Genomic DNA, 115,343 nt, shown 5'->3' on the forward strand with positions numbered 1-115,343 from the left:
TGAAAATTAGCTCTTATCATAACATTTTTACAGCCATAAGAGGAAGTTTTTATAAAATTGGGGCTAAAGAAAACTTGCATGTAAATGTATCAAGGTATAAAATTATAAATATTAAGAATGAATAGGTTAGTTATGAATCTTGTAACAAAATCCGCTATCGATTTTACTGCTTCGGCTGTTCTTGCTAGTGGAAAAATAGTTGATGATTTCTGTTTAAGTAAACATATAAAGGATAAGTATGCTATCCTTTTTTTCTATCCACTTGATTTTACTTTTGTCTGTCCAACTGAGTTGATATCATTTAGCAACAAAATAGAAGATTTTTCAAAACGTGATGTTGAAGTGATAGGAATAAGTATAGATTCAAAATTTTCACATTATAAATGGCGAAACACTCCAGTTAATGATGGTGGTATTGGAGAGGTTAGCTACAATTTAGTGTCTGATATCAAAAAGTCTATATCAAGAGACTATGGGGTCTTATATGATGACTCAATTGCACTAAGAGCAACTTTTGTTATTGATGATAAATTTGTTGTACGTCATCAATCGATAAATGATTTTCCTTTAGGGCGTAATATCGATGAATTCATTAGAATCATTGATGCAATAAAACATAATGAAGAGCATGGTGAAGTATGTCCAGCAGGGTGGAAAAAAGGCAAGCCTGGGATGCAGGCAAGCGATGAAGGAGTGGCTGATTATCTAAACTCACACAGTGCAGAATTATAAATTGAGTACAAAAGTTCTTATTATTGGATCTGGAGCAGCGGGTTATGCTGCTGCTATATATGCAGCACGTGCAAATTTAGAGCCAATTGTAGTAACAGGAATGCAACCTGGTGGTCAGCTTACAATTACTACGGATGTTGAAAACTATCCAGGTTTTATTTCTATACAAGGTCCAGAACTCATGGAACAAAAGAGGTTGCATGCAGAGAAGGCGGGAGCAAGAATAATAGACGATGAGATAAAAAGTGTAGAACAACTTGAGGATTCTAATGAGTATAGATTTAGATCTTGTGGTAATGCTAGTGACTACTATTCGAATGCAATTATAATCGCAGCTGGTGCGCAAGCGAAGTGGCTTGGCCTGGAGAGTGAAAAGAAATTTCAAGGTTACGGAGTTTCGGCATGCGCAACTTGTGATGGTGCATTTTTTAGAAATAAAGTTGTAGCTGTGGTTGGTGGTGGAAATACTGCTGTTGAAGAAGCAATATTTTTAACTCGATTTGCTAAGGAAGTTATACTGATACACAGGCGTGATAACTTAAGAGCAGAGAAAGTAATGCAAGACAGGCTCTTTAAAAATGATAAGATAAAGGTAATATGGAATCATACCGTAGAACAGGTTCTTGGAGAAGAAAATCCAAAAAAAGTTACTGGCATTACAATTAAATCGACGAAAACCAATACAGTTCAGGAATTAAAAGTGGATGGAGTGTTCATTGCAATTGGGCATGCGCCAAATACAGGTATTTTTAAGGGCTTTGTTGAAATGGATCAGCAAGGTTATATAATTACGAAACCTGGAACAACTCTAACCAGTAGGGCAGGGGTGTTTGCCGCTGGCGATGTTCAAGATAAGGTATATCGCCAGGCAGTAGTTGCATCAGGTACAGGGTGCATGGCTGCACTTGATGCAGAAAAATTTTTGGAATCATAATTAGTTCTAAAATTTTTAACTAAATTACTTGCAATTTTCTTTGTTTTTTTTATAATTATGTTAATAAATTATAGGTTGAGGAGAATTTAGTATGCTTTCGGGAAGTAATGTAGATTTTAGAAGAAGGGTTGTTAGTGATGTAGGATTACGAACTCAAAATCAAACAACTTCAGGACAATCAACAACAAAATTATTTAAAGCTATTGATGATGAAAATCTAGGAGATTTTGAGCGAGCTCTAGCAGAAGGTGCGAATGTTAATGCGTTTGATGAGGGATATACACCATTAATGACTATTATCATGGGTGGTGATGATAGTCCTACAAACTTAAAAATGATGACTTTGCTTTTACAGCACCAGAATTTAAATGTTAATATTCAAGAAGCTAAAGAACTCAATACAGCTCTACATCTAGCTTTTCGTATGGAAAATAGGAGTTTCGTACAGATGTTACTTAGACATCCTGAATTGAATCCAGTCATTAGAAATGATTATGAAGATCGTTATGGGAGCAGAAAAAGTTACACTCCTAAAGAATATATTGAACAAATTGGGAGAGAGCAGGAGAAAGATTTTTCACATCTTACAAAAGAAATACAAAAAGCACAAACAGGAAAACAATTATTGAATGCTCTTTCTCATGGAAATTTCCATGAAGCAAAAAGACTATTAAATGAAGAATTCAACCCTAATTGCTGGAAAAGAAATTTCAATGGAGAAATAGAAACGCTGCTTAGCCTGATTATCAAATCATGTTTACAAGGAATAACACAAGATAACGAGGAAGTATTGACTAAACTTTTAGAACATAAAGACCTAGATTTTAATCAAATAAAACCGATACCAGCTATAGAGCAAAATCCATGGGTGAAGCAAATAATTGAGCAAGTTATGAAGGAGCGATTAACTGATGTTATTAATAAAAAAGATTTGGATGATGTAAAAGAATTAGTGGAAGATAACTGCTTCATAAATAGTGAAATTGTCATTGCTCTGTTGAGGAATGTTAATAATCCAATTGAATCTATTAAAAATTATCTCAATGAGAAATTTCCTGCAAGTATGGAACAGCCTTCAGCAAATGTACATAATGTTGCCCCGGAAATAAACGACGATTTGATTGCTCAAGAATTGCAGCAGCTCGAAAACCTTAGAGATGAGCTTGAAAGAACAAGAACTCAACTTAGAAAAAAAGAGCAAGAGTTGGGTAGGGTTGTAAGTGAAAGAACAAGAGACACTAACAAAATTTCACAGTTAGAAAGGGATTTTAGGCAGGAAAGATCAGCTCAGCAAACAAGGATTAACACTTTCACTGATCAAGTAGCTCGACTTACTAGAGAAAAAAGTCAACTTGAAAACCTTAGAGATGATCTTGAAAGAACAAAAACTCAACTTAGAAAAAAAAGAGCAAGAGTTGGGTAGGGTTGTAAGTGAAAGAACAAGAGACACTAACAAAATTTCACAGTTAGAAAGGGATTTTAGGCAAGAGAGATTAGAACTTCAAGCTCAAAATCAAGACTTAAAGAACAAAAACAGAAAACTTTCAGAAGCAAACATTTATAATAGAAGGCAAAGTAACTATGCCTCTGCCTCTTTTGTGTTATCTGGAGCGTTTGCTATTGGTGCATGTTTAACAATATCGAATTTAGAAATATGTATTTCACTTGCTGTAGCTGCATTTGTCTTCCTTACAATTGGATGCTACTGTTCATATAAAGCAAGTACAGTACTGAGTGATGTGATAAGCACTGAATTTGGTAATGTTATCAGTTTAAGATAGAGTTAAGGTTTTTACTTCCTGTCTAAACTCTTCTGAAAATTTTTGTACATCCTGAAAATACCTTGATAATTCGAGTGAATGTGAACCTGAGTGGTTTCAAGACTTAAATAGTTGATTGTAAACTTGCTTTTATTATCTTTTAGTTCAAGAAATTAAAAGTTTAACGATGAGAATTATAATTACAGACCAAAGTAAAAAGTAGGCTTTTCCATTTGATTTATTTTTCACCTGTAATTTTTTGTCAGCTATTAGGTTTAATTTTTCTATAAGGCTAAATATTCCCTGAATTGCTTTTATGGGATAAGAGCTTTTAATTTTTTCCCTATACCCTATTTTACTTTCATGTTGATTGTTTATCCATGTTTCAACTACTTTCCACATATTGATTTCTGGATAGACTTTCCTACATGTTCCTTCTAATAAAATCATAGTTTTCTGCAGCAATAACAATTGTGTTTGAACTTTCATATCAAAATCACCAGTTATTTTTAGTAGCTGAGTAAGTAATCGAGCAAATGAAATCTTCTGTATAGGCTGTCCAACAATGGGCTCACCTATTGCTCTGCAAGCTGTAACAAAATTTCTATGCTGTGATGGAACATAACCGGCTCTAAAGTGCATTTTTGCAACGTGATCATAATCCCTATTTAAAAAGCCTTTGAGTATCTCTATAACGTAATAGCATGTCTCACGATCTATTCTACCCATGATTCCACAATCCAGGGCAATAATATTGTTATTACTATCGATCATTAAATTTCCAGGATGCATATCAGCATGAAAAAAACAATCCCTATATACCTGATTACAAAAAGATTCTATAAGATTGATAGCTATTTGCTTTCGGTTATTCAGCTTTTCAACTTCGTATATTGGTATAGCTTCCATCCATTCTAATGTTAAAACCTTTTTTGAAGTTCTACTCCAATCTATTTCAGGTACGTAGAAACCTCTGTCATGTTTAGTATTTTCCTTCAGTTCCGAAGAGTGGGCAGCCTCAAAGCGTAGATCTAACTCTAATCGGCAAATTTCAGCAAAAGTTTTGACTAATTCAACTGGCTTCAGCCTTTTTGATTGTTCACTAAATTTTTCTGCAATTTCTACAAGCCAAGAAAGCATTTTTATATCCCTTGAGAATGTTTTCTCAATATTTGGCCTCAAAACCTTTACAGCAACTTCCTTACCCTCAATTGTAACTGCTCTATGCACCTGAGAAATTGATGCTGCTGCAATTGGCTTTTCAGAAAAACTTGAAAAAATATCGCTTAATTTACAATTAAACTCACTTTCTATAGTCTTAACTGCTATTTTATACGAAAATGATGGCAATCTATCACATATCAATAGCAAGTTATTTGTTATGTCCTCATTTAAAATATCAGTGCGTGATGAAATGGATTGCCCAAATTTAATGAACACCGGACCTAATCTTTCAAGAGCACGCTTTAGTTTATGACCTTGTATTTTATTTATTGATTTTTTTGATGGTGGAAGTAAATAAGGTAACACATTGTAGCGTGTTAGCACTGTAGTTATTTGCAGAAGACGTAGAATATTTTGAATCATTTCGCTGCGTAACTGCCAAATATTTCATTTATCTCCATAATTTCATCAGGTTTACCTTGATAATAGATAGTATTATTTATGCAAATTATGTAATCTGAGGATGGTAGAGCAGAGTTAAGGTCATGAGAAGTCATGAGAATCGACACTGATCGTTCTTTTGCGATTTTATTTATAATATCATAAAATTTAGATCGTGCGTTAATATCCATTGCACTGACTGGCTCATCTAAAATGATCAAATCAGATTCTGAAATTAAACAGCGTGCAAGCAGCAGTAATTGTGTTTGTCCTGCAGAGATTTCTAATACTTGATTTTTTAGGATGTTACCGATACCAACCAATTCTATTGCTTCTGTAACAATGGGTTGATTTTTCTTCAATTTCTTCGAGGAGCTATTGAAAAGGAAAGACTCAACTGTTATTGGCATCAAATTACCAATACTAAAATTTTGTGGCATATAGCTAATTTTTATATTGTCAGCGAATACAATACTGCCAATAAAACCTTTATTTATACCAGCAACTGCTTTCACTAAAGAGGTTTTACCTCCGCCATTTGGACCAAGTATTGTAACTATATCTCCTCTTTGTACTGATATGTTGATATTATCAAGAACTTTTTTATTATCGTATGAAAGAGTAAGGTTTTCTATTTTTAGAATGCAGTTATTGACACTACTTAATTTTTTGGCAAAAATTGACTTCTTCTCAACATTTATATGAGACATTTACTGTTTTTTTTTCTATTACTTTCATTTACATTATACTACAATAGTGCCTTTTCATCCAATTTAAAAATTGTAGCTACAATCAAACCTATACACTCACTTGTAGCTTCTGTTACAGATGGAATTTCAAAGCCAGAACTACTAATGTACGAAGTAGTGTCTGAACATAACTACATGCTCAGGCCTTCAGACGCAAGTAAATTAGAATCTAGCAATATTATATTTTATATCGATGATTCTTTGGAAACATTCATTAAAACTTTCGCTAAAGAAAATAAGAAGTTAATACCGCTATCAAGTGCAATCGATCTACTTCCTGCTCGAACACATTCATTTTCTAGTCACATTCAAGATGAAAAAGATTTGCATATTTGGCTGAGTCCTGAAAATGCAAAAAGTATGATACTTTCTATCAGTGCAACATTATCTAATATAGATAAAGAAAATGCCTATCGATACAATACTAACGCAGAGGAGGCTATAAGAAAGATAGACCAAGAAGTAGAAAAAATTACGAAAGAATTGGATGAGTTAAAAAATCAAAAATACATAGTTACTCACGATGCTTATCAATACTTCGAAAAATATTTTGATTTAAGTTATCCAAGCGCCATTCTTTCTATAGAAGAAGATTCTTACATAGGTATGAAGAGTTTAATGAAATTAAAAAAGGTAATGAAAGAGGAAAACGTTAAATGTATTGTTTCTCATTCACGAGAGGATAGCATAAAGCCTAATGTCTTTTCTAGTGACGTAAAAATGGTGATTCTTGATCCTATTGGATCAGATGTAGAGCCTGGAAAGGATGCATATCTAGATATAATCAGCAGCATTGCACAAAATTTCAAGTCTTGTTTCACTGAGTAATGAGTTCTTTTATCTATTCAGGTAGCATTGCAAACTTAGTGCTTTCTATTCCAATCACAACTATACCGACATTATCTACCAGAAGTATATCATCCCAGTATCAAGTACTGGGATGACACCTTCTACTACGCAAATTACCACAATGTCCGCACGGCTATACACGTGATGCTGGAATTCTTAGCACACCTTTTGATTTATGAAAAATCAGTGTCTGCATTTACTTCTATTTTTTTATCTATTTTATTTTGCCATTTTACTGCTTACTCTGTATTCAAATTACATGAACCTTTTTATATTAGGCAAGCTCAGGTTATTTTTACGTTTATATATTGATCCGATCTAGTCCAATAAACCCTCTAAGGAAAACCCTTAGATTTTTGACCTACTAACGTGTGACACTTTAGGTTTTAGAGCGTTTTCTGTGTTTTATACTTTATGTTTATTAATTGTGTAATGATCAACACTATGAGTTTCACCTTCCCTTCCATTATATCTCTGAGCTCTATTATTAGAGTATAACTTGATTATAAACTATATATAACAATAAACTTACTTTAATTTTTCTTCTTTAAATAATACGTGTCTTCTGACCACTGGGTCATACTTCCTAAACTCGAGCTTTTTGGGAAGGTTCTTAGGATTACGTTTTTTTACACAAAAATAGCCTGTTAGTTTCTCTTCTCCAGTTTTTGTTGTTTTAGTTGCAGTGCTAACTAGCTTGACAAGCAAAGAAGCATTTTTTTTCGCCATAATTGTTAGTGATATAATAAACTCTATGCAAGTTTAGAACGCAAAACACTGAAAGTCAACCCAATAATGCAGGTCGCAAAATTCTTGACAATCAATAATATATTAAGTAGTATAAGAACATTTCAGAATGGAAAGTAGACGGTAAATAAGTGGTGAGTGATGGCAAAAGGTTATTGTTGATAGAAAGTACTACCTGTTCTAACGAGGTAAGGGTTGCCCTACTAGTTAATGGTAGGGTTGTAGAGTTTGAACAAGAATTCAAGGAAAAAAAACAATTAAGAGGTAATATATACGTTGCTTATGTAAAGCGTATAGAGCCTGCTTTGCAGGCCGTGTTCATTGAGTATGGAAAAAATAAGCAAGGTTTTTTGTCTTTTTCTGAGATATCTCTAAATTACTTTAATATTCCAGAAAAAGAGAAGGAAATTTTCCCTGATGAAGACTATTCGAGCGGTGTGGACTGTTCAAATGATAATTGCACAGAAGAAGGCCTAGATTCTACAGCTAGTAATGAATCCAGCAGTGGTTTTGTGAGGGGGGTACCTTTACATAGAAAATATAAGTTACAAGATGTGATTTCAGTAAATCAAAAGTTATTAGTTCAATTAACTAAGGAAGAACGAGGAAATAAAGGAGCTTCATTTACAACATACGTAACTTTGGTCGGTAGATACTGTGTTTTCATGCCCAATTCCATAAGTAGGGGTGGAGTATCTCGCAGAATTGAAGATACCAACGTTAGAAAACAGTTAAAGGATATATTAAATTCAATAAATTTACCAAAAGGCTCAGGTTTAATAGTAAGAACTGTTGGTGCAGGAAAAAGTAAGAAAGAAATTGAGCAAGATTACAATAATTTGACCTTATTATGGCAAAATATTCAGCAAAACTTCTCTTCTTTAAATGTTCCATCATTAATTTACAACGAAGCAGATGTAGTTATGAGATCTGTACGTGACTTTTGTAGTAATGATACAGAAATTATAGTATCTGATAGAGAAGTTTGTGAAGCGGTAAGAAAATACACTAAAAATGTGTTACAAGGAAAATTGCGTCCTAGATTATATAGAGGTTCTGTTCCAATCTTTACTTACTATCGAGTCGAAGATCAAATTTCTGAATTATATAGCAATAGAGTAGAATTGCCATCTGGTGGGTCTTTGGTGATAACCTTAACTGAGGCATTTGTTTCAATAGACGTAAATTCAGGGAAAATGACAGGAGAAGATAACATAGAAGAAACAGCTTATAGAACTAATATGGAGGCATTATCTGAAATATCAAGGCAAGCGAATCTCAGGGGCTTATCAGGGTTAATAGTTGTTGATTTTATTGACATGTTGAAACTTGAGTATTGTAAAAATGTTGAATTTGCTATCAAGCAGGCGTTTAAAGATGATAAAGCTAAAGTTCAATTTAGCTTTATCAATGACTTTGGTTTAATGGTCTTTTCAAGACAAAGAATTAAACCAAATATACAGGAAATTAATACTACAGAGTGCTTACACTGTAAAGGTATTGGAAGAGTGAAATCAAACGAAGTGGTTGTTGCATCGATACTAAGGGATTTGCAACATATTGCTAATAAAAATCAAAATAAGTCCTTTGATTTAATAGCACGCAGTGCAGTTATAGCGCACATTTTTAATAATAAGCGTGATATGGTTTCTACAATCGAAAAAGAGTTCAATATTACATTAAATGTTAGTATTGATAATAGTTTAGATGCAGATACATTTATTTTAAAGCAAGGAGACCATATTAATTTTAATGATTATAAGCCATTGCAGAATTCTGGATGTCGAATTGTGAATAGCAGGGATAAAGAAGCTGGTAAACTACCGGGCAACTTTTGGTTAACTAAATGGCTTTCGCGCCTTTTGGGCTCTAACAACTAAACGGGACTTGTAATTAACGAGTTTTATACTTATATATTTTACATCAGATAATATTTAAAAGGGAGTATTCATTATGGGAAGAGCAATAGGTATAGATCTTGGAACAACAAATTCTTGTGTTGCAATAATGCAAGGCAAGGATGCAAAAGTAATCGAGAATAAAGAAGGAGCAAGAACTACTCCGTCTATAGTTGCATTTACTTCGTCTGGAGAAAGGTTGATTGGTGCTCCAGCAAAAAGGCAAGCAACTACCAATGCAAATAATACTTTTTTTGCAACTAAGAGATTGATAGGTCGCCAATATAGCGATCCTGAAATGAAGAATCTAGGTGTACCGTATAAGGTATTTGCAGCAAAAAATGGTGATGCATGGGTTAAAACAACTGATGGTAAAGAATACTCTCCTAGTCAAATTGGTGCATTTATACTACAAAACCTGAAAGAAGCAGCTGAGGCTTATCTTGGGGAAGAAGTAAAGGATGCTGTGATAACAGTGCCGGCGTACTTCAATGATTCTCAACGTCAAGCAACAAAAGATGCAGGAAAAATTGCTGGATTAAATGTCCTCAGAATAATTAACGAACCAACTGCTGCAGCACTTGCTTATGGTCTTGATAAAAAGCACGGACACACAATAGTAGTGTATGATCTTGGTGGTGGTACATTTGATGTTTCAGTTCTTGAAATAGGTGACGGAGTTTTTGAAGTAAAGGCTACAAATGGTGATACTCACCTTGGAGGGGAAGACTTCGATAATGCAGTAGTAAATTATTTACTGGGTGAATTCAAGAAAAGTAATGGCATTGATTTGAAAAACGATCCAATGGCTATGCAAAGAATCAAAGAAGCTGCAGAAAAAGCAAAGGTAGAATTGTCAAGTGCAATGGAAACAGAAGTAAATCTACCGTTTGTTACAGCTGATGCAAGTGGCCCAAAACACTTAAATATGAAGCTAACAAGAGCAAAGATTGAAAGTTTAGTGAATGATTTAATTGAAAGGACTATAATTCCTTGCAAAAAAGCTCTTGAAGATGCTGGTTTGTCTGCTAGTCAAATTGGTGAAGTAGTTCTTGTTGGTGGCATGACTCGTATGCCAAAAGTCATAGAGAAAGTTAAAGAATTCTTTGGCAAAGATCCACACAGAGGGGTTAACCCTGATGAAGTTGTAGCAATTGGAGCTGCAATACAGGCGGGAATCATTCAAGGTGATGTAAGAGATGTATTACTACTTGACGTAACTCCACTTTCTCTTGGTATTGAAACTCTAGGGGGAGTGTTCACTCCACTTATTGAACGTAATACTACTATTCCCACAAAAAAATCTCAGGTGTTTTCAACTGCAGAAGATAACCAAACAGCCGTTACAATTAAGGTACATCAAGGTGAAAGAAAATTGGCGATTGATAATAAACTGCTTGGTCAGTTTAGTTTAGAAGGAATACCACCTGCTCCTCGCGGGGTTCCTCAAATTGAGGTGACATTTGATATAGATGCAAATGGAATAGCGCATGTTTCTGCAAAGGATAAAGCTACTGGAAAAGAGCAAAAAATACGTATTCAGTCTTCAGGTGGTTTATCGGAGGATGAAATAAATCGGATGGTGAGAGAAGCTGAGGAAAAAGCACAAGAAGATGAAAAGCGTAAGAAATTTATTGAAGTGAAGAATCAAGCGGATAGTTTAGTTCATTCTACAGAAAAATCTTTGACAGAATATGGTGATAAAATTTCTCCAGAAGATAAATCTGCTATTGAGAATGCAGTTAATGAATTAAAGGAAGTTAGTAAGTCTGATAATATTGATGATGCTGATTCAATACAACAGAAGGTTACTAATCTTTCTCAACTTTCTATGAAGCTTGGAGAAGCTATGTATAAGGAATCTCAACAACAACAAGGTGGAGAAAGCTCATCCACAACAAATAATGAGGAAGAAAAAGTAGTAGATTCTGATTATCAAGACATGGATAATAAAGAAGAGAATAAGTAATTCGATTGTCATCCCAGTGCCCAGATACTGTGGGATGACAAGAGGAGCGTATTGTTGCTTAAAGGAACTATTGTGGATATTATTAAGACAATAGAAGAAAAATTACGCGATTCAATAGGTGTAATTGATATTAATATTATCGATGAATCAGCAAAGCATGTAGATCATTATTTTGTTTCTTCTTCGACACTACCTTCACATATCAAATTAGTATTAATATCTAACGACTTTTCTGGAATGAGCTCTTTAAAGAGGCATAAATTGATCTATGAATTATTAAAGAGTGAAATAGAGCGATTACATGCGATTTCTCTTCACTTGTATACGCAAAGCGAATACAATCTAAAAAATAAATAGTAGAAACGTGAGAGAAGAGTCTTTATTAGTTAAAGCAGGAAGAAAATTTAATGATTATAAAGGATCGATGAACCCACCAGTTTATCATTCTTCTACCATATTATTTCCTACTTACAAGGATTACTTAAGTGCAGCGAATGGGGAGAGTATATATGATGTGATCAATGATGGTGTTGCAAGGGATTACAGTTACAGTAATGTTGGTACGCCTACTGTTCATTATTTTTCAAATGCACTGGCTGAAATTGAGGGTAGGGGACAAGCACTCATCTACCCTTCTGGATTATTTGCACTTACTTTTGCTATTTTGACTTTCACTAAAGCAGGTTCACATGTCCTGATACAAGATAATAGTTATTATAGGCTAAAGAGATTTGCCGAAAATGAGCTACCAAAAAGAGGAGTAGAAGTAACTTTTTATAATCCGACACAGGATATAACTGATTTAGTTCAGAGTAATACTTCACTCATCATGATTGAGACTCCTGGTTCTATAACGTTTGAGATTTCAAATATAGAGCATATAGTAAAAGTTGCTAAAGAACGTGGAATCGTAACCGTTTGTGACAATTCATGGGCCACTCCTTTGTTGTTTAAGCCGCTTGATTATGGAATTGATGTTGCACTATACGCGGTGACAAAGTATCTAGCCGGTCACTCAGATTTAGTGATGGGAGCTATGGTTGCTGAAGGTAAAATTTTTAAATTGCTTTATGAGAGCTATAAAAATTATGGAGTCACCATTCAATCGCATGACTGTTACCTTGCACACAGGGGACTTAGAACACTGCAAACACGCATGAGGAAGCATCAAAGTACAGCAATGCAAGTAGCAAAGTGGCTGGAAAAACATCCAAAAATCAAAAAAGTCTTATACCCCGCACTTTTTTCCTATTCTCAGCATGATTTATGGAAAAGTTATTTCAAAGGGGCAAGTAGCGTATTTAGTATAGTACTCGATAGAGAATATTCATGTGAGGAACTAAGCTGCATGGTTGATCACATGAAAATTTTTGGCATCGGTGCTTCTTGGGGAGGATGTGACAGTTTGATATTACCAATAGAACATAGATCTATGTCAAGATCTGTAATGAATTCAGATTATGGTGGAAGTTTTGTGCGAATATTTTGCGGACTAGAAGATCCTGAAGATTTGATTTTTGACTTGAATACTGCATTAATAAGACTGCCATGTTCAAGTGTTAAAGATGATTGTGAGACTGAAAGAGCTACTGCATAACATTGTAAATGCTGACTTTGATATTGAAATCAAAGGCGTCACATGTAATCCTAAGAGAGTTAAAGAAGGTTACCTTTTTGTTTGTGTGTCAGAAAGGAGTAAAGAACACGTAACATGTCTTCCTAATGGATGTGTACACAACTGTGTAGACGTTGTAATACAAGGGGCCAAGAAAGATGTCATCCCAGTGCTCAGACACTGGGATCCAGAAAATTTAATTGTAAACAAGCATACTAGACAATTGTATAATGAAAACTGGATTCCAGTGTCCGCTACTCGAATGACAAGTACTCCAAGTTTTGTAGTGCTTTACCACTCGGACCCTCAAGGAATATACAGTGAAATAGTCAGCAGGTTTTATCAATTCAAACAACCTAAATATGTTGCTGCTGTAACTGGTACGAATGGTAAAACTTCAGTGGTGGAATTTTGTCGCCAGATTTGGCAAGATAATGTAGCGTCTATAGGAACACTGGGAACATGTGTCAATAATAATAGAAAAGATAATAGCCTTACAACGCCAAGTGCAGATGATCTTTATTCCACATTGCGTGACATAAATAATAAGAACGTAGAACACTTAGCATTAGAAGCTTCAAGCCATGGAATCGATCAATACAGAATCCATGGACTCAGGCTCAATGCTGCAGCTTTTACTAATTTCTCTCAAGATCATTTGGACTATCACAAAAGTATCGATGAGTATTTTGAGGCCAAGAAAAGGTTGTTTGATGAGGTATTGCCAAAAGAAAAAACAGCGATTTTAAATGCAGATATAGGCGAATATGGAGAGTTGCTCAACATAGCTGAAAAGCGTGGCAACAAAGTTATAACCTATGGAAAAAAAAACTCTGACATTACTTTATTAAAGCAGATACCCACTGCCAATGGTCAATACCTGACAATTCAAATCGGTGATGAAATTTATAACGCATTTTTTCCGATTTTTGGGCAATTTCAAGCATATAATTTGTTGTGTGCAATCGGTATAGTTATTTCATCTGGTATGGACTATCAAAGAATGTGTATAGATAAACTCGCTTCTCCATCTGGAAGAATGGAAAAAGTGAACACTTTTGCATTTGTCGATTACGCTCATACTCCAAGTGCACTCAAACAAGCTCTGTTGTCTTTAAAATGGCACTTCAATAAAAAGATAGTTCTAGTGTTCGGTTGTGGCGGGAATCGTGATCAAACAAAACGTGCAGAGATGGGTAAAATAGCACAAATGCTTGCAGGTAAAGTTATAGTCACAGATGACAATCCGCGCGATGAAGATCCGGGGAAAATTCGTCACGATATTTTGTTACATTGCCCTGATGCACTGGAGATAGGAGATAGAAAAAAAGCTATAGAGAAAGGTATAAATATAGCACATGATGAAAATATGATTCTGCTAGTTGCAGGAAAAGGACATGAAAGATTCCAAATAATAGAAGGCCAATCCCTTGAATTTAGTGATGTTGAAGTTATTAGAGAGGGCCAAAAATTTGCTACTGCTGTTTTGCTCTCTCCTTCATCCAACGCCTGAATGGCTTTTTTCCTTAAGTCATAACTGTACGCTGCTGGCATTTTTACCTTCTTGTTACACTAAATCACTATCTTATCTTGTTCCTACTATTATGAGAAGAGCTATACAAGGATATGAAAGTGGAGATTGTGGTTACAAGATTAGTGAGAGAATATAGAAAAATTTAGGATGAAATATTGCGTGATATAGTTCATTTAGTGATAAAGGCTCTTACAGGTATAGTAGCGCTTCATAAGTAAGAATATTTTTACAAAGAATTTAATAATCACAATTTAGGCAATGATGAAAGTTCTTTAAGAAAAAAGTTTAATACTATCAAGAAAAGTTTGCATAGGCATAGCAATATAATACATAATAATCAAAATATTCCAAATTCTGTCAATTTATTTGCACAGTCAATCACTTGAGAATTCGGAAATTGATTTTTAAACCAAGTGTACTGGCGTTTTGCATAATGCCTTGTGTTTGTTTGAGCAATCTGTATTGCTTCGTCTAAAGTAATCTCCCCTTTTAAGTATCTTATAATTTCTGGTACTCCATGTGCTTTCATAGCTGGCAAATGTGGAGATGGGTTCATGCTAAGTAGGTTTTTTACTTCATCAATTGCTCCATTTTCAACCATTTCAATAAAACGAGAATTTATTTTTCGGTATATATCCTCACGTTTAGGTAGAATTGTATATACCTTAAAATTATTGAACAAAGGAGGCTGTCTATTTTCTTGCCATACAAAGATTGTCTTGCCAGTTTCAGTGATAACTTCAAGTGCTCTTGAGAGGCGATGTGAGTCATTAATAAATATTTTACCTTGAATCCTTGGATCTTTGCTTAGCACTAATTTGTAGAATTCCTCTTTACTTAAATTTTTTCTAAGTTCATTTACGTTTTCTCTCACTTCCTGGCTTATTTGTGGAATCGATGATAATCCCTTGATTAAGCTGCTAATGTAAAGCCCACTTCCTCCAGTGATGATCGGTATTCGTGAATTTTTCAGCGCGTTGTTAACTTCCCTATTTAAATCCTCTATCCATAAACCTACGGAATAATTTTCTCTTGCTGAAACATAACCGTATAGCCTATAAAATTCTTTCTGCTTTGGTGGTTGAGCAGTAATTACGGGAATCTCTTTGTATACCTGCTTTGAGTCACAGTTTATTATGCTAATGTTTTTATGCTTTTTTATCAAGTTATCGCATAATTCTGATTTACCTGAGGCTGTAATTCCTGTAATAATTACTATATTATCTTTCATTTATATTAATTTAACTAACCTATGATAGGGTGTAGTAAAAATTTGGATTCTACAATCTAAAATTTGGAGACTTTTATGGCAGAAAATGATAACGATAACTCGTTTACTAAGCGTTTTACAAATAGGACTTCTAATGAGACAAGAGGAGGTTTTTCCAGTAAGTATTCATCTCAAAATACCAAAGAACATGCACTAGGAGCAAAAGGAAAAATTTCTGAATTGGCAAACAAAAAAGCTGAAGCCAAGGAAGCTTTTTCTGAAAGTGGCGGCATAAAGAGTAAAAGCAGAACTATCAATGAAAGATCCTTTGCTGATGCAACAAGAAGAAGTAGATCAGATCTCATATATCTAGTTCGTGGTAAAGATCGAGGAAGATCAGCTTGGCACTATGTATTAGTTGATAAAGATAAAAGAGAAATGTTTCTGGCAAAAAGTAGAACTGGCTCTATAGATGTTGCAGATTATGGAGAGATTTTATATTCAGGATGGGGAGATGATCCACCACAGACGATAGTCGATAAAATCAATGAGGAGTTCGGATTGTAGTAAATCTGTTGTAAAAACGAGCAGTTGCTAATAAAATTTACTGTAAGTATACAACAGTAGCCATTTCGGTATCTTAATTGCTACCATATAGCGAGATAACTGTAAACCCAGAGCTATTGTAGACATAAGTTTTAGCTATATGGTATTTGAAGTAATAAATGCAATAAAAAATAATTTGTTAGCATGCTTTCCAACAGAGACAGTATATGCTCTTGCTTGTAATGCGCTAGGTAAAGAATCTATAGAAAAAATATACCGGATAAAGAAGCGTTCTCAAAACAAGCCACTCTCTATATTTGTTAGTGATGTTGATAGTTTGACAAATATAGCAAAGGTAAAAGAAGAATATATCAATTTAATAAACTACTTTTCTCCTGGACCAATGACCTATATTTTACCACTTCAAGATAACAGTATATTACCAAATGAGTTCTTTAAAGATAGTATAGGCATAAGAATTCCTGATCATCCTATTGCGATTTCAATATTAAATGAACTGAAAACTCCAGTAGTTGCAACTAGTATTAACATTTCAGGAGAAAAAAGTATATGCAAAGCAAGAGATATACCTCAGTCTATTAAGCAACACTTATCTGCAGTAATTGAAGATGATGAATTAGTTTCTGGTATAGAATCTACTATTATTGACTTAACTGGAGACAAGATTAAGGTTTTAAGAAAAGGTAAAATTTCATTACAAACAATAAATAACGAATTTTCAAACTAAGATCTATAGGAGAAAGAATGAAAAAGGTGATAGGCCACAACCAAGCAAAAAAAAAGATAATGAACAACTTGTCTGTTCAATCTTGGCTGATCTGTGGTAAAAAAGGCATAGGAAAAGCAACACTTGCACAATCCTTTTCTAATTGGTTTCTTATCAAAAATTACGATGAAGTAGCATTAGACTTACACATTGTTGAAGGTGATACAATAGGAGTGGAAAAGGTGAGAGAAATGAAAAATTTTCTGTACCTAAGCCCCATTCAATCAGAATATAAGATAGCTATAATAGATAGCTTGGAGGCAATGACTAGCAATGCTAAAAATGCAATATTAAAGATATTAGAGGAGCCGCCACAAAATTCTAAAATACTTATAATTAGCCATAAACTATATGATATACAAACCACCATCCGGTGTAGGTGCTTTCAGCTGAATTTACTTCCGTTAACTTACGATGAAACAAAGCAGGTTGTTTCATCTCAGTGTAAATTCGACAATAAAATATTTAGTGAGATCATTACTTTGTTTCCTGGAACTCCGGGAGTAATAATAAATGCAATAAACAGTGGTGCTTATGAGTCACATAAGCATTTTTATACATTTTTCCGTAATCTAAATAATTCTGATATAGTTAATAAAATAATTAATAGTGAAATTGAGCTAGAACTAGCATCACATATCATTCAAACCTCCATTTTAGAAAGTATAAAGAAAGAAGTAAATAATGTTGAAATTTTGCTAAGTCAATGGAAAGAAATAGATGAACTTTTCGTTGCTGCAAAGCAATTTCGCTTAGATAAAAAGCATGTTTTAGCTAATGTAGTTAACATCATGACACAAAAATATAATACTTTTAACATAAATTCATGATAAAATCCTGATAATTTAATACTTAAAGTATATAGTTTGACTGATAATAAATTAACTTTATGGCAATCAATAGAAGTTTTAACAAAAACCATATTGAACATGCAGAAAGAATTGAGTTTACTCAAGAATACAGCTTTAGACCAAGACGTCACTTTAGAAAAAGGGAAGGAGCTGTCAAGTGGTATCTATGAAGCAAATTTTAAGCTCAATAAGGCAATCAATATAGCTACTTTGCCAAAAATTGGCCATCGCATGCTCAGTGGCGAGTTAGTCATACTTAATCATATTACGAAAGAAGAAGTAAAGATTCCTAGAGATTTTCATTATCTTAAAGTTATTAAACTCAATCATGATGACTATAAACTAACGTTTTGTAATTTTTTAGGTAATGAGTTTTTTGAATATAAAAAGTATGATCCACAATATTCTGATCTTTCAGATGAATATAAATTCGTGGATTTTGGTAGTGTAAAAAAGACTAATAATCTAAAATTTAAGGAGTATGTTGGTCATGCACCTAAATTTTTTGCTGTAGAAGGTCTTATTGAGCCTGGATCTGAAAACCATGTAATTGATCTATTTGAGCTAGTCAGAGACGGTAAAGGCAGAAAAGTGGGAACCCTTGCTGATGAATTTGGTTATTTTGATGATCAAAATAAATTACACTACTATAATTATCACAAAAGTGCAGAAAGTAATACTTATGATCCTGAAAGCTTCAGTATAAAAATGATAAATTTAGATGTGAAGAAAATTGATAAATTGCATCTTATTGCAGAACAAGGTGATATAATCATTCATACTATTTTGGAAAATTTAGACATATTTTAAAGTTTTTTTAGAGTTATTATAATTAGGTTATGGAAGTTGAATCAGTAAAAAACAAAAGTTATTTCAGGAAAGCAGTAGAATGGTATTGCCACAGATACCTGTTCTGCGTTGTAGAAAGATCTTGGATGGCGTTAATAACGTTACTTCTCTTAGTATGTTTATTTTTATCATTACTAAACATATACCTATTACTTCCTGTTAAAAAAGATTTAAATTTTGTGAAGTACACGAACCACACAGAAGATGAGTTTTCTACAATACATAAACTTAGTTTTAGTGAAAAAGAAGATGAATACACTTCCATAGCAAGGTACTTGGTAAGTCAATACGTCGAAGCATACGAGTCCTCTCAGATCGTTGAATCAAAGTATCAAGAAAATTTTATAAAAAACAATTCTATATATAAAATCTATCAAGACTTTCAGGAAAAAGTAAACAATGAAGCTGTTTCATCCACAAAAAAAATTACCAACATAAACGTAACAACACTATCTATTGACCGATCGATCAAGGACTTAGTTAAATTTGCTGGAAATGCCACTGTACTTTTTGCAGCTGAGCAAAATAAGAAAATGAAAGACTATGCTGTGGAGGTTAGCTTTACTTTATCAAACATGAAAGCAACTCTAACTGGTATAATACCATTTAAATTTATTGTTAACGGCTATAAATACAGCTGATTACATTTAAAAAATTACTTGGTAGCTAAAAAAATAACTAAAGTGCATACAGCAGTAACAACTGGAGGTAAAATTAGAAGCATTGGTGTCTTTTTAATAAAATAATTTCTAGAAGGTTTTAAGAAAAAGGCATTGTAAATTATCGGTAAGAAGTATAGAGCGTTGAGTATAGTACTGACAATTAACACCAGAGCTACAAATACAGAAAGTGTTACATTACTAGAGTTAAAAACAGCTTGAAAAATGAAAAATTTGCTCCAAAAAGTCGGAGCAGGTGGTACCCCTATCATGGACAATGCACCTATAGTAAATGCTATCATACTAATTGGCATACTACGTCCTATACCGTGAATTCTATCTATGTATTTCTCACCTGTTTTCGTTATTATTGCTCCAGCAGTGAAAAATAAAGTGATTTTTGCAAATGCGTGGCAAACTAATTGAAAAATTGCAATCCTCATGCTAAATTCACTAAAAATTGAAGCGAACAATATAATATATGACAACTGAGAGATAGTAGAATAAGCAAGCAATTTCTTTAATTCCTTTTGCTTTAATGCAATTAACGATGCAGTAATAATAGTAAATCCAGCAGCGTACGGAAGCCATCCTCCAGCAAACCAACTTTGCTGTGCAAAACGTTGCATATTATCGATGCCAAAAGTGTATAATATAACTTTGATGATGATGAACACTCCTGATTTCACAACAGCAACAGCATGTAGTAGTGCGCTTACAGGAGTTGGTGCAACCATTGCTTTTGGCAACCAAAAATGCATTGGCATTAATGCAGCTTTTCCTATTCCATAAATCAGCATAGCAAAACACACTGCAATAAAAGTTATGAACGAAGTATCAAACTTGAATATTCCACCTCTTACAAAGTCTAAAGTATGGAATTCATTATATAAGAGACCTATTGCAGGAAAAAATAACACTAAAGAAGAGAAAAATAGTAAACCAAAGTAATAGCGTCCTGCAATTACTGATTCATTTGTTGAGTTGTGAGTAATCAGAGGGTATGTACTAATAGTTAGAAGCTCGTAAAAGACAAATGTAGTGAGCAAATCTCCAGAAAAAGCAATAAACATTGCACAGCTAATCGCTATTGAAAAAAAGCATAGAAAACTCGAGTAGTTACTATCAGCATAGTTATTTCGCATATAACATATTGCATATATACTGGTTAGTACCCACAAAAATGATATTAATAAACTGAATATTGCTCCACTAGACTCTAACTTTAAACTAATATGCAAATTATTACCAAAGTCCATGAGAATAAATTGAGAATGATCACCATACACCAAATATAAAGTGCATAGAGATGTATACGCAAATAGAAGCATAGAAGAAACAACAGTAATGCTATTGTTCACTCTGGGCCATTTACTAGTAAAAGAAATAGCTAATGCACTTAAAAGTGGGATCAACGCAGTAATTAACAAATAATTCTCAGTAATAAAAAGTGGCAAGGAAAGAGATATTAAAACAAAATCCATTAAGTAATTCATCTTTCTGTTTAGGTAAAGCTAAAATTATATTCAAGTTATAGAGAATTTGCTATTTTTTAGTTGTATATCGGAAGTGTTAAATAAACCATACGCATCAAGTTAAGAAAAAGTGGCGTAAGGAAGAAAGGAAATAAGAAAAAACTATTTTATATATTAAGTAATAAGGTTAGTAATTTATAGATCTTTCTAAAAAATCATCTTATCCTAGATAAGAATTTCCTAAAAAAATAAATGTAACAAATAAAATGCCAATCTTAAATATTGCTATGTTTCACGATAGCTTCTTAATTTGGCACGTATGGTTTGTTAAACACTTCCAGAATTACTCAAAACCGCTACAGACTATATCTTTCTGTATAATCTTTAAATGCACCTCTATTGGAGTCAAAATGTAGCTTCACACTGCCAATTGGCCCGTTTCTTTGTTTTGCAATGATCAGCTCTGCAATATTTCTAATTTTCTCCATTTTCTCTTGCCACTCTCGATGTTTATTACTTCCTTCATTTGGTTGCTTTCTTAATTCATAATATTCTTCTCTATAGAGGAACATTACTATATCTGCATCCTGCTCTATGCTTCCTGAATCACGTAAATCAGAAAGTTGTGGTTTTTTATCATCCCTTTGCTCAACAGAACGAGAGAGCTGTGATAGTGCAACAATGGGAATATTTAGTTCCTTTGCAATTGCTTTTAAACCCTGCGTCACTTCTGAGATTTCTTGCACTCTATTTTCACTACTCCTTTTTGTTGTTCCTCGAATTAATTGCAGATAATCTATAAATACCACCTCTACATTGTATAGTTGATATAGCAGTCGTATTCTGGTACGAAGGGCACTAATTGATAGAGCAGGAGTATCGTCTATTATGAAAGGTAATTCTGATAGATCTGTACTAGCATTAATGAATTCATGTAATTCAAAATCACTAATTCTCCCAGTCAGTGCCTTATAATAACCAATGCCTGAATCTATAGTAATCAATCTTGCGGTTAATTGCTCTGCTGACATTTCAAGTGAGAAAAAAGCTACGTAGTGTTGTTTATCTGTTCTTTTTTGCAAAATCTTACAAGCGTTAAGTGCGATGTTCAGTGCCAATGCTGTCTTTCCCATTGAGGGCCTTGCAGCTATAATTAACAGATCAGATTTCTGCAAACCACCAAGAAGCTGGTTTAGATCTTGAAGTCCGGTTGTAATACCTAGAGCCTCTGGGTTATTCTTCAGCTTGCTAATCTTCTCAACCACATCTTTAATTGAACTTGCAAGCTTTATGTATGTTTTCTCACCTTGCTTTTTTACTGCTAAATTGAACAATTTTGTCATTGCTTGCTCAATTTGTACCTTTGCAGGATTTTCGATGTCATAGTTATAACTATCGTCAATTGTCTCTTGTCCGAGCTTGATTAAGCATCTTCTTAAATAAGTATCACGGATTATTCTGGTCAAGCTATAGATATCAAGAGCAATACTTGCCTTCGCTGCAAGCTTTGCTAGGTACTCAACTCCACCACATTCGGCAAATGCTTTATCATTTTCAAAAAACATCTTAAGGCTTAGTTCATTGGCAACTATGCCGTGTTTTCTGGTTTTAGATATCTGGGTAAAAATGCTTTGATGTAGTGGATCGTAGAAATTGTCTGCTGCAATTATATCTTCAACTGCATCACAAATTCTATTATCACGAATCATTGCACCAATGAGCATTTGCTCTGCTTCTAAATTATGTGGCAATTTACATATTTCTTCTCTTGAATTAATAAGGTTAACTAATTCATTCATTTTAAGTTTTTAGAGTAATGATTGATTATTGTAGAATATTCAATCTCGACTTAAAAGAGAAAAAATTTGACTAATCCTGTGTTGCTTATAGCATTAAAATAGGCCCCTGTGGTGGAATGGTAGACACGGCAGACTCAAAATCTGTTGCTTGCAAGAGCATGCTGGTTCAAGTCCGGCCAGGGGCACTCAAACATTGGAAAGTGCTTTATGTTACACAAGTTTTTTAATCGTTCATTTGCCATTCTTTCTTCTATAAATGCTATTCAAAGGATAAAGAAAGATGAAAATGGAATATGTTACGTAACGGGACTTAGACGCTATTTGTCAGTGCTGCTTGATTTAATCATCATCGTTTTATTTTTACAGTTTTGCGGTCAGGCCTTAAATCAACTCTTTATGAGCTCGGAGAGCAGTAAAATATTAGGCCAAATTGCTGCAAAATATCAAATGCAGGTGCCACTATCTGCAGAGGAAACAGCAATGCAGAGTAAACTAATAAAGTTACTAGTTCTAAATCAGATAGTTCAATTTATTATGCTTTTTAGTTATGTAGCATATATGTGGATAAGATTTGGCGCTACACCTGGAAAATTCTTACTTGGACTTAGAGTTGTGAATGCACAAACTTTTGAAAAATTGACTCTGAAACAAGCAACAAAGAGGTTTTTTTCCTTCATATTGTCAACTGCACCATTATTCTTGGGTTTCATATGGGCAAGTTTCGATAAACGCTGCCAAACTTGGCACGATAAGATTGCAAATACAGCAGTTGTCACAAACAAAAGTCTTAAGTGTGATAAAATGAACTAAATTCGTTTAAAATAAGAAAATTTTAATAGTTTTATTGATAAATTTGATCAAATGCTTAATTAATGATATACTAAAATAGTAGGTAAAAAATATGCCAAGTATTACTCATGATCAAAGTATGGATTCTATTAGCGATAGTATTGTACATATTGATGATAATGAAATAAAAGAATGCGTAATTGAGGCACTAGAACCATTTAAGAACGAATTAGAAGCTCAAAGTTTTGACCTTAATGGGCTAGGAACTTCTGACCTAGTTAAAGCATGGAAGAAGATAGAAGATTTTAAAGGTGCTGAGTTAAAGGATGCTTCTGACCTTGCTGATCTGATAAAAGGGCAAATTGCAGAATTTGATGAGGAAAAATTATGGAAAATGTGTACCTTTAGCAAAATTTCCTATGGTGATGTGGATAGAAAATTAGAGAAAGGTAAATACAAAACTAAAAGGAAGTTTGAAGAAGAAGGTTATCAGATTATAAGATTTTACGATAATGAACTTATTGAAGATAAATATTGCTCAGATGTTGATTATAAATTAGAGCAACACGATGTTGGCTATGCTTTAACTGGTAAAAATTCATATAATCGAGATGCTGGTTATATTTTTATTAAAGATAACGAAGTAGATATAGCTTACCATGGCACTCGTGATTTAAATGATGTGAAGGAAGATCTGCGTGCTTCTTTAACTAAGTTGCCATTTTTGTCTGGAGATAATTATGTTCACTCTGGTTTTTACTCTCTATTCAAACGTTCTTGGCCCAGCGTACATAAAATATTACAAGGGCATGCTAATGATAAAGGATTAGCAATCAAAGATTTAAAAATCAATGTTACAGGCCATAGCATGGGAGGTGCTCTTGCTAGTATAACTGCTTTATGTCTTAATAAAACAGAAGGTGCTGAAGATGTTCATGTTGCAACTTTTGGCTCTCCAAGAGTGTTCTACAATGGTGCTGCTGAAGTTTACAATGAGTGTCTTGGACATAATACTATTAGAGTAGCTTGTCAATCAGATCCGGTACCATGTTTGCCACATGGTAATGCTGGTATGCACTATAAACATGTAGGTAAACCATTAAAATTAGAAACAGGTAAAACTCTGGAGTATTTAGAACTACACTATCATAAAATCGATACCTATTATAACCTTATTGAGAAAATAGAGCAGGAAAAATTTAAATCGGATAGCGAAGCATCTAAGTATCGTCATATTGCTTATATTTGTGGCCTATTTTACCATGCAGTTTTGTCATATGTTGATGTGGATGATAAGGAATTCTTTGAAGAAGTCAGAGAAGAAAATGAAGGCATTAAGCTTTCTGAGATACCAATTCAACGTGCTCCAAATTTAGAAGAGGAATTTAGACAAGGAAAACAAAAAGTAGCTCAGCTTACTAATGAAAAAATTCAACTAGAGGGAAGGTTAAATAGTATACAACAAAGTTTGGTTGGAAAAACTAAAGAGTTAGATGATGAAAAAGGAAAATTAACACAAGAACAACAGAAGACTAATCAACTCAATGATCAAGTAGATAAACTTACTGCAGAATTTAAAGGGACAAAAGATCAGCTTGCAGAAAACAAAGCAGAGTTGGATGAGCAAATTAGCAAAGTAACTAGGCTTAACGGTACTGTAGAAAAACTTGAAGAAACAAATGCTGGATTAGAAAGAAAGAATAGTAATCTGACTAATCAACTGAAGAAGCTTGAGAAAGCAAAAACTAAGCTAGAAGAAAAGGTAGAATGTGCAGAAAAAGAGCTAAAGGATGCTAGAGCTCAATTCAGAGAGAGTGAGGGAGGGCTAAGGGAAGTAAAAGCTCAACTTGAACAGGAAAATAGTAATTTGTCTAGTCAAGCAAGGGAGCTTGAAAGGAAATGTGAGCAAACAGAAGTTCAACTTGTAGCATCAAAGCAAAAATTAGCTGAAGAAACTAGTAAAGTCATGCAACTTAGCAAAGAATCTAATGAAGCAAGAGCTCAGCTTGAAAAGAAGAAAAAAGAGATTGGAAGGCTAAAAGATCAAGTAGATCAAATGACTATACAAAACAATCAATTGGAAGGGCGGCTGGATGATGCAAAGCAAGGTCTAATTGATAAAACTGATGAAGTAACCCGATTAACACAGGTTGCTGATACGCTAAATGGTCGGGTAGCTCAATTGACTACACAAAATGATCAGTTGGAAGGGCAGCTGAATGATGCAAGACAATCGTTCGCTGATCAAATAATGCAACGCGAAAATGAAAATAACGACTTAAAGACAAAGCTGCAAGAAATTGAAAACAAAAGTGAAGTACTAGAGAAGAGTCTACAGAAGCAATTTGAAAGCAAGAATGAAGAGCTAAGTGAAAAATTCTTGAAAGCAAGAACTTACAGTAAAAGGCAAGGTAATTATGCTTCTGTTTCTTTTGTATTATCTGGAGCACTTGCTGTTGGTACAAGTCTAACAATTCTTCATTTAGCAATGTGTATTTCGCTTGCTGTAGCTGCATTAGCTTTTCTTACAGTAGGGTGTTACTGTTCTTATAAGGCAAATACCACATTTAACAATGTAGAAATCGAAAATTGTAGTTATAGAATAGCTGCTTAGATATTAAGTTAGTAATTTAAATACTCTTTATTGCTAGTTATTATGCCATCGCTTTAATTTGTTTGTGTTTTACTAAAAAAACTTTAGATTATACTTTATAATTGATACTAAAATATGATTTGGAGTTTATTGCAGACAGGCCAAAAGGAAGGCTATAAAATTGCGTATACCAATGCTCGTATTATTGACCCGGAAACTAAACTTGATATAAAAGGTTCATTGTTAACTGAAGGGGATAAAATTGTTGATTTTGGCGAATCGTTATTTTCAACAAGTGGGGTTGATGAAACAATAGACTGTAAAGGGCTTGTTCTAATGCCAGGCCTTATTGATATTCACGTGCATTTTCGTGAACCAGGTCAAGAGCATAAAGAAAATATACATACGGGTAGTAAATCTGCAGCTGCAGGAGGCGTTACAACTGTAGTTTGTCAGCCAAACACTGTTCCAGCGATTGATAGTGTTGTCTTGGCTCAGTATTTGAAATATAGAGCATTTGAAACTTCGCATGTGAATGTGGAATTTTACGCTAAAATCACCACTTCGGAAGAAAAATTAACTGAAATGGCACTCTTAAAGGAAGCAGGTGCAGTTGGTTTCACCGATGATGGTATGCCAGTTATGAATCCAATGATTATGAGACAGGCACTGCTTTATTCAAGTATGCTTGGTGTTCCTATTGCTCAACACGCAGAGGATTTAAATCTATCTGCTGGTGGCGCAATCAATGCAGGTAAAATTTCTGAAGAATTGGGAATAAAGGGAATCTTGAGTGCGTCAGAGTCGGTTATGGTAACTCGTGATATACTGCTAATGAAGGACATAGAAAATGTACACTACCATATTTTACATGTCTCTTCAAAAGATTCACTTGATGCTATTAAACGTGCAAAAGATTTGGGATTAAATGTTACATGTGAAGTAACTCCTCATCACTTTACTTTAACTGAAGATATAGTAAAACAACACGGAGCAATCGCAAAAATGAACCCGCCGCTTCGCACTGAAGAGGATCGTTTAGCTATGATTGAAGGTTTAAAGACAGGTGTGATTGATTGCATTGCAACCGATCATGCTCCGCATGATCTTAGTTCTAAAGATTTGCCACTTGAAAATGCTGCATTTGGTATTGTTGGCCTTGAAACAATGCTGCCCATTTCACTTGAACTATATCACAGTGGACAAATGGGTCTACTTGATGTGCTTGCAAAATTGACATATAAGCCTGCAGATATCATACATGTGCCACGTGGCCGCATACAGAAAAACCTTGCAGCGGACTTAATTTTAGTTGATTTGGATCATGAATGGAAAATTAAAGTTGACAACTTTGCTAGTAAATCAAAAAATTCCCCTTTCGATGGACGCAAAGTGAAAGGGCGCGTAATACGTACCGTTGTGTCTGGCAAAACTGTATATTTACAGAAGAATTAGTTATCATACAGTTGCGTTCTCAATTTCAATCAATTGTAAATATTCAATATAAGTGGTAAAATATAGCCACTGAATAAAAAATATATGCTAATTAGTACGACATCGGAGCTGGAGAATGCATGTGAAGAATTGATGGCAAAAGATCCAAAATTTATAGCAGTGGACACAGAGTTTATTAGAAACAATTTAACCTACTATCCTAGATTATCACTAATTCAAATTTCTTACGGAGAGAAGAGTTTTATTGTAGATGTGTTAGTACCGGGAATTGACTTATCGCTTATTAAGAAAATAATGCTGAATCGAGAAATAACCAAAGTTTTTCATAGTTGTCGGCAAGACATAGAATCCTTACTCACCGTGCTTAAATGTGTTCCTACTCCCATTTTTGATACCCAAGTTGCTGCTATGTTTTGTCATTATTATCACGACTTTATTGGTTATTCAAAAGTAGTAGAGCAATATCAGGGGGTAGCGCTGGATAAAATTAAAGCTAAAAATTCAGATTGGTTAAAACGGCCATTATCTGAGGATCAATTAGATTATGCAGTAAATGACGTGATACACCTATATGACCTACACCAAATATTGTGCAATAAACTTGAAGAAAATAATAGGATGGGCTGGTTTCAAGAAGAGATGGAATCAATAGTTGATGTCAATAAGTATTTGCATAATCCAAAAGATGCATGGAAGAGGATTAAATTTAATTATGAAGCAAATCCAAGGTTGATGTTAACTGTTAAAGCAGTTAGTGAGTGGCAAGAGACCTTAGCACAGCGTTACAATATAAATCGTAATAAGGTAGTCAATAATGCCGTAATAACTGGTTTAATTGAAAAAAACGTGGAACATATTGATGACATTTTAGATGACCTTAAGAGAAACACAAAAAATATAAAAGAGGAAGATTTATTAGAATTTATAGATATTTTCAATGAGAATGAGAAGGAATTTGTGCAGCAAAATTATACTCTGTCGGATAATTATGATAAATCTGTCTTTGATATACTCTCGATTATTTTAGAGAGCAAATGTAAGGAAAATAACATATCGAGAAAGTTAGTTTCGTCAAAAGATGAGTTAGCTGGATCAATATCTGGGAAGATAGATAAATTGTTCAAGGGATGGAGATATGATTTTTTCGGCAGATCAGTAGAATCGTTTTTGAATGCAGGCTCAAGGTTTGAAATTTTAATGGTAAAATCTGCTGATAGTACAGCTAAAATTCGGAGTAATCTTGTGGAGAATAACCGTATCACGTGTTGAGGTCTAACGAGTTTATTATATCTTTCACTTGAGAAAGAACATTTGCGCTGGTATCGATGATAAAGTCGCTCATTTGCTTTTTTTCTTCAATAGGGAGCTGAATACTAGACATTAGATCCAGCTTTTTTTTATCCATATTACGCTCACTAATCCTTTGAGCTTGCACAACGCTATCTGCATGGATAAAAACAATAAAATCGCAATACAAATGGAATCTCGTTTCCAGCAGGAGTGGAATGTCTAGAACTAGAAGTTTTCTGTTGTTTTCTTTCTCATGAGCAATAAAAAATTCTAATTCATTTTGCACAGCGGAATGTACTAAAGACTGGAATTGCTTCCAATTTTCATCATGTGCTAAAAAATATTTAGACAATACTGTTCTATCAATTTTTCCATTTACTACTACCCCAGGAAATTTTTCTTCTGCATAACTTATTATGTTTTTGTCCACTTTATAAAGCTGGTGTACGACAGAGTCAGCATCAAACAAAGCGGCACCAAATTCTTTAAAGCAATTGGCTACAAAGCTCTTTCCGACTGCAATTCCACCTGTTAGACCTATTATCATATATCAAAGACTTCTTAAAAAGAATATGTGTCGTAGCTGTTATGTCTACTTAAAACTGAATTTGTGTGCATTAAAAGAAAAGCTATTATTTTTTTAGCAATCAAGTAAAATAGAGTGAAAGATTAAGAGGAAATTTTGAAAAATAAGATAAAAAAGATAGCAATTTCAGGGAAGGAAGTATGGCCAATCATCGAGGGCGGCAAAGGCATTGCAGTCAGTGATGGAAGGTCAAGTGGAGCATTTGCTGCAGCAGATGCTGTTGGTACGTTTTCTGGTGCAAATGCTAAACTTATTGATGACAATGGTGAGTTGGTGCCGCTGATTTATAGAGGTAAAACAAGAAATGAAAAGCATGAGGAATTAATTAAGTATAGTATTGAGGCTGGAGTTAGTCAAGCAAAAATAGCGAATGAAATATCAAAGGGCCGTGGAAGAATACATATGAATGTGCTTTGGGAAATGGGAGCAGCAGAACAAGTCCTTCATGGCATATTAGAAAAAGCAAAAGGTTTAGTTCATGGCATCACTTGCGGTGCTGGTATGCCTTACAGGCTTGGAGAAATTGCAGCTAAATATCAAGTTTATTACTACCCTATTATCTCATCGGCGCGCGCTTTTAAAGCGTTGTGGAAACGTGCTTACCAAAAAATATCTTCTTTTTTACTTGGTGGAGTAGTATATGAGGATCCGTGGCTTGCTGGTGGTCACAATGGACTCAGTAATAGTGAAGACCCAGAATTACCGCAGGCTCCATTTGAAAGAGTTGCAGAGCTTAGATCTTTCATGAATGAGGTCGGTCTTTCTGAAACGCCAATTGTTATGGCGGGGGGAGTGTGGAATTTGAAGGATTGGGAACATTGGTTTGACAATTTACAAATCGGACCAATAGCTTTTCAGTTTGGCACTCGTCCACTTTTAACAAAAGAAAGTCCGATTTCTACAGAATGGAAAAAGAAGTTACTTACTTTAGAAGAAGGTGATGTATTTTTAAACAAATTTAGTCCAACAGGATTTTACTCATCTGCAGTAAGAAATAGCTTCATATATGAGCTACAGGAACGAAATTCACGTCAAATGAAATTTTCAGAAAATGTGAGTGGAGAGTTTAATAATGAATTTGCAATGGGTAGCAGAGGTAGAAAGATTTACCTCACTGCAAAAGACAAAGAGCTAGCAAATGCATGGATTAAAGCAGGGTATACAGAGGTAATGAAAACTCCAGATACAACTGTTATTTTTGTGACGCCAGGCAAATTTGCGGAAATAAGACAAGATCAAATTAATTGCATGGGATGTTTGAGCCATTGTCTGTTTAGCAATTGGAAAGATCATGGTGACCATTCAACAGGGCGAAAGCCAGATCCACGGAGTTTCTGTATACAAAAGACACTGCAAAACATTGTACATGACGGCAATGTTGAAAATGAACTCATGTTTTCTGGGCACAATGTGTACAAATTTAAGCAAGACCCATTTTATAAAAATGGTTGCATACCGACAGTAAAAGAATTGGTAGATAGAATATTGGTTGGTTTATGACTAACTTGACAAGAAGACATTATTCTATATAATTTATAGTAATAATTGTTTATTAATTTAATCTTAATTTGAGGGGAATATCTATGCGCGATAGTGTTTTAAAAAGGTACGCACTTGCCTATATAAAAGAAAATGGCAGTGATAAGAATGTTCAAGAATTTTTACGTTCTCGTGGTATGCAAAATATTGAGAACTGGAGTGATAAAAATTTTGAAAATGCGTATAAGGAATTTAGGCGCTATAACCCAACTAATGAACACAATATAGGAAGTGATCGACGTGATAGTAGGCAACAACCTACAAGCCCTCAGGTTACACACGTACATGTACACAATAATAGAGGTTTAGATTTTTGGGATTATTTACTACTTAGCAACCTGTTTAGTGGTCATACTACAGTGATAAATAACCTTGGTTCCGGTAGCAGTAACCAGCCATGCAGAGAAGATAAGAAAAAAGACGCAGAAGACAACAGGAAATTATTAGCTTTAGGGATAGTAGCTGTAGTTACGTGTGTTGCTTTCCATGCTTTAATGTGTGTTTGGTACAACAGCAGCGAAAAAACGGCTAGAAAATCAGAAAAGGTAGATTACCTGGATAATAAACTTAAAATGTTCAGAAATATAGAATTTGCAGTTGGTGCAATTTCTTTAGCAGCTTTGGTAGGTTGCGCTATTAACCCAGTCTTACCAGTTTGGGGTTTAGTCATTCTTGGTATTAATTCTCTTGTATGTTTTGCTGGTGGTGTGGCTTTTCATATGAAACATGAGAAAGAGTCAGAAAATATTAAGAAGGCTGAAGAAGTGGTAGATAATTATCATAAACGAGGACCTGGATATGATTTGGGAGATTCTTCTAATCTTGAACCACCACCTCCTTACTCTCCTCAAGATCCTAATACTGCTTCAAGTGCTCCTTCTTATGATGGCACACCTGGGTATGCATTTGGTGATCCTAATGCGACACAACAGTTAGAGGTTGTGCTGCTAAACCATAAGTTACTAATCGAGAATACCGCTGCAACGCGCAGCGGTATAATGGATTTTCAGATTGCTTGTCTGGTAGGATATGTATTGATTTTTATTACTAGTGCAGATACGATAAAGCTTTAAACTAGTACAAAATGGAGCAATTTGAGAGCTTTTACATCACTACGCCAATATATTACGTAAACGACAAGCCACATATCGGCCACGCATATACTTCCCTTATCTGTGATGTTACAGCTAGATTTATGAAATTAGCTGGAAAGAACGTCAAATTTACTACTGGTACAGATGAACATGGACAAAAAATTGAAAAAGCAGCTAAAACAAAGGGAATAGAGCCAAAAGAATTTACAGATGAAATAAGTGTTACGTTCAGAAAATTAGCTGAGCTAATGAACTTTAATTCTGATGATTTTATCCGCACCACAGAAGAACGTCATGAACAAGCAGTTATAGCTCTATGGAATAGGCTTGAAGAGAGAGGGCAAATATATCTGGATTCTTACTCAGGTTGGTATTCAGTTCGTGACGAAGCGTTTTATCAGGAATCAGAGTTGATAGATGGCAGAGCACCAACAGGCGCTGAAGTTCAGTGGATAAAAGAAGAGAGCTACTTTTTTCGTTTGTCAAGTTGGCAAAATAAATTACTAGAGTTATACGAAAATCATCCGAATTTCATCTTTCCTGAGAGCAGAAAAAACGAGGTGGTATCGTTTGTAAAATCAGGACTTACTAACCTTTCGATTTCTCGTACTAGTTTTAATTGGGGAATAAAAGTACCAGGGAATGACAAGCACGTAATTTATGTTTGGATAGATGCGCTCACTAACTATCTCACGTCAATAGGCTTTCCTAATATAGAAGATGAGGAATATAAGAAGTTTTGGACAAACTCCTTCAACATTCATGTGATCGGTAAAGACATATTGCGTTTTCACGCTGTATACTGGCCAGCTATTCTTCTTGCAGCAGATTTACCACTGCCAAAGCAAATTGCAGTTCATGGTTGGTGGCTAAACGAGGGGGAAAAAATATCCAAATCCCTTGGTAACGTTATAGATCCAATTAATCTTGCAGAAGAGTTTGGTGTTGATCAACTACGCTATTTTCTCCTTCGGGAAGCAAGTTTCGGTCAAGATGGTAATTTCAGTAAGAAGAACATGATCAGCCGCATAAACTCAGAGCTGGCAAACAATATAGGCAATTTAGTGCAAAGAACAATTTCATTTCTGCACAAGCAATGCTTTGGAGTTGTACCAGTGGTCGATCGCAATTTGCTTAAAGATGATGAGAGTTTACCAAATTGCAAAGCCATAATTGATCAAGTAATGGATCATCTATCAAAGTATGAATTTAACCAGATTATACTCCTGATTATCAATATCTCTTCCAAGGCCAATGCTTACATAGATAAAAGTGCACCCTGGACACTCAGTAAAACCGATAGAGAGCGCATGAATTTAGTGATTTATAAATTACTCGAATATATCAGAATAATTGGTATTTTATTGCAGCCAATTGTTCCAAAGTCAGCAGAAATAATACTTGACCAATTACAGACTCCAAAAGAACAACGTGATTTAAAATCTCTGTGCAACGCATGTGTAAGCTTAGGTGTTACATTACCTAAGCCTACGCCGATTTTTTTGAGGTTTGATATTTAAAGAACCCTTAGTAAACCAGGCTGAATTGGTCGTTGTGTAGTTAATTTGCTTAGTTCAACAGAATCAACAAAGGTACCTTGCTGTTTTGATGTGTTTATACCGTTGTCTACTTTGGAAGAAATGACTTTATTTTTGTTTTGATCAAGCTGCTTTATGATCTCGGCTACAGGAGGATTTGATGAATCTTCTACCTCACCTGGTTTTGTTGAAGAAGAAGCTGAATATGGATAATTATCCCTATTCTTCATTTTCTCTTGTTTTATATTATCACACTGAAAAGACATAGAATCTTGGGATGTATCCCACTCTTCATCATCAGATACATTACTACTATTGCTCAATAAATTATTACTAGGGCTATTTAGTAATGGATTTTCACTGGACATTATATTCTTTAATACTATTGGTAAGTTTAGCGGTTGTACGGGTTTCTTTAGCTCTTTATTGGACGTGTTATTTGGTTCTATAAGTGATTCTTCCAAACTACAAAGAGAATCATCTTGTTTGTCTAAGGAATCTAGCTCTTCATCTTGAAAACCACTTTTATTTCTTTGCTTTAGAACTTTGCTTTTCAAACCCTCATTCATATAATTTCCTTGTTGAATACTCTCACTATTGTTTTGCTCTTTGTCAGTTTTTTGATTTTCAACTTTCCTTATTTGATGTACTTCTTTGTTTCGCGATTGTACGTCGCTCTCTTGCTTTTCAGCAACACTTTCCTCCTCTTGTTTTTGAGGTATTTTTAAACCATCCTTTGGAACTGGCTTCAAAATAACACCTTTTCTTATCTGTTCAAGCAGATCAGAACGATCATGCTTAGATTCATTAGCCTTTTTCGGTGCACCATTCTTAGGTTTCTCCGTATACTTGGAAGCTGTAGGAGGAGGCGGCGGAGATGGTAGTGGTGCAGCATTTTGTGGCAATGGAGGAGGTGGTGGAGGTAGTAGTGGTACAATGGGTATTCCAGACATTACTGGAAATGATGGTGTAGGAGTATTGCTATGTTCAAGTCCTTTTGCTTTCTGTAAATCTTGTGATTGTTTTCTACCAGGATCAACTCCTTTCTCGCTGTTTATTGCAGAAAGGTATGAATAGATAAGATATGCAGCTAAGCTCAACATAACCGATGCAGAAACAAAAGCAATAACTGCAGAAGAAACTGGCACTGCAGCACTACTTAATACTGCTGAAATGATAAAATACGTGCATACTCCAGCTACAGGACCGGATGTACACAATAACAAAATAGCAATTGAATATTTTAAGGCAGTTGCCTTTTTTTGTTCTGCTACAGATGACTTTTGATTTTCACTATCAGAGTGTACACCATTATGTTGTTCAGTCATAGGTTTTTTCGGCACACCCTGTTTAGTATTGCTTCTATCATTTTTAGTTTTGTCACTCGCATTATCTTCTTCTTTATGACTGAGCGCTATTTCTGGATTCTTAACATGAGTACTATTCTTGCTTCCTTCATCTGCATTTTTGCTATCCACATTATTTTTTTCTTGTATTTTCTTAAATAGTGGATTTTCTGCAAAATTAAGAGATGATTGTTGAACAGGACTCTTAGATTGACCTTTTTTTGGTTCAGTGCGACTGCTAATTCCTGATGTAGCCAAATTAGAAGGTTTTTTATTATCCTGTGGAGGTGTCCAATTCTTTAAACCTTCGAGTGGTAAAGGAGGTGGTGGTGGAACTGATGCAGGTATTTTATTATTAGATGAATCAGTAGTAGGAATTTCTCTTCCTTATTATTAATATAATGTTATTAATAATTAAATTATTAGTACTTGTTAATAATTTTTGAGTAAGTTAACATTAAGATAATAAAATAAAAAGGAAAGAGAGAGGAGCAGTCTTCTAAGAAGAAATAGAAGCTATCTTAAACCTCAAGTCATCACTTTTTTACCACAGCACATCATCGATGTTTTGGTATTCAGAATCATAAAAATAGCTTAGTGTTAGATATTTTTATGATAACCTCTCTTAAACAATTGATATTTTACAGTGTTTTTGGTAAAATAATAGCTTAAGGCTTAGAATAAAAGTTTATGAGTGAAGCACAAGGTCCAAATATTGCAGAATGGCAGGCACAGCAGCAACACCAGGAAGCCGCTAGTGAGAAAAGTGGTTTCGGTCTTGGTCATAGTGACTCTGTTGCAACAATTGTGGATGGAATGAAGTGGATGTTCAACTTTCATGAAGGAGCAATTGCTGCTTATAATAATGTGTTTGAAGGTTTGGTAAGTGGTAGCAGTCTAGTAACGTTATTTGGGAAATCAGGTAATATGTTTGGCATAAAATTTCTTGAAAGTCTTGCTGAATATTTTTCAGGTGGAGGTGGAGAAGATATGCCATCAGAAGGAATGGGTATGGACTACGGTGATGAGGGGCATCATCCGGATGATTATCCCCACTCTAACAATGAAATAGCTCAAAGTGCTGATACTTGTAATGAAAAATAGATCAGCAAATTTTCAATCAACAACAGCTAAAGACCTTTCTGCAACGTTGATTTCTCTTATATCTGTAACTTCGTCATTCTGATTAAACGAAATTTGCAGAGACTTACTACTGTACTTCCTTTTTCCCAAGAAGTTAGCTTGTTTAATTTTATATGAGACATAGTACCAAACATTTTCGTCGAACTTTGATACTAGTGTTGGCGATCCTAAAGTATGAACCACTTTTTCTCTATCATCACCTACTTGTATTTTGCTCCACAGTTCAATATTAATGCCAGGAACTCCGTGATTGTGAATAGTGTGAGTGCAGCTCACTGTAAATAATAAAATAAAAGATATTAATACTCGCATTTCGTCAATTAATTATTTGAAATCATAATACACTGATAAACTATCTGTCGTCAAATTTCAAAAAAGTTAAATTGACTGATTCTCAATATCATTTAATATAATATTTACTTCAAAATAATTAGGTACCTTATGTCATTGCTAGAAGCAGATCCAATATACAAGCCTTTTAATTATCCTTGGGCATATGATGCATGGTTGCAGCAACAAAGGATACACTGGATACCTGAAGAAGTTCCGCTTGCTGATGATGTGAAAGATTGGAAAACTAAACTTTCGAATGTAGAGAAAAATTTATTGACCCAGATTTTTAGGTTTTTTACTCAAGCAGATATTGAAGTAAATAACTGCTATATGAGGCATTATTCAAATATATTTAAGCCAACAGAAATATGTATGATGCTTGCAAGCTTTTCCAATATGGAGACTATACACATTGCAGCCTATTCATACCTTCTAGATACGATTGGCATGCCAGAAAGTGAATATCAAGCATTCTTAAAATATGATGCTATGAGAAAGAAGTATGAATATATGTTAGAATTTGAGGAAAGTAAAAAGCAAGATAAAAAACATGTTGCTAAAACTTTAGCAGTATTTGGTGCCTTCACTGAAGGATTGCAGTTATTTGCATCATTTGCAATTTTGCTCAATTTTCAACGGTTTGGAAAAATGAAAGGTATGGGGCAAATAATTGCTTGGTCAGCACGTGACGAAACCTTGCACACCAATTCAATTATCAATTTGTTCAATACGTTTATTAAAGAGAATAATGAAATTTGGAATGACGAGTTCAAAGAAGAATTATATTCTGCATGTCACACTATTGTTGAACTTGAAGATGAATTTATAAGTCTTGCTTTTGATTTAGGAGATGTTGAAGGGCTATCTGCAGAGGAAGTGCGCAATTATATACGTTACATAGCAAACAGAAGGTTAACGCAATTAGGTCTTAAATCTATATATAATGTTAAAGATAACCCTATTCCGTGGCTTGATGAAATACTAAATGGCGTGGAACATACAAATTTCTTTGAAAATAGAGTAACAGAGTATAGCCGTGCAGCAACTCAAGGCACTTGGGAGGAAGCTTTTGCTAAAAACTATACAAAAAGTGAATAGCAGTAACTTCGGTTCTGTCGCATTTGTAGGGAAGTAGAAAAAAGAATGATATAATTGTCTAAAAATAAAGCAAAGATGTTTCGTATCAATAAAAAATTATTGCCATCCTTCAAAGGATTTAGCTTTTCAGCGATGTTATCTGTATACATGAAATGTCGATTCTCTTTGAGCTATCGAGATTTGGAAGAAATTATGAGTATAAGGGGAGCAAAAATTGACCATGCTACGTTACAAAGTGGGTTATCACCACTGATAGATTAGGCAGTAAAGAAAAGAAAGAAGCAGGTTGGTAGTAGTTGGAGAGACCTACATTAAATTAAACGGTAAATGGGTTTATTTATATAGAGCACTATTGGTAATACTGTAGACTTCCTCTTGTGTGTTAGTAGAGACAAGTCTGCAGCACTTGCATTCTTTCGTAAAGCCTTCAGGAGTAACTATCTTCCTGAGAAAATTGTCATTGATAAAAGCGGCAGTAATACTGCTGCTCTTGATGATTTGAATGCAGAAATTTCTGAAGATTATAGAATCACAGTTCTTCAAATAAAATATCTAAATAATATTGTTGAGAGGTTTATCAAGAAGCGAATAAAGCCTATGCTTAGTTTTAAAAATTTTCATTCCGCAAAGATTACTATTACAGGTATAGAAAATATTCGCATGATTCAGAAAAAACAAATTATCGGAGCTAATGACAATGTTTCTACTTTTGAGAATTTTGCTATGTTAATGGCTCTATAACTCCTATAATCCCAGCTTTAATGATCTTCTTTTCTATGGTTTATAGATGCAACAGAACCAGATAGGTTGCTGTGTAAAAATTTGGGAAATGTTTTTGTTAGTATTAAAAATTACATAATGTATATTATGGAAAATATAAGAAACACAAGCTTTCAGCAAGAGAAAATGCAATTTTTGCTCTTCTCAAACAGCATAAAAAAGTGCCTGTTGAACCTCCAGATTAATGCTCAAAAATGTTCAATTGATACTTTAAAAGTATTACTTTAAAAATACCTAAAGTATCACTTCAAAAGCACTTAAAAATTTTATCTTTTAGGAAAAATTTTCCAAGACTACCCCCTTATTGGCTTTTGTTAGAAAAATATTAAAACTATAACCAAATATGTAATCTTTTATATGATTGTATTAGCTTAGCTCCCTTAATGGTTGTTTCTTTTTTTTTTTTTAAATATTAAAATAAATATAACTTTTCAGAGTTATCCACAGTTTTTTTATTCTCAATTATATATTAGTATTTGGAGATCATATTTATTATAGATCTCCAAAGTACTCAGAAATGTAAAATTATATACTCTACTAGGTTATCAACTTAGTTATTAACAATTCTGTGAATAACTTAAACAAGAAAAAGGGGCTTTTGCACGAGTTTATGGTTACACCTATTATCAGATCTAGGTACCCTGAATAGGATTAAGGGTACCTAACGAAGTAAAAAATTTGGAGAAAAAGGAAGAAAACTTCTTCGCTCTACTTAATTAAACTGATATACCTGTCGCTGTATTAGTTTCTTGTTTTACAGTGTCAAACCCTTTTGTCGTATAAACGGTATCTATACAACTCTTAGGCTTTAAAACATCGTACGTAATAGCACCAATCGTAGCTCCAACTAATAATGCAGCGACTAAAGCTATACCAATTATAGTCGGCAATGCCGTTAATGCGGCACCAGTACCAAAATACAATCCCAACCCAACTGCCAATGCAGTTATAGCACCACCAATAGCACCAAATTTCATTCCTTTCTTAACTGCATTTTTCCTTAACTCACGGTTATCTCCAAAATCTAGTGTCCTTTCCATTCCCCTTAACGTTCTTGTATTGAACGCTTGTTCCGATTCGATTATACTGATTTCTTCTAGAAAATTTTTATATTTACTTTTCTCTTGATCATCTCCCAGTTTCCCCATCTCTCTTTTTAAAGCACCTTTAATCATATTACGATCTGAATCTTCAGGTAAAGCTTTCCAAAACTCTTTTAATCCAAATTTGTCTTTGATTAAATCTAAATCTTCAGTTATATTAACTGAAGATTTCACAATAATATCAGCCATTCTATAATCTTCGCGAATACCATTATCCGATTTTACACAGCTAAGATCGATACTTAAAAATTCTTTTAATATATTTCTCTTTTTAACCATATCGAAAACGGCTGATCCGCAAATTTTATTCTTACCAAGAAGATCGAATAAAAGGCTAACTCTTATATCAGGAGAATCTTCGTCTCCTTTTTCATCTCTATATAATTTAAAAACAGCAAAAAGATCTTCTGTTTTAGCTTCTTCAAGTATTGGAACTATATCCTTAGTTCCGGTTCCTTTTATTACAAGCTCTAGATCATTGCGTAAAGTTGTTTGTTCTTCTGTTAACGCCATATCAAACTCTCCTACTAAAAATAATAATATACTTTAATTATGATATATTTAAATAATAAAGTCAAGAATTTAACTAGTATTGCAAACACTTAAACAAGAAAAAGGGGCTTTTACTCGAATAGATATTTTATAACGTCTTAATGCTAACTCCACCGACATATAAATTTGCGTGGCTTTTTCCAGTATTAAGCAATGCAAGTCCAATATTGTCGACACTAGAGCGTAGTTCTCCTACTTCTTCATTATGTTCACTGATTACTTTAGTGCCAATATTTGGAAGTGCATTTTTTCCCTCAACAAGGTAAAGTTTCCTTCTGAATTTTTCTTGTCTGCTCATTCGATTTACAACTTCCTGACCTATATAGCACCCTTTATTAAAGCTTATACCATTTATCTTATCGATTAAATATTGCAGCGGAAATGATGAATTTTGCACCATATCTTTTGCTCCATCTGGGACAAGGTTTTTAATTCTAACTTTTTCATACTGAATAAAATCTCCAACCGGTTCTTTTATTTCATCTTCATGTATGATCCTCATTCCTAGCAGCTTGTGCCTTGGATCTTGAAAAATAACTTGTGACTTACTACTACACTTCGCCAACTTAGCATCAAACAAAACTCCAACCTTATATAGTGAACTAATGTCTTTAATCCTCACTCTAAGGTAAGTTTTGAGCAAGTCTAATTTTTCAATTATTTGCTGTAGATGGGCATTTTCACACTCCAAATAAATATATTTATCATGCTCAATGAGGAAAAAATCGTACAGATATTTTCCCTGAGGGTTGAGTAATAAAGAGTAAATTGCCTGCTGGCTACTTAGTTTATTAATATCATTTGTTATAACACCCTGAAGAAAATCTCTCGTATCTGGTCCGTATAAAGATATTAGACTACGGTTTGCTAGCGGTATGTAACCCATAAAACTTCTGTTCAAATCTTAATTATACACTTTTACTAACTCCAACCCTTGAAATGTAACCTTTAGATGACTACATAGAATTGTAGGTTAATCTATTAATGAGGAAACATAAATGTCAAGTGTAAATTTGAATGTATTAGATGATAACGTGCTAATAAAGCCTATTACTGAAGAAAAACAAGGTGGAATTGTACTACCATCAAGTGCTGAAAAGAAGCCTACTAAAGGTGAAGTTATAGCAATTGGTAGTGGTTCACGCAACTCAAGCGGAGAGCGTATAGCTTTAACTGTAAAAACTGGTGATAAGGTTTTCTACAGGCAGTGGGCTGGCACAGAAGTAGAGCATGACAATGAAAAGTATGTCGTGATGAAGGAGTCAGACCTACTTGCTGTTATCAAGTAGGTATCCCTATTTTACTAAACTAATGCGCTATATAGTGCATTATGTATTTTAATATTCTAAATTTTTTATTAATTTAAGGAGTGATAAAAATGGCTAACATAGTAGTATCAGGCGAACAGTTGCAAGAAGCCTTTCGTGAAGTTGCAGCAATGGTTGACTCAACGGTGGGAGCAACTGCAGGGCCTAGGGGAAATACAATAGGAATTAGCAAGCCATATGGTGGACCAGAGGTCACAAAGGATGGCTATAAGGTAATGAAAGGTATAAAGCCTGAAAAACCATTACACTCTGCGATAGTAAGCACCATTGCTCAAAGTGCTTCTCAGTGTAATGACAAAGTTGGTGATGGTACCACAACATGCTCAATACTGACTAGCAATATGATAATGGAAGCTTCAAAGTCAATTGCAGCTGGAAATGATCGTATTTGTATCAAAAATGGAATACAGAAGGCAAAAGATGTGATATTAAAGGAAATTACATCAATGTCTCGCACAATTTCTTTAGAGAAAATGGATGAAGTTGCACAAGTTGCAATAATTTCTGCAAATGGTGATAAAGATATTGGTAATAGCATTGCTGATGCTGTTAAAAAGGTTGGAAAAGAAGGCGTCATCACTGTTGAAGAGAGTAAGGGTTCAAAAGAATTAGAAGTTGAACTTACAACTGGTATGCAGTTTGACCGTGGTTATCTCTCTCCATACTTTGTTACAAATAATGAAAAGATGAGCGTGGAGCTTGATGATCCATATTTGCTGATTACAGAAAAAAAACTTAATATTATTCAACCTTTACTTCCTATTCTTGAGGCTATTTTTAAGTCTGGTAAACCTTTGTTTATCATTGCAGAAGATGTTGAAGGTGAAGCATTAAGCACTTTAGTGATCAACAAATTACGTGGTCTAAAAGTTGCTGCAGTAAAAGCTCCAGGTTTTGGTGATAGGAGAAAGGAGATGCTCGAAGATATAGCAGCTTTAACAGGTGCTAAGTATGTCATAAAAGATGAGCTTGGAATCAAGATGGAAGATTTGACTCTTGAAGATCTTGGTACTGCTAAAAATGTTAAAATCACTAAAGACAATACCACAATTGTTAGTGAAGACAGCGACTGTGACAAACAAAACAGAGTAAATGCTAGAATTAACCAGATTAAATCTCAGATTGAAACTTCAACCTCTGATTATGACAAAGAAAAGCTAAGAGAGCGTTTAGCAAAACTATCAGGCGGCGTTGCTGTACTCAAAGTTGGTGGAGCAACTGAAGTAGAGGTAAAAGAACGTAGAGATAGAGTAGAAGATGCACTTCATGCAACAAGAGCTGCAATTGAAGAAGGGATAGTTCCAGGTGGAGGAGTTGCACTTCTTTACGCTGCATCTGCTCTTGATAAGCTAAAAGCTTCAAGCGATGAAGAGCAAATAGGTATCAACATTGTCAAAAAAGTTCTCAGTGCTCCAATCAAAAGATTGGTTAAAAATGCTGGTCTTGAATCTGCTGTTATAATTGACTATTTGATTAAGCAGAATGATAAAGAGCTTATATACAACGTTGAGGCTATGAACTACGCTAATGCATCAACAGCTGGTGTAATTGATCCGGCAAAAGTAGTTCGTATTGCTTTTGAAACGGCAGTGTCTGTAGCAAGCGCACTTATTACTACTGAATCTATGATAGTTGATCTACCAAACAAAGAAGAAAATGCTTCATCACCTATGGGTGCAGGAGCAATGGGCGGAATGGGTGGATTCTAAGTAAACAAGAGCCTTGGAGCAACTTGCTCCAAGGTATCTTTCTAGTTCTAAAAAGTCTTACATTTATAAAGGAAATAAATTTGTGATTTTCTATGCAAAGCCACTACTATTTATATTTGTTACGTCTCTTTAATATTATAACTGCTTAAAAATAAAAAAATAATATATGAAAGTTATAATTGCTAGTATATTACTATTAGTATAATATTATATTAATAAATGATTTATATAATATTTTTATTATAATAGATAGAACTTAAATTATTTTCTTCATAAATAGAGTATTTATGAAAATACGTATATACTCAATCCTACTTTTACTTTTTTCTTGCACTCAATTGTGCGCTGAAGAAGAAGTTGCAAAATTTGATCTGCTCATTGGTAAGGTAAATAAAGCAAACCTTACCATTGAAGGCGCAATAAAGGTTACAATAAAACCAGGTTGGCATATATATTACAAAGACTCTGGAGATTTCGGCCTTCCTACTTCCTTTGACTGTCAGGGTAACATATCAAATATAGATATTCATTGGTCTACTCCCAAGGAACATGAAGATAAAGTTGGGGAAGTTACATTTGTTAGTAACATATATGAAGATATGGTGTTATTTCCCTTTAAAACTAATATCATTCCAAATCAGGAATACGCTGATATTAACTTTCATATAAAGTACGCAATATGTAAAGATAGGTGTATCCCTAAAAATGCCGAGATAAAAACCAGTCAACCACTAAAGGATTTTATGGATTCCGATATCAATAAACTCATAAATGAGTGGTATGAAAAATAGAGCTCCCAGCGAGCAAGTGATAGTTATACGATAGCTTAAAAATGTTATTCCTGTGCCTGAATTTTCCAATAAAGATCTTTCCAAAAATTTCGATCATGAAGCCTTTTGGTCCCCAAAAGGCTTCATTTCAATCAATAACGAAAATTATAACTTTGAAAGAGCTGCTTGCTTATTAACTCCTGTAGTGATTTGTATGCTTTCCACACTTGTTGAAGGATAAAATCCTTTTATTACTTCAGAGCCTTCTCGCTTTAAATATGACAATGCTTCATATAAAGGCTTCGCTTCATATTGTCTTCCTACTTTTACTTCTTTATTTGCAGCTAATTGCTCCCAAGTGACACCATTGCTTTCAATAAACTCTACAGCACCATTATCACTAATGATAATTTTCATTTCACACTCTTCTCCTTCAGCATACCAATTTAAAGTCATATAATATGAGCCGTTAGCTACTTCATAAATTCTTGTTCCATTCTCATCAACTCTGCAGCGTATTCCCCTTGTTTCACATTTGCTTTTACTAGGCAGCAATAATGTAATTCCATCTACACCATATTTTCTGCATAGATCACTATTTAAAACATCAACCACATTTATTGATTTTGTAGGATCGCCAAGCATAATTCTGAGTGCAGGCTTAATCTTACCTTTCTTTCTACTTTCTTTAATTCCTATATATTCTAAAGTATTATCTTTTATACTTTCCTTTACATCTTTTGCAATTTTCTGAGCAATTGCACCTACGACATTTTTGCTACCGTACTTATTGGCATGTTTATATTCATACCTGCCATTAACCTCATATCTATACTTTTCCTGTCCTTCTTCATTGGAAAGTACAGTAGAAAAGTGTTTAAACCACTTTTCATCATCATCAATACTAACTTCTTCGTTCTTCTCTTCAGAATCGATAGTCACTTTACTACCTGGATTCACATTTTGAAAAAAATTATCTTTTAGGCGCAAATAAAAACGATTACTTTTATCAAAATAATCCTGATTATTAACTGCTTTTGGATTATCTACCACCATATTACCTCCACATATTAGCTATATAGAGGTATATATTAGTGTTGACCTTCTAGGTCAACACTAAACAATAACGAAAACTATAGTTGTTTCTTTTCACCTGCTAAAGATTGTGCTTGTGCTCCATCTACACTTGTTGAAGGTTGCTTCTCAATATGTGTGATTTAGATATTCTCGTGCTTCATCACTATATTTAATGCTCTTGTAGCTTAAACTTCTTATCAACACCTTGCCTAAATGAAAATATTCCTATTTCTTGGAAAAATTTGTTATATTTACCTTGGTTACTGACTCTCATTTTTTATGATATATTTATCCTTAAGCGGTTAAATGGCTATTTTATAATGAATTTTGTCAGTAATCGCTAGTTTTTCTCCTGCTATGCAACAAAGCCCTCTGGCATCCAGATTAGACACTAAGTTGATAAGTATAAAAGCAGCTAACCTTATGTAAAAACACAATATTCCAGTGTTAAGCACTGGAATGACATTGTATGAACATTGTACCATATTACAATCAGTTGTGATTGGTATGACAAGATTAAGAGGTGCTATAATAATGAAACCGAAGTCATACATAGAAAATAGGTTAGGTATTTTTCAACTTTTGCTATATACTCAAGTAAAAATCTCTCTTTTACAGATGGATACAGTAAAGTTTGTTTTCTTACTGCCAACAATACTACTCATACTAGTTGCTGGTGTTTACCTATCGGTTAAACTAAAATGGTTACAGGTGTTTAGACTACCGTATGCCGTTTCACTTATTGGAGCTAAAAGAGGAGAAAATAAATTTTCTTCTATAGCCGCCCTGTTTACAATCTTAGGAGGAAATTTAGGAGTAGGAAACGTTTCAGGCACTGCTGTTGCTCTAAAAACCGGAGGACCAGGATCCATTTTATGGATGGCAATAATTATTGTTGTTACTTCTGTGATAAAATATGTTACTTGTTACCTAAGTATAAAAACCAGAAAAGAAAAAAATGGACGGTTTATAGGTGGACCTGTAGCCTACATGACTGATGCATTTAATTCTAGAAAAGCTACAGTTGTGTTTCTAGTTATTATGATGATGGTTTCAATAACAGTTGGTAACCTTGTTCAGGTAAATTCTCTATCAATACCACTCAGCATGGTAGATATACCTGTAGTCATTGGCGGCATTGTAATGGCCATAATATTTTTTGTTGTTGCAGCTCTCAGCTTAAAAAAAATTAAAATTTTTATATCGGCTATGATACCGATAATGACGGTAAGTTACCTGACACTTTGCGGTATCATATTATTGAAGTTTAGTGAAAATATTCTTCCTTCTCTAAAACTAATAACAAGCAATTTTTTCACAACTAGTAGCTTTAACTCTGGCTTATCTTTAGGTTTAATTTTAGAAATGTTGACTATTATTCAAGTAGGAACTCTGCGAGGTATTTTTGCAACAGATATAGGACTTGGCCTCGAAGGAATTGTACACTCCTCGATTACTCCTAAAAAAAATAACAATAAATTTATCATTGAACAGAGTCTAATCACAATAATATCTCCTTTTATAGTTGCACTCATAGTGTTCATTACAGCAATGGTACTGCTTGTCACAGATTCTTGGATTACTGATTTAGAGAGCACTAACATGTGCATTTTTGCTTTTAGAAAAGCTATGAATTGGCCCTATACTGACTATTTAATTATGGCTATAATGTTTTGTTTTGCCTTTACTACTATCTTTACTTGGTTTTTTTGTTCAAAACAAACAATACGCTATGTATCTATGGATAATAAATACACTAAAATCTGGACTGTAGTTTTTACCTTAATCATTCCATTTGGTGCAATCGGTGGAGTTAAGTTACTCTGGGATATCGCTGATATTTCAATTGCTGCTTTGCTACTCATAAACATACTTGCTATACTCAAGCTCACTTCTCAAGATCCAGAAGTATTTACTATGAGTAGCAAATACCTGAAGTTGCAAAAACAGAGCTAAAGCAATATTTTAAGTTGTCATCCCAGTCTGGAATCCAGCCTTTCATGAACTTCATCAAAAATTTTATGTTTTAACATAATACTTTTATGCTCACTAACTGAGTGCCACTGGATCCCAGTGGGCTTTGTTGCACCACTCAAGGAAAGAACAGGCAGTTACTGATGGAATTTGTTATAAAATAGATATTTAGCCGACAAAGGAAAAATATGCCAATAAGAATGAAAGTCAGTAACTGCAATGAATATAACAAATTTCTTCAAGAAAGGGGAAATGTTTTTCATTATATCAACGATGCCATTGAAAATTGGTACGAAAATAGTCCAAAAGTAGCAGGTGGCAACAATGTCTACAGCGACAAAGTAGTGATTCTAATTCACATAATAACCTATCTATTCAGGATTGGTCTTAGGCAAACAGTGGGATTTATAGAGAAATATCTTGAGCAAATAGGGAAAATTTTGCAAATTATCAGCTATTCGCAGGCTTCAAGAAGGTTTAAAAAGCTTAATATCAAAATCAACGACTGCAGAGTTGATAAGAACGATATGGAAGATATTGAAATTGCTATAGATAGTACAGGTATCAGCATCTACAATAATATTCCAGGCCATAGTAAGGCAAATGGTACAGATAGAAAGTATCGCCGCTATGAGCAAACAAGAAAGCTACATGTAATGCTAGAGATAGGTAGTAAAAAAGTTATAGCTGCAAAATACAGTAGTGGAGTTTATTCCGACCACTATGGAGCCTGTGATCTTATTGAAAGAGTGGATACCAAGTATAACATAAGCACGATATATGCAGATAGGGCATATAATCGAAAGAAGTTATACAAACTGTGCGATGAGCTTGACATAAAGACAAGGATTCCTCCGCAAAATAATGCAGTAGAGCATCCAAAGTTGGATTATATGAATGAGAGAAATTCTACAATCAAGCTCATAAAGTCATATGATGAAGATGGTATGAAGAGGTGGAAAAAAGAGATAAATTATTGGAAGAGATCTTATATAGAAAGTTTTTTCTCGCGACTGAAGCAAATATTTGGATTTAGTTTTAGGAATAAATCTGAGATTAATCGTGAGAAGGAACTGCTACTCAAGTGTTATTTGCTTAACAAATTTACTGAAATAGGCATGGCTAAGTTTGATATAGCTTCATGAATTTATTATACATTACCCACTATCCGAAGAGCTGTGCAACAAAGCCATTCCAGTGTCAGCTACTCAAATGACATACTTTTTGGTGAAAATTACTCTTATATTACAACGTTTGTAGTTATGAATTTGACTATAGGATCAAGTCTAGAAAAATCTAGATTCCAGACTGGAATGACAACTTAAATTGCTCGATGTGAACATAAAATAGCTCATGTCATCACGTTAGCAATACAACTTCTTTAATAAAAACTAAATCAATTCCCGTAATAATTGTACTAGCTAAGGCTAAAAGGCAGAGGGTTATTAGTGAGGGAAAATATGAATACTCAAAGCACACAACAATATCATGAATTCATTCGAGGATTTTTTACTTTATTCGATGAAATAAAAAAGGAAGACGACCCAATTTATAATTCCAGAGTTGGTTTTAATGCAGTAAAGTTTCTAATAGAGCACTCCGTCTGGAATTTGGAGACAGATGAAGACAAAAATAAAGCTTATGAAGTTATTCTTCCAGAGCAGAACAAGATAAAGAAAGCCGAACAAAAGCTTGAAAGTGAAGTTAAAGCAAGGTTAAAAGAGTATGTTGATGATATCGCAGGAGTTTCAATATATGGCGATCACGCAAGTATTACACTGGGAGATGACAAAAAAGAGTTTAAAATCAGCGAGTTTTTAAATAGTGACTTTTGTCAGAAGAAAGGAATTTCGGGATTTTCAACGCTGCATAGTGATGGAAAGAGCGGAATGCACGGTTTTGTTGCCGAAGAAGGAGAGAAAAGAATAAGGCATTATGTTGTAACCGATGGTTCATATGAAATGACTTTGAATTGGCATGACAAAAATGGCAAAAAATGTACTATCAAAATCAAGATTGATAAAGATGGTGTAGATCTCACTGAACGTAATGGTGTTACTGAGGAACAATTAAAAGCAAACACAGATGTAAAAATAGGTGGCTTATTCCTATATCAAATACAATTCAAGGAGAAAGGACAAGAACAAGAGAATCAACAATCATCTGAAACTTTCATAGAAAATGATATTAGTAAAGGTGTTGGCGTTCAAGCTACTCAAGATCAAGAAGTTAAGTTTAAGCATGCAACGACTAGCACTACACATTCTAATAACGCATCTGCTAAAAAGATTCCACCGTTACTGCCAACTAGAACTAGTTCATTACCTAATAATCAGCAAAAAGGTGAGTATCAGCCAATACGGATTAATAGTGGAAATAACTACAATTCTCCATATTCTGATCATTCAAACAGTACTGCTTTCACCAAATCTGTAAGCCAAAATCAAAACGATAGGCAGTCTACATTTACTACGTTTGGATATACTGCATCTGGAAGCCGAAGATCAGATGAAAGTGAGCAAATATCTAATAATCGGCAAAAAGGTGCAATTTTTGATCCTACAACTAATGAAAGCACTGCAGCAGCACAAGACGTTGCATTCAAAAAAGTTAAAGGTGCATTTAAGTATGAAAACGCTAAAGAATCAAGCAATACTGGAAATAAGCAATCACTAAATGATGTAGCTTCGATTCTTGCATGGAAAGCAAAAAATGAGTTATTACGTAGTGAAAGTAAGTATGGTGAAGAATTTTCTGACTTCGAAGATGGTTGGAGCGATAACGAAGATGAGTATATAACGCTTTCAAAACCTCAATCAGATTATAAACAAGAAAAAGATTATCTTAGCACTAAGGAAAACGAAGAAAGAGGAAACGATGAACAAAAAGAAACCGAACAAGAAAATGAATCGCTAGAATACAGCTCAACAGATATAAAAACAAACGATTCGGGCTATTCATCTCCAACTCACTCTAATCATGAACAATCTCGAGTAAATTCTGGACAGTTAAAAGCGAGCCTAATGAATGTTGAAAAAAGAGATTATACCCTACTTACGGAATTTACCAGTAGGTTGGATAAAGAAACTCAGAAATTCCCGCTAAAACCAGTAAATCAAAAGAAAATGAGTGAACAAACAAAAGAACATTTATTAGCAGCTGGATTGCTAAAAGACAATGCAGCGGAGGAAGAAATAAACGACTCAGGTTACTCATCTCCAACTTACACTAGCCACGATAATTTTCAGGTAAATCCTGAACAATTAGAGAGGAAATTAGAAACCATTGAACCAAAAGATACATTGGAAAAATTGAATAAAGGATTGAGAGACCAGGCTACTAAAGATTTATTCTCAGAAAGTATGTTGAAAGAAGTAAAAGAAGGTAAAAAATATGACCCTGTACGTAAGTTATTAGAAAGAAAAGTAGCAGAACAAGAAAATGATAATACTAATCTGACTATAGACAAAAATAGCGAACTATATAAATTGCTAGAAAAAGATGCAGCACAACTGAAAGCTGGAATAGTAGAAGAGGAAAGAAAAGATACTTTAACAGAATGCAATGATAGTCCTGATCGCAATAGAATTGCATTAGCAAATAGAAATAGAATCTGGGCTAAACTTATTGCTGAAGAAAAACAAAAAAAGGACAGTGGTATTAGTATAGGTTAAAGTAATTACTTAGCAAGCAATTGGTTTCATGTAATGGTAACCCTATTACAGAAGAGTAAGAACCACGTAAAAATAATACAAACATTCCCGCAAGGCCTTGTATGTTGCATCCCCCTGCCCTGTTTTTCCACTCTTCTGATGCTAAATAATATTTAATTTCTTGTTCGCTGAGACGCTTAAATTTCACTATTGTAACTACAGTCCTAATATGCTGTTTAGATTGATCAGGAATTAATAAACACACACTGGTGTATACTCTATGCCTTCTTCCTGATAACAAGCGAACGCATTTTTCTGCTTGTTCAACGTTTTCAGCTTTGAGCAATATCCTTCTACCACAAGCAACAACTGTATCCACACCAAGCACAAAGTAATTTGGATTTGCACTTTGTATTTTCTCGGCTTTACTTTTTGCCATACGGATTGAGTAATCTTTTGGCAGTTCTTTCTTCAAAGGCGATTCATCTATATCTGCTGGCAAAACCAAACCTGGCTTAATATTTATTTGTTTGAGTAAGGCTACTCGCCTTTCTGATGATGAAGCAAGAATAAGATTATCTAGAGATTGTTCTATCACTTTAGCCTTTTTATTATCCTACCCTTTCTTGCATTCCTATCATAAATACTCATCTCAACTAACACTCTATCGCCTATAATAATACGTATTTTACTTCTTCTCACTCTTCCTGATACATGACAGATAATCTCATGTTCATTGTCCAGCTTCACTCTAAATTCTGCTGCAGGTAGTAAAGCAGTTACTGCCCCTTCCACTTCAAAAATTGTTTTTGATTTGTCTTCTTTTATCATTGTCGTATTATAATTTAATAATCTTTTTCAGTCTACTATAGATTTTAAATTATTATCAATACAAGAGATTTTTGTGAGTATTCCTCTTGCAACTTATCTCTATATAATACGAGAGGAAAGCAAGTTACCTACTTTTCTACTCTCTGCCACCTTCTCAACAGAACTTATAGAACTTATGTTAGAAGATAAATCATTATCACAACTTTCCTCATCGCTATCAAGTCCACTATCAAAACTTGAAGATCTGGATAACTCTGTCTTCTTTTGTGAGGCACTATCAGGCTCACTAAAAACGTTTCCTGCTAGAGTATAAAATTGATGATTGAAGCTTCTTTGTTCAATAGAACTCATGTTAGAAGATAAACCATTATCACTACCATATCCGCCATCAGAGCTTGAAGATCCGAGTAACGTCATCTTTTCTTCCAGTGGAACACAAGACTCATTATTAGTCTCATTAAAAATATTTCTTGTTGGAGTATAAAATTGATTATTTAGGCTTCTTTGTTCATCAGCATGAATTTTTTCTCCCAGTCCATCAGCTATTTCTACAACTTTATCATCCCATTCATTCTCACACTCTAGTTTGCTTCTTAACTCTTCAACTTCCCATGCTAGTTTGTGTATCCCTTGTTCATAAGATTCCAGTTGTGCTTTATGCTCATCTTTCAACTCTTGCACTTGAAGTTTTAAATTGCTTATATACTGCTCCTTTTCCTTCATTATGTGTGCTGCTTCTTTTAATTTGTCTTCTAACTCCTTCTTTTCTGTATTGACATCTTTTAGCTTACCCTCTAGCTTTCCTTTTGCTTCACATACATTTTTAAGTTCTTGTGCTTTCTCTTGTAACTCTGCTAACACACTTGCTAACTTTTCATTTTTTTGTGCCAGTTCAGTTTGCAATTCTGTCTTTTTTCGCTCTTCTTTTCCAAAACTGTTTTGTAAATCAGTTATTTGTTGTGAAGCAACTTCTGGTTGAGTTTCAGTGTGCTGTAAATTGACTTCCAATGCATTGCTATTAATAGAAGGAGAAGAAGGAAGGCTATTATCAGCATCAACTTTATGATCTAACTTCCCCTCTGGTTCCTTACCTTGATAAGCCACCATAGATTCATTGTAAAAATTAATAGGAGTAGCCCTATCCTCTTCTAGTGATTCCATTACAGCATCATATAAGGAGAGACCTTGAATATATAATTCATCGTTTTGCTTTATTAATTCTAGAATCTCCTTCGATGACACAAAATCTTCACCATCAAATTTTAGTACTTCAGTTATGCCATCACTACTCACATTCATAATCATGGTACACATTCCTGATCCATCTTTTGCAGCCCAAGTGCTTGTCATTTCATAATATGCACCTTCTTTAAATTCATAATATCTTTTCTTATCTTTTTTATGAGCGTGTATTTCATGTTTTTTATTGCAATAGATATTCAGTTCTTTAATATCTTTCTCTTGCTGTAAAACGTCACTAATCTTTGTTGGCTTACTATTGTCGTAATGAGTAAGGTTAATATTCAAAACTTTATTATTATTGTCAATTTCTTCACAGTAAACTTGAAAGTCCTCTTTCCATTTTCCAAAATACCTACTTGCAACTTCTTTTCCTTCCTTTACTAACTCTATGTATTTACCTATATTTTTCTCAAAGTCCTCATTAACAGGCTTTTCTCTTTCTTTTACTGCTTCATCCACATACATTCGCTTAAAATCATTATCACCTATTAGATTACTAAAACGCCAATTACCATAAGCTTTTTGTATATCAGTAAAGTCCATCTTTTCTCTCAAAAGCGCTAATAAGCTTATCTTATCTCTCAAATTTTCTAACTCACAATCGAGAAAATCATCGAAACTGCATAACTTTTTATACAGTTCCCTATCTTCTATAATTGAGCGAAGAAATTTCATTATAGTAAGGTTCTTAATGAAAGGCTCATTTTTTTCTGCATCATTAATATAGCTTTTGAGAAATTGAAATATACCAAGCCCATCACTATCTTGGACAAACTTCTCTCTATCATTAACACAATTGTTGCCCTGTGATGAACATAATCTATTATGCAATTTTTGCAAGTCATGTATTGACTTAACTACATATTCTGCAACTGACAATTCTCTCGGCTGATCACTTGTTTTTTCCGCTCTTACTGCTTTGTCTCCCTTAGTCAAACCTGCAATCATAATACGCCTCCTTTAACTATGTTTATATTATAACAATCAACATGTATTTAAGAAAAATCACACTGCTCACTGTACGTTTACGCTGCTACTTTGCATAATAGATTGCTTGAAGTCACACAAGTATCGTTTTTTATTAGATAAAAGTTAACAAGACGTTTTCATAGATTTTTAAGCTTAATAACATCCTCTCTATTGGGACTAGTTGAAATTAGATGAATTGGTACACCTATTAATTCTTCTATTTTTCTCACATATTTCATCAAATTTGCAGGTAATTCCTTAACTGACCTTTTGCCTTGAGTTTTCTCTTTCCAACCAGGAAATTCTTCATATATTGGCTCTAATTCTTTTTGTATTGAATGTGATGCGGGTAAATAATCATACATTTTTCCGCCATACTTATAACCAGTGCCTATTTTAATAGTATCAAAAGAATCAAGAATATCTAATTTGGTTAATACAATGCTTGAAACTCCAGAGAGTTGTACGGCCTGGCGCACTAAAACTGCGTCAAACCATCCGCAGCGCCTTCTTCTATTGCTTACTGTTCCAAGTTCCTTACCTATAGAAAATAAGCTGTCTCCAATCTCGTTATTTTGTTCAGTAGGAAATGGACCATTACCCACTCTTGTTGTATACGCTTTTGCTACACCAATAATTTGAGCATTGTAGGATAATCCTGAGCCTGTTATCGCTTGCGATGCTACGGTATTACTTGAAGTAACAAAAGGGTAAGTTCCGTGGTCGATATCTAAAAATGCGCCTTGAGCGCCTTCAAATATTATTTTCTTACCTTCTTTCATAAAATCATTTAGTATCTTCCACACAGGTTTTTTATATAAAAGAATTTTTTCTGAAATCTCTTGAATTTCCTTTAATATTTCTTCTTTTTTAACTACCTGGTAGTTAAGTCCTTTTCTGATAGCATTATGGTAACTCAGGAGAGCATCCACTCTTTGATTGAGCTCATCTGTGTTTTCTAAGTCACAAAGGCGTATAGCTCTCCTGCCAACTTTATCTTCATAACATGGCCCTATCCCTTTGTTTGTTGTACCAATTTTGTGATTTCCGTTTAAATCTTCAAATAGCTTTTCCTTGTCCTTATGTACGCTAAGTATTAATGGACAGCTCTCGGATACCATCAAGTTGTTATAGTTTACGTCTACTCCTTTAACTTTCAATGACTCTATTTCTGAGACTAGAGCATGTGAATCAAGAGCAACACCGTTTCCTATAATAGATATTTTGTCCGCTCTCAAAACAGCAGAGGGCAGTAAATTTAATTTATAAACCTCATCATCTATTACTATAGTGTGCCCTGCATTATTTCCTCCCTGAAATCTCACAACTACATCTGCATTCTCAGAAAGATAATCTACTATTTTACCCTTGCCTTCGTCACCCCATTGCAGACCAACAATTACAATATTATTCATCACTATTTTCTAGATTAATACGTAAATATTAATGCAGCATGCTACAAATGAAAAGAGAAATCTACGCCTTTCCTATATCCCTAAAATAAAGAAATAGACTATCGACTTTTTTATATATTATAAAATTATTCATCATTATATGGTACAACTTACAGCATATTTATAGTAAGGTGTTAATTATGAAAGAGGCAAAGAAGAGTCCGGTAGTTAGATTAAAGGCCACAGCTAAAGAATTCAATTTTAGTAAATTAAGAGCAGATCAAGATAATAAATTAGCGAATTCCGGTGAAACAATGTTCTTAGATTTTCAAAGAATGAATTTTATTATTAATGAAAAAGAAATAGATAAAAATTTTATTATTGCATTTAAGGAAGGAGCTAAAGATTATAAAAATGAGATTTTTAACCGTGATAATTTTGATAACCTCTCTGAAGAAGGTAAAGCTTTTATGGAACCAGTACTTAAGGAGCTTGATCAAGATAGACTATCTGAAGTTTGGGAAAATCATTGTAATAGCCCTACAGTTGCTGATGAAAAAAAAATTGATGAATATAGAAAGGAATTTGAGAGATTTTATAACGCAGGGAGAAGCTCTTATCATCTATTCTCCAAAAAAGATTACCGTGCATTAGCAAAGGAAATTTTCAAGGAAATGTTCAGGTACGCTGGGGCAGAAGTTCCAAGTAATGCTATTTTAGAAGAGCTAGTCACCAATTGTAATCAAGCAGGGTATGAAGCTGGTATATTTAATGAATCTCATGCAGCACTCAGTAGTTGTAGCTTGATTCCACATAGTCCTAAAAAAGCGCTAAACATTTACTGCACTGATCACAACCACATAAAAGTGAAGTCTGATATGGCAATGCCTATAACCACGCTTAACAATCCGAAAGAGAAAATATGTGACCTATCCAGCTCATTAGAATTCACACTTGAATCTCAAGATAGCAAAAATGGTATAATATATAAAGAAGGTAAGTTATCACTTACTATTCCTGAAGAGCTAAAAAACTATAAAGATAATGGCAAGAGCTTGTTTGACATTATTAAAGAATATTTTCAGAAATTCTGTGCAGAACTAGGATTTAAATATGAGACAAAAATACAAATAGAGCATGACTTAGGTACTCAAATCAAAGTAAATAACTATTTAGATGGTACGATATCAACCATAGGATCAGATGCAAATGAAGAATTTATTAATCTTTTAAGCAAAAACCTCAGAGAGAAGTTATTGGAATCAGGAGTTGCTCTAGGAGGTGAAGACGTTGATGATATTATTGAAGTCAGAGTATCTGCAGTTATGGATCTACTGCGTGATTATACTAAATTAGAAGATAATAAAGAAAACAGAGAGTTATTAATAAGTGAAGTAGCAGATAATTTAGGGCTTTCCACTCAAGATAAAACAGCATCAGAAGTATTGATGGAATTAAACTCTTTACCTTCTTCGATAAAAGGTCAGGTTAATCATAATCAAGTGCAGTTTGTTGTAAATATTTTTACCAATTTAATTGTTGAAGGAAAAAGCGAAGTATACAAAGAAAAAAATGCAATTAATGCAATTGATGCAATTCATCAGAAGATAGATAAGGCAATTGTTGAGCAAGAAAAAAGAGCAACCAACAAACAAGATATAGAAAATGATAAATGGACAGATAAAATAAAAAAACAGAGATTATCTATGGAATCACATGGGCATTTGCATTAAAGATACTGTGTACAGAGGCGTAGTATGCTCAATTTTCGCCTTTCATTTAAAGCACTCAAATTGATCAAACACACTCAATCGAAAGCGTTTGTAGATTCGATATCTTGAGTAACTTGATGCAGAGAGAATTGTATACCTTAGTCAACTTTTCTAGCGGTATCCATAAGGTAAATCATTATTTGAGTGTTACACCCAAGCCCTCTTTATTTTCCTCTGTTATCAAGCTAAAAATACCATTTGGTTTCATTATGTATACGAAACTATTATGCTTGCAAGAAAAAAAAACCTAAAAAACTGGAAAAGAGAATAGGAATTTGACATAAGCTATTCCCAAATTTTCAATGTTCATATGGTTATAAGCATTACAGCTATTAATCATCCATTATTGATATACCTGAATTATTCTCAGTAAATAAATCAAGTATAATGTTAGGTACTCTACCGTCAACTATGTGAACAACCCCTGCACATTCTTCTACCATTTTAGTATATGACATAAGCCTTTCAACAAATTTTTCTCCTTTAATTTTTCCACAATCAATCGATTCTTTTAAATTTTTAATCAAGACTCTTCCATTGCCAACTTTGTTTATTTCTTCATCTGTATCACTCAAGATTATCATTTTAGATGCGTAAACTGCAAGTGCAATTGCACTTGCAGTGCTATCAGTATCAATATGATATGTTTCTCCATTTTTTCCATAACCGATAGGTGCAATAACTGGTATAGAATCTGATTCTTCAATAAAGAATAATATATCAGGATTGATTTCAGTTGGTCTACCGATAAATCCCATGTCTAGTATTTTTTCAATATTATTTAATCTATTTTCCCTAAGCGTAGTGCTTATCTTTTCAGCTTTTATGAGGTTGCCATCTTTTCCACATAGTCCAATAGCTGAACCACCAGCAGAATTTATATGCTGAACAATTTTTTTATTAATTGAACCACACAGTGCCATTTCAATGATTTTCATAGTGCTTTTGTCTGTAAGTCTGACACCATTTATAAACTTATCATTCATATCTAGCATTTTTAACACTAAGTTAATTTCATATTCTCCGTCATGAACTACTACCGGATTTATACCAAGCTGTTTCAACAGAACAACATTATGCGCAAAAGCACTAAGCAGCGTTTCATCTGAGATTATTACACTGCTGCATTTGATGATAAAAGTTTCGCCTACAAATTTAGGTATGTTAGACAGAACTTCAAATAATATTTCTGTTTTTTCCTTCAATGGCATCTTACCATTTAAAGATTCATCACTTTTCATTTTTTTATCTTGTAAATTTGAAAAACTCATCTCTTACCTTGGTGATTTTATGCTTAACACGAATGCTTATTTGATGAATTGATACATGTTCATTATTAACCCACTTTTGAGTATTTTCTAGAATAGCATTTAGACTTTCCTGATTCACTTTATCTATTTTTGTTAGCACAATATTAAAGTTAATATTATTACATATTAACCAATAAACAAAGTCTTTGTCTATTTCTTTTAATCCTACCTTGCTATCTATAAGCACAAACACTCTTTTTAGATTTCTCCTGTGAATTAGATAGTACTCAATTAGGTTTAAGTATTGTACTGCTTCTTCCTTGCTTGCACAAGAATAGCCATAACCCGGTAGGTCGACAATCCTAAACTTATCATTGTACATAGAGTAAAAATTTATTTGTCTAGTGCATCCAGGTTTAGAAGAAACTCTTGCAGCTTTTTTGCTGTTTATCAGCAAGTTGATTAAACTTGATTTTCCTACGTTTGATCTACCAGCAAATGCAATCTCTGGAGCCGACTCATCTGGTAATGATTTTTTGTCTGAAGCTCCAAATATGAAGCTGCAGATTGATGTTATCTGTTTTGCCATTATACTTAGGTAGAAATATTCGAGACAATTATAGTGTTATTGCTTGATATAAGAAATTTTTTATTTCAGTATATATTACTTACTTAAACAGCTGAAAACTAGACCTGTACTATATGGATATAGAGAATAATTTACAAGACTTAAAAAAAAAGTTTTCTGATGTAGAGAGAAATCTGGAAAACCCTACCAATTTGAGTCAAAAAGAATTCGTTAGTTTTTCAAAGGAATACTCTGAACTCAGACCAATTATCGAGATAATCGATGAATATAATATATTAAAAGAGGAAATTTCAGATTTAGAAGAAATCATGAAAGATGAGAACAGCGATGGTGATATAAAAGAGTTAGCAAAAGAAGAACTTCTTGAGAAGCAAAAGATAGTATTACCGAAAGTAAAAGCAAAACTAAAGTTGGCATTATTACCCAAAGATGAAGATGACTCAAGAAATGCAATATTAGAAATTAGAGCAGGCACAGGCGGAGAAGAAGCAGCATTATTTGCAGCGATGTTATTTCGTATGTATCAAAAATATGCAGAAAGAAGAAATTGGAAGTTTGAGCCAATAAGTATTTCTAATACAGGTATAGGTGGCTATAAGGAAGCTTCTGCACTCATTAATGGAACAGAAGTTTTTGCAAGACTGAAATTTGAGTCAGGGGTGCACAGAGTACAAAGAGTGCCAGAAACTGAATCCTCAGGAAGATTGCACACTTCCGCAGCTACTGTTGCAATATTACCTGAAGTAGAAGAGGTTGACTTTGAAATAGAAGAAAAAGATTTACGCATAGATGTTTATAGATCCAGTGGTCCTGGAGGGCAATCAGTGAATACAACTGACAGCGCAGTAAGGGTCACCCACTTGCCAACAGGGATAGTTGTAATACAGCAAGATGAAAAATCGCAGCACAAAAATAAGGCTAAAGCGCTCAAAGTGTTGAGAGCAAGGCTATACGAAATTGAAAGACAAAAAAAAGAAATGGAAAGGTCAACAATGAGGAAAAGCCAAATTGGTTCTGGAGATCGCTCTGAACGTATAAGAACTTATAACTTTCCACAATCAAGAATAACAGATCATAGAATTAATCTCACTTCACATCGACTAGAACAGATTATAAAAGAAGGTGAACTAGATGAATTTATTGAGGCATTGATTTCACGAAATGAAGCAGAAAGGTTGACTGGAGGGGGTAATGTTACTTTTTGATGGAAATTTGAAACAAAGCATAGGTATCAGGTTAAAAAGAAGTAAAGTTAGTTGTTCATAAGGTTGACAATTATTTAAATTTATGCTATAATTAGCAGCTCTATAACTTACAGAAACCATGGAAGTTGACTTTAATCAATATGTTAATAGTAACACCTTAGAGTTAAATAATCTATATGTATATATGGAAAAGCTAGTAAACTTTTTACAGAAAAAGCAAAATATTACAAGCTTGACTTTATCTAATTGTTATATTGATGCTCAGTGCGGAGAAGTTTTAAATGAAGCATTAGAGAATATTAATCTTCCAAATATTACTGAGTGTAAATTAACTTCTAGCATTATTGGCGCAGAAGGCTCAATAGCAATCACTAAATTGTTAAAGAATGGTAACTTTCCAAATCTTATTAAACTTGATTTAATTTCTAATGATATTGATGTTGAAAGTGGAATAATATTAATGAGTGCGCTAAGGGGTAGTAGTTTTTCAAATATTAAAGAATTTAATTTACTTTATGACAACGTCTGCAACGAAGGCATAGCAGCATTACGTGAATCATAGAACAACAATATGCTTCCAAATCTTATTAAGTTTAGTTTTCCCTTTAGTATTACTAATGATAACAAAGATATGGAAATGTCAAACGAATACCTATTCGGTTAATAGCATCATATAGAAAAAGGCAAGTTACATTTATTTGTTGCTGCTCATAGAACATCCAAATTCAACTATAGACCTGCTAAAAGGTGTAGGAAATCTTACTGCTATTGACATTATTGCGAAAATTCCATCAATTGATAACTTCCTATTCTGTGTAAAAAAATAAGAAAGGAGAGGAAAAAAAGGATTAGTTTCTTTTATGATTATCCAAGAAGTCTAGTCTAAATTCAAGTTTTGTGAATAGGCCTAGCGCTTAAATTTTTGATTAAAAAGGGACAAGTTTAGTAAAAAATAATGATATTATAAGTGGAACATAAAATAGTCCCACTGCAGTACTAATTAGGAGCAATAAAGTAGCTTTATCTGGTTGGTAATTTAAAATATTAGCAAGTATTATACTGGATCCAGAAATTGGAATAATAGCCAGTAACATCAGTGCTTTATAGATGCTTTCATCATATATACCTGTAACATGCTTGTCTAGTAAGACAATTCCCAAAACAAATAACGGCCAGAATATGTACTTTGCTACAATAGTGGTCAAAGCAAGCTTCCAATCTACTTTAAAATTTGTAATTTGTGCAATACTTATTCCAAGCAGCACCATTCCTAATGTGATAAATGTACTTCTGATATTTATCATAACATCCGTCAAAAAAGTGGGTATTTGTATATCATATATACTTAAAAAGAAGCCTAGAATCATCGCATATAATGAAGGAAGTTTGAGTAACTTTAATATGCATTCTTTTGCAGTATAGATACCATTTGCAGCTATATAAAATCCCAAGCTATTTTCAAATAGTGCCATTCCTATGTAACAGACAACATACACAGACACTGAATCTTCATCAAATAAAGCCATGGCAATCGGTAGACCAAAATAACCCATGCTTGTGCTGCCCGAGCTAAACGCTAATATGTTTCTCGTGTTGTCCTTAAATAAAAAAGAAGAAAGATAATACACTGATAAGGACATAGTACTACCTATAAACCATATCAAAATCGGCAGAGAAATTACTTTTAAATTAACTTCTGTATGAGATACTCCGTATAAAATCACTATTGGATTAGCTATATAAAAGAGTATTTGAGATATAGTATTTCTATCAATTTTAAGATATCTTCCTGCTAAGTAACCAATAAGTATTGTAATGTAAATAGGTAATATTTTGAGGAAAAGAGTGAAGAACATACTAGCCTATTGTGATATCTTTGCTGATAAAGTGATATTAGATTTTAAGGTATTGTAAAAGCAAGTAAAATTTATTTTCCAATTAATCAAGTTCATAGTTAGTTAAAAAAGATTCACTGAGTGCCAAAATTTGTTCTTATATAGGACTTAATAATGATATTTTTATGACTAAATTATGTTAAGTTTGTATAAAGCTCCTTGTATATTTTTATAAGCCACTTTTAGTAATTTAGGTAGATTGTTGAAAAAACACTCATCTTGAATGGTTCTCAGGAATTCTTGCCTTAATCATTAAAATCGCACTATTACTTTCCATAATTTTTTAAAGCCAACTTTTTCGTAAACACGGATTGCACAAACATTTGCTATACCTGGGTCGACAAAGGCATTCTCATAAACTTTAAAGACAAATTTGTTTAAAAATATATTCAAAGCTTGTGAACCAACTCCTTTACCTACATAGTTCAGCTCTCCGATATACCAGTCTATAGCAGCACAACTTTCTGGAAGTTCTAAAGTGTTATAGATCTGTTTAGGTGGGAAATCATGTTTGTTGTAATATTGAATATAACCAATATCAACTCCATCACAATTAATAATGAATGCGTGCATTGGTTTTTCAATAATTTGTGTCTTAAATTTCAAACGTTTGAATCCTTTAACGTAGTTGCTATATTTTTTCTCAATTAACTCTGGTGTCCAATTTATATCCGTATCCCACCACTTCTTATATGGGGCATTTCTACCCATTTTAATAATAGTGAAAAATGTTCTTCTTTCAACGCTTTAAATGTGATATTTTTATTCATTAATTAAAGATTTTAAGTGTTACTACCGTTTTTATTAATTCTATCTCTAATTGCTAAGTTCATTGAAATTGATATTTCTGTACCTAGTTTTCCTGATATAGTACGCTATTTTAACGTACCGGAAGGCACAATTCAATTAACTATTGCTTATAATTTTTTAGGCGTTTGCATAGGAGGGTTATTTTTTGGTCCATTGTCTGAATGCTATGGCAGAAGAAGGATGATGATCATAGGCAACACTTTGCTACTCATCGGTGCTGTTGGCTGTGTTTTTGCGCTGTCAGTTTCTTGGCTTTTAATCTCTCGCTTTATTCAAGGCATTGGTGTTAGCACATCTGTAGTTGTGTTTGCAATTATTGCAGACAGCTATAAAGGCAACGAAGCAGTAAAATTTATTGGAATCATGAATTCTATTATCACAGTTCTCATAGCAATTGCACCAGTATTAGGCAGTTTCATCAACAAAATTGTTGGGTGGCGTGGTAACTATGCAAGTGTTGCAATACTTTGTTTCATCTCTTGGGTTTTGCTGCTTTTTCTGTTACCAGAAACAAAAAAGGACCGTGATATTTTTAGTCTAAAAAAAATGATGAAAGACTATAAAAAATTATTATCAAGTTCAAAATTTATGGTGTTGTCTTTGGCACAGAGCCTTTTTTCTGCGGCTTATATGTCATTCATTACTTGTGGCCCTTTTTTGTATATGGAAACTTTTGGTTTATCCAGCACTATTTATGCGCTACATCAAGGTGCAATGGTTGGGTCTTTCTCACTAATTAGCCTGTTTTCCAGTAAGATCTTAAAGAAACTTGGAGCAATTTGGTGTGTAATTTCCGGTACAGGCGTAATTGCTATTGGATCCCTATCACTTTTAATATTCAGTATAATCATGCCCAGTGCTTACTACTTAGTAACGCTGTCTATGGTTATTTTTTGTATTGGCTGTGGAATTTGTCAAGCAGTCATTTTCAATGCATCATTAAATATTTTCCCTGAAATGAAAGGCACAACTTCTTCTGCAATTTCATTTATTAGAGCTTCTATCATGGCTATTTTTATCGGCTTAACAAGCTACGTTTACGATGGTCAAGCAACCAGTGTAGCTATTCTTGTTTTTTTTGCAGTAGTTCTAATTTACTGTCTATTTATTGTTTTCAAGGTCTGGAAAAATCTATAATCACCATATAGATCCTTCTCATTTCTAGTTATTGCGGTAATATGTATTGTAACTTTGCTGGCTGCTCTAGATGTATCTCTTCCAAATCACCTAATCTATATTAGTTAAAGAGTATTATCTTGCTCATGCGTCTAAAGTTTGAGAGCCAATTTTCAGCAATCCAATCAAATTCCAATTTTTTTCAAACAACTGTTTCTTGCTATTTTTGTACCTTAAAAAATTTAGCTTACTTTTACGCTAGCTTGTTCAAATAGCATTAGTACGATTTACTTTTTTTGAATGTAGAGATTTTCTAGGGATTGTCCTCTTAAATTCTATAGTATCTTGTTTAACATTGAAACGAGAATCCAGTTTCAAGCATTGAAGTGACGAATCAAGAGCTGCTTTTATTCCACCACTCTCAACTACTCGAGTAGTGGACAATGGAATACGATTACTTTCGTTTATACTAATCAGCACGTCAAATTCTATGCTATTATTGTGTTGTTTGATGTTGCTAGCTCTAATTTTACCATTTCCAAACCAAAACTTTATAGAATTACTCGCATCATGATTGATGTCTGCAGAATCAGGCAAAATAGCAAAATTCGCGTTGTTTACAAATCTAGAAAACGCATTTTTGATGTCGTTAAATGTACCGTAATGGTCTATATGGTCGTCATTAATACTTGTTACAACAGCAATATCTGCAGGAATTTTTAACATAGTTCCATCAGACTCATCAGCCTCAATTAAGAAAATGTCACTTTTGCCAAGTTTTGCATTACTCTGATAGGAATTTAATATTCCTCCAACAATTACAGTGGCGTCAGCACCAGAATGATCAAAAATGGAAGCAATCATAGCTGTCGTCGTCGTCTTGCCACTTGAACCTGAAACTGCTATCACATATTTACCTTTCATAATTTTAACCAGCATGTCTGACCTATGCAAAACGGTTTTATTGTTATTTCTTGCTGCAACTAGCTCCACATTATCAGGTTTTATTGCGGAAGAATGTACAACTATTTGAGCTTGTCTAATACTACTTGCATCGTGACCAATATAGACCTCTATACCTAATTTTTGTAACCTATCTATATTGTCGTTTGATCGCGTATCACTGCCTTGAACTTTATAACTGGAATTATGAAGAATTTCAGCAATTGCGCTCATTCCAATTCCACCTATACCGATTATATGTATTACTTCTTTTTTAGTGCTGTGCATATTTGGCAGTAGACGTTTACTTATTACTAAATTTATTATAGTATAATTTAAAATCCTCATGGTATCGAACCATTTCACTAAGTACAATGATAAAAAAACTAGCCTTTCTATGTCTAATATTCGTTTTGATGAGTAGTTGTAGTTTTAGCAATAGGTGTAATCACACTGCAGGTCATTATAAAATTGGCAATAGCTATACAATAAATGGTATCACCTACCACCCAAAATACTGTAGCTGTTACGAAGAAGTAGGAATAGCATCGTGGTATGGAATAGAAGATCATGGCACAATTACAGCCAACGGTGAAGTGTTTAATCGTCACTTGATTTCTGCAGCACATAAGACCTTGCCCCTACCCTGCTTTGTTCGTGTTACTAATTTAGAAAATGGAAGAAAGCTTGTTATAAGAGTTAATGATAGAGGGCCATTTGTTGAAGGTAGAATAATAGACTTGTCAGAAAAAGCAGCACAAGTTTTAGGACTTCATAAGTCTGGGCTTGCGAAGGTAAAAGTCGAGTACTTAAGAAAGAGGTCAGAACAATTGATACAAAATACTCCTCATTACAAAAGGCAATATGAAAAAGAAATGCAGAAACGTCACCCAAAACAAAACAATGCAGAAAGTAAGGGATATGTAGCATTTTTTGTAAACGCTCAGGTAGCTAAATCAGCTGCATCAAAGCTTCGTAATCAAGGAATAGAAAATGTTAGATTGCTTTTCAAGAATGATCAATATTGCGTAAAAGTAAGTTAAAACCTGCATTACAGATTGTGTAGCATGACAGAAACTATTTGACAAATGAGAATGTTCCAAAAGCATGTGCGTTAAATTGAGAAACTATCGTGAAATATAGCAATATTTAAGATTGGTATTTTATTTGTTACATTTCAGGTAGTGACAGCTACCTCAGATGTAGCTGTAAAAAATAATCTACCACTTAAGAAATTTCATTAAAAAAATAGCATAATCTTATTTCTCTAAAAAATACTATCTTCAACTTGAATATGTTGAAAAATATTTTGCGTATTATCCAAAAAGTCATCCTTTATAGCAGCTAGCTCGGATTGTTTTTGAGATAGATTATCTTCTATTGTTCTATTAAAACAATCAAGATCATTGCACTTTAGTTGAGAGCGCATGTCTCCATTTTCATATAAACCTCGTATAACGTCATAATATGCTCGAGTTTCATCAGTTTCTGGTTGTTGCTTTTCTTTGAGTATTGCCTTTAATTTTGAATCTATGTCTAATTCTCTTTTTATAGCTTCAGTAGAATTTTTATGATATTTTTCATAATCTTCAAAACTTTTTAATATTTTACCTTTGATTTCATTTTGTAACATCTTTAGCAAATCTTTAGCATGAGGTTTTTCAATTTTTTCCTTCCACTCATCATACGTATATTCTTGTCGACTACCATATTTTTTATCTTGACACTCACTTCCTATGTTAAACAGCTCTTTGTTACAGATTTTATCACCCTTATAAAAGTAATCGCTTATATTAATTTTATCGCTAGTTAAAGTTTGTCTAATTGCTGCTTTATTTTCTGCAAGTTCTTCTCTGTACTTGCTAATGCAATTTAGTAATTCTTTTTTGCAATCTGTAGTCATAATCTAGCTCCTTTAATAAAATTAGACCTAATTTAGTGTAAAATAATTAATATTTTATTACTATTTTGGTTATAACTAAGATAGTAATGAGAAGTTCAGTGTCTACAAAGTTCGTTTAAACTATTTTCAAAATGGGTATAATATAATTTTAGGTTAATAAAATGAATTACGATGTAATCATTTCAGGTAGTGGGCTAATTGGTCTTATTACTGCTATTGGCCTGAGTAATGACTCTGTATCTGTAGCCGTAATTGAGAAAAATAGTTTACCACGTGCAGTTGATGATAATCGAGCATTTGCCATTTCTCAAGGATCAAAAAAAATACTAGAAAAATTAGGGATTTGGCGGCTCTTAGAAGGCGAAACTGAACCAATACTTGATATATGCATATTAGATGGAGATAGTCCATTTACTGTGCATTATGACCATAAAATGGTTGGTGAAGAGCCAATGGGCTATGTAATCAAGAGCGCTATTATATGGAATGCAATCAATAAAAATTTTTTGCATAAACTCAATATATATTCTCCACGTTCCTATAAAACAATCTCTTGTGACGAAGGATACATGGAAGTTACTCTTGATAATGATCAAAAATTGATATCATCACTATTTATCTGTGCTGAAGGTAAAAACTCTAGGTTGCCAGAGTTGTTTTCTATACCAATGATAAAATTTGATTATAAACAAAATAGCATGGTATTTAATGTAAAACATGAATTACATCACCAAAACTTAGCTGTAGAGCGGTTTTTTCCTGGTGGTCCATTTGCAATTTTGCCAATGAAAGGTGGCTATACTTCTTCAATAGTTTGGACAGAAAAATGCGAAATTTCAAAAATGCTGATGAGCTTATCCGAAGAGGAATTTGTCATAGAACTCAAAAAAAGATTTGGTTCTTATTTGGGAGAAATTGAATTAGAGGGTGAAAGAAGATTCTATCCTTTGAGTTTTTCTTTTGCAAGAAAGCTGCATAAAAGCAGAATTTTGCTGATTGGCGATGCAGCACATTCAATCCACCCGGTTGCAGGTCAAGGACTTAACCTTGGAATGAGAGATGTAGAGAGTGTTATTAGACAAATAACTGCTGCAAAATCCTCTGGCATTGATGTTGGCAGTAATTATCTATTGAAGAAAATTTCATATGACAGATACTTTGATAATTTTACTATGGCACTTGCAACTGATGGACTAAATAGAATATTTTCCAACAGAATACTTTGCGCTCAAGTTCTGAGAAATCTTGGTTTAATGGTAGTTGAAAATTCAGATTTTCTTAAAAAAAGCTTCGTTCGACATGCTATGGGGTTTATATAAACCATTAGATTTCTTTCATCATAATCAGGTATCATTAGAGTAGTTGACACTGGAGCTCAAATTCCATAATGTCATGCCAGTGCCCAGACACTGGCATCCAGAAAAATTTATAAGCAAACTTGAGTTATGCTAAATTTGATGAAACGAAAAACTGGATCCCAGCTGGCTTTGTTGCACCACTCAAGGAAAGAACAGGCAGTTACTGATGGAATTTGTTATAAAATAGATATTTAGCCGACAAAGGAAAAATATGCCAATAAGAATGAAAGTCAGTAACTGCAATGAATATAACAAATTTCTTCAAGAAAGGGGAAATGTTTTTCATTATATCAACGATGCCATTGAAAATTGGTACGAAAATAGTCCAAAAGTAGCAGGTGGCAACAATGTCTACAGCGACAAAGTAGTGATTCTAATTCACATAATAACCTATCTATTCAGGATTGGTCTTAGGCAAACAGTGGGATTTATAGAGAAATATCTTGAGCAAATAGGGAAAATTTTGCAAATTATCAGCTATTCGCAGGCTTCAAGAAGGTTTAAAAAGCTTAATATCAAAATCAACGACTGCAGAGTTGATAAGAACGATATGGAAGATATTGAAATTGCTATAGATAGTACAGGTATCAGCATCTACAATAATATTCCAGGCCATAGTAAGGCAAATGGTACAGATAGAAAGTATCGCCGCTATGAGCAAACAAGAAAGCTACATGTAATGCTAGAGATAGGTAGTAAAAAAGTTATAGCTGCAAAATACAGTAGTGGAGTTTATTCCGACCACTATGGAGCCTGTGATCTTATTGAAAGAGTGGATACCAAGTATAACATAAGCACGATATATGCAGATAGGGCATATAATCGAAAGAAGTTATACAAACTGTGCGATGAGCTTGACATAAAGACAAGGATTCCTCCGCAAAATAATGCAGTAGAGCATCCAAAGTTGGATTATATGAATGAGAGAAATTCTACAATCAAGCTCATAAAGTCATATGATGAAGATGGTATGAAGAGGTGGAAAAAAGAGATAAATTATTGGAAGAGATCTTATATAGAAAGTTTTTTCTCGCGACTGAAGCAAATATTTGGATTTAGTTTTAGGAATAAATCTGAGATTAATCGTGAGAAGGAACTGCTACTCAAGTGTTATTTGCTTAACAAATTTACTGAAATAGGCATGGCTAAGTTTGATATAGCTTCATGAATTTATTATACATTACCCACTATCCGAAGAGCTGTGCAACAAAGCCATCCCAGTGTCAAGCACTGGGATGACAAGAAGAAAGAGTACTGGCATTACATTAAATGATTCTCCTTATTTTAGCATTAAACGCGATGAAGAAAATCATTTATAATCGCTATAGCAACTAGTGTTGAAACCTGACGTACCTTTTGGCTTGACAAACGAGAGTTTTTATCTGATTTGACAACAAGGGCTTCTAGATGACTTTGAAAGTAAATATTACTATGCTTATCTTCGATAGCTTCTATTAATCCGTCATTGGCAAACGCTGCAATTTTATATCCAAGTAGCTCTAGCCTTCTTCTATTCTCTGTAGTATTACTTACTGTACCTGAATGAGCATTCGGAAAATAAGTTGAAAACCAGCCATTTTGATTAGGTAGTAAAAATCTAGCTACCACTTTTTCCAAACTACTACCTGGAACAATTTTTATCTGCTGAAGAGGTATATTCTCTTTTTGTGGATAGGATGCTGATTTTAAATGATTCTTCTCATCATTAACAACATTTGTTATTTCAATTTCTTTTGCATGCATAATGTCTTGTAAACCACCGCATATGGCAAGCAAATGAATTGTAGGATTGTCATCTACTATTTTTACAATTTCTTCATTCACAAGCTGGCGGTAAGGGTTAAGAGCTGAATGAAAGTTATCTGAAATAAATATTCTGTTTATCTTTTGCTCTTTGATAAATTTTGCAACTTCAACTTTTATTCGATCTAGTATCAGCTTTTTTGCCAATATTTCATCTTGTTTTGCGAACTCTTCTTGGATTTCTTTTAGATTAATTATTTTGTCGTAGTCAATGAATATAGTTTTAACCCCAAAATTATTGAATATCTCATAGATATTTTGAGATTCATCTGTTTGCAATAAACCAACAATTATATTATAATTTACTGCATTTTCCACTGTCAAAGCAGGTAATTCTTTGTTTACTTTTTCACTATAAGCGATATTACTTAATAGTAGAAATGTAATTAATAGTATATTAAATATTCTATTGTAACATTTATACATTATTTCCTAAATAATTATATTAATATTATAATATATTATAGAACATTAAGAAAAAGAATGTGGCCTGAGCAGGAATCGAACCAGCGACACAAGGATTTTCAGTCCTTTGCTCTACCAACTGAGCTATCAGGCCAACTACGTACTTTCATTTTTAGATAAAAAACGTTATCATGTCCATCAAAAGTTTTTGAAGTATAGAAACAAAGAATGAACATTAGTAACAAAATAGGAATTTATCCTGGTACATTTGACCCCATAACTTTTGGGCACCTTGACATAATAAAAAGAGCATGTAAGCTAGTCGATAAGTTGATAATTGGTGTTGCAGAGAATGTTAATAAACATACTAATTTTGACATAAGACTGCGCACAAGCATGGCTAAAAATGAAGTGAAAGGAGCAGGAATTGATGCAGATATTATATCCTTTAATGGGTTGCTAGTGAAGTTTGCCAAAGAGCAAAATGCTTCTGTTATTATTAGAGGACTGAGAGCAGTATCGGATTTTGATTACGAGTTTCAAATGAGTTGGGTAAATTATAAGCTCTTTCCTGAAATCGAAACTATATTTCTTCCTGCATCTGAGGATACTCAATTTATCTCATCAAGTTTTGTAAAGGAAATAGCGAGATTAGGAGGAGATGTTAGCAACTTTGTGTCAAAAAGTGTCCAAAGTGAATTGATTAATCTAAATAGGGTAGAAAATGGAGAATAAGTATTTGTTGTCTTTTTTATTTCCAAACGAGTATGTTAGATGTGTAAAATATTGTAAGCTAAAGGAGAGACATGTTAAAAGTGAGGGATAATAATGTAATAGTTTGCTGCCGTGGTGATGAAAATGATGATGGTTCTGGTCATCCAATAGTATACTTACACAAAGAAGGAGAAATGTATTGTCCTTATTGTAATAAGTCAATGGATGAAATAGTGAGTGCCGAAGAATTTCAATCTGTTGAGGTGAAAGTAATAAGCAAGAAGGAAAGAACCAAAGGTTAATAGTACTTCATTTTTTTAGCTTATGTAAATAGCAATGAGAGGGGCAGTAAAAATGAAACTATCCATACGGTCGAGTACTCCTCCATGGCCTGGTATAATACCTCCACTATCTTTAACATTGTAAACTCTTTTGATGAGTGACTCAGTGAAATCTCCAAGTTGGGCTAGAATAGCAACTATCAAACCAATTATTGGAGAATAAAAAATTGGAAATAAACTCAAAAATATTGAGCCAAAAATTGTACACACTATTCCAGCTAAGACTGCACCAAAAAGTCCTAACCAAGTTTTCCCAGAGCTAATGATTGGACAAATTCTAGTTTTACCAAAATTTTTGCCGAAAAAATAGGCAGCAATATCGATGCTCCAAATAGTTAAGATAAGCCATACTAATGCATATTTTCCCTGTGGTAGATTATATAGGCATATTAGCGAGGCATTTGGTAGTGCGATTAATAGTAATGCGAAAATGTATAAGATTCTATTGCCCTGAGTTAGATTATACCATTCAAAAGAAGATAAAACTGCAATTGAAAAAATTAGTAGATAAAATGATAAATCACTGAAATATGTAGCAAAAGAAAATATGAGTAATATTACTATTGAGGACAATATTCTAACCATAAAGTTATTATCTACCATATTTTTTTTCTCTTTTCGTATAATCTTCTAGTGCTTTGGTCAAATCTTGACAAGAAAAATCGGGCCACAAAGTATCACAAAAATACAATTCAGCATAAGCTGCTTGCCATAATAAAAAATTGCTTAACCTTTTTTCGCCACCAGTGCGAATTAATAAATCCAATTTTGGCAAATCTTTAGTATACAGAAATTTTTCAAATTCCTCTTCCAATACGCAATCAATATTTCCTTTTATGACGTTGTTGATAGCATGTATAATTTCCTGCTTTGCTCCATAACTAACTGCAACAGTGAGTAATAGACCATCGTTCTTATGTGTCACTTCTTCTGCTTTTTTGATTTGATCGAATATTTTACTGGGCAATAGACTTAAATTGCCAATAAAATTTAACTTAATGTTACAATTGTAAATGAATTTCATTTTATCTTCATTAGTTAAAGTGTAGTAAAATAAATTAAATAGGTAGTCTGTTTCGTTTTCAGATCTGAGCCAATTTTCCATGGAAAATGCATACAAAGTTAAGTAAGGTATGGCCAGGACTGTGCAATGCTTAGCAATATCAAATGCAACCTCACTGCCTTTTCTATAGCCATCAATTTTTACCCTTCCTTGATTGTTTGCCCACCTACCATTACCATCCATAATAATTGCTAGATGTTTTGGCAGAGATTCTAGATTCAACATTTGAATTCAACCTGTTCTAATTAGCTTAATGTCTATATCTCTGTATGAAACGTTCACTATATCCACCTAAAACTATATTATTACTGAAAAATCATTGATAGTCTATATTACAAAAATTTTCTCAACCTCGGTGTCAGCTGCCAGTGATTTTACTAAGAAATATGGCAAAAATGGTCTAAATTGAGCGTGTTTTCTTAATTTGATGCGTATGGTTTATTTAACACCCTCTTAAATTTATAAAGCAAAACCTTGGATATAAACACTTTTTAAGCTATGTCATGATATGTAACTGACTTGCATTTTTTCTTTCCGTGTCCCACTTAAGACATTACTAGGCCCATTTTTATCTTCTAGTAGTTTTATAATATCGCTAAGACTAGAATGACTACACATGGATTTTAACTCTTCAAAAGGAGTAAAACCGATTCCATTAACAACTTTCTGATTTCCTAGTAATTCTATTGTATCTACGTAGTTAAGATTATCACGATAAAATATGAGTCGAAATTTTTTAATGTTAAAAGAAATGATATTCTCAATAACCTCCTGATTTTTTAGTAGTCTTACAATATCGCTAAAGAGAAACTTATCATTACAAAGTATGAATTTAAGTTTTTCATAATCAATAAAATTGATGTGCTCAACAACTTGTTGATTTTCTAGCAACCTTATAATCTTGTAACTGCTACTAGTATAATTGCTACTATTAAACTTATCGCTATTATGAATGAGTTCAAATTTTTCATAATCAATAAAACAGAGGTATTCAACAACTTTTTGATTTCCTAATAACTCCATAATATTTTCACCACTAAACTTATTACTCTTGAGTATAAGTTGAAGCTTTTTATCACCAATAGAGTTAATTCGATCAATAGAACTCTGATCTTTTAGTAATTCTGTAACATTTTGCTCACTAAGCTTACCATCACTCTCAACTATCATCCATTGAATAAGACGGATATTCCTAATATCATTTTGATTTTTTGGTGGTATTCCCACATCTGCATCGTTGCAAAACTGAACATCATCAACATGTTTTTCATTAATTCCTTTATTTCCTAGTGCTTCTTTAGCGAAGTTATTCGGATCATTTTTTTCATCTTCCTCGTAATCATAATATCCATAATTTTCTCCATTCTCCTCACTATCACTACTTTCGAATTCATTGTTGATATTGCAAATCTTTCCACCTTTTAGTATTTCTAGAATATTGTGCTCCGCAGGTGCATTATTTAGCATGGACCTAAACATTTCATCATCATAATCGTTGATGTGATTAACAATGCTCTCATCTAATAATAATTCTTCAATACCTTTGTGACTAAACTTATTATGATACTTGCATAAGATTTTAAGCTTACTGTAATCCATTGAATTGATGCCATCAACAACTCTTTGATTTGATAGTAATTCTCTGTTATAAGTCTTACATATCAGTTGAAGTTTTTCGTTATATAAGTCTTCTGCATTGCCTGCCTTATCAAAATCCATAATCTTATTTCAATTTACTTAGTATTTTAATTTTGCATGTATTAGGAGGAAAGAATCAAGCATAAGGCCTAATGAATTTATTAGTTTATTTATGTTTCTTTTCATGTATAAATTTATAGAAAGTTTTATATAGAAGTTATTTTATGAGCAAAATTATAGAAATCAGAGCGCCAAAAACTCTTGGTGGTGAATCAGTTACGGAAGGTATAGTAAAAATAAAGAAAAATATCGGCGAAGCAGTAAAAGTAGATGACTTGATCTTTGAAATTGAAACTGATAAAACGGCGCTAGAACTAACTGCAGAAGCTTCAGGACAAATAACTGAATTTTTTGTGAAAGAAGATGATATAATTAGCCCTGATCAATTACTGGCAAAACTTGCTGCAGGAGAAGTAGAAGAAGAAGTGAAAAAAGAAGATAAAGGCGAAGGCCCTGATAAAAAAGATGCCCCTTCAGCTCGTAAAATTATGGAAGAAAATGCAATTAGTGCAGAAAATGTAAAAGGAACTGGCATGGGAGGTAGAATAACTAAAGCGGATGTGATAGACCATATGAGTAAAGCTGAACAACCTTCGGTAAAACAATATGAATCGCCAAAAAGTGTAGTAAGTGGAGAGAGAAGAGAAGAGCGAGTGAAAATGAGCAAAATAAGGCAAGTAATAGCTGCTCGTTTGAAAGCATCGCAAAATACTGCTGCAATACTGACCACGTTCAATGAAATTGACATGAAAAACGTCATGGATCTGAGGGCAAAGTATAAAGAAACTTTTGAAAAGAAATATGGAATAAAACTGGGTTTCATGTCGTTTTTTATAAAGGCAGCAGTGCAAGCACTAAAAGAAATTCGTGAGATTAACGCTGAGATTTCAGGTGATGAAATTGTATATAAAAATTACTATGACATAGGTGTTGCTGTTGGCACTGATAAAGGTCTTGTTGTACCAGTTATTCGTGATGCTGATCAAATGTCATTTGCTGAAATTGAACTAACTTTAGTTGCTCTTGGCAAAAAAGCACGAGAAGGTAAGCTGCAAGTATCGGAAATGGAAGGTGCAACATTTACTATCTCAAACGGTGGTGTATATGGTTCACTTCTTTCTACTCCGATAATAAACCCTCCGCAATCTGGAATACTTGGCATGCACTCAATACAAAATAGGCCAGTTGCTGTGAGTAGCTCAATTGAAATCAGACCTATGATGTACATTTCCCTCTCTTACGACCACAGAATAGTTGATGGCAAAGGAGCAGTTACTTTCCTTGTTAAAATCAAAAATTACATAGAAGATCCAAATAGATTGGTTTTGGAAATTTAAACAGATTAAAAAAAGACAAGTAAGTTTTTCTGAAGTTTTTAAGGTGGGTGTTACAGCTGTACAAACATTTGTTTATAAAGGTAACTTATACGAAAAATGGTCAGTACGAGCATTGTGATTTAGGCCTAAAAAATGCGAGTAGCCCATTTGGTGTTATCCAAGTAGCTGACACTGGGATGGCTTTGTTGCACCACTCAAGGAAAGAACAGGCAGTTACTGATGGAATTTGTTATAAAATAGATATTTAGCCGACAAAGGAAAAATATGCCAATAAGAATGAAAGTCAGTAACTGCAATGAATATAACAAATTTCTTCAAGAAAGGGGAAATGTTTTTCATTATATCAACGATGCCATTGAAAATTGGTACGAAAATAGTCCAAAAGTAGCAGGTGGCAACAATGTCTACAGCGACAAAGTAGTGATTCTAATTCACATAATAACCTATCTATTCAGGATTGGTCTTAGGCAAACAGTGGGATTTATAGAGAAATATCTTGAGCAAATAGGGAAAATTTTGCAAATTATCAGCTATTCGCAGGCTTCAAGAAGGTTTAAAAAGCTTAATATCAAAATCAACGACTGCAGAGTTGATAAGAACGATATGGAAGATATTGAAATTGCTATAGATAGTACAGGTATCAGCATCTACAATAATATTCCAGGCCATAGTAAGGCAAATGGTACAGATAGAAAGTATCGCCGCTATGAGCAAACAAGAAAGCTACATGTAATGCTAGAGATAGGTAGTAAAAAAGTTATAGCTGCAAAATACAGTAGTGGAGTTTATTCCGACCACTATGGAGCCTGTGATCTTATTGAAAGAGTGGATACCAAGTATAACATAAGCACGATATATGCAGATAGGGCATATAATCGAAAGAAGTTATACAAACTGTGCGATGAGCTTGACATAAAGACAAGGATTCCTCCGCAAAATAATGCAGTAGAGCATCCAAAGTTGGATTATATGAATGAGAGAAATTCTACAATCAAGCTCATAAAGTCATATGATGAAGATGGTATGAAGAGGTGGAAAAAAGAGATAAATTATTGGAAGAGATCTTATATAGAAAGTTTTTTCTCGCGACTGAAGCAAATATTTGGATTTAGTTTTAGGAATAAATCTGAGATTAATCGTGAGAAGGAACTGCTACTCAAGTGTTATTTGCTTAACAAATTTACTGAAATAGGCATGGCTAAGTTTGATATAGCTTCATGAATTTATTATACATTACCCACTATCCGAAGAGCTGTGCAACAAAGCCCACTGGGACCCAAATTGCAAGTAATGCATTAGGTTGGGTGAGTATAGGTCTTGCGTTATAGAATAACATCATTTACTATGTGCCATATTGCAATGTTTGTAAAGTTGTGTGTGTGGTCCACCAAAAGGGTGTCAGCTACTTGCATGACACTATCTGCTATTTTTCCTTATCTGAATGAATACAAAACGGTTTTTGGTTACTCACGAAATAGATTTGTCCATTTTGCTCTTATTATTTAAAACGCTTTTATGTCAAATATATCAAATTTTTATTGTCCCAAATTTGGGAGAAAAACCCTGGACTTAAAGTCCATCCTTTTAAGAATATAATTTTAAGGTGAAAAATCTGAAAGAATGTGGAATATTATAGAAAAAGCAGTCACTCTGTATATATATCACATAGTGTGGATAACAAAATATCGATATCCAGTACTAGTTGGAGATATTGGACAGAAAGCTAAAGAAGTTGTACAAGAAGTATGTGCAAATAATCAAGTAGAAATTATCAGAGGTAGAGTTGCGTCAAGTCATGTACACGTATACGTTTCTGTACCCCCATACTTAAGTATTAGTAAGTTAGTGCAGTTAATAAAAGGAAAAAGTTCCAGAAAAATCCAGCAAAACTTTCCAGAGCTAAAAAAGAGATATTGGGTTGTGGGCAGTAGGCTAGTTTGTCAGGACTAGCGGAAATGTAACTGACGAAATGATAAAAAATTATATTGAAAATCACTCTAAAAAAGAAGATAAATTTGGTGACTTTCAAGTCGAAAGTTAGCATTCTATGCTCTCTCTCAATCTTTGGATTTTAATCCATAGTGGTTGAATTGACATATGTTAAAAACATTCTAAGATAAGACTATTTATAGAATAAGGGGGTATATAATGTTAACTAATTCTTTTAAAAAAAGTTTTGAAGCTGTTCAAGGTATATCTGAATCAGTATCGAGTGATAAACCGAATAGGACTTTCAATTTTCCTCCGAATAATAGGGTGAGAGCAGATGATCATCCATTTTTAGGTACCAAGCATGACCGCAAAATTGAATATTTAGATTGTGATGATGAAGAGTCAAAAAGGCGAATTCTTGCTGATAGCTCTCCTTATAATTCAGAAAATGAAAATCACGGTAAATATCTAAAAGGCAAGATTATTGATGAAACTAAGCAAGAAATTGCTCAACACATAGAAAACAGTGATGTAGAATCTGTACAGCTTAGAGTGAGAAGTCCAATTAGAACTATGTTGACTGCAAGAACTGTGCTGAATGATAATAAAGGAAAAATAAACATTAGTAATATTTTAACTAATGATTTTTTTGAAAGCAATAGGATAACGGCGGTTACATTGTTGCTACCTGGAGATGAAAAAAGAGGAATGCGTGGACGAGTTGATGAGCATGGAGTAAGAATTTATGAAGTAGCTAATGGCTCATATAACATGACTTTGAATTGGTACGATGAAGAAAAAGAATGTAAAATGAAAATTAATATTAGTGATGACGGTTCTATCAAGCTTATTGAAAGCAATGATATCACTTGGGAGCAAATAGCTGCACATAAAGAAGTAAAAGTAGGAAAACAATACGAAGCGAAGTCCTTGTATGATGCACTATCCTACTTACGTAAAGAAGGTTCTGAAATAGTAAAAGTTTCACAGAATCCTTCAACAAGTATGGAAAGTGTGACTATATCAAAACAACTTTCTTCTGCCCAAGGAGTAAGTAAATAAGAAGACTTTATGAGCTGCTTGCAAATATAGGCAGCTTATATTTCAGTATCCTTATTTCATGTTCTCTAGAGTATTTTTATTTCCTGTAATCTTTTTATAAAAACCATAGGCGCCAGTTGGTTTTAAAGTAAAGGTCAAGTATCTGGAATTCTGGACATAAAATCCTCCTGTGTAAAAAAAGTTAGAAAAAAATGCAGTGCATATACGACAGATATACACTGAAGAATATATTTTTTAATAAATTTGATTAAAAAGTCTGCAGACTAAAGATAGATTTTGAGCTCTTAAAATATCTCTAATTGTAATTATAATGAGGTTGGAAATATGCGGAAGTAATTTTTATACGTTAGCTACAGTTAAAACATAATTGACTTTGCCTAGTTAATATTTCAAATTATAAAAAAGGCAAATAATTTCTATGATATTGCAGGGTAAAAAAGGGTTAATAACCGGAATAATAAATAAGAGGTCAATAGCATATGGTATAGCAAAGACTCTCTCAGAGCACGGAGCTGAGCTTGCAATCACTTATCAAAATGAAGTAATAAAAGAGAAATTATTACCAATAGCGAATGAATTAAATGTGGAGCTAACACTACATTGTGATGTTTCAAATGAGGAAATCATACATAGTGCTTTTAAAGAAATAGAGGAAAAGTGGGGTGCTATTGATTTTTTGGTACATGCAATAGCATATTCTGATAAAAATGAGCTCAATGGTAAATACGTCGATACTTCACTAAACAACTTTCTCAATGCAATGCATATATCGTGCTATTCTTTTACTGCTTTAGCAAAAAGCGCCGAAAAAATGATGTTAAATGGTGGTAGTTTACTTACTTTATCTTACTATGGTGCTGAAAAAGTTATGCCAAATTATAATGTGATGGGTTTATGTAAAGCAGCACTTGAAGCAAGTGTACAATATATAGCATGTGATCTTGGGCCAAAGAACATCAGAGTAAATGCAATTTCTGCTGGTCCAATCAGAACTTTGGCATCTTCTGGAATAAGTGACTTTCACTCCATATCGGAATGGAATAGAATTAATTCTCCACTTAGACGCAATGTTACAATAGAAGATGTTGGCAAGGCAGCACTATACTTATTAAGCGACCTGAGTAGTGGTACAACTGGAGAAATTTTACATGTTGATTCAGGGTATAATGTTGTGGGAATGAAGATAGTAGACTAATACAGTACTGCAGATGCATGTGAAGCCTGTGTTTTTTTGTTATCCGAGTAATTGACATTGGAGCCCAGTGTCAGCTACTCGAATGACAACATTTTTTAATTAAATCTCGCACATTAACCATAGAGTTATTATTTTATAAGTATTTGTTGCTGCTGATCTTCTATTTTTACTTCCTCCATTTGGGTTAAGGGATTGTGCGTGAGGGTTGCTCTTGAAGTTGCCTTGCAAGGAAAAAGTCTTTTTCCTCCCGATCTTGGAGTTGCTTTGCAAGCAAGAAATCCTATTGTTCTTGTGTTTGTTTTGCTAAGACTTTATTCTTATTAAGCAGTGGTTAAAAATGAGCATGGCTTTTATTATAGAATGCCCCCCTATAGAAGTATATAGACTATGAAGACTTATCTTACAGGTTGTGGTACTTGTTGTTGATAAAATGTTTTTTCTACACGTGCTTCTTCCACACTGCACCTTCTTGATAAGACTGGCTCCTCAAGGCATTTTATACGTTGCTGTACATCATTAATGCACTGCCCTATAACATCACCAATTTTTCCATCAGCATTTTTTGCCAATAACTCATCAAACTCCCTCTCAATCTCTACTCTCTCAGAGATATCCTTTGAAAGATCACAATATTCCAAAATTTCATCTATCTGAAGTTGTTTTGCTAATAGAAAGTCTTCTTGCTCCTGCTGCTGTTTTATTAACTCTTGAGTTACAATTTTAGCCCTAGAGTAATGATTTCCTTCAAGATATATTGTTTCTCTCTCTTTACTACCCCATAACTCGTCATTTAATTTATAACTCTCACGATTAAACATCTGATTTAGTTGATCATTGTTTATCATTTCAGGATTTGGTTCAAACTTTTGTTGTTTCTCTCTGCCGCTAACTTTACAATGGACATTAATTTCAATGTTGGCTAAAGAAGCTAATAATTGAATTTCTTCAATAAAAGGAAAATAACTTTTACTTTCTATTGCTTCTAGATAGGATTGATAGAGTTCAGGTTTGTCAAGAAATGAGCGTGTAATAAAATCACTGTTATATTCGGCATTATAGTCACTCTCACCAATGCCATCAAGAGCCTCTGCATATTCACTTAGATTAAGCACAGCTTGATTATGCGATATATTAAATTTGCTAACAGCTCTACTTACTAACCTCTTCACATTACCTTCAGCATTTTCAATTTTCCTATTTGTTTGCTTAACCAGACCCTTTATTTTATCAGACTTGCCAGTTAAATCCCCTGGCTTATTAAAAAACATATTAAAAACCTTTTCTAGCTGATCCTTTAAAGGAGCTGGCATACTTGGATCATCTAAAGACGTAAATCGACTTAAAAATTTGTGCCATTCCATTCTCATATCTTGCGCTCTTTCAGCTTTATATGTACCAGAACTGTTATCACCAAACACTGCATGAAAAAAGCAATTGCCATCACCTGCAGTATCATATTTAACTACTTGGTTATTAGAAGGTTCTTTTTCTACATTACTCTCTGAAGTCTTGCGTCCTTTAGCATTTTCAATACTGTCAAAACCATTTGGTAATTTCCGTTTTCTAAGCCCAACCATAATTTCTACCTTAATTCAAGCTATATGTTATTATATTAACTAACTTATTAATAAGTAACTAATTAGGTATAGCAAAAATTTTTTAATTATGCAATAATTAAGGCTTTAAATAGCAAATATGAGCTTTAACTGTGGTATAGTTGGGTTACCAAATATAGGAAAATCAACTTTATTTAATGCACTTACAGAGTCAAGTGCAGCTGAAGCTGCAAATTATCCTTTTTGCACAATCGAGCCAAATGTTGGCAAAGTGCCAATACGAGATCAGCGTTTGAAACAAATTGCCTCGATTGCTCACTCAGGGAAAATAATCTACAATCAACTGGAAGTTGTCGATATTGCCGGCTTGGTTAAGGGTGCGAGCAAGGGTGAAGGACTAGGAAATAAATTTTTGAGTCATATCAGAGAAGTTGATGCCATTGTTCATCTGCTCAGGTGCTTTACGGATGACGATATCAGCCATGTAAACAGTAAAATAGATCCAATATCAGATGCTGAAATAGTGGAAATGGAGTTAATTCTAGCTGATATTGATAGCATAGAAAAAAGGCTTCCTCAATTGGAAAAGAAAGCAAAGCAAGGTGATAAAGAGCTAAAGAGACAACTTGAATTAATGCAAGAGGTATTAGCTACTTTAAAATTAGGTAAACCGGCAAGAAGCTTGGAGAATATCGATGAAGATGAGATGAAGTTGCTTCAATTGCTAACAACAAAGCCTGTTATGTATGTATGCAATGTTGAAGATACGAATATCATAACTGGTAATGAACTATCTAAAAGGGTGGAAAAAATGGCGGAAGAAAATAAAAGCAAATTTTATTGTATTTCAGCGAAACTTGAAGCAGATATTGCAAATCTTGATAGTGAAGAGGAAAAACAGAATTTTTTATCAGAATTTGGCTTACAAGAATCAGGACTTGATGGAGTAGCACGTATTATGTATGAAGTGCTAAGTATGATAACTTTTTTTACTGTGGGCCCCAAAGAAGCACGTGCATGGCCAATAAAGATAGGATCAACAGCTGACAAAGCAGCAGGTGTAATTCACACTGATTTTGAAAAGGGCTTTATAAAAGCAGAAACCATAAGCTTTGAAGACTATATAAAATATGGAAGCGAATTAGCTTGCAAAGATGCAGGGAAAATTCGCTTCGAAGGCAGAGATTATATCGTGCAAGATGGCGATATAATGCACTTTAGATTTAATGTCTAATTAGTCTAGCACCTTCCTGATGCAGCCCGTGAATTTTTATATTCTCTTCTCTCTTCTTCCTCTATCTCCTCTTCAGATAAAGGAGAGAAAGAGAACTGCCCTATCTCCAGATTATCAAGTTTAGTTCCAGGAGTTTCATCACATCTCTTTATTATCTCTTCCTGTGATTGTACATCTTGCTCCAGATATCCTTCTAAAAATTCATGTAAAGCTTTACCTTCTATAAGCACATCTTCGCTTTGCTCAGCTAATTTCAAAATTTCGTCTAGTTCAACATCTTTACCATTAATAGTTGCCTGACCAATCTCAATTTCACTAGGATTTACATTTAAACTAATAAAGCAGTTAACAGAATTACCTTTCTCATCTTCTGCACTCCACCTAATTTTCATATCGCATGTTGCATCTTTTGCAAAGCGGTAATTTCTTTTTCCATTATCATTCTTCTCAACCGTTGCTATTCTTTTATCGTTACTGTATATTTCTACTATCTTTACCTCATTTTTATTTCTTTCCATCCCTTCAATTTTGTCAGTGAAAAGACGGCTGATTTCTAAGCTACACCCAGGCTTAGAAATATTAATACTAAGATGATCATAATGATTAAGAGAACGTTTTGCATATGCGCATGGCACATAACATCCATCAAAAAAGGCAACTGCACTATCAGTTTTGAGAAATTCCTGTCCGTTACTCATCCCTTCTTCAACTCGAAGAAGATATCTACCCAACCTCTTTTTAAAATTCTTTCGCTTGTCTTCAGGAATAGACTTTTCATTCAATATACTTATTATTTCTTTTTGCTTACTTAATACTACATAATTAAAAAGGAAAATGTTCTTATTCCATCGATAATAATTCGCTATTTTGTCAAATGGATCTGCAGGCCAGCCTTTATTATAATTTACGTTATCCTTATCATCTTTACACAAATTATCCTTAAGGCCAAAATTCAATTTTCTAAAATCTGATAATACTTCTTCTACCCTATCTTCAAAAAATTGAAGTTTATTTTGAAATTCTTTCCCATAATTCATTTTCTCATTTATTTTAAGAAGATATTACTAAATTTCTTCCTAAAATTTTCTTGATCTTTGTGGGCAAGCCTCTGATCTAATATATCTGTTATGTATTTTCGCTTATTCAATATTACGTAGTTAAAAAGGTCACTTTTTTTCCTCCTTTCATAATCTTCTGCTATTTCGTTAAAACACTCATTACTGTTCTTAAAATCCAATTTTTCGAAGTCTTGGAGCACGTTTTTTACATCATCCTCACTAAATTGAAGATTTGTTTGAGGAGACACGTCAGTTCTACTTTGATCATCAAGTTGAGGATTTTTTTTAGTAGATTGGACTAATAAACTTTCTGTGCTGTTAGAGAAAGAATGATTATTTTCTTCAGATTGAGAACTTTTCTTTTTAGACGTATTAGTAAAAAAATTAGTTAGTGAACTAAACATTAAGCACCTCTTAGTATTACTATTTAACTATAACTTAATGCCAAATGTTGTAAAGCTAAAATTAATATGTAAATTCATTTTTTTAAGACAATTATAAGTATCTTCCTTCTATAAAAATTTTATAATCAGCATATGACAAATGTTTAAGATATTGATTTTGTTTGTATTTTTATTACTTTACCAGGCAATATTATTAATGAATTAGTCAGACAAATATCTTGGCCAAACTTTACTCCATCCACAAACTCTCCATTTGTTACTCCAGTTGCAATGAACACTGATTCACTTCTTGCCATGTCTTTCACGGTGTAGATTTTTTCTGGGTCAGTGATATTCAAATTTTTTGCTCTTTCTTTTAATTGATCCGTGTCAAATATTAATCTTCCTTCTATCTGCCCACCGATTGAGCTTAGCGCTGCTGCTGCAAGCACTCCTTCTGGAGCTCCTCCTGTGCCGATATACATATCGTGATTGCCATTTATTAGCGAAACTATGGCTGCAACATCACCATCATCTATTAATTTCACTTTTGCTCCTAGCTTCCTAATTTTTGCTATTAATTCATCATGTCTTTCACGTTTAAGTACAGTTACTATAAGATCACTTGCTTTACATCCTTTTGCCTTGGCTAAATTGTCCAGATTCTTCTCAATCCTATTTTTTAGTGAGACTACACCCTCTGGGAGATTTTTTCCCACTGCTATCTTTTCCATATAAACATCAGGTGCATGTAAAAAATTACCTTTTTTTGTTGCAGCAAGAACAGACATTGCCCCTTGTTTATAATGAGCGCAAATCGTAGTGCCTTCAAGTGGATCAACAGCGATGTCAATCTCAGGGCCACTTCCTGTGCCAACTTTTTCTCCGATATATAGCATCGGTGCTTCGTCCCTCTCCCCTTCCCCAATCACAATTCTACCATTTATTTCCATTGAGTTTAGCACCGTACGCATTGCATCAACTGCAACCTGATCGGCCTTTTTTTCATTACCAAGGCCTGCCAATTTATATGCAGCAAGTGCTGCAGCTTCGGTTACTTTCACTAACTTATAGGCTAAATCTTCTATCATTTGCTCGAGAATCATAAATCAATATATATCATGCCACTTGATACTGCAAGATTACTTGACTGAATAATGAAAAAGTTGATATAATAAGCGTATAGCAATAATAGTAAGATTTGAATATGATCGGTAATTTAACTTATGAAGATGTAAAGAAATTTGTAACTGATAATCCTAATATAGTTGCTCAGGAATTTGGTGAGAAGCTAAAACAAAGTGGTCCAACAGATGCAAAGATTTGTGATTTGTTTATGGATATTCTCCGCTCAGGGAAAAGCAGTATTTTAAATGATTATGATACATTTCTAAAAATTGTTGAATTGCTCGCAAAGTCAAATATTAAAATTGATATTGGAGATACTACTTCTAAAACTGTATTAGATTACGCTGTGTCAGGTGAAAAACCTAACGTTATAAAGATATTTTTGGATAGCGATAAATTTGATCAAGAAAGAAAATCGAATGCTTTGTTGACCGCCGTTAATGAAGGTAAAGTTCAAGAGTTTGAGATATTTTTAGATTACATAGATCATACGAAAATACTAGAGGTTCTTAACACAGCTCCTCACAATGAGAGCACTGAAGTTATGAAGATACTCTTGAATAACAAAAGATTTACTGGAGAAGAGAAAGTTCAGGCTTTGAGTAATGCCTCTGTAGATGGCGACCTACCAAAAGTTAAGTTACTTTTAAAGTATATGACAGGTATACCAGAAGATGACATAAGAAATCTTCTAAAAATAATTGAAGAAGGGAAATTATCACTCAGAGAACAACTTCAAATAGATTCTGAGTTTAAAGTCGACTTCAGCAATTCTGATCACAATAAATATCTCTCAAGCTGTGTAATAATTGCACTGCTTAGATCAGCAATAAACAAGAAGCAAAACACACCTGATGGAGCGGAGTCCAATGTCAGTAATACAAGCACTGGTCTCACGCTAAATAATGATGACATTAGGAATCTGTGTCTTGATATAGATAGGGTTACAAAAAAGGATAGCACAGTTACTAGTTTTGAAGATTTGCAAAAAAGGTTAAGAAGGAAGGGAATTAATCTTCAGAGCAAATGTGAAAAAAATGCTGTACTAGAATATGCAATTAAAGATCAAAATTTGAACGTTATAAAATTTCTCTTACAAAATGGAATGACCATCATCAATGCAATCGGTCAAGAAGGAAGGTATTACGTTAGCAAAATTGAAGGAGACAAACCTATATTATGCTTTGTTGTCTCTTACACTGATGATGACAATGCTGAGATTCTGAGCACGTTACTGCAAAGTGTTAATGCAGAGCAATCAAAACTAGATCCTGAAAGTGAATTGTACAGATTATATCAACAGTTAAAGGATGATGCATTCTGCACTGCTTCTTCAAAAAAGAATTCTGTGGCAGCAACAGCACTGATACAAAATGATCGAGAAATAATTGTGCCGCATGGATCAGCAACAAATAAGGAACAAGAAACATGCCACATAGAAACAAATAGTGTATCCAATAGTAATAGAAATGTTATTAGTAGACCTGTAGCAACAGTGCTCCCTGTTAGTACTAATTGCAATAATAACAAAAATGAAGCACCTGTATCAACAAGGACTGGCCCAACTGTCACACCAAATAATGATAAGAAAGCTAACGGCTTTGTAGAGGCTCAATTTTCTCCACCACATGAAAAAGAAACTAAATACAAAAAAAGTAAGGAGAGTTTTTACGCCTCATTAAGGAGTGATGTTGTTGGAGTTGTTATTGCAGGATTGTTTGTTGCTGCTGCTGTGATGGTTCCATCTTTAGCTGGTGCATTAGTTTGCAGTGTCCTAGCTATTTTAGTTGTAATAGTAACTGGATTACATGTAAAAAATTCTACACTGCCAAGTTATAGAGCAATGGAAGAAAATAAGGTTGAGCATATAAACCCAAGCACGCAAACGCTGTAAGTTGAGAAACTGGGACTCTAACTCCTAGAACGGTGTTGTAAACCTGTGTTAGTTTCTCCTACTTTATTAAAATTAAGTGGGACTAGTGCGATTCGAACGCACGGCCTTCGGATTAGGAATCCAACGCTCTATCCTACTGAGCTATAGTCCCATGTCTTCTGCTATTTATGCAAAATTATAGCAAAAAGTCTCGCATTTTTCTAGGTACCCTGTACAATTAATTCACAATAATAAAAAATATTTCTGTATTTCTTGAATGTAATACTGTTATATTTAATAATACGATTCCAGTTGAAAGATTAATGCTAGTTAACAATATTAGTTACTTTTATAGTAATCAAGATGGCTTTGCTTTAAGCAACATCAACATTCAAGTGAAGAAAGGAAGTGTTGCCTGTTTACTAGGTCATTCTGGCTGTGGCAAGTCAACAATTCTAAAATTAATCGCAGGAATAGAAAATCCAAAATCTGGAACCATTGTTATAAATGATAAATTAGTTGCAAGTAACAAAGTGTCAATTGCTATAGAGCGTAGAAATATCGGATTGATTTTTCAGCATTCTGCATTATTTCCTCATAAAACAGTAATAGAAAATATAACTTTTGCTATTTGCAGTACTTCTAAGAAAGAAAAATACCTTACTGCATTGGAAATCTTAAAGCTATTTAATATAGAAAAATATGAAAACATGTACCCTCATGCTTTATCAGGAGGACAGCAACAATTAGTTGCAATAGCAAGAGTAATGGCGCAAAATCTTGATGTTGTTTTGCTCGATGAACCATTTTCTAATTTAGATATACTGCTCAAATATCGAATAAGGCACCATATATTGTCACTTTTTAGAAGCAAAAATATTCCTGTACTCATGGTAACTCATGATCCGCAAGAAGCGTTGAAAGTTGCAGATTTTATTTACGTGATGAAAAATGGTAAAATTATTCAATCAGGAGTTCCTAGCTACATATACCACAGACCTAAAGATGATACGTTAGCAAAATTTTTTAGTGAGCTTCCTTTTACTCTACAGCTAAACTAAACTTAATGTTAGGCTAAAACTATTATAAGATAATTAAAAACTCTTGATTTATAATTCAATAAAAGTGATATAATTTATGTATCACTTGGCTTCAGTCAAGTTTTAATACCTAAAAGTTAATATTTTCAACGGAGGTACAAATGAGTTTAGGTCCATGGCAGCTGTTTCTAGTCTTAATAATAATCTTAGTTCTGTTTGGTGCAGGTAGGTTACCACAAGTTATGGGTGATTTAGGCAAAGGCATTAAAAACCTTAAACAAGAACTTAAGGATTCAGAGAAACTATCATCTAGTGAACCAGATCGTTAGCTTCCTTATGTTTCGTGACACGCACTAAAGTGCGTGTCATTTGTTTAAACAAGGCTAAAGAATTGAAGAGTTATGATTGAAGTACAGTAATAATTATGTTAGTTAGAATGTTATTAAAGGTTAATCGTGGAAGAAAGTGAGAAATTGACTGAAGATAAAAAATTGGCCTCTGATATTCTAAAAGAGGTTGCAGATACCAATAACAACGATAGTGATAAAGTAACATTGTTCGACATCAAAACAGCTTTACATGAGCGTGGTTTTGGTATTTTAATAATCATCTTCTCTTTACCGCTATCAGTACCTATACCTGTTCCACCTGGCTATACAACCATTCTTTCTATACCTTTAATCTTATTTTCACTGCAGCTTCTATTTGGGTTTGATTCTCCTTGGATGCCTAATTGGCTAGAAAGGAAATCTTTTCAACGTTCAACACTAGCTCTCGTGGTAGAGAAAACTTCACCTATATTAAAAAAAATAGAAAAGTTCATGAAACCAAGAATGTCTTTTATTTTTCTTGGTCCGGGTGAAAAGATTCTAGCTTTTATGATGTTGCTTTGTGCAATAATAATAGCTCTTCCATTACCTTTTACTCACTTCCTTCCTGCAATTGGTATAACTCTTATTTCACTCGGCATTATGGGTAAAGATGGATTTTTATCTACGTTAGGAGTGTTAGTTTCATTCTGTGCGTTATTGGTTACCCTTATTGTAATAGTTAAAGGACCAAAACTTATAGCCGGAACACTTTCTCTTCTTAAAAGCCTTATAACTTAAAAGCTTTACAACACTTTAATAAAAGAATGAAGTACAGCATGAAATGAATAATCGATATTGAAATATAGCAATAACTATGTTAGTTAGAAGTTATATTGTTATTAAAGGGTAACTGTGGAAAAAAGTGTGAAATTGACTGAAGATAAAAAATTGGCCTCTGATATTCTAAAAGAGGTTGCAGATACTAATAATAACGATAATGATAAAGTAACATTATTTGATATTAAAACAGCTTTACATGAGCGTGGTTTTGGTATTTTAATAATCATCTTCTCTTTACCGCTATCAGTACCTATACCTGTTCCACCTGGCTATACAACCATTCTTTCTATACCTTTAATCTTATTTTCACTGCAGCTTCTATTTGGGTTTGATTCTCCTTGGATGCCTAATTGGCTAGAAAGGAAATCTTTTCAACGTTCAACACTAGCTCTCGTGGTAGAGAAAACTTCACCTACATTAAAAAAAATAGAAAAGTTCATGAAACCAAGAATGTCTTTCATTTTTCGTGGTCCTGGTGAAAATATTTTAGCATTTATAATGCTGCTTTGTGCATTATCGATAGCAATCCCACTTCCTTTAACTAACTTCATTCCTGCAATTGGTACAACTCTCATTTCACTGGGTATCATGAGCAAAGATGGATTTCTCTCTATAATGGGAGTATTAGTATCATTGTGTGGGTTATTACTTACTCTTGTCGTAATAGTTAAAGGACCACAGCTTATATTTGGAGCATTTTCTTTTCTAAAAAGCTTTGTATATGGTTAAGCTTTACAACACTTTAACAAAAAAAAAAGAGCCCTTTACACCGATCGATAAAGATCATATAAAAATGTACGTTTGTGGGCCAACAGTATATGATACAGCACATATAGGTAATGCACGTTCTATTGTTGTTTACGATGTATTATTTCGACTGCTTAAATTTTGTTATGGAAAAGTTACTTATGTGCGTAATATAACCGACATCGATGACAAGATAATCAATGCAGCAAATGAGAAAAATAGTAATATAGAAAGCATTAGCAAATATTACACTAAAACTTTTCATGAAGACATGGAAAGCATAAATTGTGCAGAACCAACATATGAACCAAAAGCAACGGAAAACATAGATAACATTATCAAGTTAATTGAGTCTTTGCTGCAAGCTGGTCATGCTTATGAATCCAATAAACATGTATATTTTAGTGTAGAATCTTACCCTGAATACGGCGTTTTATCAGGAAAAAAAATTGATGAATTAAACTACGGTAGTAGAGTTGAAGTTGGTGAAAATAAAAAACACCCAGGAGACTTCGTACTTTGGAAACCTGCAAACGAAACTGACTATAAACTTTCAAGTCACTGGAATAGTCCATGGGGAGAGGGAAGACCAGGGTGGCATATAGAATGTTCAGCAATGTCATATGCTTACCTTGGCAAAGATTTTGACATTCACGGTGGGGGTATAGACTTGCAATTTCCTCATCATGAGAATGAAATTGCACAGAGTAAATCTGCATTTGCTGAGTCAACGTTTGCAAAATATTGGGTACACAACGGGTTTCTTACGGTAAATGAAGAGAAAATGAGCAAATCCTTATTTAATATAGTCAAAGTAAGGGATTTGTTAGATAGTGGAATAAAGGGTGAAGTAATACGTTATGCGCTGCTTAAAACTCACTACAGAAAACCACTTGATTGGACAGAAAATGTTATCTCTGAGTCGCAAGAAACTTTAAACAAGTTTTATCGGTTATTACGTAGTACATGTATTGAGGAAAGTGATACAGAAGTCTCTAAAGATTTTATAGAGGCTTTGAAAAACGATTTAAACATTCCTGAAGCTGTAGCCATATTGCATGAAATGGCTACAGAAATCAATAAGACAAGTAATGAATATGAGAAGCTCAAATTAACTAAGAAGTTTGTTAAAAGCGCAAGGTTCATTGGTATTCTTGAGTCAAGTTATCAAGAGTGGTTTGCAAGTGGTGTGAGTCATCAAGAAATAGAAAGGTTGATAGACTTAAGAAAAGTAGCAAAACAAAATAAAGATTATGATACTGCAGACAAAATAAGAGAGCAATTGAAACAAATGGGGGTTACAATTTCTGACAACGAAGATGGTACAACAACTTGGTATGGAAAATTATCTCCTATTGTTTATAGATAGCCTAGTATCATCGCTTATCTTACCCATACATCAAGGTTTTGTACTTTACACTATGTTATGCTTTAGGTCAAACTACGATCAACTACTTATATTACTTTTTGGAGTATTAGGATCCAGTCTTGGTGGAATAGCTAACTGGTATTTAGGTAGAATAACAATTTTTATCAGAAGATCACATCACAAATTAGAGAATGAAGACAAAACACCAAAAATTGTAAGGCACCTACTGATTTGTGCAGTTGCATTGCTTTCGTGGGTACCAGCACTTGGAAGTGTGACTCAGATTTTATCCGGTTACTTCAAGTTAAACCTTTATATTCTTGTTCCCTTAATTATTTTATCTAACTTCCTCTGTTTGTTGTATCTAACGTTTACCATCTAACTAAACATCAATAAACAACTTTTCTTCTGGTCATATTGAGCTAAATTTCTTCTTCAAACTACCTTTTAAAATGCTTTTATTACTTTTTGTCATAATACGATCAAATACTCCTAATAACCTCTTAAGTAAGCTTGGGGTTAGCGAAGAGATAGGATTAACAGATACGTTGTTGTTTTTATCATCACCATTTGCTTTGTAGTCTATTGAAATAATCCCCCTACTCTTTCCACCAGTCAGAAGTTTTCCGATTATAGGGATTTTCAACAAAGATTTGTTAATTGAGTATGCCGGTATTACTTGTCCTTCAACCTGGAATTTATAACCCTTAATATCGAGCGTACCACTAGTGCTAATGCCTAGTTCCGCTCCTTCAAGCCAAGATTCTTCAATTTCAACAGTGCCATCTTTATATGAAAAAGGTGCATTACACTTATAAAAATGTACACCTTCGTTCTTTATAGCATTTACAATACCAGGCAGTGAAGACATTGATAATAAAGTGGTAAGCAGTGGAGCATCTTTGATATAGAAATTGCTGATAGATAACATACCATAATGTTCTCCATTTTCTCTCTTAGAAGATAGATAAAGAGATAATTTGCCATTTTTAACTGATTTACCAATACCTAAAGAACGCAAAAGCATACCTGAATTATCCGAATATATTTCAAGCCCTATTTCACTATGTTCTACTAGTATATTACTGTTATCTTCTAAAAACTGTCCTGTGAATTGACTTCCACTACAATCACCTTTAGCACAAGTTACATTTAGCTTAGCATCTTTTATGATAATTCCTTCTTTCATAATTATATTATCAACATTCATAGTAACTTCTATTTTGTTATTTAATCGATTACTATCTTTGCCAAGTAAACCTAACACATCACTTAAGTTGATTTTCTCACCGTGAATAGTTATGGCATTTTTCTCCTTACCTGATTCAATTTCTATACTAAAATTATTATCAGGTAATTTAAAGTTGCTAGAATTTAAATATAGATTTCCATTTTCTACTCTTCCGCTAAATTTTATGTCTAGATCATTTCCTACAACATCTAGTTTATCTATTAGTAACTTACCTACTCCTTTTAGCCTTGTAGAAAATAAAACTTCATTGTGATCTTCAAAATGGTTTTTCCACCCTAAGTAGCTTGAACGCAACTCGAGCTCTGATAAATCTATATTACCATTAATATACCCTGTTTTGTCTTGATACATTACTGACTCTATATTTGCATTGATATAGCCATCACCGAAATTAAGTATTTGAGCAGGCAAATCTCCAGTCAAACTCCAGGCAAAATTTTCATTTTTATTGCTACTTTTGAGGTCAAATAGCAGCTGTGTATTATTTACCATACCACTGCCATTTAAATCAATAAAATCTCCGCCGAAATCAAGCTTAATCTCATATTTACCAAGACTGCCATTATACGCGACAAAATTATCAATTTCAGAATGAAATTTGGCTAAAAAATCTACTTTTTTATCATCAGCATTTAAATTAAAAATGTGAAAACTGAATACAGATTTTGCTATTCCACCTATACTGTCCCTTGTAATCTTCATCATATCATCCAGCTTAAATTTTATAGGTTCATATAACCCATAAGCATCACTTACAGCCTGACCATTAATTGTGAGAACAGAATCCTCTTTATTAAGAGATTGCATCTCAATTTCGCCACCATCAATATTGAAATTCTGGAACTTAGCGCTATTTACAATAATTTTGAGATTGTTATCCTTGAGGGTTAACTCACCGTTCAAGTTCTCTACTCGTTCAAAATCCTCATCAAATTGAACGCTGCCATTTTCTATATCAGCAACAATTACAATACCTGACAGATCATCATTTATTAAACTATCGATTTTACCGTTAAAACTTATAATTGTATTTATAATATTCCCATCAATATTATTACAATACCACTTTCTAAATTCATTGTTCACTAGACCATCTGGTACATAAGTACATAAATCTTTTGCAACAAGTTTACTAATATTAACTCTAAGCAAAGCATGATTTGTGCCAAAGTTCATTTTACCAATCAAAGAAAGGTAAGTATCATTTAACTTAAAATGAAAGTTTTTTATGCTAATGATTTCATCACTATATGTCAAATTTACATTTACATTAGTCAAGGCTAAGTTTTTACCTGAGTGACTCTCTGTATTTAACACGTATATGTTTCCGTCCACAACTTCATCCTTTCCATTAATTCTAATTGAAAAGTTTCCTTTGAATCCTATTTCTTTGTCCAAATTGTAACTTTTAACTAGTGTGGAAAATTCGTTAAATAGCCCCAACTTTAGGTTATAGAATGTTCCATAGAAATTTAGTAAATTATTACGGTTTTTTATCGTAATGGATAAATCATCTAGAAACCCTTTACCTTCTTTTGTATGGACACGAATATCCAAAACATTGAAATCTTCCCCCTTCCCTACATATACTTTATCAATAAAAAATTCACCTTCCATGCTTTTATTGATAGCAATGTTAGTAATTTTAATCCTTGAGTCTGCATTGAAGTAGAAAAAAAATTTTCTTATTGTCTTTAGCAGATTTTTTGTACTACTCATCTTCTCTGTCATTACAGATGTTATCTCTTTGCTCTCCTCCCTCTTGATATATATGTGTACATTATCAGCTAAAACCTGAGAGAACTTTTTGGAACTTAACTTAAAGTGTACGAAAAGCTCAGGAACTTCTATTGTAAAATCAGGATTTGTTATTTTTAAATCTGTAATGACTAGCTTGCCATCTTGATGCCAAATAACCGAAGTACTCTCCATGCTGACATCCGAATTGGTAAATATCTTTAATATTTTTTTCTTTATATAAAAATTAATATAACTAATATTGATTTCTAGAGGTCCCTCACCTTTAAAAAAGATAAAGAAGCAGGATATAAATAATAAAATTATAGAAAATGATATAGTAATTTTTTTAAGCATTGATTATTGCTTTTCTTGCTAGAATATCAGCTTCCTCATTGTATTTGTCACCATTATGCGCTTTCACCCAATTCCAATTAATTTCGTGTTGCAAAGCAGCATTATCTAATTCTTTCCATAATTCTATATTTTTTACTGACTTCTTATTACTTGTCTTCCAGCCGTTCATTTTCCACTTATTTATCCATTCTGTTATACCGTATTTAATATAGAGGCTATCCGTATACAAACTGATATTACAAGGAAATTTTAATACCTTCAGTCCATTGATCACTGCTGTTAACTCCATTTTATTATTTGTAGTATTTTCTTCTCTACCACAGATGTTCTTTCTATGATTTTGAAATAATATGATTGCTGCCCACCCTCCTGTCCCTGGGTTACCAGAGCATGCTCCATCTGTGTATATTGTCACTTCCTTTTTCTTCATCTTTAACTGTAGTGAATTAATAAAGTATATCGTTGCTTCTATAAAATCACAATTTTTATAGATATAGAGGCAATTTAAGCCGCACCTTTAAATTTTATTATGGAAATAAAAAAAAGTGCTACAACGAGCATTATTAGAAGAGAAAGTAAAAGATAGTTTTTATGTTCTTTCATGGTTAAAACAAATCAATAGAGCAGTAAATAACGCTGGCAAACAGAGAAAATAGATAAGAAATCGAATAAGAAAACATTTTTTTCTGCGAGCTATGACTCTTAAGCCTTATAACGGATGCAGCAGACCAAATAAAAACACACCCTTCAATAATTGCCATATTGAGGTAAAATAGAGCCTTTTTCAAAAATAGTGCTGGGAGTAAGCTAGTTAATACGAGTAACACGCTATAGATTAATATATATTTCCTCGTTTTTTCTGGACCATAAACGATATTGAACATTGGAATCGATGCTTTTGTATAATCTTCAGATCTATTTAAGGATAGAGCCCAAAAATGTGGTGGAGTCCACATAAAAATTATTAAAAATAGAATACAACTTTCCCAGCTTACAGAGTCAGTTACAACCGCCCAGCCAATCATTGGAGGAAAAGCACCTGCTGCACCACCAATAACAATATTCTGCGGAGTACGCCTTTTGAGCCAAATTGTATACACAAAAACATAAAATAATATGCTAATTGCAAGCAAAGCAGCAGAAACATAGTTCACTGCTATTGCCATGATAAATACTGACAATATTCCAAGAGTTATGCCAAATTCAAGCGCGCTTTCTGCAGAAACTCTACCTGAAGGTATAGGGCGGTTTTTTGTTCTCTCCATAAGCAAGTCTATATCTCTGTCATACCACATATTTATTGCACCTGCAGATCCTGAACCAAGAGCAATGCACATAAGAGATATTAGTGCAAGGAAAGGATGAATGCTACCTGGTGCAGCAACTATTCCAGCAATTGCAGTAAACACTACAAGGTACATTATCCTTGGCTTTAGCAAATGCCAAAAATCCAGTATTGTTGATTCAACATTTAGCAAAACACTTGTGTACATTCTATTTTATCACTGGTGGTTTTTCAAAAGTATGAAAAGGCGGTGGTGAAGATACCGTCCATTCTAAAGTGTCACCTTCCCAAGGATTATCTCCAGCTTTCTTGCCCCATTTGAAGAGATGTATAACTATAAACACAAAAAACATAACTGAAACAAAGGACATATATGAGCCAACTGAGGATATATAATTCCAAGGGATAAACGCGTCGGGATAATCAGGTATACGCCTTGGCATGCCGGCTAATCCCAGGAAATGCTGAGGTAAGAAAGTAACATTGGTGCTAATAAAAGTGAGCCAAAAGTGTACCTTTCCTAAACACTCGTTATATTGCTTACCTGACATTTTGCCTATCCAATAATAAAAACCAGCGAAGGCTCCAAATAATGCAGCAAGCGACATGACATAGTGAAAGTGAGCAACGACATAATAGGTATCGTGTAAAAGTTTATCTATTCCACCGTGAGAAAGAATTATCCCTGTTATACCACCTCCAACAAACATGAAAATAAAACCTAATGCAAACAGCATTGGTGTCTTCAATTCAATCGCTCCACCCCACATAGTTGCAATCCAACTAAAGACTTTTACACCAGTTATAACACCAATGAAAATTGTGCTAGTGCTAAAAAATATAGCAGCATCCTCGCTAAGCCCAACAGTAAACATATGGTGAGCCCAAACCATGAAGCCAAACGTTGCTATTCCTATCATGGCATAAACCATTCCCATATAACCAAATACTGGCCTATGAGAAAAAGTTGACACAATCTGACTGATGATACCAAATGCAGGAAAAATAATTATGTAAACTTCTGGATGACCAAAAAACCAAAACAGATGTTGAAATAACACAGGATCACCACCACCAGCAGGATCAAAAAAGGAGGTACCTATATTACGATCAGTGAGCAGCATAGTTATAGCACCAGCAAGTACCGGTAAGGCAACAATTAACATAAATGACGTGAGTAAAATAGACCAAACAAATAGTGGTATCTTAGTTAGTGACATACCTTTTGCACGCATATTGAATATGGTAACTATAAAGTTGATCGCCCCAACAATTGATGACATACCAGCAATATGAAGTGCAAGTATAGCAAGATCAACTCCTGCACTTGGGTGGGACATAATTTGCGACAAAGGTGGGTATAAAGTCCATCCTGTTCCAGGACCTTCGCCAGCAAATACCGAGAGGATAAGCAAAATAAAAGATGAAACTAACAACCAAAAACTTAAATTATTCATACGAGGAAATGCCATATCTGGTGCACCAATCATGAGAGGTACGAACCAATTACCAAATCCTCCCATTAAGGCTGGCATTATCATAAAAAACACCATTATTACCGCATGCCCTGTAATCATTACGTTATATAGCTGGTAATTATTGTTAAGTATATTAATGTGCATTAGCTGAGTACGAATAATTACCGATAATAATCCACCAATAATTCCAGCTAATATGGAAAAAATAATGTATAGTGTCCCTATATCTTTGTGATTAGTAGAAAACAGCCAACGTCTTATACCTTTTGGTACATCACTCATATCTATACTCCAAACTTAACTTACTAATTTTTTATCTTCAATCCACTTATTAAAATCTTCTTTACTCACTGCTTCAACAACAATTGGCATAAATCCATGACCTTGACCACATAGTTCATAACATTGCCCATAATAAATACCGGGCTTTGTAACGTTAAACCATGCTTCATTCAGCCTACCTGGTATTGCATCAATTTTTATACCAAAAGCCGGTATTCCCCAGCTATGTATTACATCTCCTGCTGTCACTTGTAAACGAATATTAGTATTGATAGGTAAAATAACGTTATTATCAACAGAGAATAGTTTTAAATCTCTTTCGGTAAAGTCTTCTTTTCCTTTTATATAGCTGTCAAATGAAATACCTTGATATTCTGGGTACTTGTAACTCCAATACCATTGATGACCAATAACTTTTAGTGTTATGTCAGCTTTTGGCACTTTCTCCTGTAGTTTAATTAATTCAGCATTTTTAAAAGCCAATACCCCAACAATAATCGTTGGTATAACAAACCAGATAATTTCTACAAAGATATTATGAGTTATTTTACTGACATTTTTCACTTTGCCCTTACGAAAGCGAAATACTACATAAGCAAGCAGGGCCCATACAAAAAGCATAATTGCAATCATTACACTCATCACAAACGAATGTGACTTAACTACAACCTCCATTATCTCAGTTGCAGGCGCAGGAAATCCAAATTGCCAAGAAGTAGGAGCAGAAGCAATTGATATATTTGAGTAAAACATTATCAATAATGCAAATAACTTCACCATATTTTTTGCTGTAAAACTAACTGTATAATAATATATATACACTTACTATGCAAACAGAGATTATAGAATTTACACAAGTGTTTTGCTAAATATTGAATCAAAAGTAAATGATGATTAATGTTTTTTTAGCATTTAATAAATATAATAATACGATACTAACTTGAGGAAAAAGCATTTACATGAATCTATTTTAACTTAAAATATTATAATATTTTAAGTTAAGTATTTACTTTAAGGAAATTCTATAATAAGTTTAATAGTGTCTGTTATTGCTAATAACCCTCTAGCCTCACACCTAAAAAGTAACAGACACTATTAAACTTTAAGTAAGTTTGCCTATTTATAATTCATTGAGGTAAAAATCTTACTAATTCCTTTAATTCTATTATACAGCTGAGTTTACTAATTAACCTTTAATGTTTACGTTAGCATTTGCATCTTAAATCAAAGATTTACATATTATAGAAAATAATTATAAAATAATACACTACTTGTGTGTAAATTTTTTTGCATATCAAACTCTGTAAACAAATTTTCTAGAAAAGCCAAATAAATTATCTCTCTATGAAAGATCTATCGAATGTTGCAATTATAGGTGTAAACAAGAACGATAAAAGAGTGCGAGATTGAGTAACTATATATACTTCTACTGGCATACCAGGATATAGGTATACGTTTTTAAATTGAGCAAGTTCTGATTTTGGTATCACCACTCGCACTGAATAATAACGCCCCATCCTTGGATCATCAAGAGCATCAGGGGAAATATGGTTTACTATACCGTTAATTAAACTTAAGCGACGTGCACTATAAGCGCTCAGCCTTACTTTAACTTTCAGCCCTTCTAGTCCGTCGATAGAGACTATATTGCTATCTTTCTTTTTTGCTGACAGTATCTCTTCTATGTTTCTGGTTAGAACTTTAGCATCTATTATTAGATCATCATCTGATGGTACTATACTCAGGATTGGGACTCCAGATTGTATAACACCACCTTCAGTGTGGTATCTTATATCTGTAACTATACCATCTTGAGGTGATTTAATTATTGTACGTGCTAACGAATCTTCAGCAACCATCAGCCTCTCTTTTAAGTCTGCAATAGATGTATTAACTTCCTTAAGCTCAGCATTTGCTCTTTCTTGAGCATCATTCTTCACATTTATAATCTCTAACTCATTTTCTCCAATCTTTTGCTGTACTTGAGATATTGCAGAACGGTAATGTCCAACTCTACCCTCAATTTCAGCAAACTGTTTTTCTAAAGCTAAAATGTGTGGTTTGCTTATATGGCCACTATCAAGTAATTGTCTTTTTGTTTCTAACTCCTCAGTTATCAAGTCATATTGCTTATGGGCTGCATTTAGTTGAAAATTTAGCCCTGCTAATTCATCATTTAACTGCTTTATACGTTGTTGCAGTATGTCAGTTTTTCCTAATATACTCTTTCTCTGAGAGTTGAACAACTTTACCTGATTCTTTATCGCTTTATTTACAAGTTCATCGTTAGATAATCTTTTAACCTCATCAGAAAATTCTAGCGTATCTAAGTCTCCCCTGATTGCAATAAGTCTTGCTTCAGTTGCCAAAAGTGATAAGAGTTTTTCTTTAATTATACTCAAATTTGCCTTTTCGTTAACATCACTTAATAAAACTAAAGGCTCATCTTTTTTAACTGCTTGACCTTCTTTTACTAAAATTTTGCTTATTATTCCCCCACCCAAGTGTTGCACTATTTTTCTATTTGAAGAGACAATAACTTCTCCACTTGCATGCACTGCTCCGTCAATTGGAGCTATAGCTGACCAAATACCACCTATTCCAAAAAAGATGAATATCACCACTAAACCAAAAAATAGTGGTCCCCATGTGACTTTTAGGACTTCATTTACGTTATTACTCTCACGTTTAAAAATAAAATTTATCATCGCATCAATCCATGCGAACGTCTTATCCAAAAATTGATATTTCTTCTTTCTATTTCCTGCCCTTTGCATATCTATATCATCACTACCAATAAGGCCTGTCAAAGAAAGTCCAGCACTAAGCTTTTTTAACTTACTCATTATAATACTACTGCGAATTCTTGTTAATCAGGATAACACACAAAAACAAAGAATCTATATCTTAAGTACTCTACTTAGACTATGGAACATCAGAATAAACTATTTAGTAACAATTCTTATACTCTATTGAATGGTTCAGCATTAGGCTAGAAAATCAAAAAGGTTTTACAATAACCATAATAACTATAATTATTATTAACACTGTTACTGCTTCGTTTAAAACACGAAAATAAACGTGAGTTTTCTTATTCAAGCCCACTACAAAATTTTTCCTATGCTTTGCAAGTAGGAAATGAATAGCAAACATTAAGAATAATGCTAGCGCTTTTACATGAAACCACCCTTCGTGATATGGTTCCCTAATAATCATTAGCATAATTCCAAAACTAAGGGAGAAAAGCATTGCAGGGTTTATGATATATCTAAGGAGTCTCTTCTCCATTATTTGAAGTAAGCTGTCATTTTCTGACCCTGGTTTTACAGATGCATGGTAAACATAAAGCCTTGGCAAATAGAGCATACCTGCCACCCACATAATTACAGAGATAACGTGAAAAGCTTCAAGCCAGTGATAGTAGTCCATATAGATAGTATTATAAAATGTTAAAGATTTCTGGTATGATCTCAGTTTAATAAAAGAAAGTCAATATGAAAGCAGGAAATTTCACTAAAGAGCAAGTGATTGGGTTCTACAGAAAAATGCTTCTAATACGCAGATTTGAGGAAAAAGCAGGACAATTATACGGAATGGGATTAATAGGCGGATTCTGTCACTTATCAATAGGGCAAGAAGCAGTTGCAGTTGGGACTCAAGCTGCATCAAAACCTGGTGATGCTTTTATCACAAGCTATAGAGACCATGGCTTAATGCTTGCATGTAATTCTGATCCAAATGTTGTGATGGCAGAACTAAACGGCAAAGAAACAGGGTGTTCAAAAGGTAAAGGTGGCTCCATGCACATATTTGATGTTGAAAAAAATTTCTTTGGTGGACATGGAATAGTAGGTGCACAAGTCCCAATTGGTACAGGAATAGCATTTGCTAATAAATACAAGAAAAAAGATAACGTTGTATTCACATATTTTGGTGACGGTGCTGCAAATCAAGGACAAGTATATGAATCATTTAATATGGCATCTTTGTGGAAGTTACCTGTGGTTTATATCATAGAAAATAACGAATACGCAATGGGAACTTCTGTGCAAAGATCAACTTTAGTAACTGAACTATATAAAAGAGGAGAGAGTTTTGGTATTCCTGGAAAACAAGTTGATGGAATGGATTTTTTCTCTGTCTATGAGGTAACAAGTGAAATAGCTGAGCACGTACGTGGGGGAAAAGGACCTCTCTTGCTTGAAATGAAGACATATCGATATCGTGGCCATTCGATGTCAGATCCTGCTACTTATCGCACAAAAGAAGAAGTTGAAGATATGAAGCAAAATCATGATCCTATAAGTAATTTAAAGCAGTATATGAAAGATAATAAAATAGCTTCTGATGAAGAATGCAAAGCTATTGATAAGGAAATACGAGACTTAGTAAAAAAGTCAGAAGATTTTGCTAAAAGTAGTAAAGAGCCAGAGATTGATGAGCTGTATACTGATGTTTATAAATTTGTTAGCTAATCAGTTGCCATCAAAATTATGTTTTGGCCTACTATAGATATTTTTTGGCAGCACTTAACTTTATTATATAACAGCCTAGTCAATAGAAACTGTAGTAACTCTTATATTATTGATATACACCGCTCTTGGATCATAGGTTAAATGAGTTTTATTTGACTTTTTGTGCTAGTTTGCAGAATATAAAGTTATTAATTGAATAAAATACATGACAAAAGAAAACTGGGAGACAGTAATTGGACTTGAGGTACACGCTCAGGTTTCTTCTAAGACAAAGCTATTTTCTAGTTCACTAACGGAATTTGGCACTGAGCACAATACTCAAGTTTCTCTAGTTGATGCAGCAATGCCAGGTACACTACCAGTATTAAATTATAGCTGCATAGAGCAAGCAATATGCACCGGACTTGCAATTTCTGCAGAAATTAATAAATGCTCTTACTTTGACCGGAAAAATTATTTTTATCCCGATTTACCACAAGGTTACCAAATAACCCAGTTCTTTGAGCCAATAGTTAAAAATGGTAAAGTGTTTATCAATAATAATGAAAAAGAAATAAGAATCGCAAGAATTCACTTAGAGCAAGATGCAGGAAAGAGTATTCATGAAGAAAGCAAAACTTACGTAGATTTAAATCGTGCAGGTGTTGCTTTAATGGAAATTGTTTCAGAGCCAGATCTTCGTTCATCTGCAGAAGCTGCAGAATTCATGAAAAAATTGAGGCAGATTTTGCGTTACATCGGTTCATGTGATGGTGATATGGAAAAGGGGTCACTTCGCTGTGATGCAAATGTTTCTGTTCGCCCAAAGGGTAGTAGCACATTTGGCACTCGTTGTGAAATAAAAAACTTAAATTCAATACGTTATATTGTACAAGCTATAGATTATGAAGCACAAAGGCAGATCAAAATTTTGGAAAGCGGAGGAGAAATAAGTCAAGATACCTTATTGTTTGATGTCACTTTAGGAAAAACAAAAGTGATGAGAAGCAAAGAAGATTCAAGTGACTATAGATATTTCCCTGAACCTGATTTGCTACCTGTTGAAATAAGCCAAGACAAAATTGATTCTATTAAATCATCTTTACCCGAGTTACCAGATCAAAAAAAACTGCGGTACATTAATGAATTAGGTATAAATGAATACGATGCAGACGTTATCACTTCTGATAAAGAAATTGCCGATTATTTTGAAAAATTAGCAAAAAAGCATGATTCAAAGATTGCAGTTACCTGGTTAACCGTCGAGCTTTTCGGTCGTTTAAATAAAACAAATATTGATATTGTTAGCTCTCCAATTAAAGCAGATGCTTTATCCGAGCTCCTCGACTTTATCGTCGATGGAACGATCTCTGCTAAACTTGGCAAACAAGTTTTTGATATTATGTTTGAAACTGGCAAACCGGCATCTCTCATCATAGAAGAGCAGGACCTAAAACAAATAACCGATAGAGGTCAAATAGCAGAAGTTATCGACACAATCATCAATAGCAACCAAGATAAAGTTCAAGAATACAAAAGCGGTAAAACAAAACTATACGGATTCTTTGTTGGCGAAGTTATGAAATCCACTAAGGGAAAAGCCAGCCCTGATGTCGTAAACTTGGTTTTGAGTGAAAGATTAGGGTAAAAACAGGGGTAATGTATCTAGAAGATGATTCTAATTATGGGGGGTTCAAACGCCCTTACCCTGGTATTACCTTCCAAGAGTTATTGATCGTAATATCTCTAATGCATGAGATGGATATAACATCTCTCATGTCTAAGATGGGTAAAGAATATTCTTTCTCCATAGACACAGAGTTAGAGCCAGTTCAAGGTTTTGATGATATTGTTGTCCGGCATGAGCAAAATAAAGGTATAGTATATGAGTTTACACAAGTTAAACACAACCAAGATGGAACTAAAAAAATCAGTGTAGGTAGCTTATTAACAAAGAGTGGTAAGTTTAATTTGTTGAAATACTTTATTGCTTATTTAAAGATCAAAAATAATGCAAAGTTTAGTGGTGGAACAAAGCATTTTCTTTTTGCTACGAATATGGATCTTGATTCACCATATTCAATACAACACGAAGTAAGAAATCTAAGAGCAATGTTAAGTGGAGAAAATAAAGGAAAAGAACTTTCATTTGTAAGAATAGACACAAAAGATGAGTTTCTGGATATAGGTGATAGTGCAAAATATAGAATTAGTGATTCAGATGGTAGTATTGCTCAATACTTGAAACAAAATATGGATTTTATAAAGCGTAAGATAGGTAAGGAAGTCAGCAATAAAGAGATAGAGGACTTTTTAAATGAACTGGTGTTCGTCGTTAACTTACCCCATGAAGCTCAGCTAAGAGAATTATTGCTAGGTGAGTTGAGTAGTAGGTTGAACAAAAAGTTTGGCTATATTGGTGACAATCAAATCTTTTGTAATAATCTTCTAAAAAAAATATCAGACTGGGTAAAAGATATAAAAGCGCGTCCTTTTTCGCACAAAGAGGGAGAAGAGCTTTTTCGAGAAATTGAGCAATTTCCTAAGACTTTAAGTGAAATAGAGAGAGAAGTAAAAAAAGGGAATAAAGGAATAGATGAAATAGTAGAACAACAGCGTAAGGATAGTAAAAAACTGCATGAAATACATGTAGCTGTAACAGCACAAAATAACAAGCAGATAGAGGAGCCTATTTGGTTTAAAATAATAGAGCCAGTTGCATTTTTTACTGGAAGAAATAGTGAATTAAAAGCCTTACATGATGCACTACAAAGGAGTACGGGCAGACAAGCGGTGATATTGCAGGTTGCTACTATTAGTGGCCTTGGAGGAGTGGGAAAAAGTGAGTTAGCTAGGAAATATGCTTGTGAATATAAAGAGCATTATGATGGTAATCTTGTATGGGTAAATGCAGGAACACAAAAGGATCTTGAAGAATCGTTTAAAGGATTAGCTAAGGAGTTAAATAGAAGGTTACCTGAAGGTTCGAAAATTTTTATTACAGATGAAGATACTGAACAAGAAAAGGGAATCAGATCTATTATTAAGAGTGTATATAGATATTTTAAAGATGTAAAAAGTCTTTTTATTTTCGATAATGCAAGAGAATATAAATACATTAGAAAGTTTTTACCTTCATCTTTACATTCTAGACATAAAAAACCTTATGTTTTAATTACTTCTCATGATCAAAAATGGGATTCGGTAGAAGAAGGAGATATAAAAGTAATACGGTTAAATGAATTTTGTAAAACAGAAGCTTGCGAGTTTGTTAAAAAAGCTTTGAACATAGAGGACAATTTACAGGATCAGGAAATAGAAGAATTAACAGAAAAGCTGCAGTATGTTCCCTTGGCTTTAAAACAAGCAACCGTATATATTTGCAACAAAAATAAAAAATCAAAGTTGAGAGGTTGTGGAAGATTTGAGGTAAGTGATTACTTAAAGGAGTTCCAACAACATACAAGAAAGTCACTTAAAGAAGGAGATTGTGAAGGCGAAGATCGTTATACTGAAGCAGTTTCAATAACTTGTACCATTACGATGACACATATACAAAAAGAATACGGCTGTGAAACGTTGAATATTCTGGAGATAATGGCCTACCTTGCTCCTGACAAGATTCATATAGAAGAAGTCTTTTCAAAGTTAATAGCAGAGGATAAGGAAAAGTTATGGAAGGCTGTTGAACTACTCGATAGATATTCAATGATTGACTTGAAAGAGGAAGTGGCAAGTATTCACAGAGTAGTGCAGGGAATAACTAGATTAAAATTACAAAAGGAGGGCCAAGAAGAGGAAGTTCTAAGGAAAGCTTTGGAATTGATAAACAGTGGTGGTTTAGCACAAGGTAGTATGAGCCATATTGCATTTGTATGGGGATACGCAAGTACATACGGTAAGTTGATTGATAACTTTTACTTTCACTCATTTTATGTATATGGAGGAACACTGTTTATAAGGAAAAGCACCCCTTTGCACTTGCTTGCTGAAAGTGGTGATTGTAAAGCAATTAGTGCAATAATAACACATATAGAAAAATATTACCCAGGTGAATTGGTAAAAATTGTTAATGTTAAGGACAATCACGGTCAAACTTTGTTGCATATTGCTGCTAAGAGTGGAAATTTGAATGTAATGAAATGTCTAGTCAATAAAGGTGCTAGCACTAATACTAAAGATAAATATGATAATACTCCATTGCATTCAGCTGCTTATTACGCTGGGGAATTGGATATAGTAAAATACCTGATTATTAAAAATAATAACATTAATGCTAAAGGCGAATATGGCAGGACTCCATTACACATTGCTGCTATAAATGGAGATCTAGATATGGTGGAATATCTAATCAAAAGGTATGCTAATATTGACGCTAAAGACAATTGTGGTATGACTCCATTACATTTAGCTGCTGACGTTGGGGAATTGGGTATAGTGGAACACCTAATTAATGAGGATGCTTATGTTGATGCTAGGGACGAACACTACAGAACCCCATTATTTTTTGCTGCTGAGAATGGAAAATTAAATGTAGTGAAGTGCCTAATTGAAAAAGGTGCTAATGTTAATGCCAAGAATGAATATGGCGAAACAGCGTTACACCGCGTTGTCTATAAAGCCACTTTCAGTGGAGACTTAAGAATAGTGGAGTTTCTAATCAATAAAGGTGCTAATGTTAATGCTAGAGATAGAAATAGTAGAACTCTATTACACTACTCTGCTTTATCTGGAAGCTGCAATATTGCAGAATGCCTTATTCGAGAAGGTGCTAATATTAATGCTAAGGATAAAGATGGCAACACTGCACTACACTTGGCTGTTATTAGGCAAAAGGTTGATATAACGAGGACGCTACTAAAACACAATGCAAACGTTAACGCTAGAAATAATTTAGGGAATACAGTACTGGACTGTGCAGTTGATAACTGCCAAGAACTTGTGGAGTTGCTTTTAACCCATGATGAAAGTGTTGAAGTAGCTTAAGAGAAAATTATTTATCTGTTTATTTTAACGTCCCAAAAATGTTTAACAAAAGTGTGTCAAACTGAATTTTTAGTTTAACTCAATTTTCAATAGATTTCTTGCATAAACAGGTGTCATCCCAGCTGGAACCCAATATCTGGATTCCAGTGGGCTTTGTTGCACAGCTCTTCGGATAGTGGGTAATGTATAATAAATTCATGAAGCTATATCAAACTTAGCCATGCCTATTTCAGTAAATTTGTTAAGCAAATAACACTTGAGTAGCAGTTCCTTCTCACGATTAATCTCAGATTTATTCCTAAAACTAAATCCAAATATTTGCTTCAGTCGCGAGAAAAAACTTTCTATATAAGATCTCTTCCAATAATTTATCTCTTTTTTCCACCTCTTCATACCATCTTCATCATATGACTTTATGAGCTTGATTGTAGAATTTCTCTCATTCATATAATCCAACTTTGGATGCTCTACTGCATTATTTTGCGGAGGAATCCTTGTCTTTATGTCAAGCTCATCGCACAGTTTGTATAACTTCTTTCGATTATATGCCCTATCTGCATATATCGTGCTTATGTTATACTTGGTATCCACTCTTTCAATAAGATCACAGGCTCCATAGTGGTCGGAATAAACTCCACTACTGTATTTTGCAGCTATAACTTTTTTACTACCTATCTCTAGCATTACATGTAGCTTTCTTGTTTGCTCATAGCGGCGATACTTTCTATCTGTACCATTTGCCTTACTATGGCCTGGAATATTATTGTAGATGCTGATACCTGTACTATCTATAGCAATTTCAATATCTTCCATATCGTTCTTATCAACTCTGCAGTCGTTGATTTTGATATTAAGCTTTTTAAACCTTCTTGAAGCCTGCGAATAGCTGATAATTTGCAAAATTTTCCCTATTTGCTCAAGATATTTCTCTATAAATCCCACTGTTTGCCTAAGACCAATCCTGAATAGATAGGTTATTATGTGAATTAGAATCACTACTTTGTCGCTGTAGACATTGTTGCCACCTGCTACTTTTGGACTATTTTCGTACCAATTTTCAATGGCATCGTTGATATAATGAAAAACATTTCCCCTTTCTTGAAGAAATTTGTTATATTCATTGCAGTTACTGACTTTCATTCTTATTGGCATATTTTTCCTTTGTCGGCTAAATATCTATTTTATAACAAATTCCATCAGTAACTGCCTGTTCTTTCCTTGAGTGGTGCAACAAAGCCATTCCAGTGTCACGCGCTGGAATGACATCAACTTTTGAATTCGAGTTATGCAAGAAATCCAACATATTAGGAACGACAATATCAGGTTGAGATGTAGTTCATATGTAAAGGTAACCTCTACTTTTCCTCAGCTTTCTTTCTAGGCTCTGTAAACAAAATTTTAAAGAAGCCATATAGTGTAGCTAGAGACATTTTTAGTCAACTGAGTAATTTTGTTCCTCTAGCCTGAGGTCAAAATAAATTTGAATGGGTTTCCCAGTACGTCAACAAGTGCATGAACTTTAGTCGCAAATCCCCGTCCTCAATTAATTTGACCTGCTAACATTTTGTACACAGAGCCTAGCTCTTTTGCTATTTGCTTGACTTGTTTCTTTACATAGCTTCTAATTTAAATTCTGCTGTCTATTCTCTTTCATTCATAACCTTTTGCAAAACGTTTTTGCTTTCTTCTCTGCTGGTCACTATTGCTTATATAAAGCAAGTACAGTACTGAATGATGTTGCAAGCACTCAGTTCGGCAATATTATCGATTTAAGACGAAGTTAAGATTTCGATTTTTTATTCAAACTCTTCTGAAAGTTTTTATACATATTGAAGACATCTTGATAATTTAGGTGAGTGTAAACTTGAGTAGTTTCAAGGCTTGAGTGGCCAAGCAGCTGTTGTATTGATCTTATGTCAATATCTTCCTGAAGCAAATGAGTAGCAAAACTATGGCGAAATGCATGTGGAGATAAAATTTCTGGTAAGTTTAAAAATCTTCTTATTTTTTGCAAACGATTAGCAACATAAGTTCTTCCCAATTTTTTTCCTCTTACCCCGACAAAAAGATGTCCCGCTTCGTCAAAGTGGGGACAAGCTTTTATATATTTTTGTATACACTTTTTTACTACTGGAAGAATAAATACCTGCCTTTGTTTATCTCCCTTACCTGTTACTATTAAACTTTCATTGCTAATATCACTAACCTTAAGATTCAGTGCTTCAGTGATTCTTAAGCCCGTACCATATAGCAGAACGACAATTGCAATTTCTCTTTTTACCACCCAAGGCTCGCCTAGATCAGGCAATTTCATTTCTTTCAATAGAGTTTCTATGTTAGATATTGAAAGTGCTTTAGGTAGAGTTCTTCTCTGAATTGGCCTTGATAAAGAAAATACCGCTTCATTATTTATTTCATAATTGTTTTTTATATATTTGAAAAAATTTCTGATTACTGACAATGCGCGAGTGTTAGATCTCGCATTTACACCTCTTGCATAACGAGAGGTAAACCAACTTCTCAGTTCAGGTATGCTTAATTTTTCTAAAGAGCCAACATTTACTTCTTCACCAATGTGAGTATTTAGGAAACTTATAAGATCTTTGAGGTCCCTCATGTATGACTCCAAAGTGTTTGGTGAGTAAGACCTGTTGTACTTTAGCCAATCATACCATTTTTCAATGATTGAACCGAGGTCCACAGTTACTTTTTAAAGAAAGCATCGATGCACGCATCCCTAAAGGCTTCATTTATATCAGGATGAGAGTGACAAATTCTGTATATATCCTCTGCTGCTGCACCATATGCCATTGCAACCGCTGCTTCATTGATTAGCGTATCAGCGTATGCTCCTATGATATGTACACCGAGTATTGTATCTGCTTTGCTACAAGTCAGAACTTTCACGAATCCCTCAGCATCGTCAGTGACTTTTGCTCTACCGTTTGCAGCAAATTGACATTTACCAACTTTATACTTTCGACCAGCACTTTTTAGTTCTTCTTCAGTTTTACCGATTGAAGAAACTGCAGGGTGGGTGTAAATGACTGACGGTATGATTTCATAATCAACGTGAGGCAATTGCCTTGCTAGTATCTCTGCAACTGCCACCCCTTCTTCCTCAGCTTTGTGAGCAAGCATTGCTCCACCAATCACATCACCAATAGCAAATATTCCTTTTACGTTGGTTTCATAACTATTGTTGACTTTAATAAAGCCACGACTGTCTTTTTCTATTTTTTCAAGACCCTCAGAGCATGGTTTGCGCCCTGCTGCCACCAATACCTTATCCGCCTCTATAGTATTTGTTTGATTATCTTTTACAGAGCAAACTTTCACACTCAAAGAGTTACTACTTTGTTTTATTCCCTCAACTTTAGTGCTAAGTAAAAATTTTATTCCTTGTTTTTGTAGACTAGAAAGTAGAGACTTACTTAATTCTCCATCAATTGCTGCAGCGATTCTGTCAAAAAATTCTACTACAGTGACTTCAGACCCTAGCCTCCTCCATACAGAAGACATTTCAAGCCCTATTGCCCCGGCTCCGATTACGACAAGTTTTTTTGGTACTTCAGTTAAAGACAATGCACCAGTTGATGAAATAATACTTTTCTCATCGATATTAATTCCTGGCAAAGAAATAACGTCAGAACCGGTTGCAATTACTATATTTTTTGTCTTCAGCACCTTACCTTCAACTGAAACTTCAAGGTTGCCTTGATCAAAAGAAGTAATTTTTCCAAGTCCATTGATCTTCGTAATTTTGTAAAGGTTAAACAGATATTCTATGCCTTTTCCAAGTTCCTGAACTCTAGCGTCTTTATAGCCTATCATTTCTCTCAAATCGAGACTTACATCCTTAACTTTTATGCCAAGTTTTGATAGATTATTTTTCGCGCTAGCATACTGATAAGAGGAATGGAGTAATGCTTTTGATGGTATACACCCAACTCGCAAACACGTGCCACCAAAAATGCTATTTTTGTCTATACAAGCAACTTTGAGTCCAAGTTTTGCAGCAGCAATAGCGCATTTGTAACCACCTGGACCACCACCTATAATAATCAAATCATAATCAGTCATAAAAAACAAACCTATTTTCTAAAGAATAAACACCATTTCCTTCAGTCGTTATATACATCTTACCATGGGTAAATACTGGAGCATGAAACACATTACCGGGTATTTTAATTACCCTTCCTGTACTTTCAGATCCAGGAAAAGCAAATATTGAACCTTTATTACTTGTTACCCAAAGCGTATGGGCATACATAATTGGAACAAACAATTGCACATTCTCTATAAAATCAGATGTCCAAACTGTTTTTCCACTTTGTATGTCGATGCCAATTACCTTATTATCTTTAGTCACCATGAAAATTCTTCCGCCTTCTTTTTGTTTCTCTGCAGGAATAAGAGGGCTATAATATGACTCAATGTTTGATATACTTTTTACTTGTAGTGGCCTTGACCATAAAATATTTCCTGAGTTTACGTCAATGCTATAAATATAAGAGTTGCTCGTAGCTATTAAGATATTATCGTGTACTCTAGGTGTAGTAGTTACATCTGTAAGCTGTGTATCCAAAAGGTTTGTAGCCAATTTTTGGCTCCACAATTTTTTACCGTCTTCATTAAAAGCTATCAATTCACCATTTGAAAATGGTGCTATTATTTTATCATTGGAGATTGCTGGTGAGATGGAATACAAACCTCGAACCTCATTTATACCATTTTGATAATTCCAAATGGAACTGCCATCTTTTATACTAAATGCATGCAGATAGTTATCAATAGTCAACACTACCAACTTATTGTTTATTACTACTGTTTTCCCTCTTACCGGAGCTCTTAATTCTTTTTCCCATTGAATCTCTCCTGTTTTCGCATCTATTGTGTGTAGAATGTTATCCACTATGAAGAAAACGTTTTCTTTGTAGCTCGATAAACTGATATTACCAATTTTTTTCCTACTTGAGAGGTATAATTTCCAATTTATAACTCTTGGGTTATCGATATCAAAGGAATATAAGGTACCGTGCTTGTCTGGTAAAATAACGCTATTTTCTGTAAGTATTGGAGCTACATATCCTTGAGATAATTTTTTATCTACTAAACTTATTCGTTCGCTTGCCATTGTATAGTTACTATACAATAACATTATCATGACAATTATTATTTTCATTATTTAGTGAAAACAAGATTCATTAATATACATACTAGAAACGTAAATCACAACGAAAATGTTCTTAATTGTGGATCAAAAGCATTAACGTAATGTCATGCCATTATGTAAAGATCCTCTTACTGTAATAATTTTTATCAAGTATTGATTAAAACACATTTCGATAGCCCAGACTAACGCTGTCAGTAATATTACCATAATATGAAATGGAAATGGACGCAGCATTTTCACGATGAAAGATATTGTTGTAATGTCATTCATTTAAACTATGCATATCAATTTGAAAAATGTACATTGTCTTATGCTATAGTACCTAAAAGTAAATGCTCAACATACAAAATAACGCTTCACTTTGCAGGCAATGGATATTCTTGGCAGTACTTGCTCTTGCTTGTTCTGGACTGCTGTCAATAATTGTTATTTTTCTACGATTGCCTTTTATTTCTTCTCTCATTCCTTCTGCACAATATATCTTTGATAATGCACTGGTGATACACGTAAATTTGTCAATTTTGGTATGGATGTGCTCTATAATATCTCTGCTCTTCATCATAAACTTAAAAAACACCAATCATTGGTTTAACTTCTCATGGACTCTCTCAATCCTTTCCATGCTGCTAATGTTTATATCTGCATTTGTTCCAAATACTGAAGTTATCAAAAGTAACTATATACCTGTATTACAAAACAAATTATTTTTACTTGGACTCAGTCTTTTCATTACCAGCATATTGATAAATACAGCTCTAGCCTACATATCAAATAAACAAGACTCATATCTTTCAATCGGACAAATTGGCCTGGTCATTATACTTGTGTCATCATTTCTTTGTGTTGTTTTAGCACATAAAAATATGCCTCCAGGTCTATATCACTCAGACAAGAATTTATTTTATGAATATCTCTTTTGGGGAGGCGGACATTTACTGCAGTTTGCCTTTGCTCAAGCAATGTTTTTAGTTTATTTGATCATACTGAATGCTCGCTATATTAGTCTAAATAAAATTACCATTTTACCACTATTTATAAACACAGTTTTGACCGTAGGTGCGCCGTTTATATACTTTATTTATTCGGCGGATAGTGCTGAATTGATACAGTTTTTTACCTGGCATATGAGAATTGCTGGAGCAGTTCTGCCGTGCTTTTTAACAATATTAGTGTATTGCAACATAAAAACTCTGCTCAATGATAAGGGCAATTATCTTCTTCACTCGTTTGTATTGTTCATTTATGGAGGTGTGCTTGGAGTGCTAACTATTGAAGGAAATGTCACTATTCCTGCGCATTATCATGGTTCTGTAGTTGGTATTACTATAGCTTTTATGAATTTTGTCTACTGGCTGTTACCAAAATTGGGCTGTAAAGAAATAAAAAGCTCCATAGTAAGATTACAGATTTATGCATATAGCTTGGGACATTTTCTCCACATTACTGGACTTGTTTGGCTTGGTGGATATGGTGCCTTAAGAAAAGTTGCAGATCTGCCAAGTATTTCATCAATGTTGGCACGTGCTTGTTTTATTACGGGTGGAGCTATATCAGTTATTGGTGGAATGTTATTCGTAATAATTGTGATTTTACATCTTCTTAAAGGCAAGGCTCGTACCAACTAACCCACAGAAACAAAACTAAAAATTTTAGTGTAAAATTACTATATTTACTTTGTACTATGGCTCAAACAACCTGCTTCAAATTTGGAAAGGCAGTGAAATGAAAAAAACTATATCAAGCTACACTGAATTCTTATTTGCCACTCCTTGTGGTTCTTGTGTTCCATTTACTTGAGAGCTAGGTTTCATTATTAAATCACCAGCTAAGAATGCAGATACTGTTGCTATAACAACGATTAACCACATGTCCAATTTAGTTGTATGTTCAAGTGTAATATACACTACTAACCCAACAGCAAGACCAGTACTAGCAGTAGCGATGTATGTTGCTTTTTCTTTTAGTTGTTTATTTGCTTCATTTTTGACTTCTAATATTTTCTTTTCTTGCTGTGAATGCTGGATTTGAGTATTTAGTTTATTTTTTTCAGCTTTTAATTCTATATTTTCGTTCTGAGCTGTCTTCCTTGCATATTCTAAGGATCTATTTAACCCTTTAGCTCTATCCTTTTTAGTTTGTAAGTCTTTATTTTCCGCCTCTAGCTGCTCAAGTTTATTTATTTTTTGTTTCATTTCACTTTTCATTTCATTTTTTAATTCATTTCTTATTTTATCTTTCAATGTAGCTATTGCATCTTCTGAGCTTTTTTTAACTTCTAGTTCCAACACGTCCTCAAGCAATTCTGCTAGTTTTATTTTTTCGTTGGAGGGCAGATAGTATGGATCATATAGAGCATTAACAAGATCTTGTAAATCAGAAAATTTAAAATCAGGCATAATAAACCTCAATACTAAAAATTTATCGTGTAATACATAAAAAACTAAAATCAAGAAATTTTGTATTATAAACTCAACAACCATCACCTACAAGGTGAAGGGTTAAATTTTAATCAATTTGAAATTGATCATTGTCATGAAGTGGCTCGCCTTCCTGGATAGATATGTACTCTTGTATAACCTCGTCTGTCAGAACTTACGGCTCAATATCCACGTGCCCAAAGGTGCCTGCCCCAAAATTGCTTACTTAGACTTGCAAAATCTTGCATCAGCAACCTTGAACTTGTTCCTTTCAAAAGTTGTACAATTTTACTAACACTTTGCTGTGGTTTATATGATATAAACATATGAATATGATCTACTGCAACTTTGCCTGAGATAATTTGGATCTCATTTTCCATAGTAACCTGCCTTAGCAGCTCCCTAACTCTAACAGCAATTTGGCCTATTAGCACCCTTTTCGATATTTGGGAATCCATACCAAGTGTACTCTCATATCGTACTTAGAGTGTGCATTATACCCATAACGTCGCATACGCGACTATTGTAACTTGCCCTTCGCCTCAAGGCGGGACAATCCCCGAAGGGGGACACTAAAATGTCAGACATTAAAATTGCTGTATTTGCTCAATTGTGCTAACTTAAAGCTTAAAACTGAAAAATATTTATGTTAGAAGAAAAATACAGCTTTAGAGAAATTGAAAATAAATACAACATATTATGGGAAGGAAGTAAAGTTTATAAATGGAATGGTGAAGAGAATAACACTTTTACTATAGACACTCCTCCACCAACGATATCAGGAAAGCTGCACATCGGCCATATATTTAGCTATTGCCATACGGATTTTATTGCAAGGTTTCAACGCATGCTGGGAAAAGATGTGTTTTATCCAATTGGGTTTGATGATAATGGTCTTCCGACTGAAAGGTTAGTCGAGCAAACCTATAAAACCCGTGCAAAAGAAGTTGGCAGAGAAAAATTTATAGAGATGTGCCATGAAGTTATTGAGAAGTCAAAACAAGAATTCAAGGAATTGTTTAAATCAGTTGGCATTAGCTATGACTGGGATTTGGAATACCACACGATCAGCAAGGAAGCTGTGGCACTTTCTCAAATGTCATTCATTGATCTATATGATAAAGAGTATGCATACAGGAAAATGCAACCTATTCTTTGGGACCCAGTCGATAAAACTGCAATTGCACAAGCAGAAATAGAGGATAAAGTCTTTGAGTCATTTTTGAACACGATAGT

Annotated in this window: 98 protein-coding genes, 3 tRNA genes and 6 pseudogenes (1 of these 107 cut by a window edge); 61 read left to right on the forward strand and 46 right to left on the reverse strand. The window is 33.8% G+C overall.

What is annotated here, in order from left to right; genetic code table 11:
* The first annotated feature begins 132 nt into the window (after positions 1-132).
* The 4 genes from ACQ4M0_RS00840 to ACQ4M0_RS00855 all read left to right on the forward strand — a co-directional run bounded on the left by ACQ4M0_RS00840 (position 133) and on the right by ACQ4M0_RS00855 (position 3,447).
* Positions 133-732 (forward strand): peroxiredoxin, encoded by a 600-nt coding sequence (locus ACQ4M0_RS00840; RefSeq protein WP_438456467.1) that lies wholly within the window; start codon positions 133-135, stop codon positions 730-732.
* The gene (trxB, locus tag ACQ4M0_RS00845; protein ID WP_438456468.1) at positions 719-1,666 is read left to right on the forward strand and encodes a thioredoxin-disulfide reductase; all 948 of its coding nucleotides are present in this window, start codon (positions 719-721) and stop codon (positions 1,664-1,666) included. The genes ACQ4M0_RS00840 and trxB overlap by 14 nt, the downstream gene beginning before the upstream one ends.
* A gap of 91 nt (positions 1,667-1,757) precedes the next feature.
* Entirely contained in the window at positions 1,758-3,089 is a 1,332-nt protein-coding gene (locus tag ACQ4M0_RS00850) for an ankyrin repeat domain-containing protein (RefSeq protein ID WP_438456469.1), read from the forward strand.
* Positions 3,040-3,447, forward strand: a complete 408-nt coding sequence (locus ACQ4M0_RS00855) for a TomO hydrophobic C-terminal domain-containing protein (protein WP_438456470.1) — start codon at positions 3,040-3,042, stop codon at positions 3,445-3,447. Before ACQ4M0_RS00850 ends, ACQ4M0_RS00855 begins: the two co-directional genes overlap by 50 nt.
* A 144-nt stretch (positions 3,448-3,591) precedes the next feature.
* Here the strand turns inward: ACQ4M0_RS00855 and ubiB are convergent, their stop codons facing one another.
* Together ubiB and ACQ4M0_RS00865 are read right to left on the reverse strand one after the other, a co-directional pair.
* A complete protein-coding gene (gene ubiB / locus ACQ4M0_RS00860) occupies positions 3,592-5,013 on the reverse strand; it encodes a 2-polyprenylphenol 6-hydroxylase (RefSeq protein ID WP_438456471.1) in 1,422 nt (473 codons plus the stop codon).
* Entirely contained in the window at positions 5,010-5,741 is a 732-nt protein-coding gene (locus tag ACQ4M0_RS00865; protein ID WP_019236357.1) for a metal ABC transporter ATP-binding protein, read from the reverse strand. The genes ubiB and ACQ4M0_RS00865 overlap by 4 nt, the downstream gene beginning before the upstream one ends.
* Between ACQ4M0_RS00865 and ACQ4M0_RS00870 the strand changes: the two genes are divergently transcribed.
* Positions 5,733-6,608 (forward strand): zinc ABC transporter substrate-binding protein, encoded by an 876-nt coding sequence (locus tag ACQ4M0_RS00870; RefSeq protein ID WP_007302707.1) that lies wholly within the window; start codon positions 5,733-5,735, stop codon positions 6,606-6,608. The two genes, ACQ4M0_RS00865 and ACQ4M0_RS00870, sit on opposite strands and share 9 nt — an antisense overlap.
* 549 nt (positions 6,609-7,157) lie before the next feature.
* Here ACQ4M0_RS00870 and rpmG read toward each other — a convergent pair.
* The gene (gene rpmG, locus ACQ4M0_RS00875; protein ID WP_012481745.1) at positions 7,158-7,358 is read right to left on the reverse strand and encodes a 50S ribosomal protein L33; all 201 of its coding nucleotides are present in this window, start codon (positions 7,356-7,358) and stop codon (positions 7,158-7,160) included.
* A gap of 149 nt (positions 7,359-7,507) precedes the next feature.
* Here rpmG and ACQ4M0_RS00880 point away from each other — a divergent pair, with 149 nt between their 5' ends.
* The 5 genes from ACQ4M0_RS00880 (at position 7,508) to ACQ4M0_RS00900 (ending at position 14,371) form a co-directional block, all read left to right on the forward strand.
* Complete coding sequence (locus ACQ4M0_RS00880) at positions 7,508-9,256, forward strand: Rne/Rng family ribonuclease (RefSeq protein WP_438456472.1); 1,749 nt, start codon at positions 7,508-7,510, stop codon at positions 9,254-9,256.
* Between the two features lie 73 nt (positions 9,257-9,329).
* Complete coding sequence (dnaK, locus tag ACQ4M0_RS00885; RefSeq protein WP_438456473.1) at positions 9,330-11,243, forward strand: molecular chaperone DnaK; 1,914 nt, start codon at positions 9,330-9,332, stop codon at positions 11,241-11,243.
* A gap of 72 nt (positions 11,244-11,315) precedes the next feature.
* Entirely contained in the window at positions 11,316-11,600 is a 285-nt protein-coding gene (locus ACQ4M0_RS00890; RefSeq protein WP_012481743.1) for a BolA family protein, read from the forward strand.
* Between the two features lie 7 nt (positions 11,601-11,607).
* Complete coding sequence (metC, locus tag ACQ4M0_RS00895) at positions 11,608-12,840, forward strand: cystathionine beta-lyase (RefSeq protein ID WP_438456474.1); 1,233 nt, start codon at positions 11,608-11,610, stop codon at positions 12,838-12,840.
* Complete coding sequence (locus ACQ4M0_RS00900) at positions 12,809-14,371, forward strand: Mur ligase family protein (protein ID WP_438456660.1); 1,563 nt, start codon at positions 12,809-12,811, stop codon at positions 14,369-14,371. The genes metC and ACQ4M0_RS00900 overlap by 32 nt, the downstream gene beginning before the upstream one ends.
* A 358-nt stretch (positions 14,372-14,729) precedes the next feature.
* Here the strand turns inward: ACQ4M0_RS00900 and miaA are convergent, their stop codons facing one another.
* Entirely contained in the window at positions 14,730-15,623 is an 894-nt protein-coding gene (gene miaA, locus ACQ4M0_RS00905; RefSeq protein ID WP_019236354.1) for a tRNA (adenosine(37)-N6)-dimethylallyltransferase MiaA, read from the reverse strand.
* Positions 15,624-15,698: 75 nt separating this feature from the next.
* Here miaA and ACQ4M0_RS00910 point away from each other — a divergent pair, with 75 nt between their 5' ends.
* The 5 genes from ACQ4M0_RS00910 (at position 15,699) to ACQ4M0_RS00930 (ending at position 19,276) form a co-directional block, all read left to right on the forward strand.
* The gene (locus tag ACQ4M0_RS00910) at positions 15,699-16,169 is read left to right on the forward strand and encodes a hypothetical protein (protein WP_019236353.1); all 471 of its coding nucleotides are present in this window, start codon (positions 15,699-15,701) and stop codon (positions 16,167-16,169) included.
* 139 nt (positions 16,170-16,308) lie between these two features.
* Positions 16,309-16,896 carry an L-threonylcarbamoyladenylate synthase gene (locus ACQ4M0_RS00915; RefSeq protein WP_007302717.1) on the forward strand — a complete coding sequence of 196 codons (588 nt, stop codon included), beginning with the start codon at positions 16,309-16,311 and terminating at the stop codon, positions 16,894-16,896.
* Positions 16,897-16,913: 17 nt separating this feature from the next.
* A complete protein-coding gene (locus ACQ4M0_RS00920; protein WP_438456475.1) occupies positions 16,914-17,765 on the forward strand; it encodes a DNA polymerase III subunit delta' in 852 nt (283 codons plus the stop codon).
* 36 nt (positions 17,766-17,801) lie between these two features.
* The gene (locus ACQ4M0_RS00925; RefSeq protein ID WP_438456476.1) at positions 17,802-18,596 is read left to right on the forward strand and encodes a hypothetical protein; all 795 of its coding nucleotides are present in this window, start codon (positions 17,802-17,804) and stop codon (positions 18,594-18,596) included.
* A 29-nt stretch (positions 18,597-18,625) separates the two neighbouring features.
* A complete protein-coding gene (locus ACQ4M0_RS00930) occupies positions 18,626-19,276 on the forward strand; it encodes a VirB8/TrbF family protein (protein ID WP_254229674.1) in 651 nt (216 codons plus the stop codon).
* Between the two features lie 14 nt (positions 19,277-19,290).
* Here ACQ4M0_RS00930 and ACQ4M0_RS00935 read toward each other — a convergent pair whose 3' ends face one another.
* Both ACQ4M0_RS00935 and ACQ4M0_RS00940 read right to left on the reverse strand, forming a co-directional pair.
* Entirely contained in the window at positions 19,291-20,790 is a 1,500-nt protein-coding gene (locus tag ACQ4M0_RS00935; protein ID WP_372436128.1) for a proton-conducting transporter transmembrane domain-containing protein, read from the reverse strand.
* 335 nt (positions 20,791-21,125) lie between these two features.
* The gene (locus ACQ4M0_RS00940) at positions 21,126-22,568 is read right to left on the reverse strand and encodes a replicative DNA helicase (RefSeq protein WP_438456477.1); all 1,443 of its coding nucleotides are present in this window, start codon (positions 22,566-22,568) and stop codon (positions 21,126-21,128) included.
* Between the two features lie 102 nt (positions 22,569-22,670).
* Here ACQ4M0_RS00940 and ACQ4M0_RS00945 point away from each other — a divergent pair.
* From ACQ4M0_RS00945 to ACQ4M0_RS00965, 5 genes are all read left to right on the forward strand, one after another.
* Positions 22,671-22,753: transfer RNA gene (locus ACQ4M0_RS00945), tRNA-Leu, on the forward strand.
* A gap of 22 nt (positions 22,754-22,775) precedes the next feature.
* Positions 22,776-23,378, forward strand: a complete 603-nt coding sequence (locus ACQ4M0_RS00950; RefSeq protein WP_007302723.1) for an RDD family protein — start codon at positions 22,776-22,778, stop codon at positions 23,376-23,378.
* A gap of 91 nt (positions 23,379-23,469) precedes the next feature.
* Positions 23,470-25,971 (forward strand): lipase family protein, encoded by a 2,502-nt coding sequence (locus tag ACQ4M0_RS00955; RefSeq protein ID WP_213863714.1) that lies wholly within the window; start codon positions 23,470-23,472, stop codon positions 25,969-25,971.
* 114 nt (positions 25,972-26,085) lie between these two features.
* Positions 26,086-27,405: a dihydroorotase gene (locus tag ACQ4M0_RS00960; protein ID WP_213863713.1), complete on the forward strand. Its 1,320-nt coding sequence runs from the start codon at positions 26,086-26,088 to the stop codon at positions 27,403-27,405.
* A gap of 84 nt (positions 27,406-27,489) precedes the next feature.
* On the forward strand, positions 27,490-28,674 hold the full coding sequence (locus ACQ4M0_RS00965; RefSeq protein ID WP_012481740.1) for a ribonuclease D: 1,185 nt from the start codon (positions 27,490-27,492) through the stop codon (positions 28,672-28,674).
* Here ACQ4M0_RS00965 and coaE read toward each other — a convergent pair.
* Positions 28,664-29,242 carry a dephospho-CoA kinase gene (coaE, locus tag ACQ4M0_RS00970; protein WP_007302729.1) on the reverse strand — a complete coding sequence of 193 codons (579 nt, stop codon included), beginning with the start codon at positions 29,240-29,242 and terminating at the stop codon, positions 28,664-28,666. The genes ACQ4M0_RS00965 and coaE overlap by 11 nt on opposite strands.
* A gap of 135 nt (positions 29,243-29,377) precedes the next feature.
* Here coaE and ACQ4M0_RS00975 point away from each other — a divergent pair, with 135 nt between their 5' ends.
* The 3 genes from ACQ4M0_RS00975 (at position 29,378) to metG (ending at position 33,434) form a co-directional block, all read left to right on the forward strand.
* Positions 29,378-30,781, forward strand: coding sequence for an NAD(P)H-dependent flavin oxidoreductase (locus tag ACQ4M0_RS00975; protein WP_052264766.1), 1,404 nt, complete (start codon positions 29,378-29,380; stop codon positions 30,779-30,781).
* An 83-nt stretch (positions 30,782-30,864) separates the two neighbouring features.
* Positions 30,865-31,893: a hypothetical protein gene (locus ACQ4M0_RS00980; RefSeq protein WP_438456478.1), complete on the forward strand. Its 1,029-nt coding sequence runs from the start codon at positions 30,865-30,867 to the stop codon at positions 31,891-31,893.
* 11 nt (positions 31,894-31,904) lie between these two features.
* Positions 31,905-33,434, forward strand: a complete 1,530-nt coding sequence (gene metG, locus ACQ4M0_RS00985) for a methionine--tRNA ligase (RefSeq protein WP_213863712.1) — start codon at positions 31,905-31,907, stop codon at positions 33,432-33,434.
* Here the strand turns inward: metG and ACQ4M0_RS00990 are convergent.
* Positions 33,431-34,930 carry a WH2 domain-containing protein gene (locus ACQ4M0_RS00990; protein ID WP_438456479.1) on the reverse strand — a complete coding sequence of 500 codons (1,500 nt, stop codon included), beginning with the start codon at positions 34,928-34,930 and terminating at the stop codon, positions 33,431-33,433. The two genes, metG and ACQ4M0_RS00990, sit on opposite strands and share 4 nt — an antisense overlap.
* Positions 34,931-35,027: 97 nt before the next feature.
* Here ACQ4M0_RS00990 and ACQ4M0_RS00995 point away from each other — a divergent pair, with 97 nt between their 5' ends.
* Both ACQ4M0_RS00995 and ACQ4M0_RS01000 read left to right on the forward strand, forming a co-directional pair.
* The gene (locus ACQ4M0_RS00995; RefSeq protein ID WP_246485284.1) at positions 35,028-35,195 is read left to right on the forward strand and encodes a hypothetical protein; all 168 of its coding nucleotides are present in this window, start codon (positions 35,028-35,030) and stop codon (positions 35,193-35,195) included.
* A gap of 293 nt (positions 35,196-35,488) precedes the next feature.
* Positions 35,489-35,884, forward strand: a pseudogene (locus ACQ4M0_RS01000) (hypothetical protein); the annotation flags it as partial.
* A 30-nt stretch (positions 35,885-35,914) separates the two neighbouring features.
* Here ACQ4M0_RS01000 and ACQ4M0_RS01005 read toward each other — a convergent pair.
* Positions 35,915-36,253 carry an outer membrane protein assembly factor BamE gene (locus ACQ4M0_RS01005; RefSeq protein WP_007302809.1) on the reverse strand — a complete coding sequence of 113 codons (339 nt, stop codon included), beginning with the start codon at positions 36,251-36,253 and terminating at the stop codon, positions 35,915-35,917.
* A gap of 129 nt (positions 36,254-36,382) precedes the next feature.
* On the opposite strand from ACQ4M0_RS01005, the gene ACQ4M0_RS01010 reads away from it, so the two are divergent.
* Both ACQ4M0_RS01010 and ACQ4M0_RS01015 read left to right on the forward strand, forming a co-directional pair.
* Complete coding sequence (locus tag ACQ4M0_RS01010) at positions 36,383-37,372, forward strand: ribonucleotide-diphosphate reductase subunit beta (RefSeq protein WP_213863688.1); 990 nt, start codon at positions 36,383-36,385, stop codon at positions 37,370-37,372.
* Positions 37,373-37,447: 75 nt separating this feature from the next.
* Positions 37,448-38,113 (forward strand): annotated as a pseudogene (locus ACQ4M0_RS01015) (IS6 family transposase).
* A 755-nt stretch (positions 38,114-38,868) separates the two neighbouring features.
* Here ACQ4M0_RS01015 and ACQ4M0_RS01020 read toward each other — a convergent pair.
* Together ACQ4M0_RS01020 and ygfZ are read right to left on the reverse strand one after the other, a co-directional pair.
* Positions 38,869-39,768: a hypothetical protein gene (locus ACQ4M0_RS01020; RefSeq protein WP_438456480.1), complete on the reverse strand. Its 900-nt coding sequence runs from the start codon at positions 39,766-39,768 to the stop codon at positions 38,869-38,871.
* A gap of 127 nt (positions 39,769-39,895) precedes the next feature.
* The gene (ygfZ, locus tag ACQ4M0_RS01025; protein ID WP_006012580.1) at positions 39,896-40,693 is read right to left on the reverse strand and encodes a CAF17-like 4Fe-4S cluster assembly/insertion protein YgfZ; all 798 of its coding nucleotides are present in this window, start codon (positions 40,691-40,693) and stop codon (positions 39,896-39,898) included.
* A gap of 112 nt (positions 40,694-40,805) precedes the next feature.
* Here ygfZ and ACQ4M0_RS01030 point away from each other — a divergent pair, with 112 nt between their 5' ends.
* The 3 genes from ACQ4M0_RS01030 to ACQ4M0_RS01040 all read left to right on the forward strand — a co-directional run bounded on the left by ACQ4M0_RS01030 (position 40,806) and on the right by ACQ4M0_RS01040 (position 43,635).
* Complete coding sequence (locus tag ACQ4M0_RS01030) at positions 40,806-41,096, forward strand: co-chaperone GroES (protein WP_007302813.1); 291 nt, start codon at positions 40,806-40,808, stop codon at positions 41,094-41,096.
* 89 nt (positions 41,097-41,185) lie between these two features.
* Entirely contained in the window at positions 41,186-42,844 is a 1,659-nt protein-coding gene (gene groL / locus ACQ4M0_RS01035) for a chaperonin GroEL (protein WP_007302814.1), read from the forward strand.
* Between the two features lie 287 nt (positions 42,845-43,131).
* On the forward strand, positions 43,132-43,635 hold the full coding sequence (locus ACQ4M0_RS01040; protein ID WP_438456481.1) for a protein-disulfide reductase DsbD domain-containing protein: 504 nt from the start codon (positions 43,132-43,134) through the stop codon (positions 43,633-43,635).
* A gap of 144 nt (positions 43,636-43,779) precedes the next feature.
* On the opposite strand, the gene ACQ4M0_RS01045 is transcribed toward ACQ4M0_RS01040, so the two are convergent.
* The gene (locus ACQ4M0_RS01045) at positions 43,780-44,670 is read right to left on the reverse strand and encodes a hypothetical protein (protein WP_438456482.1); all 891 of its coding nucleotides are present in this window, start codon (positions 44,668-44,670) and stop codon (positions 43,780-43,782) included.
* A gap of 639 nt (positions 44,671-45,309) precedes the next feature.
* On the opposite strand from ACQ4M0_RS01045, the gene ACQ4M0_RS01050 reads away from it, so the two are divergent.
* From ACQ4M0_RS01050 to ACQ4M0_RS01060, 3 genes are all read left to right on the forward strand, one after another.
* The gene (locus ACQ4M0_RS01050) at positions 45,310-46,647 is read left to right on the forward strand and encodes an alanine/glycine:cation symporter family protein (protein WP_213863695.1); all 1,338 of its coding nucleotides are present in this window, start codon (positions 45,310-45,312) and stop codon (positions 46,645-46,647) included.
* A gap of 206 nt (positions 46,648-46,853) precedes the next feature.
* Positions 46,854-47,810, forward strand: coding sequence for an IS5 family transposase (locus ACQ4M0_RS01055; protein ID WP_213863789.1), 957 nt, complete (start codon positions 46,854-46,856; stop codon positions 47,808-47,810).
* Positions 47,811-48,125: 315 nt separating this feature from the next.
* Positions 48,126-50,339 carry a hypothetical protein gene (locus ACQ4M0_RS01060; RefSeq protein ID WP_438456483.1) on the forward strand — a complete coding sequence of 738 codons (2,214 nt, stop codon included), beginning with the start codon at positions 48,126-48,128 and terminating at the stop codon, positions 50,337-50,339.
* Here ACQ4M0_RS01060 and ACQ4M0_RS01065 read toward each other — a convergent pair.
* The 4 genes from ACQ4M0_RS01065 to ACQ4M0_RS01080 form a co-directional block, all read right to left on the reverse strand.
* Complete coding sequence (locus ACQ4M0_RS01065) at positions 50,326-50,916, reverse strand: Maf family nucleotide pyrophosphatase (RefSeq protein WP_007302819.1); 591 nt, start codon at positions 50,914-50,916, stop codon at positions 50,326-50,328. The genes ACQ4M0_RS01060 and ACQ4M0_RS01065 overlap by 14 nt on opposite strands.
* Positions 50,913-51,149, reverse strand: coding sequence for a translation initiation factor IF-1 (infA, locus tag ACQ4M0_RS01070; RefSeq protein ID WP_007302820.1), 237 nt, complete (start codon positions 51,147-51,149; stop codon positions 50,913-50,915). The genes ACQ4M0_RS01065 and infA overlap by 4 nt, the downstream gene beginning before the upstream one ends.
* A gap of 99 nt (positions 51,150-51,248) precedes the next feature.
* A complete protein-coding gene (locus ACQ4M0_RS01075; protein ID WP_438456484.1) occupies positions 51,249-53,339 on the reverse strand; it encodes a hypothetical protein in 2,091 nt (696 codons plus the stop codon).
* Positions 53,340-53,497: 158 nt separating this feature from the next.
* Positions 53,498-54,775: an adenylosuccinate synthase gene (locus tag ACQ4M0_RS01080; protein ID WP_007302822.1), complete on the reverse strand. Its 1,278-nt coding sequence runs from the start codon at positions 54,773-54,775 to the stop codon at positions 53,498-53,500.
* 179 nt (positions 54,776-54,954) lie between these two features.
* Between ACQ4M0_RS01080 and ACQ4M0_RS01085 the strand changes: the two genes are divergently transcribed.
* Positions 54,955-56,487, forward strand: coding sequence for a hypothetical protein (locus ACQ4M0_RS01085; protein ID WP_007302823.1), 1,533 nt, complete (start codon positions 54,955-54,957; stop codon positions 56,485-56,487).
* 371 nt (positions 56,488-56,858) lie between these two features.
* On the opposite strand, the gene argB is transcribed toward ACQ4M0_RS01085, so the two are convergent.
* Positions 56,859-57,797: an acetylglutamate kinase gene (gene argB / locus ACQ4M0_RS01090; protein WP_007302824.1), complete on the reverse strand. Its 939-nt coding sequence runs from the start codon at positions 57,795-57,797 to the stop codon at positions 56,859-56,861.
* Positions 57,772-58,365, reverse strand: a complete 594-nt coding sequence (gene yihA / locus ACQ4M0_RS01095; RefSeq protein ID WP_007302825.1) for a ribosome biogenesis GTP-binding protein YihA/YsxC — start codon at positions 58,363-58,365, stop codon at positions 57,772-57,774. The genes argB and yihA overlap by 26 nt, the downstream gene beginning before the upstream one ends.
* A gap of 113 nt (positions 58,366-58,478) precedes the next feature.
* Here yihA and prfA point away from each other — a divergent pair, with 113 nt between their 5' ends.
* The gene (gene prfA / locus ACQ4M0_RS01100) at positions 58,479-59,570 is read left to right on the forward strand and encodes a peptide chain release factor 1 (protein ID WP_007302826.1); all 1,092 of its coding nucleotides are present in this window, start codon (positions 58,479-58,481) and stop codon (positions 59,568-59,570) included.
* Positions 59,571-59,688: 118 nt separating this feature from the next.
* Entirely contained in the window at positions 59,689-60,132 is a 444-nt protein-coding gene (locus tag ACQ4M0_RS01105; RefSeq protein ID WP_012481725.1) for a hypothetical protein, read from the forward strand.
* Between the two features lie 364 nt (positions 60,133-60,496).
* Here ACQ4M0_RS01105 and ACQ4M0_RS01110 read toward each other — a convergent pair whose 3' ends face one another.
* Both ACQ4M0_RS01110 and ACQ4M0_RS01115 read right to left on the reverse strand, forming a co-directional pair.
* Positions 60,497-61,426, reverse strand: a complete 930-nt coding sequence (locus ACQ4M0_RS01110; RefSeq protein WP_007302828.1) for an AEC family transporter — start codon at positions 61,424-61,426, stop codon at positions 60,497-60,499.
* Between the two features lie 253 nt (positions 61,427-61,679).
* Positions 61,680-62,235 (reverse strand): annotated as a pseudogene (locus ACQ4M0_RS01115) (GNAT family N-acetyltransferase).
* Between the two features lie 16 nt (positions 62,236-62,251).
* On the opposite strand from ACQ4M0_RS01115, the gene ACQ4M0_RS01120 reads away from it, so the two are divergent.
* Entirely contained in the window at positions 62,252-63,412 is a 1,161-nt protein-coding gene (locus ACQ4M0_RS01120; protein ID WP_264684792.1) for a multidrug effflux MFS transporter, read from the forward strand.
* A gap of 440 nt (positions 63,413-63,852) precedes the next feature.
* Here the strand turns inward: ACQ4M0_RS01120 and ACQ4M0_RS01125 are convergent.
* Positions 63,853-64,681 (reverse strand): annotated as a pseudogene (locus tag ACQ4M0_RS01125) (Mur ligase domain-containing protein); the annotation flags it as partial.
* 26 nt (positions 64,682-64,707) lie between these two features.
* Between ACQ4M0_RS01125 and ACQ4M0_RS01130 the strand changes: the two are divergent.
* Positions 64,708-65,376 (forward strand): septal ring lytic transglycosylase RlpA family protein, encoded by a 669-nt coding sequence (locus ACQ4M0_RS01130; protein ID WP_012481726.1) that lies wholly within the window; start codon positions 64,708-64,710, stop codon positions 65,374-65,376.
* A gap of 224 nt (positions 65,377-65,600) precedes the next feature.
* On the opposite strand, the gene ACQ4M0_RS01135 is transcribed toward ACQ4M0_RS01130, so the two are convergent.
* Positions 65,601-66,236, reverse strand: a complete 636-nt coding sequence (locus ACQ4M0_RS01135; RefSeq protein WP_052264692.1) for a hypothetical protein — start codon at positions 66,234-66,236, stop codon at positions 65,601-65,603.
* 161 nt (positions 66,237-66,397) lie between these two features.
* Between ACQ4M0_RS01135 and ubiH the strand changes: the two genes are divergently transcribed.
* Both ubiH and ACQ4M0_RS01145 read left to right on the forward strand, forming a co-directional pair.
* Complete coding sequence (gene ubiH / locus ACQ4M0_RS01140) at positions 66,398-67,555, forward strand: 2-octaprenyl-6-methoxyphenyl hydroxylase (protein WP_007302833.1); 1,158 nt, start codon at positions 66,398-66,400, stop codon at positions 67,553-67,555.
* A gap of 250 nt (positions 67,556-67,805) precedes the next feature.
* Positions 67,806-68,762 carry an IS5 family transposase gene (locus ACQ4M0_RS01145; protein WP_213863789.1) on the forward strand — a complete coding sequence of 319 codons (957 nt, stop codon included), beginning with the start codon at positions 67,806-67,808 and terminating at the stop codon, positions 68,760-68,762.
* Between the two features lie 122 nt (positions 68,763-68,884).
* Here ACQ4M0_RS01145 and ACQ4M0_RS01150 read toward each other — a convergent pair whose 3' ends face one another.
* Together ACQ4M0_RS01150 and ACQ4M0_RS01155 are read right to left on the reverse strand one after the other, a co-directional pair.
* On the reverse strand, positions 68,885-69,823 hold the full coding sequence (locus ACQ4M0_RS01150) for a gamma-glutamyl-gamma-aminobutyrate hydrolase family protein (RefSeq protein WP_438456485.1): 939 nt from the start codon (positions 69,821-69,823) through the stop codon (positions 68,885-68,887).
* Positions 69,824-69,883: 60 nt separating this feature from the next.
* Positions 69,884-69,956, reverse strand: a tRNA-Phe gene (locus ACQ4M0_RS01155).
* 74 nt (positions 69,957-70,030) lie between these two features.
* Here ACQ4M0_RS01155 and coaD point away from each other — a divergent pair.
* Together coaD and ACQ4M0_RS01165 are read left to right on the forward strand one after the other, a co-directional pair.
* Entirely contained in the window at positions 70,031-70,537 is a 507-nt protein-coding gene (coaD, locus tag ACQ4M0_RS01160; protein ID WP_007302835.1) for a pantetheine-phosphate adenylyltransferase, read from the forward strand.
* Positions 70,538-70,608: 71 nt separating this feature from the next.
* Entirely contained in the window at positions 70,609-70,818 is a 210-nt protein-coding gene (locus ACQ4M0_RS01165) for a zinc-finger domain-containing protein (protein ID WP_007302836.1), read from the forward strand.
* A 15-nt stretch (positions 70,819-70,833) separates the two neighbouring features.
* Here ACQ4M0_RS01165 and ACQ4M0_RS01170 read toward each other — a convergent pair whose 3' ends face one another.
* From ACQ4M0_RS01170 to ACQ4M0_RS01180, 3 genes are all read right to left on the reverse strand, one after another.
* Positions 70,834-71,460, reverse strand: coding sequence for a phosphatidate cytidylyltransferase (locus ACQ4M0_RS01170; protein WP_438456486.1), 627 nt, complete (start codon positions 71,458-71,460; stop codon positions 70,834-70,836).
* Positions 71,450-72,145 carry a polyprenyl diphosphate synthase gene (gene uppS, locus ACQ4M0_RS01175; RefSeq protein ID WP_007302838.1) on the reverse strand — a complete coding sequence of 232 codons (696 nt, stop codon included), beginning with the start codon at positions 72,143-72,145 and terminating at the stop codon, positions 71,450-71,452. Before uppS ends, ACQ4M0_RS01170 begins: the two co-directional genes overlap by 11 nt.
* A 276-nt stretch (positions 72,146-72,421) precedes the next feature.
* On the reverse strand, positions 72,422-73,639 hold the full coding sequence (locus ACQ4M0_RS01180) for a hypothetical protein (protein WP_438456487.1): 1,218 nt from the start codon (positions 73,637-73,639) through the stop codon (positions 72,422-72,424).
* A 143-nt stretch (positions 73,640-73,782) separates the two neighbouring features.
* Here ACQ4M0_RS01180 and odhB point away from each other — a divergent pair, with 143 nt between their 5' ends.
* The 6 genes and pseudogenes from odhB (at position 73,783) to ACQ4M0_RS01210 (ending at position 79,144) form a co-directional block, all read left to right on the forward strand.
* Positions 73,783-74,955: a 2-oxoglutarate dehydrogenase complex dihydrolipoyllysine-residue succinyltransferase gene (gene odhB / locus ACQ4M0_RS01185; RefSeq protein ID WP_007302840.1), complete on the forward strand. Its 1,173-nt coding sequence runs from the start codon at positions 73,783-73,785 to the stop codon at positions 74,953-74,955.
* A 68-nt stretch (positions 74,956-75,023) separates the two neighbouring features.
* The gene (locus ACQ4M0_RS01190; RefSeq protein WP_438456488.1) at positions 75,024-75,203 is read left to right on the forward strand and encodes a hypothetical protein; all 180 of its coding nucleotides are present in this window, start codon (positions 75,024-75,026) and stop codon (positions 75,201-75,203) included.
* A 16-nt stretch (positions 75,204-75,219) separates the two neighbouring features.
* Positions 75,220-76,176 (forward strand): IS5 family transposase, encoded by a 957-nt coding sequence (locus tag ACQ4M0_RS01195; protein ID WP_213863789.1) that lies wholly within the window; start codon positions 75,220-75,222, stop codon positions 76,174-76,176.
* A 401-nt stretch (positions 76,177-76,577) separates the two neighbouring features.
* Positions 76,578-76,996 (forward strand): annotated as a pseudogene (tnpA, locus tag ACQ4M0_RS01200) (IS200/IS605 family transposase).
* Between the two features lie 107 nt (positions 76,997-77,103).
* Positions 77,104-77,949: a hypothetical protein gene (locus ACQ4M0_RS01205; protein ID WP_007302842.1), complete on the forward strand. Its 846-nt coding sequence runs from the start codon at positions 77,104-77,106 to the stop codon at positions 77,947-77,949.
* A gap of 418 nt (positions 77,950-78,367) precedes the next feature.
* Positions 78,368-79,144 carry an enoyl-ACP reductase FabI gene (locus ACQ4M0_RS01210; protein WP_438456489.1) on the forward strand — a complete coding sequence of 259 codons (777 nt, stop codon included), beginning with the start codon at positions 78,368-78,370 and terminating at the stop codon, positions 79,142-79,144.
* A gap of 395 nt (positions 79,145-79,539) precedes the next feature.
* Here ACQ4M0_RS01210 and ACQ4M0_RS01215 read toward each other — a convergent pair whose 3' ends face one another.
* The gene (locus tag ACQ4M0_RS01215; RefSeq protein ID WP_010406367.1) at positions 79,540-80,721 is read right to left on the reverse strand and encodes a hypothetical protein; all 1,182 of its coding nucleotides are present in this window, start codon (positions 80,719-80,721) and stop codon (positions 79,540-79,542) included.
* Positions 80,722-80,839: 118 nt separating this feature from the next.
* Here ACQ4M0_RS01215 and ychF point away from each other — a divergent pair, with 118 nt between their 5' ends.
* Positions 80,840-81,934, forward strand: a complete 1,095-nt coding sequence (gene ychF / locus ACQ4M0_RS01220; protein WP_010406370.1) for a redox-regulated ATPase YchF — start codon at positions 80,840-80,842, stop codon at positions 81,932-81,934.
* 5 nt (positions 81,935-81,939) lie between these two features.
* On the opposite strand, the gene ACQ4M0_RS01225 is transcribed toward ychF, so the two are convergent.
* From ACQ4M0_RS01225 to glpX, 3 genes are all read right to left on the reverse strand, one after another.
* Positions 81,940-82,971 (reverse strand): hypothetical protein, encoded by a 1,032-nt coding sequence (locus ACQ4M0_RS01225; RefSeq protein ID WP_438456490.1) that lies wholly within the window; start codon positions 82,969-82,971, stop codon positions 81,940-81,942.
* Between the two features lie 8 nt (positions 82,972-82,979).
* Positions 82,980-83,396, reverse strand: coding sequence for a hypothetical protein (locus tag ACQ4M0_RS01230; RefSeq protein ID WP_438456491.1), 417 nt, complete (start codon positions 83,394-83,396; stop codon positions 82,980-82,982).
* A 143-nt stretch (positions 83,397-83,539) separates the two neighbouring features.
* Complete coding sequence (gene glpX, locus ACQ4M0_RS01235) at positions 83,540-84,463, reverse strand: class II fructose-bisphosphatase (RefSeq protein ID WP_438456661.1); 924 nt, start codon at positions 84,461-84,463, stop codon at positions 83,540-83,542.
* A 119-nt stretch (positions 84,464-84,582) separates the two neighbouring features.
* Between glpX and ACQ4M0_RS01240 the strand changes: the two genes are divergently transcribed.
* Positions 84,583-86,397, forward strand: coding sequence for an ankyrin repeat domain-containing protein (locus tag ACQ4M0_RS01240; RefSeq protein WP_438456492.1), 1,815 nt, complete (start codon positions 84,583-84,585; stop codon positions 86,395-86,397).
* A 77-nt stretch (positions 86,398-86,474) separates the two neighbouring features.
* Here the strand turns inward: ACQ4M0_RS01240 and ACQ4M0_RS01245 are convergent.
* Positions 86,475-86,548, reverse strand: a tRNA-Arg gene (locus ACQ4M0_RS01245).
* 151 nt (positions 86,549-86,699) lie between these two features.
* On the opposite strand from ACQ4M0_RS01245, the gene ACQ4M0_RS01250 reads away from it, so the two are divergent.
* From ACQ4M0_RS01250 to ACQ4M0_RS01275, 6 genes are all read left to right on the forward strand, one after another.
* Positions 86,700-87,437 (forward strand): ABC transporter ATP-binding protein, encoded by a 738-nt coding sequence (locus ACQ4M0_RS01250; RefSeq protein ID WP_438456493.1) that lies wholly within the window; start codon positions 86,700-86,702, stop codon positions 87,435-87,437.
* Between the two features lie 140 nt (positions 87,438-87,577).
* Entirely contained in the window at positions 87,578-87,745 is a 168-nt protein-coding gene (gene tatA, locus ACQ4M0_RS01255) for a twin-arginine translocase TatA (protein WP_265024981.1), read from the forward strand.
* A 126-nt stretch (positions 87,746-87,871) separates the two neighbouring features.
* Positions 87,872-88,525 carry an exopolysaccharide biosynthesis protein gene (locus tag ACQ4M0_RS01260; protein WP_007302768.1) on the forward strand — a complete coding sequence of 218 codons (654 nt, stop codon included), beginning with the start codon at positions 87,872-87,874 and terminating at the stop codon, positions 88,523-88,525.
* Between the two features lie 114 nt (positions 88,526-88,639).
* Entirely contained in the window at positions 88,640-89,296 is a 657-nt protein-coding gene (locus tag ACQ4M0_RS01265) for an exopolysaccharide biosynthesis protein (RefSeq protein WP_007302767.1), read from the forward strand.
* The gene (gene cysS / locus ACQ4M0_RS01270; protein ID WP_012481729.1) at positions 89,289-90,683 is read left to right on the forward strand and encodes a cysteine--tRNA ligase; all 1,395 of its coding nucleotides are present in this window, start codon (positions 89,289-89,291) and stop codon (positions 90,681-90,683) included. The genes ACQ4M0_RS01265 and cysS overlap by 8 nt, the downstream gene beginning before the upstream one ends.
* Entirely contained in the window at positions 90,652-91,065 is a 414-nt protein-coding gene (locus ACQ4M0_RS01275) for a YqaA family protein (RefSeq protein ID WP_012481730.1), read from the forward strand. Before cysS ends, ACQ4M0_RS01275 begins: the two co-directional genes overlap by 32 nt.
* A 30-nt stretch (positions 91,066-91,095) precedes the next feature.
* On the opposite strand, the gene ACQ4M0_RS01280 is transcribed toward ACQ4M0_RS01275, so the two are convergent.
* From ACQ4M0_RS01280 to hemJ, 7 genes are all read right to left on the reverse strand, one after another.
* On the reverse strand, positions 91,096-94,029 hold the full coding sequence (locus ACQ4M0_RS01280; RefSeq protein ID WP_052264839.1) for a YhdP family protein: 2,934 nt from the start codon (positions 94,027-94,029) through the stop codon (positions 91,096-91,098).
* Positions 94,022-94,459, reverse strand: a complete 438-nt coding sequence (rnhA, locus tag ACQ4M0_RS01285) for a ribonuclease HI (RefSeq protein WP_007302764.1) — start codon at positions 94,457-94,459, stop codon at positions 94,022-94,024. Before rnhA ends, ACQ4M0_RS01280 begins: the two co-directional genes overlap by 8 nt.
* A 175-nt stretch (positions 94,460-94,634) precedes the next feature.
* Positions 94,635-95,522, reverse strand: a complete 888-nt coding sequence (locus tag ACQ4M0_RS01290) for a heme o synthase (protein ID WP_213863697.1) — start codon at positions 95,520-95,522, stop codon at positions 94,635-94,637.
* A 1-nt stretch (position 95,523) separates the two neighbouring features.
* Positions 95,524-97,074, reverse strand: a complete 1,551-nt coding sequence (gene ctaD / locus ACQ4M0_RS01295) for a cytochrome c oxidase subunit I (protein ID WP_438456494.1) — start codon at positions 97,072-97,074, stop codon at positions 95,524-95,526.
* Positions 97,075-97,089: 15 nt separating this feature from the next.
* Positions 97,090-97,854 (reverse strand): cytochrome c oxidase subunit II, encoded by a 765-nt coding sequence (gene coxB / locus ACQ4M0_RS01300; protein ID WP_213863699.1) that lies wholly within the window; start codon positions 97,852-97,854, stop codon positions 97,090-97,092.
* A 554-nt stretch (positions 97,855-98,408) separates the two neighbouring features.
* Positions 98,409-99,920 carry an HlyD family type I secretion periplasmic adaptor subunit gene (locus ACQ4M0_RS01305; protein WP_007302760.1) on the reverse strand — a complete coding sequence of 504 codons (1,512 nt, stop codon included), beginning with the start codon at positions 99,918-99,920 and terminating at the stop codon, positions 98,409-98,411.
* A 154-nt stretch (positions 99,921-100,074) separates the two neighbouring features.
* The gene (gene hemJ, locus ACQ4M0_RS01310) at positions 100,075-100,503 is read right to left on the reverse strand and encodes a protoporphyrinogen oxidase HemJ (RefSeq protein WP_064085941.1); all 429 of its coding nucleotides are present in this window, start codon (positions 100,501-100,503) and stop codon (positions 100,075-100,077) included.
* Between the two features lie 65 nt (positions 100,504-100,568).
* Here hemJ and pdhA point away from each other — a divergent pair, with 65 nt between their 5' ends.
* The 3 genes from pdhA to ACQ4M0_RS01325 all read left to right on the forward strand — a co-directional run bounded on the left by pdhA (position 100,569) and on the right by ACQ4M0_RS01325 (position 106,514).
* A complete protein-coding gene (pdhA, locus tag ACQ4M0_RS01315; RefSeq protein ID WP_007302758.1) occupies positions 100,569-101,549 on the forward strand; it encodes a pyruvate dehydrogenase (acetyl-transferring) E1 component subunit alpha in 981 nt (326 codons plus the stop codon).
* A 205-nt stretch (positions 101,550-101,754) separates the two neighbouring features.
* Positions 101,755-103,176, forward strand: coding sequence for an Asp-tRNA(Asn)/Glu-tRNA(Gln) amidotransferase subunit GatB (gene gatB / locus ACQ4M0_RS01320; RefSeq protein WP_438456495.1), 1,422 nt, complete (start codon positions 101,755-101,757; stop codon positions 103,174-103,176).
* Positions 103,177-103,286: 110 nt separating this feature from the next.
* The gene (locus ACQ4M0_RS01325; RefSeq protein ID WP_438456496.1) at positions 103,287-106,514 is read left to right on the forward strand and encodes an ankyrin repeat domain-containing protein; all 3,228 of its coding nucleotides are present in this window, start codon (positions 103,287-103,289) and stop codon (positions 106,512-106,514) included.
* A 195-nt stretch (positions 106,515-106,709) separates the two neighbouring features.
* Here ACQ4M0_RS01325 and ACQ4M0_RS01330 read toward each other — a convergent pair whose 3' ends face one another.
* The 5 genes from ACQ4M0_RS01330 to ACQ4M0_RS01350 form a co-directional block, all read right to left on the reverse strand.
* A complete protein-coding gene (locus ACQ4M0_RS01330; RefSeq protein ID WP_213863789.1) occupies positions 106,710-107,666 on the reverse strand; it encodes an IS5 family transposase in 957 nt (318 codons plus the stop codon).
* A gap of 16 nt (positions 107,667-107,682) precedes the next feature.
* Positions 107,683-107,817, reverse strand: coding sequence for a hypothetical protein (locus ACQ4M0_RS01335; RefSeq protein ID WP_438456497.1), 135 nt, complete (start codon positions 107,815-107,817; stop codon positions 107,683-107,685).
* Between the two features lie 477 nt (positions 107,818-108,294).
* Positions 108,295-109,215: a tyrosine-type recombinase/integrase gene (locus tag ACQ4M0_RS01340; RefSeq protein WP_010401376.1), complete on the reverse strand. Its 921-nt coding sequence runs from the start codon at positions 109,213-109,215 to the stop codon at positions 108,295-108,297.
* A 2-nt stretch (positions 109,216-109,217) separates the two neighbouring features.
* Entirely contained in the window at positions 109,218-110,597 is a 1,380-nt protein-coding gene (gene lpdA / locus ACQ4M0_RS01345; RefSeq protein WP_007302754.1) for a dihydrolipoyl dehydrogenase, read from the reverse strand.
* Positions 110,590-111,699 carry an outer membrane protein assembly factor BamB family protein gene (locus ACQ4M0_RS01350; protein ID WP_438456498.1) on the reverse strand — a complete coding sequence of 370 codons (1,110 nt, stop codon included), beginning with the start codon at positions 111,697-111,699 and terminating at the stop codon, positions 110,590-110,592. Before ACQ4M0_RS01350 ends, lpdA begins: the two co-directional genes overlap by 8 nt.
* 323 nt (positions 111,700-112,022) lie before the next feature.
* Here ACQ4M0_RS01350 and ACQ4M0_RS01355 point away from each other — a divergent pair, with 323 nt between their 5' ends.
* The gene (locus ACQ4M0_RS01355) at positions 112,023-113,315 is read left to right on the forward strand and encodes a cbb3-type cytochrome c oxidase subunit I (RefSeq protein WP_264685189.1); all 1,293 of its coding nucleotides are present in this window, start codon (positions 112,023-112,025) and stop codon (positions 113,313-113,315) included.
* A gap of 117 nt (positions 113,316-113,432) precedes the next feature.
* On the opposite strand, the gene ACQ4M0_RS01360 is transcribed toward ACQ4M0_RS01355, so the two are convergent.
* Together ACQ4M0_RS01360 and tnpA (ACQ4M0_RS01365) are read right to left on the reverse strand one after the other, a co-directional pair.
* Positions 113,433-114,086, reverse strand: a complete 654-nt coding sequence (locus ACQ4M0_RS01360) for a hypothetical protein (protein WP_264374707.1) — start codon at positions 114,084-114,086, stop codon at positions 113,433-113,435.
* 109 nt (positions 114,087-114,195) lie between these two features.
* Positions 114,196-114,621, reverse strand: a pseudogene (gene tnpA / locus ACQ4M0_RS01365) (IS200/IS605 family transposase).
* Positions 114,622-114,753: 132 nt separating this feature from the next.
* On the opposite strand from tnpA (ACQ4M0_RS01365), the gene ACQ4M0_RS01370 reads away from it, so the two are divergent.
* Positions 114,754-115,343, forward strand: the start of a protein-coding gene (locus ACQ4M0_RS01370) for a valine--tRNA ligase (protein WP_438456499.1). 1,984 nt of this gene lie beyond the right edge of the window; 590 of the gene's 2,574 nt are visible here — the first part of the coding sequence; its start codon is at positions 114,754-114,756; its stop codon lies beyond the right edge, outside the window.

It is taken from the genome of Wolbachia endosymbiont of Kerria lacca (genome assembly GCF_051602725.1).
In the GTDB taxonomy this organism is placed as follows: domain Bacteria; phylum Pseudomonadota; class Alphaproteobacteria; order Rickettsiales; family Anaplasmataceae; genus Wolbachia.

Bases quoted from the DNA above. Each gene is read 5' to 3' on its own strand.
- cysS (WP_012481729.1), top strand. From the start codon at position 89,289: ATGGTTAAGCTTTACAACACTTTAACAAAAAAAAAAGAGCCCTTTACA.
- ACQ4M0_RS01350 (WP_438456498.1), bottom strand. From the start codon at position 111,699: ATGAAAATAATAATTGTCATGATAATGTTATTGTATAGTAACTATACA.
- ACQ4M0_RS01080 (WP_007302822.1), bottom strand. From the start codon at position 54,775: ATGAATAATATTGTAATTGTTGGTCTGCAATGGGGTGACGAAGGCAAG.
- ubiB (WP_438456471.1), bottom strand. From the start codon at position 5,013: ATGATTCAAAATATTCTACGTCTTCTGCAAATAACTACAGTGCTAACA.
- ACQ4M0_RS01030 (WP_007302813.1), top strand. From the start codon at position 40,806: ATGTCAAGTGTAAATTTGAATGTATTAGATGATAACGTGCTAATAAAG.
- ACQ4M0_RS01045 (WP_438456482.1), bottom strand. From the start codon at position 44,670: ATGGTGGTAGATAATCCAAAAGCAGTTAATAATCAGGATTATTTTGAT.
- ychF (WP_010406370.1), top strand. From the start codon at position 80,840: ATGAGCTTTAACTGTGGTATAGTTGGGTTACCAAATATAGGAAAATCA.
- ACQ4M0_RS00920 (WP_438456475.1), top strand. From the start codon at position 16,914: ATGAAAAAGGTGATAGGCCACAACCAAGCAAAAAAAAAGATAATGAAC.
- ACQ4M0_RS01145 (WP_213863789.1), top strand. From the start codon at position 67,806: ATGCCAATAAGAATGAAAGTCAGTAACTGCAATGAATATAACAAATTT.
- ACQ4M0_RS00910 (WP_019236353.1), top strand. From the start codon at position 15,699: ATGGCAGAAAATGATAACGATAACTCGTTTACTAAGCGTTTTACAAAT.
- gatB (WP_438456495.1), top strand. From the start codon at position 101,755: ATGACAAAAGAAAACTGGGAGACAGTAATTGGACTTGAGGTACACGCT.
- coaE (WP_007302729.1), bottom strand. From the start codon at position 29,242: ATGATAATAGGTCTAACAGGTGGAATTGCAGTCGGAAAGAGCTTTGTA.
- ACQ4M0_RS01330 (WP_213863789.1), bottom strand. From the start codon at position 107,666: ATGCCAATAAGAATGAAAGTCAGTAACTGCAATGAATATAACAAATTT.
- miaA (WP_019236354.1), bottom strand. From the start codon at position 15,623: ATGAAAGATAATATAGTAATTATTACAGGAATTACAGCCTCAGGTAAA.
- ACQ4M0_RS01135 (WP_052264692.1), bottom strand. From the start codon at position 66,236: ATGACTACAGATTGCAAAAAAGAATTACTAAATTGCATTAGCAAGTAC.
- ACQ4M0_RS01110 (WP_007302828.1), bottom strand. From the start codon at position 61,426: ATGTTCTTCACTCTTTTCCTCAAAATATTACCTATTTACATTACAATA.
- ACQ4M0_RS01055 (WP_213863789.1), top strand. From the start codon at position 46,854: ATGCCAATAAGAATGAAAGTCAGTAACTGCAATGAATATAACAAATTT.
- hemJ (WP_064085941.1), bottom strand. From the start codon at position 100,503: ATGGACTACTATCACTGGCTTGAAGCTTTTCACGTTATCTCTGTAATT.
- ACQ4M0_RS00955 (WP_213863714.1), top strand. From the start codon at position 23,470: ATGCCAAGTATTACTCATGATCAAAGTATGGATTCTATTAGCGATAGT.
- ACQ4M0_RS01010 (WP_213863688.1), top strand. From the start codon at position 36,383: ATGTCATTGCTAGAAGCAGATCCAATATACAAGCCTTTTAATTATCCT.
- ACQ4M0_RS01020 (WP_438456480.1), bottom strand. From the start codon at position 39,768: ATGGCGTTAACAGAAGAACAAACAACTTTACGCAATGATCTAGAGCTT.
- ACQ4M0_RS01195 (WP_213863789.1), top strand. From the start codon at position 75,220: ATGCCAATAAGAATGAAAGTCAGTAACTGCAATGAATATAACAAATTT.
- ACQ4M0_RS01355 (WP_264685189.1), top strand. From the start codon at position 112,023: ATGCTCAACATACAAAATAACGCTTCACTTTGCAGGCAATGGATATTC.
- ACQ4M0_RS01360 (WP_264374707.1), bottom strand. From the start codon at position 114,086: ATGCCTGATTTTAAATTTTCTGATTTACAAGATCTTGTTAATGCTCTA.
- ACQ4M0_RS01085 (WP_007302823.1), top strand. From the start codon at position 54,955: ATGAAAGAGGCAAAGAAGAGTCCGGTAGTTAGATTAAAGGCCACAGCT.
- ACQ4M0_RS00940 (WP_438456477.1), bottom strand. From the start codon at position 22,568: ATGAATGAATTAGTTAACCTTATTAATTCAAGAGAAGAAATATGTAAA.
- ACQ4M0_RS01165 (WP_007302836.1), top strand. From the start codon at position 70,609: ATGTTAAAAGTGAGGGATAATAATGTAATAGTTTGCTGCCGTGGTGAT.
- prfA (WP_007302826.1), top strand. From the start codon at position 58,479: ATGGATATAGAGAATAATTTACAAGACTTAAAAAAAAAGTTTTCTGAT.
- ACQ4M0_RS01335 (WP_438456497.1), bottom strand. From the start codon at position 107,817: ATGTTGGATTTCTTGCATAACTCGAATTCAAAAGTTGATGTCATTCCA.
- ygfZ (WP_006012580.1), bottom strand. From the start codon at position 40,693: ATGGGTTACATACCGCTAGCAAACCGTAGTCTAATATCTTTATACGGA.
- ctaD (WP_438456494.1), bottom strand. From the start codon at position 97,074: ATGAGTGATGTACCAAAAGGTATAAGACGTTGGCTGTTTTCTACTAAT.
- ACQ4M0_RS01170 (WP_438456486.1), bottom strand. From the start codon at position 71,460: ATGGTAGATAATAACTTTATGGTTAGAATATTGTCCTCAATAGTAATA.
- infA (WP_007302820.1), bottom strand. From the start codon at position 51,149: ATGATAAAAGAAGACAAATCAAAAACAATTTTTGAAGTGGAAGGGGCA.
- ACQ4M0_RS01105 (WP_012481725.1), top strand. From the start codon at position 59,689: ATGGAAGTTGACTTTAATCAATATGTTAATAGTAACACCTTAGAGTTA.
- ACQ4M0_RS01215 (WP_010406367.1), bottom strand. From the start codon at position 80,721: ATGGTTGGGCTTAGAAAACGGAAATTACCAAATGGTTTTGACAGTATT.
- ACQ4M0_RS00900 (WP_438456660.1), top strand. From the start codon at position 12,809: ATGATTGTGAGACTGAAAGAGCTACTGCATAACATTGTAAATGCTGAC.
- argB (WP_007302824.1), bottom strand. From the start codon at position 57,797: ATGAGTTTTTCAAATTTACAAGATAAAAAAATGAAAAGTGATGAATCT.
- ACQ4M0_RS01150 (WP_438456485.1), bottom strand. From the start codon at position 69,823: ATGTATAAATGTTACAATAGAATATTTAATATACTATTAATTACATTT.
- ACQ4M0_RS01290 (WP_213863697.1), bottom strand. From the start codon at position 95,522: ATGTACACAAGTGTTTTGCTAAATGTTGAATCAACAATACTGGATTTT.
- tatA (WP_265024981.1), top strand. From the start codon at position 87,578: ATGAGTTTAGGTCCATGGCAGCTGTTTCTAGTCTTAATAATAATCTTA.
- ACQ4M0_RS01205 (WP_007302842.1), top strand. From the start codon at position 77,104: ATGTTAACTAATTCTTTTAAAAAAAGTTTTGAAGCTGTTCAAGGTATA.
- ACQ4M0_RS00850 (WP_438456469.1), top strand. From the start codon at position 1,758: ATGCTTTCGGGAAGTAATGTAGATTTTAGAAGAAGGGTTGTTAGTGAT.
- ubiH (WP_007302833.1), top strand. From the start codon at position 66,398: ATGAATTACGATGTAATCATTTCAGGTAGTGGGCTAATTGGTCTTATT.
- ACQ4M0_RS00935 (WP_372436128.1), bottom strand. From the start codon at position 20,790: ATGAATTACTTAATGGATTTTGTTTTAATATCTCTTTCCTTGCCACTT.
- ACQ4M0_RS00870 (WP_007302707.1), top strand. From the start codon at position 5,733: ATGAGACATTTACTGTTTTTTTTTCTATTACTTTCATTTACATTATAC.
- ACQ4M0_RS01210 (WP_438456489.1), top strand. From the start codon at position 78,368: ATGATATTGCAGGGTAAAAAAGGGTTAATAACCGGAATAATAAATAAG.
- metG (WP_213863712.1), top strand. From the start codon at position 31,905: ATGGAGCAATTTGAGAGCTTTTACATCACTACGCCAATATATTACGTA.
- ACQ4M0_RS01305 (WP_007302760.1), bottom strand. From the start codon at position 99,920: ATGAGTAAGTTAAAAAAGCTTAGTGCTGGACTTTCTTTGACAGGCCTT.
- lpdA (WP_007302754.1), bottom strand. From the start codon at position 110,597: ATGACTGATTATGATTTGATTATTATAGGTGGTGGTCCAGGTGGTTAC.
- ACQ4M0_RS01005 (WP_007302809.1), bottom strand. From the start codon at position 36,253: ATGCGAGTATTAATATCTTTTATTTTATTATTTACAGTGAGCTGCACT.
- ACQ4M0_RS00980 (WP_438456478.1), top strand. From the start codon at position 30,865: ATGCGCGATAGTGTTTTAAAAAGGTACGCACTTGCCTATATAAAAGAA.
- rpmG (WP_012481745.1), bottom strand. From the start codon at position 7,358: ATGGCGAAAAAAAATGCTTCTTTGCTTGTCAAGCTAGTTAGCACTGCA.
- yihA (WP_007302825.1), bottom strand. From the start codon at position 58,365: ATGGCAAAACAGATAACATCAATCTGCAGCTTCATATTTGGAGCTTCA.
- ACQ4M0_RS00840 (WP_438456467.1), top strand. From the start codon at position 133: ATGAATCTTGTAACAAAATCCGCTATCGATTTTACTGCTTCGGCTGTT.
- coxB (WP_213863699.1), bottom strand. From the start codon at position 97,854: ATGGTGAAGTTATTTGCATTATTGATAATGTTTTACTCAAATATATCA.
- odhB (WP_007302840.1), top strand. From the start codon at position 73,783: ATGAGCAAAATTATAGAAATCAGAGCGCCAAAAACTCTTGGTGGTGAA.
- coaD (WP_007302835.1), top strand. From the start codon at position 70,031: ATGAACATTAGTAACAAAATAGGAATTTATCCTGGTACATTTGACCCC.
- ACQ4M0_RS00960 (WP_213863713.1), top strand. From the start codon at position 26,086: ATGATTTGGAGTTTATTGCAGACAGGCCAAAAGGAAGGCTATAAAATT.
- ACQ4M0_RS01040 (WP_438456481.1), top strand. From the start codon at position 43,132: ATGAAAATACGTATATACTCAATCCTACTTTTACTTTTTTCTTGCACT.
- ACQ4M0_RS01230 (WP_438456491.1), bottom strand. From the start codon at position 83,396: ATGTTTAGTTCACTAACTAATTTTTTTACTAATACGTCTAAAAAGAAA.
- ACQ4M0_RS00950 (WP_007302723.1), top strand. From the start codon at position 22,776: ATGTTACACAAGTTTTTTAATCGTTCATTTGCCATTCTTTCTTCTATA.
- ACQ4M0_RS01075 (WP_438456484.1), bottom strand. From the start codon at position 53,339: ATGATTGCAGGTTTGACTAAGGGAGACAAAGCAGTAAGAGCGGAAAAA.
- ACQ4M0_RS01225 (WP_438456490.1), bottom strand. From the start codon at position 82,971: ATGAATTATGGGAAAGAATTTCAAAATAAACTTCAATTTTTTGAAGAT.
- ACQ4M0_RS01325 (WP_438456496.1), top strand. From the start codon at position 103,287: ATGGATATAACATCTCTCATGTCTAAGATGGGTAAAGAATATTCTTTC.
- ACQ4M0_RS01130 (WP_012481726.1), top strand. From the start codon at position 64,708: ATGATAAAAAAACTAGCCTTTCTATGTCTAATATTCGTTTTGATGAGT.
- ACQ4M0_RS01180 (WP_438456487.1), bottom strand. From the start codon at position 73,639: ATGGATTTTGATAAGGCAGGCAATGCAGAAGACTTATATAACGAAAAA.
- ACQ4M0_RS00965 (WP_012481740.1), top strand. From the start codon at position 27,490: ATGCTAATTAGTACGACATCGGAGCTGGAGAATGCATGTGAAGAATTG.
- ACQ4M0_RS01250 (WP_438456493.1), top strand. From the start codon at position 86,700: ATGCTAGTTAACAATATTAGTTACTTTTATAGTAATCAAGATGGCTTT.
- ACQ4M0_RS01060 (WP_438456483.1), top strand. From the start codon at position 48,126: ATGAATACTCAAAGCACACAACAATATCATGAATTCATTCGAGGATTT.
- pdhA (WP_007302758.1), top strand. From the start codon at position 100,569: ATGAAAGCAGGAAATTTCACTAAAGAGCAAGTGATTGGGTTCTACAGA.
- ACQ4M0_RS01240 (WP_438456492.1), top strand. From the start codon at position 84,583: ATGATCGGTAATTTAACTTATGAAGATGTAAAGAAATTTGTAACTGAT.
- ACQ4M0_RS01050 (WP_213863695.1), top strand. From the start codon at position 45,310: ATGGATACAGTAAAGTTTGTTTTCTTACTGCCAACAATACTACTCATA.
- uppS (WP_007302838.1), bottom strand. From the start codon at position 72,145: ATGTTGAATCTAGAATCTCTGCCAAAACATCTAGCAATTATTATGGAT.
- ACQ4M0_RS01280 (WP_052264839.1), bottom strand. From the start codon at position 94,029: ATGCTTAAAAAAATTACTATATCATTTTCTATAATTTTATTATTTATA.
- ACQ4M0_RS00915 (WP_007302717.1), top strand. From the start codon at position 16,309: ATGGTATTTGAAGTAATAAATGCAATAAAAAATAATTTGTTAGCATGC.
- ACQ4M0_RS00930 (WP_254229674.1), top strand. From the start codon at position 18,626: ATGGAAGTTGAATCAGTAAAAAACAAAAGTTATTTCAGGAAAGCAGTA.
- rnhA (WP_007302764.1), bottom strand. From the start codon at position 94,459: ATGAAGAAAAAGGAAGTGACAATATACACAGATGGAGCATGCTCTGGT.
- ACQ4M0_RS00865 (WP_019236357.1), bottom strand. From the start codon at position 5,741: ATGTCTCATATAAATGTTGAGAAGAAGTCAATTTTTGCCAAAAAATTA.
- groL (WP_007302814.1), top strand. From the start codon at position 41,186: ATGGCTAACATAGTAGTATCAGGCGAACAGTTGCAAGAAGCCTTTCGT.
- ACQ4M0_RS01275 (WP_012481730.1), top strand. From the start codon at position 90,652: ATGGAAAATTATCTCCTATTGTTTATAGATAGCCTAGTATCATCGCTT.
- dnaK (WP_438456473.1), top strand. From the start codon at position 9,330: ATGGGAAGAGCAATAGGTATAGATCTTGGAACAACAAATTCTTGTGTT.